This is a genomic window from Leptospira inadai serovar Lyme str. 10 (assembly GCF_000243675.2).
Lineage (GTDB): Bacteria > Spirochaetota > Leptospiria > Leptospirales > Leptospiraceae > Leptospira_B > Leptospira_B inadai.
In genome coordinates, this window is sequence record NZ_AHMM02000024.1 from 115344 (window position 1) to 230686 (window position 115343).

Genomic DNA, 115343 nt, shown 5'->3' on the forward strand with positions numbered 1-115343 from the left:
GATCTGGCAGAACGATAATTACTCGTTACCGACCCACAAACGCCAACTCGGTTATGTATTCCAGGAACCCAGTTTATTCCCGCACCTATCCGTATCGGGTAACTTATCATACGGACTAAAACGAACCAAGTGCGATAGACAAATTAATCTGAATCAGACTATCGAGTTATTGGGAATCGAACATCTTCTGGAAAGAAAAACGGATAATCTATCGGGCGGAGAACGCCAACGAGTTGCGATTGCACGAGCTTTAGTCACTAGTCCTCGACTCCTTCTTATGGATGAGCCGATGGCTTCCCTGGACAAAAAAAGGAAGCAGGAAATTTTACCGTACTTAGAGCGATTAAACCAAGAATTGAAAATTCCTGTCCTGTATGTGAGTCATTCGCTGGATGAAATCGTAAGGTTGGCGGATCATATTATCATAATGGAGGACGGTAAAGTAACGGCAACCGGCCCAGTTTCCGAAACTCTCGCGAGGGCGGACCTTGCCCGTCGACTCAGCGAAGATATCGGAGTGATCGTAGATGCGACGGTCGGGGAAATCGATGAAGATTGGCATTTGGCTCGACTGGATTTTCCCGACGGAAATCTTTGGATACTAGATCGCGGATTTAGCCTAGGTTCTCGAATGAGAATAAGAATATTTGCGCGGGATATAATCCTTTTTCGGGAAGGATCGAAAGAATTCAATACTCGTAATATTCTAAATGGAAAAGTGGACGCGATTGTGGAAAGCGACCACCCGGGTCTATTTCTCGTACATCTTCGGCTAGGGCAAACGATCCTTATCGCCAAGGTCACTGCGTTAGAATCCCGGAAGCTGGGCATATCCGTCGGAGATCCGGTTCCGTTTCGGGTAAATGCCATGACCAACCTAATGGATCTCTAACGTATAATATTGGAATACTGCTTAGAATTTTAATATTTCTCAATATTCTAATGTTCGATTAAGATCATTTTATCTACTTAGCATGAGCCATTGTAGACGCAGATCGGCCGATGATTCATGCTAAGGATTGTAATCTGGAAATCTCAACCACAGATTGAAATGCTCAAAAGCGCCACTGCGACCAAGGGAGGCAGGCCTTGAATGATCGCGGCTCGCGCCATCGAAGGATTGGATAGCAATAGCACCGTGCCCGCGCCGAAGACGGAAAGACAAGAGAACAACATGATTGCAGGAGCGAAATTTGCATGGTAATCGAAGAAAATCGCGCCGTAGAGTGTCCCGATCGCGAGGAATAAATTATAATAGCCTTGGTTCAGAAAAATACTTTTCATCATTTCCGCCGTCTTTCTATCCGTCACACCGAAGCGTCTATGAATTGCCGGACGCATCCAGAGAACACTTTCCATCAGAAAAATCCACACATGAAGTGCGCCAACGACTCCGGCAATAATCCTTGCGGCTAGTATCATTTCAGTATCTCCTCGAGATTTTTAAATTTGTTCCGTGAGTTTAGCTGACGTATCCCCTTTTGTAAAGGTCGGCCTCCGCCAATTTTCGACGTGATCACGCCATACTTTTCTTTGTAAAAAATATGTTTTCGTTGCGATTGGGCCATATTTAAACCTAAATGCCTAATATGGACGTGCTCATTTTACTCATTCCGGACTCGCCGGCTTCCGTCATCACCGGGCTATTTGAGTTCTTTGAATTTGCCGGGATTGATATGGAGAATCGACGTAAACCAAGGATTTGCAGGGTAAGAACTGCGGCCATGCAATCGGAACCGGTACAACTTCATGGTAGCGTTCAAATAAAACCGGATTTGATCGGGCGATGCGAAAAAGTCGATTTGGTTATTATTCCTGCAATTGGGCCGAATGTCGCAAATGTTAAGCGAAGATGTAGACTGGAGATCGAATGGATTAAGGAAATGGCCTCGAGAGAGAATCGTATTGCGAGTGTTTGTTCGGGAGCCTTTTTGTTAGCCTCGACCGGGCTGCTCGACGGACGCAGAGCGACTACTCATTGGGTGTTTGCTCCTCTTTTTAGACGAATGTTTCCGTCGGTCTATCTCGATGTGGATAGACTGGTCATCGATCAAGGTCGTTTTTTGACTTCGGGAGGAAGTAACGCTTTCTACGATCTTGGCCTCCATGTGCTGGAACAATCGCTTGGAAGAGACATCGCGCTTAAATGTGCAAGGCATTTCTTGCTCGACTCCGATCGAATTTCCCAAACGCCTTTTATGGTATTTGCGGCTCAAAAGCATCACGACGACTCTTCGGTTGCCGAAGCACAGACGATCTTGGAGGCCGAATTCGCTTCTTCAATTTCAATGGAGACTTTGGCAGGTCGAGTCGGCTTGAGTCCTCGTACTTTGAAGCGAAGATTCAAACAAGCGACCGGAGACTCGCTCTCTACGTATTTACAACGCCTGCGCATCGAATGGGCAAGACGTCGTCTCGAAGAGACCGGTGATTCGATCGAGGAGATAAGTTATGCAGTGGGTTACGAGAACGTCGGTTTTTTTCGCCTGCTCTTTAAGCGATACACCGGGAACACTCCGTTCGAACATCGACGAAAGAATTCTCTCAAGATTTTTCCGGCAAATGCCCCTCGATCTTGATAATTCTTACGTTATTTTCTTCCGATAGTCGTTCCACCCCATTCTTTATGGAATATTCGAAATTTGATATACATTAATATTTAATTATTCTAATTTTATGATTTATTGATTATTATAGCACTTCAGGTTTCGGCTATCTTTTTCTATTTATAGCGGGACGCAAGTTTTGCCGCCTGGGTGTTTAGATAGTTTCGTTCCGGAACGCTCGTAGTGCGTCCGGCGGCCGCAAGATAGTGGCCGATTGCCGCTCGGTTATTTCCCGCCATCTCATGCAGATGTCCGCGAACGGCATCGAGCCTGTAATGCCCGGCTAGCCGCTTATCGCCGTCTAACGTAGTCAATAATTCGAGGCCGATATTCGGTCCTTGGACCATTGCCGCCGCTATCGCATGATTGAGAGCGACTATCGGATTATCGGACATACGTTTAAGTAAGCCGTAAAGAGCTAAGATTTGCGGCCAATCGGTATCTTCCGAACGCAAGGCCTCGTCGTGGACGGCCGCGATTGCCGCCTGGAGTTGATAGGCTCCGATCGAGCCGCGGGACAGCGTGTCGCTTATCAACGCAATTCCTTCCGTGATCGCTTCTCGATCCCATAAAGTTCGATTCTGTTCCGCAAGCGGAATTAACTCACCTTCCGGACCTGTACGAGCGGGACGTCGGGCATCGGTCAAAAGCATCAATGCAAGAAGGCCCGTAACCTCGCCATCCTTCGGTAGAAGATGATGAACGGCCCGTGTAAGCCGTATCGCCTCGTTAGAGAGATTGCAGCGTTGAAGGCTAGAACCGATACTGCTAGCATAGCCTTCATTAAAGATTAAATAAAGAACATGCAAAACGGAATCCAAACGTTCCGATCTTTCCTGATCGGTAGGTAAAGCGAATCGAATGCCCGAGTCTTTAATCCGCTTCTTGGCGCGACTGATTCGTTGAGCCATTGTTGCTTCCGGAACTAGAAACGCATTGGCGATTTCTGCGGTCGTTAGGCCGCCAACGGCGCGTAAAGTAAGTGCTATAGCGGAAGATGGATTAAGTATCGGATGGCAACACATAAATAGTAATATCAATGTGTCGTCTTGTCCTCGAACGTCCGAAGAGCCCCGTAATTCTTCGATTGACTCTTCGAAAGGTTCTTCCGAAACCCAAGCTTCTTCCCGTCTCCGTCGCGCAAGTTCACTTCGTATATGATCAATCATGCGACGGGAAGCGACTTGGATCAACCATCCTCGCGGATTTTTCGGCGTTCCTGCCGAAGGCCACTGCATAGCTGCGGCCAATAAAGCCTCCTGCACTGCATCTTCAGCGGAGGAAAAATCCCCGAATCGTCGGATAACCGCGCCAAGAACCTGCGGCGCAAGTTCTCCGAGCAGATTGTCGGGGATGGAATGCCCGGATTCCTTCCTCATCCGTTATCGTACTCCTTTTAAAAAATCCTGGAGTCTTTTTTCATATTCGACGCTATCGACATCCCATATCGCGCCGTGACTTCCGATTTCCGGAAACCAAAGCGTTTTGGGTCCGGCATACAATTCGGCAAGTTCCTGAGTGTGTCTAAAGGGATTCACCGTATCGGCCTTGCTTTGAATAAAGTAAATCGGTACCGATTTTACGAGACGAATGGAATTTGCGGGACTCAATAATCCGTCGAATCTCCCGCGTAGCATCGTAAGCTGGACGAGAAGATTCTTGAACCAATTCGGAAGAAATCCCGGTGCTGCCGGAGATTCAATAATCAGCCTTTGAAAATTGAAGATCGGATTCTCGGCAATCACTGCGGATAGTTTGGGCATGTCAGGCATAGCGATCAAAATCGACGCAGCTCCTACCGATGAGCCCATCGCATACACTTTTGAATATCTATCTGTTAGGTAACGATAAGCCCCGAGTACATCTCTCGATTCCCGATTTCCGTATGTCAAACCGGGGACCGGACAATTCGCTTCACCATGGCAAGAGAGATCGAACGTGAGAACATCGAATTTTCGGTTTAAGAAAAACCGAATATATTTCGTGACTTCCCGTCTGTCCCCGCCTCCACCGTGAACTAACAAGACACTAGCGTTTCGCGGGTGCCATTCCATTTTCCGCCGCTACGATCAGCCAACCCGGTAATTCATATCCGTTGACCGATCCGATTTTGACTTCGCTAAATTTGAACGCATGGGAGTTCCTGAGGTTGCCGCAATCTTTTCCCCAGAATTTTGCGATTTCTTCCTTACAGACGGACAAGTCCTTGGTTACTCCTCTCCAAACCGGAAAGAGCAGCTGATTGCTCGCGTCCCAAAGGCCGCTTACCGGCAAGGCAAATACTAGGATTAACAAAATGGCGGGTATCCAGATTTTCTTGCGGTTCATAAGTATAAAACCGAATGATAAGTTTTGATTTTTCATGTTTCGAAATCTCCCCAAAGTACCTTAAAGGTCGCCGGTCGGAACATTCATAACGGCACGCACTTCGATGGGAATATTCGCGGGAGCTCCCCCTCTTCCGGGCATTGCCGAAGCGCTTGCCGCAATTTCATACGCACGATCCGGACTATCGACATCCACGATCCAATAGCCCGCTAAAAACTCTTTCGATTCGGGAAATGGTCCGTCCGTGATCGCGGGAGTTCCATCCTTTTTGGCCCGTATAATTTTTATTTCTTCGGGACCTACTAATGCTTCTACGCTCACCAGTTCTCCCGAATTGCGGAGATCGGTATTGAAGCGACGCAAGAAATCGATATTTCGCTTAACATCTTCCGGCGGCCAGGTGCCCAAATTGCTCGTTTTCCAGTCTAGAACCGGGAATTGCATCATTAGTATGTACTTCATTAAGTTGCTCCTTTTTTAGGTGCTTTTACGGATAGTCGTAGCGATTCCGGAGGTCTCGACATTTCCTAACGGAATTTTCCGGTGATTTTAAAGGAATTTCGTTTAAAATCCAGGCCGCGAGAGCAAAAAAATCCTCGAATCCTGCGGATGACAGAAGACAGAAACTGCAAGGGCGGCCCCCTTCACTTCGTTTGGGTCACGCTGCTCCGGCTTCGTTTTCAGAAGACAGAGGTCAGAGGACTGAAGACAGTAGCTGCTCGAAGTTGGGAAGGCAGCTGTGGTAGAGGTGTTGGAATCTAATATAACACAGGAATCTTTCTCGAGAAGATGGAAACCCGGCTCGCCAATGTTCAGTCCTCTGTCTTCTGCACTATTCTTTAATTTCCGATGATGATAGTTAGTATATAATAATATAGCGGAATACCAGCGATAATATTGATCGGAAAAACCACGGACAAGGCTACAGTTAGATAAATACTCGGATTCGCTTCCGGAATGGAATCTTTCATCGCCGCCGGAACGGCAATGTACGAGGCGGAAGCGCAAAGTATGATAAACATTAGCCCGTCTCCGATCGGCATACCCATTATTTTCACCAAAATCGTCCCCAATAGGACGTTAATCGCCATGATTGAGAGAGTCGCAACTATCAAAAATACTCCGATCTTCCGTATTTCTTTAAATCGCTTTGCCGCAGAAATTCCCATATCCAAAAGAAATAATGTTAAAATTCCTTGAAATAAATTCTCGGAAAAAGGGGATTCTTTCTTCCATCCGGATTCTCCAGTAAAGTAGCCTACAAAGAGGGAGCCTAAAAGTAGGTAGATGGAATAACCGAAGAAGGCTTCGTGCAAAAGATTTTTCCAGGAAAAAACTGCGTGCCCATTCAATGCTTCCCGCGACCGATTCATTCTGTCCAGCAAAACGGCAACGATAATTGCGGGAGATTCCATCAACGCCATTCCCGCCACAATAAACCCGCCGTATTCTTGTCCGATATTATGTAAAAAGGCTCCGGCAGTGACGAAGGTTACTGCGCTTATCGAACCGAAGGACCCTGCTAACGCTGCCGCGTTAGGAGGGTCTAATTTCATTTTTAAGATATAGTACGCATAAACCGGAATTGCAGTGGCCATGATTCCGCAAGCTAAAAGAACATAAAGATGCTCGTCGGTAAACGGAGTTTTAAATAATTCATGCCCTCCCTTGAATCCTATTGCGAACATTAAATAGATCGAAAAGAACTTTCCGATCTGGTCGGGAACAGTCAGATCGGATTTAAAAATAACGGCCCCCATCCCTAAAAAGAAGAAGAGAACGGGCGGATTTAATACGTTCTCGGCAATGGCATGAATATCCATGAAACCTCCCGGAGATAAGTGCCGCAATAGATTCGATCGTATCGAGCTACCGGTACATGCTCTCGGCCTCAATTGATCGAAAACAATTGCAAAATTGAAATCATAATTCTAGGAACTTATAAAATTAAAAGTCAATACTTTCTAAAAATACATATATAATCGAATATTTATATATAATATCGCCGCCGATTTTCTTTCAGTCCTTACTATGCCTATGATTGCAAACTGTAATAATTTCGACATTTCCATAGGAGGGTTCCGATCGGCAGGCGGAAATCGGGATCGCATTTAGGTAAACGAACGTTATGTTCTGCCGCCCTAAGGTTTGTAGGGTTTTGGATCGGCTAAAATCGTCATCGCTTTAACGGGTCTGAAAATAAATGATGAAAAGGAAATAACAACGAATTATATAGTTAATTAATAATTAACTATATAATATTTTAATTGATAGTTTCGATTTAGTCATTTACCCTGAAGCTTAAATTAATCGCTGAAATTTCAACAATAAGGCTGAGATGTAAGTATTCTCGTTGGGTTCGGGGCTTGTGGATATATGGATACTTCAGAATTATTTAAAACGACGCCGGATGCGATCATTATAACGGACTTAACCGGAAAGGTTTCGGATTGGAATATGGCGGCGGAGGCGATATTCGATTATTCGCGAGATGAAGCGATAGGGAAATCGATAGCCGATCTTATCTTTCCCGACGACAGACGGGAGGAGCATGAAAAAATTCAACGCGAGGCGTCGGCTTACGGTCACGTGGTGTACGAATCCGTTCGAAGGAAAAAGGACGGGTCGCTGGTTCATGTGAGTGCATCTACTAAAAGTATATTTGATAATAATAATAATATAATATGCTTTCTTTCTGCAAAGAAAGACGTAACTAGTTTGAAGGTTGCCCGGGACGCCAAATTAGTCGAGACAAAATATAGCCACTTTCTCGAATTGACGCCCGATTCCATCGTGATGGTAAACGTAACCGGCCGAATCGTTCATGTGAATGCTCAGGCTGAACGGACATTCGGCTACAAAGTAACGGAATTGATAGGCCAGCCCATCGAGATCCTTCTTCCGGAAAGGTTTCGGAAAGATCATTTGAAGCATCGCGTCGGCTTCTTTGTCCAGCCCAGAAATCGGACGATGGGCGCAGGCCTGGAACTATACGGCCTTCGCAAGTCCGGAGAAGAATTCCCGGTTGAGATCAGCATTAGTCCGATAGAAACGGACGAGGGCATGATGGTAATGAGTGCCGTTCGCGATATCACGGACCGCAAAAAAGCGGAGCAAAAGTTTCGCGGTCTTCTCGAATCCGCTCCGGATGCGATGGTCATAGTCGGAAAGGACGGCAAGATAATCTTAGTTAATTCCCAAACCGAAAAAATATTCGGATACAAAAGGGAAGAACTTTTAGGAGAAGAGGTGGAAATTCTAGTTCCTGATCGTTTTCACGTAAATCATCGAATCTATCGGAACGGTTTTTTCAACTTCCCGATTGCGAGATCTATGGGGGCCGAACAGGAACTGTTCGCGAGACGTAAAGATGGTACTGAATTTCCGGTCGAGATCAGTCTTAGCCCGCTTGAAACGGAGGAAGGAACCCTAGTAACGGGAGCTATTCGCGATATCACGGATAGAAAAAAGGCCGAGCAGAAATTTAAAGACCTATTGGAAAGCGCGCCGGACGCCATGGTAATTGTGGATCGTACCGGAAGTATTATACTAGTTAATTCGCAAGCGTTAAAATTATTCGGCTGGGGAAGAGAGGAACTATTGGGGCAACAGATAGAAATATTAATCCCGACGAAATTCCGAGACGTGCATCCGCAGCATCGAACCGATTTTTTCGCAAATCCGAAAGTTAGGGCTATGGGAGCAAATCTGGAACTCCTGGGAATCCGCAAAAACGGGACGGAATTTCCGGTCGAGATCAGTCTTAGTCCGCTTGAAACGGAGGATGGATTATTCGTTTCCAGTGCGATTCGGGATGTAACGGAGCGAAAACGATTCGAATTGAAACTTCAAGAGGCAAGTCGTCTGAAAAGCGAATTTCTCGCCAGCATGTCTCACGAGTTACGTACACCGTTAAACGCAATCATCGGTTTTTCCGAATTCCTTTTGGATGAGAAGCCGGGAAAATTAAACGGCAAACAAAAGGAATATCTCGAAGATGTGCTGCAAAGTGGAAGGCATTTATTGAATCTGATAAACGACGTCCTCGATTTGTCGAAGGTCGAAGCCGGTAAAATGGAACTTTTTCCGGAAACATTCTCGGTTGCAAACGCGATAGAAGACGCCATCGCGATCGTTTCTACTTTGGCTCACGAAAAGCAAATCGATATCAGCAAAGTTCTTTCGAAGGGAAATGACGATGTCACTCTCGATCACCAAAGATTTAAACAAATTCTATTCAATCTGCTCTCTAACGCGGTAAAGTTTACGCAAGAAAAGGGAAAGGTGGAAATTTATTCGTCCTTTAACAATCTCGATCGATTGGAAATTCAAGTCAGGGATACGGGAATAGGAATTAAAGAGGAGGATTTGGGTCGTTTGTTTAAGGAGTTCCAACAATTGGATTCCGGCACGAATCGTCAGTACCAGGGTTCTGGGCTCGGATTAGCGCTGACAAAAAGATTTGTCGAGTTGCTCCAAGGATCCATAGCAATAAAGAGTGAACTTGGAAAAGGCTCCACATTTACGATTAACTTACCTAGAGTACTTGATAAGAGCCGGGCTCTATGAACGTTAAAGTCCTGATTGTCGACGATAATCCGATCAACTTAAAACTTGCCTGTAATGTATTAAAAGCTGCCGGCTTCGAGATCATAACCGCAGTCGATGCGGAAGGTACATTGCATAATTTAGAAAAAATTACGCCGGATATTATATTAATGGATATCGAGTTACCCGGTATGGACGGGCTTACGCTTACGAAGTTGCTCAAAGAAAATAACAAAACTAAACATATCCCGGTCGTCGCTCTTACTTCGTACGCTATGAAAGGGGATCAAGAGAAGGCGTTCAAGTCGGGCTGCGTAGGATATATTACTAAACCGATAGATACAAGAATCTTTCCGTCACAGGTGGCCGGATTTATCGGAAGTTCTCGCTATGATTGACGATATATTTACTACATTAGCCTTGCGAGTCCAGATGATTTTATGAATATTCTGATCGTTGAAGATGACCTGGTACAAATGAAGTTAGCTCATGTCGTACTTTCGTACGCGGGATATAACGTTTCGAAAGCCCACAGAGCCGAAGAAGCATGGGAGACGATACAAACGAACCGTCCCACGATCATACTTTTAGATCTTTCGCTGCCTGGAATCGACGGTATCGCTTTAACTCGGAAAATTCGAAACGATCGGAGCGTTTGCGAGATTCCTATCATTGCGATTACATCCTACCCGGACCGGTACACTCGCTTTGAAGCGTTGAAAGCCGGTTGTTCGGCATATATGGTCAAGCCAATCGATACTAGATTTCTGCCCAAGGCGATCGAGAATACGAAGCGCGATTTTAAGATCATCTATGAAAAGAATCTAATAGACCCTCCTTTCGAAACGGAATTCTAGCCATGAACGTACTTGAGGAACCGATTTCAATCCTGATCGTCGACGATCAACCGACGAACCTTAAGCTATTGAGAGTTCGTTTGCAAGTGGATGGCTACAAAGTGTACGAGGCGTCGGACGGGATAAAGGGTTTATCCGTTTTGGAGAATCATAAAATCGAGGCTATAATATCCGATATTCTTATGCCTAATATGGACGGTTACGAATTTTGCGCGAATATAAGAAGGAATAAAAAATACGATTCCATCGCCTTCATTTTCTACACCGCAACTTACACCTCCGCAGGCGACGAAGAGTTCGCTTTAAAACTCGGAGCGGATCGATTTTTCAAGAAGCCCTCGCCGGTCCAGATAATACTAGATTCGATTCACTCGATCCGGGAAAATGCAAAAGATCGAATTCTGTCCCCCATCAATTATTCGAACGAGACGATACTCCGCGAGTACAGCCATAGTCTTGTGGAAAAACTTGAAGAACAAAATATGAAGCTCATAGAGCAGAATAATAAACTGAACTTTGAAATGCAGGAGCGGAAAAAAGCGGAAGATGAATCGATCCGACAAAAATACTTCTTCAAACTCCTTTTTGAGATATCGCCCATCGGTTTAGTGATACTAGATACTGAGCATCGCGTTATCACTGCGAATAAAGCTTTCCAGGAAATGTTTCAGTTCACGGAAGAGAGCTTAAAAGGGAAGGATTTATGCGATTATGTACTGCCCTCGTCCGATACAAACGAGGCGAGATCGCTTGTCCAAAATGCCGTAAGCGGCGCAATTTTAAATCAGGAGGTCGTTCTAAAACGTAGGGATGAACGCATGCTTCAAGTCGCGTTGCATATTTTCCCTTTCATCGTCGATTCGCAAACGACCGCAATTTGCGAAATTTTTATCGATAGAACGAAAGAGCGTTCTCTCGAAAAGCAACTTAGGGAAGCCCAAAAAATGGAGACTTTGGGAAATTTCTCAAGCGGTATCGCTCACGACTTTAACAATATTTTATCTATTATATCCGGCCATGCATTCCTTTTGCAATCTAAACGGGACGACCAAAAACAAATCGACCGTTCCAGCGACGCAATACAAAAAGGTTGCGAGAGAGGGGCCGGAATAGTAAGGCAATTACTTACCTTTTCCAGAAAAACAGACAGTATATTCGGATTTTCAAATATAAATGTGATCGCCGAAGAGATCGAAGCGTTTCTTATCGAAACGATTCCTAAAACAATACGTCTTAATTTCCAATTGGAAAAGAACCTTCCTTCGATAAGTTGCGATTCGACTCAAATCCATCAATTATTGCTTAACCTTTCGATCAATGCGAGAGATGCGATGCCCGACGGCGGCACGCTTACGATCGCCACCAAGATTATGGAGCAGCCGGATCCGAACGCAATGAATCCGAAATTAAAATATAACAGTTATGTAATTATTCAAGTTTCGGATACCGGGATCGGCATGGACGAAATAACGAAGGAAAGAGTCTTTGAGCCTTTTTTTACTACGAAGCAGGCTTACAAGGGAACGGGATTAGGTCTTTCGGTCGTTTACGGAATTGTAGAAAATCATGAAGGTTGGATCGAGATAGATAGTATATTATCGGTCGGGACCACATTTTCGATCTTTTTGCCGGTGAAGAAAAACGCGCCGGAACTTATCGACCCTGTCTCAAAGGAAGAAAACCGTAGTTCGCATAAACGTAAAGGATTCATATTATTCATCGAAGATGAGGAGATGTTAAGAAGCTTAATATATGATTATTTGACCCCTAAGGGTTATCAAATATTGCTGGCCTCTGACGGGGAAGAGGGATTGAATATTTATAGAAAATACCAAGCCCAAATATCGATCGTTATTTCCGATCTCGGGTTGCCTTATTTAGGAGGCGAAGAGGTCGTTCGTAGAATTTTGTCCATCGGCCGAGACGTAAGACTCGTTATCGCAAGCGGATTCATCGGGTTGGAAGTTAAGGAACGGTTACTGCGAGCAGGGCCGGTCGAGTTTATTCAAAAGCCGTATAGGCTTACGGAATTATTGGAATTGATCGAACAGGAAATTCAAGTGAATTGAAGATTCCTCGGTGCAATTGATACAGGCAATTGCACCGGGATTTATTTTAACCCTCGATCGGAATCCAAATTTCAAGACCGCCTAATCCCGTCTTCGGATTAAATTCGCTGCCATAGCGTTCAAAGTTCGGGCCTTCGACCGCCTTCACTCCCGATTCGGGAAGCAATTTGTTCCAGATCGCCGCAAAGCTTGCCCGTATCCCCGCAATATGATCTTTATGGGAAAAGACCGCATATCTTTGAGCGGGAATGCGGAGTGAATTCAATCCTTTTGGAATATTAGAAAGATCGATAACTTCAACCCCGCTCATAAGGTCAAAGTTTCCGTCTTTATCGAAGTTGAAATTAATACCGTATGCGGCATCTCCAACCTGACCCGGAATATTTCCGAGGTACGGGACAAAACGTTGCCATTGGTCGGGAATTCCGCCGGGCGATTGACAGTCATAGCGTTCTACGAGGCCGACAAAAACTTTCGGTTTAAGCGTCTCGAATCTAGGCGGGTCCATTTTTGAAATTGGGACGGCATTCATGGTTATAGGCGCCACTAAAGTAATATTGTTCAGGTGACCTTGAGCCCGAATTTGCTCGGGTGATAGGGCAAACTGATCGCGGAACGCACGAGTAAACGCCTCGTGGGAACCGTAACCGACTTCGAGCGCTAGATAAAGGATATCCGTATTTCCTAACGCAAGTTGTCTTGCAGCCTCGCTTAATCTGCGAGCCCGAACATACCGCATTAACGAGACACCCATGGTTGCCGCAAAAGTGCGGGTTAGGTGAAATGGAGAAACTTCGCACACGTCGGCTATTTCTTCCAGAGAAATAGTATCCCGTTTGTGGCTTTCTACAAACCAGAGCGCCTTTTGTACAAAATCCATGATAGTCTCGTTTTTTGCTGATTTAGATAATATTCGAGGCGCCGCTTACCCGCTTGATAGTTCTTGCTATCTTCGAAAAAAAGACGGGAAAGAACCAATTCAATTCAAATAAATTCCCTAACCTTAAATTTGCTTTCGAATTCAGTGAATCGAATCGGCCTTTTATTCTAGCGAAAGAATAAATATATAGGAAAGGAATTTAGATACGCGAAAAATATCGCATTTATCTTTTATACACGACCACTTACGTTAAGCGAAGTTTTATGCAATATTTGTTTTACTCTAAAGATCGGAGAATTCCCCGATTTTTCGACCGATAAATACCCTTTCCACTCGGTTTTGTGTCAGGTTCAATGCTAAGAGATATTCCTCTTTTGCCTCCTTTCTATCATCGGTTCGAGTCAGCATATCGGCCCGGGCTAAATGATATGGCGCGAATGAATTTAACTCTTCCTTTAACGATTCTAATAAAAGAAGTCCTTCGATCGGATCGCCTGCCATCGATACCGAGACGGCGTAATTCAATCGCACGATTGCAGTATCGTTAAAAAAAAGAAGTTGTCTATAAAGTTCGGAAATTCGTTTCCAATTCGTTGATTCGGCATCGGGGGCGCTCGCATGAAGTGCATTGATTGCCGCTTGGAGTTGATACGGGCCTATGCGGTTTAAGTGCAAGGCAGTATCTAGTAAGGCCAAACCTTCCTGGATTTCCGCCTTCTCCCAAAGAGAGCGTTTTTGGTCGCTAAGTACGATCAATTCCCCGTCCTCTCCTATTCTGGCTCTTCGTCTGGAATGAGTTAAAAGCATTAACGACAATAATCCGAGAACCTCGGTGTATTGTTGGTCCGGAATATCGATTCGGACTTCTTTCCTGCGAATCAAAAGTTCGATAATTCTACAGAGTCTGATCGCCTCATCGCATAATTCCTGCCGGATGAGAGAATCTCCGGAAGTCGCAGTATATCCTTCCGTGAAAATAAGATAAAGAACAGCTAAAACCGAATCCACTCTCTCCGCTAGTAAATGAATCGGGGGTACATAATAAGGAATTCCCGCATCTTTAATCTTTCGCTTAGCACGCACCAATCTTTGCGCCATAGTCGTTATCGGAACTAGGAAGGCGGATGCGATTTCCGCAGTGGTAAGTCCTCCGAGTGTATGGAGAGTCAGCGCGATTTGATGCTCCGTAGGTAAGGCCGGGTGGCAACAAGTAAAGATCAGCTTTAAACGTTCATCGGGAATTTCGGAATCATCCGTTACGTTTTCAATCTCGAGTGTTCGGATTGAATCTATAATTTCGAGCGACAAAGGATCGACGGATCGGGAACGATTTCTTCGAAGGCGATCCACCGCTTTTCTGCGAGCGGTAGTGGTTAACCACGCTCCCGGTTTGTTGGGAACTCCCAGTCTCTCCCAATGTTCGACCGCAGCGAGAAATGCATCCTGCAAGGCTTCTTCCGCCAATTCAAAATCTCCCAACCATCCGATGAGAGTCGCGAGAATTTGACCGTATTCTTGTTTATGGACTCGTTCTAAAAGCTGCCTTGTTAAATCGCTCATGGTAAAGTGTATCGGAAGCGACGGTTTAAGGAATTCCGGAAAACGAACCGTCACTTCCATGCAACTTACTCTGTTTATTTCACTGGGGCCATATCGAAAACAGGACGGACCTCTACCGAACCGTAGCGGACGCCGGGACATTTGGATGCCCAGTCGATGGCTTCGTCCAGGTTATTGCATTCGATCAAATAATAGCCGCCTAGCTGCTCCTTTGTCTCTGCAAACGGACCATGGGTGGTCACTTTCTTTCCGTTTTGCATTCTTACGGTTGCTGCGGATGCGGTCGGATGCAGTCTATCCCCACCCAGCATAACTCCCGCTTTCAGAAGGGCTTCCGTGTAAACCTTATACTCCTCGGACATTTGACCCGTCTCTTCCATAGGTGCGTTCGCGCTGGCTTTCTCATCCATGTAGATAAGCAATTGGTATTTCATTGTTTTGCTCCTTTTATCGAAGAGGGAGAATTTCCTCTCTTCTTACCGGACCGACGCAGTCGGCCAAGCCGGATCGACATTTTTCTGAAAAAAATTAAATGAAAGTTTAGCTTAAAAATCTTTAAAACCCGGGAGGTCGGATTTATCCTCATATGCGGTTTTGCGGCTCGAAACTCAACGCGGGATCGCTTGGATGATTTGCTCCAGTGTGGTGCGAGAAAGAACTTCCAGAACGGCCTTGTCGGCGTCTTTCAGCAGGGGCTTTAGTATATGCTTGATATTGGAACTGACCGGGCAGGCCTTTAGGATCGATCCGTCGTTTTCCTTTAAAACCGGAGACGGTTCAAGGGCCCGGTAAATATCTCCCAGAGTTACCGAGCTAGGATCGCGAGAAAGAAAAAGTCCCCCGCCCTTCCCTTCCTTCGATTCTACGATTCCGGCTGCCTTTAACGAACGAATCAGATTGCGTATTACGACAGGATTCGTATCGACGCTTTTTGCCACATCCTCGGAAGTAACCGGTAAAGAATCCTTTCCTTGGTGATAACCGACAGTCGCAAGCGTATGGACTGCCACCGAAAATCGTTTATTTGTAGCCATGGAACTTGGCGTCTAGGCTACCCTCAGACTTCAGTCGGTCAACCGCGTTCGGACCTTCTATAGGATAAAAAATGGGGAAGGAACGGATTCGAATTTTCGCAAGGTTACATAAACCTGGAAATAATTTTCCGAGTTTCCTCCCGGATTTTCTCTCTGAGTTCCGAATTAAGCGCCGGACCGCCTAGTTTCACTTGCTTTCGGTCTTCGAAATACTGTCCTGAAACCGTTTCTAGGCCGGGGGCGTCCGCTAAGTAGATGGAGGTCTGTGCCCCTTTTTCGGGCGTGATAAAAAATAGATTCTTAATCCCGGAAAAAATAAACCCGAGTGGGCCTTTTAAGTCTCGGGCAAGTTCCGTCTTCACCACCCCGGGATGCAAGGCATTCGCGGTGACCTGGGTGCCTTTTAGGCGGTCGGCCAGATCCTGTGCAAAGAAAATATTATAGAGCTTGGAATCAGCGTAGGCTCCCATCCATCCGTAAGATTTTTCCTTCGAGAGGTCGTCCGGATCCGGTTTCGCGTTCCTGTATAATTTGGAGCTGACCGAAATCACTCTCCCTTGGGTCGCCGCTTTTATATTCGATAAAAGCATTTCGGTTAATAATGCGTGGGACAAATGGTTTACCGCAAAATTAAGTTCATATCCTTCCTTGGAAATTTTTCTTTCCAGCGACATTAACCCTGCGTTGTTAATCAATGCGTCGATTTTCGGAATTTTTTTCCTCAAATCGGCTGCCGCGCTCGCGACGCTCGCTAAGGAGGAGAGGTCGCACGTAACAAAATCTAGGTTCTGATTTCCCGTTTTGCTTCGAATTTCGGAAATCGTGTTTTCCGCCTTTGCCGGGTTTCGAACGACCATTGTGACGGCCCATCCCCGATCGGCTAAACCGCTTACCGTTGCCTTGCCGATTCCTTCGGTTCCGCCGGTAATCACTGCATGTTTCATCTTACGTTTCCTATTTGGTGTTTCGATTCATTCTGACTTTATTTAGACGGAAGCGGAAATTGATCGTTAGACCGGTCCGAAAAAAATGAGTTCCAGGAATTCTCGGCGGAAAATTTGAGGAAAAAACTTTCTGCTTAGAGTTGGGGCATTAGAGGTAAAAAGGAAAGGAAACGAGAGATATTCGCCATAATAGAGCTAGTTCTAAAGCAAAAGTTTCGGTTTTGAACCTGGGATTTTAATAACCGAAGTCCGCTCTTCGATTCGATTCGCAGCCGAATGAAAGGGGGAGCATGCGGGGCCGGTAGAATGGAGAACCTCACAAATCTCTTTATTGGAGTTTCACAAACGATTGTGATCGTCGCGTCCGAATACGAATTGCCCGTCGAAGGTCGAATCATGGAACACAGGGGACCGGGAGAAACCGGATCGAGATTTTTGAAGTCTTCCTTTCACTGGCAGTTTGCCTGGTCAAAAAATACGCATTCAAGAGTCCCCTTACAAGAAAGCACGAAAAACTTCGGAATCAATAATTGGTCCCGATCTCGGAAACTTATTAATAAGTGACTTCGCTTATAAAAGTCTTTTGAATTAAGCGGCTGTAAAACGATCGCTACGTTGAGGAACAGTATAGTTTACAATTGGAATCAAAAAAAAGGTCAAGTTCGGTTAATATTCTTAGTATACTTAATAATCACGATGTTTCGGATACTGGAGATGATGGTCGAGGTCAAGTTGGCTTGTTTTTTCGTTTAATTATCGGAAAAAGAGTTTCGGTAAAGCTAAAGGTAAGGAACACTATCCACCGACTTAAAACAGAAACTAACACCTTATTCACGGTGAGTCAGCGATCGCAAGGCAAGGCTATGGATTACGAAAAGGAAAAAAAGAAACTACTCTCGGCCAAAACACCGGAGCAATATATCGAATTTTCCATAAAATCAAAACTACAAGGACCGAAGAAATCTAGTATTACCACAGAATGGTTGAATAAATCGGGTTATACAATAGATGACATAAAATACGCAAGAAATCGGCACCCGTTTTGGCGCGAGAAAAGAAACCAAGGATCTTATGAAAGAAACAGTCGAAGACTTGAGCATCATAATTACTATAAGTCGGATGAAAAGATCATCTGGGATGAAAGTAAGTTGACTCGGTTTTACGATTTGAATCAAGAAGGGCATGCCGACCATGAATTGGCAAAATTATTTAAAACTTCAATACCGGCGGTGAATCATATCAGAAGGAAATTCAGATTCGCCACTATTCTGCTGGAATTAGAAAAGAAAAAACCGACGAAGGCCGCCGTGATTAAACTGAGTAATCACTCGGAATCCGTCCTAAAACGTTTGATTAAGGAAAAAGGAAAGAAATAAATTCCAACTCGCTCTTACGAGTATGAGAGCGAGTTTTTTAATTCGGCGTCTGTCGGTAGCCTCGGAACCAAGCCTAAATTTTGATTCGGAAATTCCATCAAATCAAAATCGGTATCCTGCGTTTGAGTAATTCGCGGGGTATCCCTTGGGCGGTAAACGGTTGCGGATACGAGGTAGTCAAAAAAAATGGGCGGGACTTTTCCTCTTTGAGAGAATATGAACCGTTTTCAGCGACCTACCCTTGCCATCATCCTCCTGTCCTTATTTTTTTCCTCCTTCACAGTCGACTCGACGCCAGTTAAAAACTTTTTGAATCCGGACGCTTCTAAGGAAAAGAAGGATCAGGAAGCTTCTAAAAATAAGTCCCCCTTGCCGAACCCGCGGACCGCAGACGGGGCAGCTTCGGAAAGTACGGTGAAGCCTGAAAAACCGAATCTTGAAGCAAAAACAACGGACAAGAAAGGAGAATCGGATCTCCTAGACGAGGAAAAGCCTTCTTCTCCCGTAAAAAAGAAACGAAAAACGAAAAAACATTCTACCGGCCAAAATAACAATAAAGAGACAAAAAAAGACCTGGGTTCGAAATCTCCCAGAACCTATGAGAATGCAGTTCCTGGCGTTTCGGGATTACCGCCAAAAGCCGATTACGATGCGAGTCGGGAAAATCCGAGCGGCTCCGGACATGGGAAGGGAATTCCTGTCCTCTGTTATCACCATTTGGTTGATAATGGAAATCCGATGGGCGGATATAATCTAGATCCTAGTTTATTAGAAGAGCAGTTCAAATATTTGAAGAATCTAGGGTACCAAACGGTGAGCCTGGATCAATTTTACGCATATATTCAAGGAAAGGCTGCCGCGGATTTCCCGAAAAAGCCGATTCTACTCACCTTCGATGACGGCTCACTCACGCATAAGACCGTTCTTGTCCCCTTATTAAAAAAGTACGGATTTAGAGCCTCGATATTCATCTATCCGACCGTAATTTCCAATCCAAAATATAAATTCTATTTGAGCTGGTCCGAACTAAAGGAAGCTTTAGATAGCGGGGTTTTGGATTTAGGTTCGCATACGGTATACCACCCGAAACTGCCTGCAATGAAACGGGCGGAAATTCTTAAACAGTTGAAGGATTCGAAATCCATATTGGAGTCAAAAACGGGAAGAACCGTTCAGGATCTTGCCTATCCATTCGGATTGTACGATGTACGAGTGATCGAAGAGGCGAAGGCTGCCGGTTACCGAATGGCCTTTACCGTGAATCCGGGTAAAAACGTCGTGAATACGTACGCCTACACCATTCATCGTTCCCTAATTCCTTGGGGCCAATCTCAATCCAGATTTAACTCGATTTTGAGCGCGAGCCCCCCGGATAAAATCAAACTCGGTATTCTCGACGGCTCCTGGGTAAAACCCGGGGAAACGTTTAGCGTCACCGTCGATGGACTGGATCCAAATACCGTTAAAATGCAAATTCGCGGAAAAGATGCGATTCAATCCAGGAAATCCGGAAGGGAGTATTCGGTTAGAATCCCTGATTTTAAAACAAAGACGAGTTACCCTGCCTTCGTAATATCGGGAAAAACGAAGGACGGTCGAAAATCCGAGACTCAATTTCTCTTCGTAAATCGGAAGGAATTTTCGAAAGATCCTGATTGACCGCAAAATTCGACGACTCGAGCCGGATTACGGTTCTATATTAGGAAAAAATTTCCGATTTCGTTAAAAACCAAACGAATTCGACCTCCGAAAATCTTTGACATTCTCCGCTTACGGTGAATCTTTTCCGCTATATGCGAGAACGCTTTAAACGATCAACGATACGAAGTAAAACGTTTGCCCTGATTTTACTGATTCTCGCATCTTCCACTTTCTTCTTTGCAACCGAAAAAAAGGCGGAGTCGGGAAAGAGCCCGTCTGAAAATTCGGAACCGCTCAAGCTGGATACTCGCTCTCCCGAAGAAATTCCTCTGTCCAAAGAGGTTTTCTACATGAAGGACTCCAGCAAATCGCTTCCCGCCAATGAAATAACCGGCGGAGAATACGACTCCGCATTTCGAAGAAATACCAATCGAATTCCGAATTTCGGCTATGATTCCAGTCCTTATTGGCTCCATTTTAAAATAGAAGTAGAGGAGCCTCTTTCGGAGGAACGATTTTTAAAAATCGAATACCCCCATTTAGACAAAATCGACCTTTATTGGAAGGATACGCTCGGCAGAGAAGGCGAGTTTCACACGGGAGATTCGCTTCCCTTTAGAGAACGGCCGGTCAACGATCGGTTCTTCGTATTTCCGCTTCCGTTGGAAGATAAATCGATCGTGGAAGTTTATTTCAAAGTTCAATCGGAAGGTTCTTTAACGATTCCGGTATATTTGATTACTCGAACAAAATTGGAAGAATCCTCTAAAATATCCCTTTTGCTAAACGGAATCTTTTTCGGTGCATTGGGCGTGATGGTTTTTTATAACTTTTTCCTATTCTTAGGAATTCGGGAGAAGGCCTACTTATATTACAGTATCGTAGTTTTTACATTTACCTTATTTGCGGTTCTAGGGTCAGGATACGGATTCTGGTTATTACTACCGGATTCCCCCAAATTTTTAGCCTATTTATTCATAATCGTAGCCGCGACCGCGCTCATTTTTCTGGGTTTGTTTTCCGCAGAATATCTACAAACGAAGAACGCTCATCCAAGGTTGCATATCGCTCTACAAGTAATCATTGCGCTTTGGGTGGTTTATCTTCTCTCTGCGACGTTCGTACCTCTTCGAATTCTATTACCTATCAGCGCGATCCTACCGATTTTCGAGATTCTCTTATTGGTCGTGATTTCGATTTTAAGAGTTTTTCAAAACGATAGAAAGGCTAAAATTTTTCTGGCTGCCTGGGTATTGGGACTGATAGGGATAATCATATTTTCTTTAAATAGATTAGGAGTTTACGGTTCGGAGCCGATCGCAAGCGGGGCGCTAAAATTCGGATTATTGAGCAACGTCATACTACTTTCACTCGGATTAGTGGACCGCATCAACGCATTCCGTAAGGAAAAAGAGGAGTATAAGGAAAGAGCCGATCAGCTATTGGAACTTTCCCTTTTAGATCCTTTAACGGGTGTTGCTAACCGAAGATTCTTCGACCAAGAATTGGATCGGGAGTGGAATCGTTCCGTTCGAACCGAGCGTCCTTTGTCCCTTCTCATGATCGATGTGGATTATTTTAAGGCCTTTAACGATACGTACGGTCATTTAAAAGGCGATGAAGTTTTGGAACGGGTTGCGCAATCATTAAAAGAATGTTTAAATCGATCGTCCGACATGATTTCGCGTTACGGAGGAGAAGAATTCGGGGTTATTCTTCCCGATACTCCCGTCGAAGGAGCGATCGTAGTCGCGCTGAACATGTTGCAAACGGTGGAAGACATGAATATTCTGCATGAAAAAAGTCCTTTCTCCCGTGTGACGGTTTCGATCGGAGTATCGAGTAATCTGGATAGGGAAATACATTCTCCGGAAGAACTTCTAGGAATTGCGGATAAGAATTTATATGACGCGAAATCTTTCGGTCGAAACCATATTCGTCATTAAACGAAAATAATTCGTCGATATTAGGATAAATATTAAAAAAACTATAAAAAAGTTTTCAAATATCCAAATTTTCCTGGACCCTCACTCTTCTCAAGGTTACAATCGGTTCCCGCTATGGAACCCTCCAAACTGCCTTTTCTAAATTCACAGACCTTATATTATATGCTGAAGGTTTCCGCCGAAACTTTTAAGGACCATCCGGCTCAATTTTATAAACCCGATGGAAAGTCATATAGAGCGGTTTCCTACGGCGAATTGTACCAAATCGTACTACGAATCGGGCTCGGATTAACTTCGATCGGAGTCAATCGAAAGGAAAACGTGGCGTTGATCGCGGATTCCGGCCACCGTTGGCTTTGGGTCAGCATGGGCATTACGAATATCGGATGTGTGGACGTTCCCAGAGGAACGGATTCTACTCCCGAAGATTTGATTTATATCCTAAACCATTCGGAAGCCCGCGTAGCTTTCGTTGAAAATTCGGTCGTGCTACGAAAAATAGCCTCGAATCCGGATTCGTTTCCCTACCTGAAAGTAGTCATTCTATTCGAACCTTCCTCTCATATAGGCCCGAACCTACCGTTCAAATTATTGCATCTAGACGACTTGATCTCGTTAGGCGATCGTTGGATTCAGGATAAGGGGGAAATGGAATTTCATAAGCGCGGAGAATCGGTTTCCGAAGACGAATTGGCCACGATCGTCTATACTTCCGGAACGACCGGAAGACCGAAAGGAGTGATGCTCTCTCATAAGAATATTCTTTTCAATGTGGATATGTCCCTTTCCATCGATGATATTCAGTTCAATGCGGATGATCGTACCATGGCTTATTTGCCTCCCTGGCATATCGCGGAAAGATTGATCGAAACCGGATGTATTCGAATCGGGGCCTCCGAGGCGTTTACCTCTATTTCTAGTCTTGCCCAGGATTTGCAGGAAATTCGCCCTACGTTTTTGCTATCCGTTCCCCGTGTGTGGGAAAGTTTTTATAATAAGATTCATGATAAGTCGAGAGAAGCGTCCCCGCTCGCTAGATTTCTATTTAAAATATTCCAAGGAGCCGCTTTTACATTTCATAAATATAAAAGCCGCCTACAGGGCCTCGAATATATGTTGGAGAGAATTTCAATCTTTCGTGAATTCGCTCGAAGAGCTGTTGCGTTACTCGTCGTTGCGTTCTTATTTCCCGCCAATCTACTTGCGATGGCTGCTTTTTCTAGGATTCGGAACGGATTAGGAGGAAGATTGAAATTCGCACTTTCCGGTGCCGGAGCCTTGCCGGAATACATCGATAGATTCTTCAATTCCATCGGAATTCCCATCTTGGAAGGTTATGGTATGACCGAATTAGGAGGAGTCTCGACAAGAAGAAGATTAAACTCCATTACTGTCGGAACGTTAGGCCGTTGCATTCCCGGAGTCGAGATCAAACTGATCGACGAACGAGGTAAGGAAATTCACGAGCCCGGCGTAAAGGGAATCGCATGGCATAAAGGCCCGCATGTCATGATGGGCTACTATAAGGATCCGGAGAAAACGGCGGAAATCATAGTGGATGGGTGGCTAAATTCGGGTGACTTATTGCTTTGGACGGTGCAAGGGGAACTGAAATATGCGGGTCGAGCCAAAGATACGATCGTTCTTTCGGGCGGGGAGAATTTAGAACCTGAACCGATCGAATTTGCACTGACACAAAGCGAATTAATTCTGCAAGCGATGATCGTCGGCCATGATAAAAAGGCCCTGAGCGCCTTATTAGTACCGGACTGGGAAGTCCTGGATAAGCAATTAAGAGAATGGAAATCCAGATTATTACAGGAAATTCGGGATCCGAATTCCGATCCGGACGTAAGAGAACTCTTTAAAAAAGAAATTAAGGATCTCGTTTCCTCTAAAAACGGATTCAAGAATTTCGAAAAAGTCTCCAATTTCTATCTCCTGCCGAAGAAATTCGAGCCGGGAGATGAACTGACCATGACGATGAAAGTGCGAAGGAATGTCGTTACCGATAAATATAAAAACGCGATAGACGATTTGTATCAATAAATGTTTATTTCAAGAAAACTGTAACCGATCGGATTTATTCCTCGAATTGGGGAAAAGGAGTTCTAAATGTTGTCTCTTACTCAGCCCATTAAGAATCGAATTTCGACAATTCTATCTATCTTATCCGCGATCATCTTCCTGCAGACGTTGTTCTTTAAATTTACCGGTGCGCAGGAATCCGTGGAAATTTTCTCTTCTTTAGGAGTGGAGCCTTGGGGAAGAATTTGGACCGGGACCTTCGAGTTTCTAATCGCAATTTTACTTTTGATTCCTCCGCTTCGATTCATCGGCGCCATGGGCGGTTTTTTTCTGATGGTAGGCGCCGTTTTTTCCCATTTGCTCTTTCTCGGCATCGTGATCCATGATGACGGCGGGCTTTTATTCGGTTTAGCGCTTTTTACCCTCGTATCCTGTGCGGTCATCTTAAGTATAGAATGGGATAATCGTCCCCCCTCCTGATTTTTCGGAATTCCGTGGGGGAATAAATTCCATTTCTATTTCGGATCGTAACGCATTTTTATTCTAAAATAGACGGAAAGGGCGGATAATCGGAATCGATTCCGTTGACATTTCTCCAGCATGCGGTCTTATGGGATAAGGCGACTTTGACCGAATGAAATTCCCCCGAGGAAAAACCTACGACGGATTTTTCGTCTCAGATATCCATTATCTCCTAAATAAAAAAATCAAGTCGCATAAACACAAAGAACTTTTCCAACTCCTGGATCATCTCGATCGTAAGGAAATCAAGTTTCACAACGTGTACCTAGTCGGCGATATCATCGAGAGTTGGTTCTTTAGCGCCGACCGTAGATTAAGAAGGATTAAAGGTAAAAAGCGATTTAATAAACTCTTCGACCGCTTGGATCGACTCGCCAGCGGCAAAGGACGTAAATACTATATCGTCGGGAATCACGATACCACGTCCTATTTAATGCGTCTATCTCCGAATGTGGAAACATACTTACGCGAGAGGGATTGGATTATTTGTGAGAAGGCCGAGGATGAAACGCTGATCGCTATTCATGGACACCAAGGGCAATATAATAAGTTTACTTGGATAGGGTCCATATTCGTTCTACGATTATTGCATGTTTTCGCTTCCTTGTTTCCCGGTGTATTCAAATTTTCGGAGACTTTCTATCATAAACACTTAAATCGACAGGATCCGACGACTACGGAGGAAACTTTGGCGTACTACCAACGGTTGGCTAAGTTCGCTCATCAGGGCAAGAAGGTGCTGATTTCCGGCCATACGCACGATTTCCTTTGTTTGCCCAAAATGAACATCATCAACACCGGAGATTGGGTTAAAAGTAATACCTTCGTAATACAGGAATTCCGCAAGTTCATCGGAATTCGAATGACCGCCAGAAAAGAATTCAAGAAAGAATTCCGTCTAAAGGTTTGACCGTCGATCGAAAATACCGAAACGGGATTTCGGTATTTTCCTACTCCTGCAGCGATTTCCCCTTTGGCCCGGTCCGGAAAAACGAAATTGCAATTTCTTTCCTTTAGTGTATACTACCGTCCATGTCTGAAGAACAGATCTTCGAGTATTTAAGAATCATAGACAATCATCCTTGGTTATTTTGGTCGGCAATCGTCGGAATTTTTTTAGTCACCGTTTTTATCCACGACCTGCTGCAAAGAAAGCACACAATCAAACATAACTTCCCCATCGTCGGCCATATTCGATACTTATTCGAAATGATCGGCCCCGAGTTACGACAATATTGGGTTGCAAACGATAAGGAGGAGATGCCCTTCAATCGTGCCGAACGATCCTGGGTGTACGCGACCGCAAAAAAGCAGAATAATAATTTCGGTTTCGGAACAACGGAACTTTTATACGATGCCGGATATCCGATCATAAAGCATGCCGCATTTCCGTTTCCGGAAGGACAGGCTAAGTTCGTGGACGGAGATCCCTCGATGATTCCTTCCTTGAAAGTCATGGGGGAATTTCATCGTAGAAAGAAAATGTATCGTCCCCCGTCCGTTGTTAATATTTCCGCGATGTCGTACGGATCGCTGGGGGAAAGGGCGGTCTCAGCCTTGAATCAAGGCGCGAAATTAGCCCGATGTTATCACAATACCGGCGAAGGCGGCCTGTCTCCGTTTCACACCTTCGGTGCCGACGTAATGTGGCAATTAGGGACCGGATATTTCGGCGCCCGAGACGAAAACGGTCGTTTTTCGATGGACAAGTTTTTGGAGCGTCTTGCGGGAAATCAGTACGTGAGAGCTATCGAAATCAAACTCTCTCAGGGAGCCAAACCGGGTAAGGGCGGTATATTACCCGGCGCTAAAGTCACTGCCGAAATAGCCAAAATTCGGGGTATACAACCCGGTCAGGATTGCGTTTCACCCAATGCTCATTCGGAATTTAAGAATGTGGAAGGCCTGATTAATTTCATCGAAAGTATCGCCGAGCAGACAGGGCTTCCCGTCGGAATCAAAAGCGCGGTCGGTGAAACGCAATTTTGGAAAGAACTAGCTGCGCGGATGAAAGAGACCGGGAAAGGACCGGACTTTATCACGATAGACGGTGGAGAAGGAGGAACGGGAGCCGCTCCTTTAACGTTTACGGATCATGTTTCCTTACCCTTCAAAGTCGGTTTCGCTCGAGTATACACGATCTTTCATGAGGAGAAACTAGCCGATAACATCGTGTGGATCGGCAGCGGTAAATTAGGTTTTCCTGATAGAACTATCGTAGCCTTTGCGATGGGCTGCGACTTGATCCATGTAGCTCGGGAAGCCATGATGTCGATCGGTTGCATCCAAGCTCAAAAATGTCATACCGGGCACTGCCCCACCGGCATTGCCACCCAAAGTAAATGGCTGCAAGCCGGGCTTGATGTCCCTATAAAGGCCGATCGAGCTGCGAACTACATAAAGGGATTTAGAAAGGAATTACTCGCCGTCGCACACGCCTGCGGATACGAACACCCATTGCAATTTACCGGGCATGATATCGAAATCGGAGCCGGTCTAAATCGGTTCCGAACCTTAACCGATGTCTTGGAATATGAACGCGAACCGGTTCGATTTACGACGATGATGGATTATACTAGCTTCATTCCGCAAAGTGCCTAAAAGAATTTATCGGGAATCAATTATTCCCGAATTCTTTTAGGATTTGGGCGAGTAAATCCGGTTTATCGGTGATGATTCCGTCCACTCCCGCTTGAATGAGTTTTCTCATTTCTTTAGGGTCATTTACCGTCCAAGGATAGATCTTATATCCTAATTTATGATATTCTCTAACGTAATCCTCATCGACTAAAAGATGCTCAGGCGCTAGAATATCCGGAACGGCCTTTTTGTTCAAAAGAAGATTTTTTAACGCGACTTTTTTATAATACGCCAAGGTCGAATCTTTGAAAGTTCCGTAAATTTGCCCTCTCAAAATCTCGGGTTTTGTCTCCCTGATTCGCTCTAAGACCATCGGATTAAACGACGAAACGAAAACTCTCGCGGGAAATTTTTTTTTGGCCAGCAAATCTACGACTGCATCCGCCACTTTTTGCGCGGGTTCGCCGGATTCTTCGGATTTGATTTCGATATCTATAACCGCCTTCCCGCCGAATTCATTCAAAACCTCTTCCAGAGTCGGGATTTGTTCTCCTTTATATTCAGGCGAAAAATGACTTCCAGCGTCGAGACGCTTGATATCGGCAAGGCTTGAATCCTTAACTTTTCCTTTTCCATTCGTCACTCTGTCCAAGCTATAATCATGAATCACCACGAGCTCGCCGGTTTTACATAACATCGTATCTAGCTCGAAGCCGTGGCCGTATTTTGTGGCGAGTCGGAATCCGGCTAAGGTATTTTCCGGTGCCAAGGCTCTCGCCCCGCGATGTCCTATGACCATAAACTTTTCCGGAAACTGCTTTTGGACCTGTTCCTGTCTCGGAGAATGATGAACGCAAGAAGATCCTGAAACGATCGATAGAAAGAAAACGGATAAAAATAGTAAATTTTTTCCCCGTAGTTGGAACGTTGAAAACGACATCGAACTCTTCCTCACTCTAATACAATAATTACGAATGAGAACCTTTCTATCTTCGTTGGACACGATGGAAAGTAGTTTTCAGGAGAATCGCTTGCCTTTTTTTCAATTCGTAACAATCTGACGCGGTTCTAATTATGAAGATTTTAAAAACGTATTTGGAAGAAGCAATCGCCTTGGTTCGATCGCCCGGAAGGACATTTACGGAAATGACCTCGGATTACGGGTATCGAATTTCGATTCAAAGAACCTTCTTTTTTATATTCGTAAGTTTCCTTTTTAGCGAACTTTTCTCCGTCAAATCGACCCTTCTATTTTTCTTTCTAGGAGGCTCCGTAATCGACTTCCTATTTCGAAGTTTAGTACCTTCCATTTTGTGGACCGTTTTTTATTCGTCGGTCTATACGATCCTTTTTCTGGCTTCCGGAACCGGAGTATTTTATATGATCGCGAAATATTCCAGCGGTCTGTCGGATCTTTTACGAATTACGACGTACGTTTCCAGGCTTTCTTTTTTAACGACTCTAGTTGCTATGTTAAATGCGGTGTTTGCTTCGGGCTGGTTCGGAGTTCTGTCGATTATTTTATTTTTTTCTTATAGTGCGTATCTAATCATGAATACGCTATATTACGGATTAAAATGCGAACGGAAGATCGCCGTACTCGGAAGTTTAGTCGTTGCGGTTTTGTCCGCGGTTCTTTTCAATTTTAAAGGGGAAAGAATTTCGGGAGAATTTTCGCGACCTACCCGACCGAAACTTCTCACGCCGGAGGAAGAGCGGGAGAAAACCCAGGAAGCAAGGGAAATCATCGAAAAATTAGAACGAGAACGAAAGGAAAAGGGTCTTGAAAAGTAATTACGGAATTTTTTGAATCGTTAGAGAGGTAGAGATGGCCAGAGTCCAATTACAATTACCCGAAATTCTTTCCTGGGCCACGTCGTTAAGAATTCGAATTTATGATACGAACTTCGCGGGGCATCTTGCCCACGATCGAGTGGTTTCCTTGCTCCATGAGGCTCGGGCTCGCTTGTTCCGGGAGAAAGGATACAACGAATTAGACGTGGAAGGTTCCGGTATTATTTTGACGGATCTGGTCGTCGTATATAAGGCAGAAGCGTTTTTTGCCGATGAAGTTCGTGTCGAAATCGGTGCATCCGATTTTAGTTCCAAAGGCTGCGATTTATTCTATCGAATGATTCATACCGATGGGCCGATTACCGGGAAGGTGATTTGCGAGGCAAAGACGGGATTAGTGTTTATGGACTACGGCACACGAAAGGTTTCGGAAATTCCCGACGTCTTTAGAAGTTGGTTCTAAAACCGGCTTGCATTCCGGAACTTTTTTTCCGGGTAAAACTGTCTAATTACCAAAGACAGTCGAATTTATAAAAGCGATCTCAAAATGGGAAAACGGGGAGAGAGGATTTCTTACCGGCGAAAACTCCCCTCTAAGGGCTAAAAAATCCGAAACAAGCAAAAGAAACATTCACCTAAAAGCGGCCTTCCGGATTTTTCTTTGCCTAGGTGACCGCTAGGAAAGAATGGCAATATAGCCGGTAAAGAGAGGGTTTTTCTATGAAACGGACCGAGTTGGAGAGACGAGAAAGGGATCTCCGCAAAGCACAAAAAAAACAAGAAACCCTGGAGAGACGTTCGAAAGGAAGCAGCGTTGGCGATTTTATCGACCAGTTATCCGGATTATTTCGCTACGATGCGACCGAAATTTTTAATACGAAAGACGATATCGGTATTTTGGAAGTTCTAGAAGATATGCAGGCTCTAATCCCTCAAAAAAAATGGGATGATGTGCTCCGCAAAGCGATCAAAAAGACCGGCGTCGTGGAAAAAGAACGGGCTTACCAAGAGTTATTAGAGCTTCTCTCCTTTGAAGAAGAGGAAGACGAAGAAACCCAAGAAGTCGGAGTCTAAATCTCCTGCTTTCGTTCAGTTTCTTCGGGGATTCCGTCTAAATAAACGTAAAATCAAGCGTGCCAACGCTTGATTCGAAAACCCAGCCTTTTAGATTAAAAAAAAAGAGCACTGTTCGAAGAGCGAAATACTCTTCGGCCGTGCTCTTTTCCATTCAAAGACTAAACCGATTCGGAATAGTCTAGGATCTTAATGTCTTTTTGGGCGGTTATTAAACGTTTGAGGTTTTGCAACGTCTACGTTTAAAGTTCTACCCTTAAATTCAGTGCCATTCAGGCTGTTCTTAGCATTCTCAGCTTGTTGTTCATTTGCCATTTCAACGAAGCCAAAGCCTTTGCCTTCGATAATTTTAACAAAAGCCACTTCACCATAGTTAGAGAATAGTTCGTTAATTTCTGAGTGTCCTACAGAGTAGTTCAGATTTCCTACAAAAAGTTTGCGATTTTGCATGCTTTCCTCGAGTTAGTTTCATTTTAGGCAGCCGGGATTTCGCAAATGGTTAGTCGTTTCCCGAAAACAACCAAAAGTGCCGAAGGAAGCGATTCGAGTGGGATTCGCGATCAATACTCGAATTGAACTGTCGGTAAATTACCTAAACAAACTCAATCCGCTAAGACCGGATCTACTACTGTGACATGTGCGGTTTAAAAGATCAGCAAACCTGCAATAGAGCCATTATAAATTTCTCTTGTGGAACGCGCAAGCATAAGAAATTGTTTGCGCGTTTAAGTTGGAAATAGTTCAAAAATTCCGAAATTTTCGAAGGACTGATTTTCCGGGGAATTCCCGGAAAATTCTTACTTACTTGGATTTCCGGGAAGCGCAAGAATGCTTGCCGAGCCGATGAAGCCTTCCGGAACGCTTCTTGAAATTCCTTATTCTTAATACTGGACGAAATGCGATCGACACCCTCTGTGATCCGCGCATAATCAAATCAGACGGGCCCCGGCCGATACGAGACTCATGGGTTGAGTACGGAATTCATCTTAAAAGATTTAGGTAAGCTGATTTGTTATTCGAACTCATCCGCGTTCAGGCATTTATAGACGGGATTCTGCAGTGATTGCATTTGCACATCGTATCCCGTCCATAGCTGCGGACACGATTCCACCGGCGTATCCGGCCCCTTCTCCGCAGGGGTATAAGCCTTTGATACGTATATGCTGTAAGGATTCGGGGTCTCTAGGAATACTTACGGGAGACGAAGTTCTTGTTTCCGGAGCATGAACGACCGCTTCGTTCGTAAGATATCCGCGCATCGATTTATCGAATTCGCGAAAACCCGCCTGCAGAGTCCTATAAATAAGAGGCGGCAGGATCGTTTTCAAATCGAAGGACTTGATACCCGGCGGATACGAAGTTTTCGGAAGATCGCCGGAAATTTTTCCGTCTACAAAATCGAGTAAGCGCTGTGCGGGAGCTGCCTGCGTTTTTCCTCCCGCAATCCAGGCGTTTCTTTCCACCTCTTTTTGAAATTCCATTGCCGCCAACGGACCGTGTCTATCGAAAGATTTAAAATCTACCGGCCTCAATTCCACGACGATACCCGAATTTGCGGTCGGTCGAGCTCGCCGAGAGGAAGACCACCCGTTCGTGACGATTTCCTCCGGTTTCGTTGCGCATGCGGCGATCACACCGCCCGGACACATGCAAAAGGAATAAACTCCCCTTCCCTCTACTTGCTTTACGATGCTATATGGAGAAGGAGGAAGAAAAGGGCCTCGATTTCCGCAACGATACTGAATCGAGTCTATTAGGGATTGTTTATGCTCTACTCTCACTCCGATCGCGATGGGTTTTAATTCTATTTCGATTTCCTTCGAATGCAGCAACGTAAAGATATCCCTAGCCGAATGTCCGGTGGCTAGGATCACTTTATTCGATTTAAACCGATTCCCGTTTTTAGTCACGACTCCGCCGATTCGATCGCCTTCCAGAAGAAAATCGGTAACGCGTTGATTGAAATGGACTTCCCCGCCTCGTTCCAGTATGACTTCACGAATACGACGAACTATATTCGGTAACTTATTCGTTCCGATATGAGGATGGGCTTCTATCAATATTTCAGGATTTGCTCCGAATCCCACTAGTAGCTCGAGAATCCTGCGAACGTTCCCGCGCTTTTTGGATCGAGTATAGAGCTTTCCGTCAGAATAGGTTCCGGCTCCGCCTTCGCCAAAGCAATAATTCGAATCCTCATCGACGATATGATGCGCGTTAATATTCCGCAGATCTACGGGCCTATTTTTTACGTCCTTTCCCCGCTCTATAATAATAGGTTTACGTCCGGATTCGATTAATTGGAGCGCCGCGAATAGTCCGGCCGGTCCGGCTCCGATCACGAGTATCTCCTCCGCATTGCGGACATCGGGATATTCGGGTAGGAGGATAGGTTTCTCGACGAAATCTTCGCCAATGTAGATTCGAACCCCTAAATTCATAAGTACGGTTCTTTGTCGGGCATCGATCGATCGATTTAGAATTTCTATATGGCGAATATCGGTTACCGGAATCTTGGCGGTTTTAGAGAGATAGCGTTTTAATTCCTCTTCCTGGCCCGCAATTTCAGGAACTACCCGAACCTGAAGTTCTTGTATCATAAAGGCAAACTCTACTTTAGTCTTTTAAGTTGGGGTGAGTCGGTCTATCGGATAAAATTAAAGGAAGCGGTTTCGATTTGCAGCACGAACGGAGGCAAGATCAGTTTTAGGAGTGCTTTAACTTTTTCCTTCATTTTTCAAAATCGTTTCCGGTTGCCGATTCGATCCTGGAACGATTTTGAGGCAGTCGGTACGAATTTTACCGATATTTCCTATTTATAGCTTTAATCTCTTCGTATCTCAATTTATTCAACCATTTTAGTTGCACAAAGCTCCCTATTCCAGTTCTCGTACTAACGCTTTCGCGATAAAGGGCCACTGATAATTATTATTAGGTTCCTCGCCTAAACGAACTATAAGCGTCTTTCGGGAAGGTGAAACAAAGATGATTTGTCCTAAATTCCCCCGTGCCATCTTTCTTTCCGGAAAGATTTTAAAAGTTTGCGGATTCGGATATCCGTTCGTTAAGGCGCGATAATATTGATTATTCGAGTTGCAAGCGGCCGAGAAAAATTGAACTGAAATGAATATTTTGAAATAGGTTTTTCGGTTCATTTTCCGTCCGAACAAGAATCTTAAACTTCAATCTTAGATGAAATCGATTCTTACTTAGACGGTTAAAGACACCGATCGGTTCAACCGTTTGACAATTGATCTTCGAATCGTTCTAGGCTTTGAGTCCAGCCTTCGACCATACCCATTTTTTTGAATCCGTCGCGAACCGTGTCCGACTCGAATCGACTACAAATCGTCAATTTTGTTTTCTTTTCCTCGTACTCTTCGAAAGTGACGGTGACAATCGAATCTAGAGAATATGCTTCTTCGTTCCGGCCGATATTCTTTCTCATTCCTTCGATCCATTCTTTCGGATGTTCTTCTACAAGGGCGGTTGAAACGATCCGTTCATTTTCAACGATTTCTAAATAGGAACCCGTAACCGGATAATCGACTCCTTCGGGAGAGCGCATAACGAATCGATACTTTCCACCCGGACATAAATCCATTTCGCAGACCGGATTGGTGAATTGATTCGGGCCCCACCAATTGACTACGTGTTTTGGATCCGTCCAAACTTTAAATACCAGTTCGCGGGGCGCGTCGAAAATGCGTGTCAGTATTAGTTCACACTCTGCGATTTGTACCGATACTTCATTTCTCTCTTTCACGTCCCTTCTCCTTTTCGCATGCTTCGAAGCGCTAGAACTACGGTAATCGCTAGAATGATCGTAAGGCCGAAGCAAATAAGAGCGATAACTTGCAGCGAATCGGTGAAAGCCTCGCGAGCAAGTCCTAGTAAGACTGTTCCGATTTGATCCGGGAGTTCTTTGGCGATACCGACCGCCGCGCCCAATGTGTTTCGTGCGTCTTCTGCCGCATCAGGACTCATTCCGATCAGAGCGGAATTTTTCATTTGATTTCGATAGATCACCGTCCCGACGCTACCTAGTACCGCTATTCCGAGCACTCCGCCGAATTCCGCTCCGGTCTCGGAAATGGAAGCTGCGGCTCCGGCCCGCTCCGGTGGAGCCGCACTTACGATAATATCCGTTCCCAAAATAACCACCGAGCAGATACCTAATGCTAATACGATCGATCCGCATACGATGTACGGTAATCCGGAAGTTCCATTAACCTGTGCGTATAATAGAAGTCCTAACGCCGATAGCACCAACCCTCCAACCATGACGAACGCCGGACGAATATGGCGAACGAGGATAGGTACCGTCATCGAACCGACTACGTTTCCCGCCGCAGAAGGAAGAGTCCAGAGTCCGGCTTCCAACGGAGAAAATCCGAGTACTAATTGCAAATATTGAGCGATGAAGAGAAAGGTTCCCAATCCCACAAAAATCGTAAGAGTATTCGCGATTAAGGCGCCTGTGAAGGCGGGAATGCGAAAGAGAGTTAGATCCAGTAGCGGATCGGCTAAAGTTTGTTGTCGTCGAACGAATAAGAAACCGAAGACCAGTCCGATCAAAATCGGAAGAACGGGTAATAATCCCCAGCCGTTTTCCGCGATTTGCTTTAACCCGTAGATTATGGAAAGAACGGAGGCTAAGGATAGCACCGCACTGAAGATATCTAATTTTCCCGCATTCGGATCTCGAAATTCCGGCAATAATTTCGGACCGACGATCAGGAGTACTGCCATCACGGGGACGCTTAATAAAAAGACCGATCCCCACCAGAAATGTTCCAGTAACAAACCGCCAACTACAGGACCGATCGCACCACCGATTGAAAAACTAGTCCCCCAGATTCCGATCGCGACCGTACGCTGGTTTGGATCCAGAAACATATTACGAATTAATGATAGTGTCGACGGGGCCAAAGTCGCCGCCGTGATTCCTAAAAGAGCCCTAGTCCCGATAAGCATCTCGGCGCTCGTTGAAAATGCCGCTAGTACGGAAGCGAGGCCGAAGGCTCCGGCACCTATCAAGAGGAGCTTTCTTCGTCCGATTCTATCTCCTAAAGTTCCCATGGTAATTAGGAACCCCGCGACCAAGAAGCCATAGATATCCACAATCCATAATAACTGGGAACTAGTGGGTTTCAGTTCTGCGGTTAAATTCGGAACCGCCAAATAGAGGACCGTTAAATCCATGGCATACAAGAGACAGGGAAGAGCGATCACCGCCAAGCCGATCCATTCCCGACTTCCCGCTTTCGGCGGAGTATTTTGATTCATATTTAGATTCCTTTCAATCCTGTTATAATGGAGCGCAACGAGTCATCTTGGTCTTGCCCGCGAGTTTTTCCGGTTCTTTGATTTCGTGATAAACTCCGTTTTGTCAGAGATCCCCGCTGCCGTCCGCCGCTCACAAGCAAGCCGCCAAAGACCGCCGGGTCTGAGATCTTGTTCGACATAAACCGCCGGTTGGTTCCCTCGGGCCCATCCATTGTTGCGTATATTCGGGGGTTGTCCAAAGTTTGAATACGAACTCACGCGGGGCATCAAAGATACGAGTGATAAGCAGTAATTCAGCATTTCCATCGGATTAAAATCAACCCAGCTTAGCCAAAAATTGTTCGAGGCGATCCATCGTTTGTTTCATTCCTTCTATCGCTCCGTGTTCTTTAGCTACTTGATCCCGCTCTTTTGCGGATTTAAAGAGTGCGCGCATGAAGATTTCGGTTTTTCCATCTCTCTCCGTAAAGGTCACCGTTACATGGAAATCTCCGGGATTTTCCTCGTCACCCGAGCCGTGAGAATATACTAACCGTTCCGGTTTTATCACTTCAAAATAAACGATCTTATTCGGGTAATCGACTCCGTCGGGACCATGCATCGTAAGACGCCAAACTCCTCCCGGTTTCACGCTCATCTCGTGCACCGTATTCGTAAATCCGTTAGGTCCCCACCATTGCGCAACATGATTCGGATCGGTCCAAACTTTCCAAACAAGATCACGGGGCGCATTAAAAATTCTTGTTGTCGAGATTTCCCGATCGGAAGTATCCGAAATATTCGCGCTTCCCTGTTCCATTCTATTTTTTCTCCTTATTATATAACGAGTCCTACGAAAATCAGTATTTCGTCTGGAACTCCTGGAAGCAATCCTACGCTTCCGTCGAGCAAGATAAAAATACTCGTTGGGTTTCAAGCCTTCGCAAGATACTCGGCGAGCTGATCGAAGGTTCCGGCAAAACCTTTTTGCATCGATTCGTATCCACCCAAGAATGTATTGATTTCTTCTTCCGTTGCATTGATCGGGGTTCCCTTGATCGTAACCAAGGTCTTACTACCGTCCTGTTCCGTGAGAGTAACCAGGTTCAGTACCTCGAGAGGCCAAGCTGCGCTCATGGGGTGGCGCGTGATTTCGCATTTTTGATCCGAAAAGGAAACTACGAAAACGATCCTCTCGGGAGGCGTAATTTCGCGGTAAACGAGCTTCCCCCACATTTCAAATCCGTCGGGCGATTTCATACTATAATGAAAGACTCCGCCCGGGCGAAGATCTAATTTTATGACGCCCAGAATAAACCCTTTCGGCCCCCACCATTTTGCCATACGTTCCGGCTCTGTCCAGGCCTTCCAAACAAGATCGCGAGGTGCGTCGAATACGCGCGAAACGATAAATTCTTTTCCCTCGATTCGAGTCGTAATATTTTTTATATCCATGGTTACCTTCAAATATTGGTAAATTATAATTTAGAGATTATCGAGCGAAGAACTCTTCCAACACAGGAGCTATCGCCTCCGTAGATACATTATGTGCATATGCGGTCTCGGTTCCGTAGGTAGATCGAGTATAATCAATAAGCATAATGGGTCGCCGAATTACTGCGCAAAACTCTCGGCGAATTTATCGAGAGATTCGTTCCAACCTTTTGCTGCGAGTTCTCGAGGCCCTTCAAAAATACGCGTAATGACCACTGGGTCGTTTGTTTGATCCGTATTAGACATTCGAGCTGTCCTCCCGATTTAAAATTTTTATTATTTATCTTTTCCTAATTTTTCACGGGACGGTATGTTAGAATTCCGACGCCGGTTTCCAATTTCCTGGATTCCACAAGCTCCAGAGCTCGCCTCGGCGCTTCGTCGAATAACTTCCGGCCTCCCCCTACAAGAATGGGATGAATCATCAATCTAAGTTCATCGATCAGATCGTTTTGCAGTAAGGTCCTCGCTAAAACTCCGCTGCCCGTCACTAAAATGTCTTTACCGGGTTGCTCTTTCAGTTTCCGCACTGAAGCCACGACGTTTTCCTTTATCAGCGTCGAATTATTCCAATCCGCATTAGTAAGCGTCGTCGAGACTACGAACTTAGGAATACCGTTCATTCTTTCCGAAAATCCCCGCTCATCGGTCATCGAAGGCCAAGCTGCCGCAAAGCCTTGGTATGTTAAACGACCCAAAAGAAGAGCATCGCAGGAGAACAATTCGTCGAATTTATAGTTTCCGAATTCCTCGTTAAAGAACCGATGACTCCAGCCGCCATATTTGGATTTTTCCGCTCCACCCGGATCCTCCATAACACCGTCGAGTGTAAGAAATTCGGAAACGATGATTCTTCTCATTTGATGACTCCTTTTTCAATCTATGATATTTTACTTATCCATTTAAACCGAGAAGGGTGGACGAAACGATTCGTCCCACGATCCGGGTCTCGTCGTGCCGGATAACATTCATTTTTGGAATATTACCGCCGATTCCCTTCCCGATTTCCATTATCTTCAAAACCCGTTTATGATCCGTCTGCTCCGTTAGAAATATGGATCTTCTATTTAAACAGAAGAGTTCTACTTGCCGGTCTTAACGCCCAGGAAGCTGCCACTAAAACCAGAGCGATTAACGGCGTAATGATATGAACCACAGCATTGCCTACGAAGGCGTTCGAGGCGGCAGCGGCAGTAAGATTGAACACCATTCCTGCGTAGGCCCATTCCTTCACTAATGGGAATCGCGGTACGACGATGGCAATGGCGCCTAGTATTTTCCAAAAACCTAAAATCAGCGCGAAATAGAGAGGATATCCTAGTTGACTCATACCTGCAGCCACTTCCGCATTGCGACTCAGGTAGATGACTCCACCAAACATGTAGTTAGCTGCAATAAGCGAAGTCGCTATCCAATAAACGATGCTTTTGATTTTTTCATTTTTCACGATTCGATTTCTCCTTGAATCTATTCATTTTTAAAATCCTTCCGTTGGAGCTCCCGCAGATATTCATCCAGCCGATCGAATCTTTCTTCCCATAATTGGCGGTATCGATCGATCCAATCGGAGGCTTCTTTCAATCTACCGACTTCCAATCTTGCGGGGCGCCACTGTGCTTCCCTGCCCCTCGAAATCAAGCCTGCCCGTTCCAGCACTTTGAGATGCTTGGTGATCGCGGGAAGACTCATTGAAAATGGTTCCGCCAGTTCCTTTACGGTAACCTCGCCGTTTTTAAGCGTTGCGAGAATTTGGCGCCGTGTTGGATCTGCAAGAGCAGAAAAGGTACTGCTTAAATGATCAACTGTCGCTTCGTATTGAACCATATGGTTAATTAACTCATTGGTAAAATAGAGACCCTTTTCCTGGTCGTCAAGTAAAAAAATAGGGAAAAATGACCGTTTGTTTTCAGAGGACAGAACATTGATGAGCAAGGTTTCCATGTTCTACAGGAAGATTTTTGTGTTATAGTGGATTTTTCCTCTACTTTTCTAACCTTTCCAACATCTAGCAGCTACTGTCTTCAGTCCTCTGACCTCTGTCTTCTGAGTGGGAGCTCCTACTAAATTCATTTTGGAAAAGTTCTTGTCGGGAGGATCGTTTTGTGGTAGAGGAATTTTTCCACCGCTTCGCTCCGGCCCCCACCCAAAGGGCGGGGATTTTTAAGTAAATTCTACTCTCCGGGTTTGCAGAGGTCAGAGGACGGAAGACAGAACATTGATGAGCCAGGTTTCCATTGTTCTACAGGAAGATTCCTCAGTTATCAGTGGATTTTTCGTCTAACCCCGCTGCCTTCCCAACATCTAGCAGCTTCTGTCCTCCGTCCTCAGTCATCTGTCCTCTGTAAGCGGCAACGATGTGTAGGGTGCGAAGCAGTCGCAGCGCTTGCGGATAACGGTTTATGTTAAGAGAAAGGGGCGCTGAGACCGTAGCGAAAGCGAAGCCCGGAGCAGCGTGACCCGAACGAAGTGAAGGGGGCCGCCCGTGCTGAGGACGGAAGACCGAGGACAGAACATTGATGAGCCGGTTTTCCATGTTCTAGAGGAAGATTCCTCCATTATCAGCAGATTTTTCGTCTAACCCCCGCTGCCTTTTCAACATCTAGCAGCTTCTGTCGTCCGTCCTCTGACACTATCGTAAAACAAAATACGCATAAAGCATGGGTCCGAATAATACGATGGCTACATGTGGAAGAAAAATATGAGGCCAGGTTAAAATCCAGAGAAGTCGTTTCCATCCACCTGCCCGCCAAGAATTGGACCAGGAGGTAGAAATTTGAAAGGGGGTAAGACTCTCGTTTTCTCCAGAAAAATACGCCTCGATCGTTCGGATTCGAAGATAATAAGCGTATTGAAACGACTTCCAAAGTCCTTCTATGATCCAAAATAGAAATGCGCTTCCCGCTGAAAGAAGCAGAAGCGAATATGCGGATTCTAGAATAGCCGTCCCGATTCCGGCCATACTTAGAGTAACGCTCCAAGCCTTGATCGTAAGCCCTCTAGAATCGAACGCTTCCACAGTTTTATGCAAATGGAAGTATTCCTGAGAAATCAGTCCGCCTTCGCTTGTATCGACTTTCGCCCGTTTGCTAGTCATTCTCTAGAAAGAGCCGGTTCGGATTCATTTTTGCAAGGGAATAAAATCCCGCAATTTCGGAAATCTAAGATAGAGTCCGCCCCATAGCAAGATACCTACATAAACAGGAAATAATATATGACTTGCCCAGGGATTTGAGACGCGAACGTGGGAGGCAACCGCACCCCCTAGATAGCCCGTCAAGAGAATCGCACCTAGAATCGCGGTTCGAGGAATTGCATATAACAGAGTGCAGACCAATAAAGTCGTTCCGATGCCGGGCATTAAGCTCATTGGGTAATCCAGTTTAGCCGCTGCCTCCATAGCATCCTTGGGCATATTTTGAAGGAAAAATTTTAAAATACCGTCGAACGAAAGAAAGGCGATCGATAGCCCGCTCAGTATTCGACCCGTCCATAGGTGTCCTTTCGAAACAGTTTCCATAATGCAATGCTCCTCCGATTCTAAAAAACGGATTATCGTCGATCTATCGATAAAAAATTCAAGCAATTTTTGAGGAGAGAATTCGAATGAATCGATACTCGTTCTTGGTTTTAATATTCCATAAAGAAATTTAACTATTTCTGATGCGTTTTTCACCTTCTCAAGCGAACCGACTGACGCTTCACCGAGTGAGGAAAGATGAGGCGCAGATTGATAATTACGATCGGGATTCGGAAGCGAGGGTTTCCTCGTAAGTCGCGGGAGGATTAGGCGTTAGGCATTAGATGTAAACGGAAGACGAATGCAATAGTGGGCACATGACTATATTCGGAAGGCTTTACTATTATACAGAAGATTGAGGACTGAAGCTGCTCGAGGCTGGAAACCCCTGGGGTAGAGGAAGAATCTACGATAACGCAGGAATCTTTCTCCAGAACCTGGAAACTCCGCTCACCAATGTTCTGTCCTCTATCATCCGTCTTCAGTCCTCTGAAAGACTAAAGCCCTACACGCTCCTGTGCGGGGAGTGAGCGGCGTAATGAAATGATCGGGAGCAGAAAATAGTAAGATTTCATGAAAATACTTTATGAGAGAAAAGGGTTTTCCCACAGACCATACTAGGAAGTATTTTTAAAAAAAGTTAATGAATCAGATTTCGTCCGTTTTTTTGTCGGCAATTTCCGGATTTTCCGCAGTTTCTCCAGGGTTTTCGGCATTTTCTTCCCCTGCATTAGCGGCCTTATTCAACTTTTTCTGGCGTTTTTCATCCTGTTTCTTCTTCTTTGCTATATCTTTCTGACGTTTTTCAAACAGATAGTTATTCTTTGCCAATTTATGATCCTTATTTACAGAATTTCAAAGATCCAGTTCCGGAAAACAGTTTAATTCTTAGAAATGGAAATAATAAGTCAAAGAATTGGGCTTAATTCCCTCGAGTTAACGGTTTTGGGACTTCGGTGCAGCATCGTCGAAACATTTCCGCTAGTAACGGCAATCAGTCTCAGCCCGTCGTTTACGGGCCGAAACGTGTCTAACTCTAAGAATGGTTCGGCCGCTTCGAAGGAAAATGTGCGAGATTAGTCGGACGGTCTCTTCTTTTTCGGTTGCCGTTGTGCCGGATCATAAAAGAAAATTTCCTCGGCAATACGTTCCCCTTCCCAGCGTTGGTACGCGAGTTCCTCCATGTGCGTCATCGTTTGGTCTTTCCATTCAAAATCAAAAATCCAACGAATTACAACCTTATCCTCGTTCAAAAAAACAGGACGGACGCATTTGGAGGATATCGATTCCGCTCTCGCTAAAACAATACGCTCATTCGCCACATGCCGGTCTCTTCCCACGCGGGGTTTGGATTGGTTTTCCTGCATAGAGGAATTTTCGGTATAAAATTCCTCTATCGCTTGGTCGTGACGATTTTGTTCGACAAGTGCAATAAAACGCTCTAAAGTTTCCAGGGTAGGCATTTCTCAAAATCTCCTTCCGCGATCGGATATTTCGAATTTCCAAAACATCCGAATCGATAGGGCACTGATACAAAGATTAGGATAATTTCTTTCCGGAACTTAAAATTTGCAATCGGATTCTTCCTTTTTCCTCCGTTTTACGAACCAGCGTCGAACCTAGGCCGGAGCAGGAAATATTAATTTATAAAAAGATTAATTACTTTGATTACCAAACGATAAAATTCATAGGCATCAAAATCATAATTAATATCTTTACGGTATATTCGTGTTCAGCGGATAATAAAAATGGATTACATTTTCCGCCGTGGCCCCCGTCGACCGGTAAAAATCGATCGCGTGCGTATCTGCCAAATCCGCCTGCACGAAAACTTCTTCCATCCCGATTTCTTTGCAGTATTCCGTGGTTTTCGCAATTAGTGATTTTCCGATTCCTTGTCGCTGAAATTCCGTTAAGACTGCGAGATCGTAGATATAAACCAACGGTAATCGTGAATAGTATTGATGCAACGTATAAGTAGTCAGTCCACCGACTACTTTTTCCTCAAACAAAGCCACGAAAACGAAGAACGCCTCGTTTTTCAATAAATGTCGAAGATAGGTTTCATCGGGCAATTTGAAATTTTTCATTTCAAAAACGGTTTCGAAAACTCGGATAAGGTCGATGAATTTATCTATATCCTGATACGATAATTTTTGTATTTTAATTTCTTTCATGGGGTTCGTATTGATCGCCGAAACTATTTCCGCACCGATCCTTTGTTCTGGATTTGACGAAAACTAGGGGAAGGTTCTCAGTCCACCTCAAATATCCTTATGTAGCGTCATTTTGATAGCGTCTTCCATACCTAAGTACTGGTATTATGACGCGAATCCGAGATCGGGGCAGATTTCGTTTAACGATGTCAATAAACGAACTTGATTTTCCTACGTTACATAAAGCGCGGAACATAACCCTACTTTGCGCTTAATTTCCTTATCTAATTTTTCCTCGCAACGAATCGCCCGCCAAGGTAACCCATAGGAATATAAGCAACCGCTAAATCCAAAACGGTAAACCAAAGCGGAGAAGGAAGCATCCAGGTATTTGCAATTCCGCCAATTAAGAAAAAAACGGCAATGCCCAACGCAAAATTGATTTTATGGCTCGCGGAAATGGCGGCGGCTATAGCTGCTCCTACGAATGTCCCGATTGCATGAGCGAAAAAAGGCAAAATAAAATGTTTCGGTTGGAATAAGTGCAAGGAAGCCTTTAGTCCTTCCATCGTATTCACATCTGCGCCTTCCGGCGGAGAGATAATATAACCGCTGATTGTGATAATTCCCATATTTACGGCACTTCCGAAAAGGATGCCCGCAACGATTGATGAAATATTTCTAATGATCGGATTCATATTCAACCGTCCCGATTTTTAGTTAAAATGCAAAACTCATGATTCAAAAATTTCAACGAATATAGTAAATTAAAAAATATCGCTTAACAAACATATCGTCCCATTCAGCGTAATAATAGAACCGAAGAATCTCTAACTCCGCTAAAAACAAGCAAAGAAGCCGGATTCGACCAATTCCCGAGCGTCCGTCCCTCGGAAATTCTAATCGAAATAACGGTTCGGATAATCACCGAAGTCCCGGAGTTTTAAAGATTTGCTGTCAACCGGGCACTAAAGATGGAATGAAGGCAATTTAGTCAATTCTAAAAAAGAATATATTCGAGAATCAAAAATCATCCACTCATATATTGGAAATTTTTTGTCGACGGAGTTTCGTTTTCAATTCCCATCATGACGTTTTTTTATTGCTAGGATGTCGATATTGCTATTATAAGTAGAAAAACTTGATGAAGAAAATACCTAACATAGGAAGAATATTTCTGCGGCCAAACGGTGATCTTCGCTTAAAAGCGGTTATAAGCGAGTATGGTACTTTAGAAAAAGGATAAACAATATGAATAAGTTAAATCAAATTATGCTCTATGTGAATGATCAGAATGCGATCGCCGCGTTTTGGGTGAATAACTTTGGATTTAGTATCGAAGGAAGAGAAGACTACGGGGAATCTTTTGCCATCATTTTATCCGATGGCCGCCAAAACTCTACGAAGCTAGTTTTGCAGAACAAAGAGTTCGTTGCCTCCGCAAATCCGGATATGAATCTTGGCACGCCCTCCATTCTATTAACTACAAGCGACATTGAAGGATTATATCAAAAATTAAAAGAAAGAAAGATTACGGTCGGAGATAAAGTGAATTTTCCGAATGGAAAAAAAGTCTTTAATTTTGCCGATTCAGAGGGGAATTATTTTGCAATCGTTGAAGAATGATTTGAAAGTAGAATTCTTGGAACAACGATTTTACGGAATCTTTCTTCGCTTCCCTAATAGAATATCCTCTATAGCATCAAAAAGGCTGACCCGGCATTCTTTGATCCTATAGAAGTATTTTATAATAGACAAAGGCTTCACTCCTTTTTAGGGTTTGCAAGTGCTAAGGAATTTGCACGGATCACTTAAAAAGTTCCTTCTACAAGATAACTAGGCTTCCAATCGCTTTAACCCAGCAACGGCCGATACGGAAAAGAATTGCATACGGGTCGTTATCATCAATGTTTTCTTTTGTTCTTCCGTTCCAGGAATCGTCCAAAAAGCCAGCCGGCAATGATAACGACAATACCGGCAAATGAAACCAGGCCAAATATGTTGTAAAAAGCCCCGTACTAAAATCTACGCACAATTCCAGGGGATGAATCTGATGATAGAGCAGTTTTTCATTCAATTCCATGAACGAAATGTTTAACCGGTAAAACGAATGATGTCCACAAAAGATTTGAGAGGGATCAACTTAACGAACGGGAATAAGCGCATTTATACGAAGGCGATACACCAAAATTACGGTAAGTAGCTGGAATATATCGAAGATTGCAGAATACAGAACGAGAAGAGCGGCTTGCCGGTCAATTCCGGCATAACCACTCTGGTGGATATTCAAAAGCCTTTATTTTAGCGTAAATACGTTCTCGAGTGCAACAGGAACTAATCGTGTTCTAGCAACCAGATATTCTCCGTCGCCGCACATTTGCCCTTTAATCCGCCGACTACGTTTTCGCTTCCGATGAAACTTAAACGATAAGAATCTCCGTAATGTCGATTTACTTCCTCTTTGCTAATCGAAAAAGGAGGACCTTCCGATAAACTTTGATCATATTCGTAGCAAATCAGCAATTGCGGCGCCTTATCGGTAATCTCAATTAAGTGAGCTGCGTATCGATTTCGCATTTCTTCGGGCAATGCCACTAATGCAGCCCTGTCATAAATTGCGTCGACTGGACCGAGGAGCATTTTAGATAAATGAAATATATCCCCGACAAAGATATCGATATTATTTGCGCTATAGCGATCAAGTTTACCGGCACCCGTTATTTTCGGTTCGACGCCAAGTTCCTGAAATAATTGTTCGACGGCCACTTTACTCAATTCGGCTCCGGCAACTCTATACCCGTTTGAAACTAGCCACGAAATATCGAGAGTTTTGCCGCATAAGGGCAAAAAAACGCGACTACCTTTCGCTAAAGATAGGCTTTCGAAATACTTGATCAGCAGCGGGTTGGCCTCTCTTCCGTGGAAGGCGATATCATTCTTTACCCATTTTTGATGCCAAAAGCTTGGATCCATAATAAGTTCTATAGTAATTTATCCGTGAATATCCTGTCATTCGCAAAATAGAAATTAGCAATGAGTTTCTTCAGGTCTTGTCGAGCCATGAACACACAAGAATGGCTGTCCAAAACATATAGGGCGCATAACGAACAGGGGTAATCGACGCCCCAGCGAAAGCGGAATATGATCAAGCGCGAACGAATGCAGGCCGCGTAGAAAGGCGAAAGGCGCCGTTAATTCGTTACCTTAAGTAGAAATATTTTTTCTTAAAGAGAAAGTAATTCTAGAAAAAAAATTTGACTATATTTTAATATGCCTTGTATTCGCTTATTCATTGAGTTATGAGAACATTAATACAGGAAGGGTGATTTATGAGAAGAATTGGATTATTATTATTGATGGGAATTTTGACGCATACCATTAATGCCAAAGATCAGAAGGCACAGGCGGAAGAAGCTCAAACCCTTTTGAACGGAAATTGGGTATTGGATTACGGTTGCAATCAAGATCCTAACCCCACCGGAACGGCATGGTTAGTTATACATAATAATACTGTAATTTCGTGTAACCAACAATCCGTCACCAATAAAGGAACGATAGTAAACACGAAAAATAAAGGGATATATCGATTCGATTGGACAAAAGGGCCTTCTTCCACGGCAGAGTATCCGGTCACTCGATGGAATCTTTTAGGTCTAACCACTCAAGGAAGTACTAGTTGTTATTCGAGAGTTAGGAGCGCCGAACACAATCCCCCGAAATTTTGCAGTAAATAGTCGTATGCAAAAATCGGCAAAACGCCTTTAGGCGATCGATCGGGAGGACAATTAGTAATTTGCTTCGCCTAGTCTTCACTACAATCCTGAATATTTAGTTTTTAGTAATATAGAATGGCGCGATAATATATAAGCTCCGAACAGTCGAAAATAGACCCGATTTGCAGTATCAAAATTCCGTCAATTCGGCTAATCACTATTATGCGAAATTAGTATTTCGCTTCGACGCACCTTTCCCGATTTCGCTCTTACGTGGCCGCGATCAGCAGTTCTTCCCCATTTTTGGGCGGTCGAAGATCGTCGGGCCTGTTTGCAAAGTAGAGTTGCGTCAACTGAGTAGCCGAGACATGCTGAACCTTGTTGAACCCGGACTCACGGGCCAAACTTAATATTTCCGTCGGCGTAAAAAGGCTGATAAACGGAGTCCCGCTCGCTTGCGCTCCTCTTGCAGCTGCCTCTAAGCCCGGACGAACATCCGGATCCGCCAGCTCGAAAGGAAGTAGAAAGGTCATTACGAACGTGGATTGGGGTGCAAGCCTCGCAACCTGACTTAGCATGGCTACGATCGCCTCCTTAGTAAGATACATACTCACTCCGATCGAAGTCACAATTGCCGGTCGGTTCGCGTCGAAACCGGCCGATGACAACCCTTCCCACCAGGACCCGCCCGATTCAAAATCCACCGGTACTAGACAAAGCCATTCCGGGATACCATATCCAAGGTCGATCAACCGCTGGCGCTTCCATGCTTGATGACGTGGTTGGTCCACTTCAAATATCCGCAAACGAGAGGCAATATCCTTCCTGCGCTGCGCGAAGGTATCTAAACCGGCTCCTAAAATAACGTATTGGCCGATACCCTTGCCCGACTTCTCGACGACCAAGTCCTCAATAAAGCGAGCACGCGCCAGTATGGATGCTCGGAAGGGTTTTGTGAAATTTGGATCCATATCCGGACGACTACGCCAATCTTCCTCCGGGGCAGCAAGCCTCAGGCCGATCTCATCTTCAAGTATGTGCGGCGGAGAATCCACCTGCATGTGCAGAGCGCGCCAAAGGGCCACCCGAACTGCCGTACTATCCGCAACTGGATTCAATTTATTATCATTCATGATGTTCTTTCTCCAGACCCGATTCGTTAGTTTTAAGCCGTTGAAAATTTTCGATAGTTTTTAATTCGCTTAAACTCGGATTTTTAATCTCTATATCGTAATGGACTCCGTCAATAGTCGAAATTCCGGAGAGCACCGTAAAACCGGAACCCCACGACGCGTATGCAGTTTATTGGCTTCTTAAAATAAAAATCAGCCCTGGGGTTATCGCATACTTTGCCAGAGCGTATTTATCAAGCGACTTCTAACAGTTGTTGCTCTTCTATTATTGCAAACAATCCAGCCGAAATTGAAGGAGAGATTTAAACCTAAGCTCGCAAAAATTCATTTTTCTTATTCATCGATCCGCTCTTAGATTTAGTTGCACGTATAATTTAAACCCTAAGCGAGCCCCGGAATCCTCTGGCGGCATAGTAAGATTCCGCCCCATTATGATAGACAAATACAGTATCATAACGGCGATCGCAGAAAAGGGCTCCGCCTAATTTCCTAATATCGGGGGGTGTTTTTACCCAGCTCGACGTTTTCGTATCGAAATCTCCAAGTTTCTGCAGCTCGCGATATTCCGTCTCCGATAAAAGTTCGATACCCATAACGGCAGCCATATCGATAGCGTTATTTTTCGGCTTATGCTCTTTCCTTGACTCCAACGCTTCGCGATCGTAGCAAACGCTTCTGCGACCTTTAGGGCTTTCCTCAGAACAATCGTAAAAAATGTATTCGTTCGTCTTTTTATCATAACCGACAACGTCCGGTTCACCTCCAGTTATTTCCATTTCGTTGAGTGACCAGAGTTTTTCAGCATTGCCTTCCAATTTCGCTTTGATTTTAGCCCATTCCAAACCTTTATGCCACTTCCTGTTTTTCTCAAAACGTGCTTTCAATGCTTCGAGAAGTTCTTCCCGTTTTTCTTGCGACAATTTCTTTTTATTGTTCTCGGTAACCTTCATAACTTCCTACACTTTGGCTACTTAACCTAAAACGACTTTTTTATCCGCGGGCCTAAAATACCAAGATATTACCGTCAGGGATAGAAGTAGTAATGAGGGAAATATTTCATTTACGGTACCCGAAGCGATATGCGAAACTGCAGCTCCCGACATGGCAAAGAAAAAGCCCGCATAAGCCCATTCTTTTAGCAAAGGGAATTTAGGAAGAAGCAATGCCACAACTCCTAAAATTTTCCAAACACCTAGTATCGTTAGAAAATAATCGGGATAACCTAAATTTGCGGTGAAGTCCCCTTCCGTTTTCACTTTGAATACCTGCACTATTCCGGTTGATGACATTCCTAATGCAAGCCAGATGGTAGAAACCCAATAGATGATTTTATTTTTCTTAGCCATAATGGAATCTTTTAATTTGCTTCCCATTTCTTGCAATCGGTTTTGCAAGCTGACGGATAATGCCCATCGTTATCCCAAATTGTAATCCGACGACCTTCGGATTCTAAGAAGTAAAGGCTCGCAACGCATAACCAGAGGACAGATGACTGAGGACGGAAGACAGTAGCTGCTAGAGGCTAGGAATACAACTGAAGTAGTGGAAGAATCTACTGTAACACAAGGATCTTTCTGTAGAACATGGAAACTCCGCTTATCAATGTTCTGTCCTCAGTCCTCTGTCTTCTGTCCTCTGATACCACTCCGCAACGAATGAACATCCGACCCCATACCGGTAATCGACGAAAAGCGGAGATTGGAAAACTGGCTCAGCGAAAATCTAAAAGCAGCCGACGCGGTTTTAACCCTCCCTGGCGAACTTACTTGCAGGTGGCGCCTAACAATCCGAGCCACAGATCCGATTTCAAATGATGGAAAAACAAAAGGTATCTGCTTTTGCGGAACTAGGTTATTTGCAAAATTATCTCTTTTCTCGCAAAGTCACTTCGCTAGAATTGGAATCTACCGAAGATGCCTATCAACGTTTTTTCTTCCGACGACCTGACTCTCTTAGCGGAAAATCTCCTCTCTTCCGTTTCCTCCGATATCCGGGAAGAAGACGGATTGTATAGTCCGATTATAGTGATTCCGAATCAAAGCATGGAGACGTGGCTATACTTGGAATTTGTAAGGCGAGCCGGAGTCGCTTTTAATATCCGTTTTCTCTTTCTAGAAAAAGCAATCGAAGAGTTTTTATTAAAAAAATATTCTCCGGATATAAAACCAGGTTCGCGGCCCTTTCTTCAACCGGAATCTAGACGTTTTCTAATTTACGAATACATTCAAAAAACGCCCGGCTTTCTTTCGGATTATCCGATTTTGAGCGCATATCTTTTGCCATCCGGAAGAAAGAAGATAGATCCGGTTCGACTATTCGAATTATCCGGAAGACTCGCAAAATATTTTAAAGATTACGAACTGCAAAGACAAGATTGGATTCGAAATTGGATCGGCGATCGATACGAAATGCTTCGTATCGGAACCGAAGACATCGAAGAATGGAGTGCGACAAAATCGCCGGTTTTCTTTTTACAGAAGGAGTTATACGCGGCGACTACGGAAAGTGTAAACTCCGAAACGCTTATCCAATTTGCTATGCGAACTCTGGCTTCCGGGAAAACGGCGAATGCTAAGAAAGCAAAGCCCGGAAAAATATATTTATTCGGGCTTTCGCAATTGTCCTCTACCTATATAGCGTTGTTTAACGGACTTTTACCGGAGCTTTCCGTAGAAGTATTTCAATTCGGTCTACCTCACGACGCATTCACAACCGAGGCATCGCAGCTAACCAATTGTCGCAGCTGGGCGACTCCGTTCCGCACGCTCCATCAAAGCTGGCTATCTTCGGGAGCTCAAATGCATAAGATTCAAGATCGTGAGAAAAAACGAGATTCCGTTCTTGAAGCTTTTCAGAGATATCTTTCGAGCGGAAAACAAGCCTTGTCCGACCGACGACTGCCTGCCGACGCGAGCCTAACGATAGCCGAGGCTCCGGGAAAATTAAGAGAAGTGGAATCGGTTTTTCACGTGATTCTCTCTAAATTAGATGATGATCCGACACTTCGCTTAACCGATATCGGTATTTTCTGCGTAGACCTTCCCGATTACCGGCCTGCAATCGAAAGTGTTTTTGATGGAGGAATCCTTGCGAAGCTAAAGAGCCAAAGCGGAACGGAAGAATTTTCTCCAAAGACTCTTCCCTACACGATAAGAGACGTGCGTGCCGGAGAGACAAGCTCCTTTTTGCGAGGATTGCTATGTATTTTTCCGTTACTCGCAGGCAAAAAATCTAGACAGGAATTCTTCGACCTATTTCGAAATTCTTGCTTCCAGGCAAAATGGGGTATCGACCCGGAGGTGCTTCAGGAATGGAACACATATGCAAAAAACCTAAACCTTTACATAGACGACTCGCTGGAAGGAGATCCGCAATCATTTTCTTTTAGGAACGGATTCATTCGATTGGCTATGTCCGAAATCTTACCCGAATCTGCGGAGGCGGATACCGGCATCTCGCCGTACCCTTCTCGAAATAAAATTTCCGTCGAGAACTGGATCGGCATTTGGAAAAAAGTGGAGTTTATCCTGAATTCCTTTTCCGATCTTTTATCGGATCAAAGCCTCTCATCCGATGAATTATTGGATTCATTCCTACGATTCGCGCAGGCAATGCTCATCCCTTCCGAAGAGGAACCGGAAGAAACTACGATAGCGCTGGAATTATTTTCCAGACTGGAATCCTTAAAAGGAATTTCGTGGGACTCCGGCGATGCCAAGGATAGAATTAGATTTTTTGAAACTTTTGTTCGCGAGTCCTGCGACGGGATTCCGGTCAGAAAAGGAAAATATCTTACCGGTGGAATAACCGTCTCGGCTTTGCAGCCTATGCGCCCGATTCCCTTTCGTCACATATTTATTCTGGGACTGGGAGAAGGGGCGTTTCCGGGAATCGATGATCGCTCGGCCTTCAACCTTAGACATCTTTCTCCGCGCCCGGGCGATATTACGAATAGACAAACGAACGAATCCTTGTTATACGAAACGATTTTATCCGCGAAAGAAAGCCTGAATTTTTCCTTCGTTTCGCAGGATACGGGTAAGGACGAGGAGTTGGCGCCCTCCCCTTCCTTATTACAAATCGAGCAAGCGTTAAAAGAATTCATTCTGAATCAGGAAGAGAGTGTCAGGGTTCCATTACCGCTAAACAAACACAGTAGGCAATACTTCGAAGCCAGGACTATTCCCGGCGAAAAGGATTTTCGTTCCAATTTCTTTAAAACGTACGATGCGGCCGCCGTCACAGCTTACGGACTAGAAGAAGGAAAAAAGAAATATATTAAAAAAATATTGAATTTCGGAACGGCCTCGAAACCCGCGCAGTCGCTGCGGATCGCAAAGGAACTGACGATCGATTTGAGTGAACTCGTACAATTTTGGAAATCTCCTCTCTTTTATTTTCTCAGGAAAAATTTCGGATTGTACGCCCAAGATTTCGAAGAAGAAGAATCCGCACCCCGGAGAGAACCGTTTCGAATTTCGGAAAGTTTTTCCTTAGTCTCGGAAACTTGGAAACTTTTCGGAAATAATTTTTCCGGGAAAAAAATATCCGCCGATTCCCTCTCCATATTCTTACAAGGATACGAGAAAACGATTCGGAATTTCGGTAAACGAGGCTTGCTTCCGCGAGGAACGTACCGCGACGTAGAAGAAATACTCAACGCGGAAAAGTTAGAACGGGCTTGGGGAAAAATCGAACCACTGATAAATGAAAGTTATTTTTACGACGCACTTTCTTTCGGCGAGACTTCAAAACAAGGAACTATCCTCTCTTTGCCGAGCCCATTCTTAGATATCTCCGAAGGAATTCGAGTGTATTTTAGCGGACTGAAGGAATCGGTATTCGTTTCGAACGAAAACATAGTCTTAATCTATCCTAACTCGAAAAAAAACCTAAAAAACGGAATCGACCCCCTGATAATTCAATCGCTCTTAGACCTTATACCCACCGAAGCGAAAAAGCAAAAGACAGTGCAGGTCTTATTCGGATACGTCTCGAAAGAAGGGTTACCAGAGGAATATCGATTACAATCGGAAAGTCCGGAAAGAAAAAATTTCCTAAAGAACCTTGTAGAAGAATATCTCCGTCCTTGCACTGCATTACTTTCTCCGCAATTTTGGGAAGATTTTCCGCTTCGAAAAGAAATCTCTCGATGTGCAAATGGAGAGGACCGAGAAAAACTTTCACAAGAGTATTCGCTTTGGATCCGGGAATCTCTAGAATACGACTTATCCGAATATTTAAATCCTACGCTTAGACTTTTGCCGTCTCCTAAAGATCATATTCCGGTAAATGCCTTGGATTTATCCGAGAAATTGTACGAACCGGTTTTACGGAGTTTATCATGAAGCCGATTTCAATCGATTTTCCTCCTTCTTTCGCGGATGGAATCGATTCCCAAAAAAACGGTTTTATCGGGGCTTCCGCCGGAACAGGGAAAACCCATACAATCGTATACTTGGTTTTGAAATTGTTAAGAGAATCGTTTCTTGCCTGGGATGCCGATGCCGGAACGTCTCCTCCGCCTGGAATCGATTCGATTTTAGTTCTGACATATACCGATAAGGCAGCTTCGGAATTAAGATCCAGAATTCGGGCCGGAATTAAGGAAAGAATTCGGAGCTTGGAGGAAGCGGCTCGGACTAATCCGATTTTAGAACCGGAACGTCAGTTTTTCTTGGCGCAAGCCGAGCGACTCGATCAAGCGTACATTTCCACTATCCACGGATTTTGCAGTAAGATTCTTAAGGAATATTCGTTAGAAACCGGTTATCCCGCAAATGCCAAGCTTGTTTCGGAATCCGAGCCTTTGAATAGGATACTGTATTCCAGGATGCATTCCGAATTTGCGGGCGAGATACCGAAAGAAAGTATAGCTTTAACTCTATTAAAATTACGTAATTTTTTTGATAACGGATTCACCGGAAATACTTGGGAAGATTTTATATCGGAACTTGCCGGGAAAAAGGAAATTTCTCCCTCGAATGTTAGGCTGATACCCCGCCCGAATCCTTTGCCCGGAAAAAACGAGATCCATCTATCCATCCAGACGCTATCTAACGAGTATTCCGCCATCCTGCCGTTACAAGAATTGCTACTGAAATACGTGCATGCAAGCACCAAAAAAGCCTTTTTAGATCGAGAACTCGCCTTCAAAAAAATCCTAGCTCAGGCCTTATCCGCGATAGAGCCGTTCGATCCATTCAAGGTAACGAAAGCGATCTTAGAGATCGGGCGTCTAAAAAGAAAAGAATCCGGGGTCTCAAGCGTTCTTTTCTCGGACGACGAATTAAAGAAAGGGGAATCCGATCCCGCATACGCTACTTACGTCGCACAAAGAGAAAAAGTAAAAAAAGCCCTTTCCGATTTGGAAACGATAGCTGTTTCATTCGTCGTCCAAATTTCGGAAACTATCGTGAAGCAAACTCCTTTCGAAAAAGCCGAGGAAGGCGAAATCACGTACAACGATATGATCCGGAATTTGTCCCGATCTCTAATCACTAATCAAGTATTATTAACCGAATTAAGGACCAGATTCCATTATGCGATCGTGGACGAGTTTCAAGATACGGATTCGGAACAATACGGTATTTTCCGAAATCTTTTTTTAGAAAAGAGCGGCATAACCGATTCGGAGACCCGTTTATTTCTGATCGGAGATTCCAAACAGGGAATTTACGGATTTCGCGGAGCGGATATAGGCACGTATCTATCAGCGAAAAATAATTTAGACTTGAACGGAAAATTCGCGGACCGATCCGTGGTTTACCCGGCATTGGACACGAATCGACGTTCGTTGCCGGAATTAATCTCGGCGTATAACGACCTTTTTTCCGCCCCGGAAGGAGATTGGTTTCCGTTAAGAGAGCCGGGATTTGACCCGATTCCGTACGAGAAAGTGAACGCCGCTCCCTTCGGTAGAAAAGCCGTCCTATATTCGGATAGGAGCGAACGTGGTGCCCTTAACGCATTCCAATTGCCTTCCGCTTCCAGCAAAGAAGCATTAAGAGATCCTTATGCTAAATTTATAGTTTCCGAAATTCTGCACTTAGTATCCCGTGAATCGGGAATCTTAATCCAAAAAGAACGTCCCGGTCGACCTCCGTACGCTGGAAAAGTGCGTTACGGAGATATCGCGATTTTGATCCGAAACCAAGATGATTCAAAGGAATTGGAAAACTATCTAAGAGCGGCAGGAATTCCGTATACTTATAGCAAAAAGAGGGGGCTATTTTCCTCTAACGAAGCGTATCGTTGTAGACAAATTCTTTCCTGTATAAACGAAGAAGGAAGTCCTGATTCGTTTTACAAACTTTTACTCTCGGATTTATTCGAAGTTCGACCGACGGATTTGCATCGATTCGATGAATATTCCGTCGAGTCCAAAGAAAAACGACTATTGGAATCTTGGCGTCGATATGCCAGAAAAAAAGAATACCCGAATCTTTTCCGTTCCTTATTGACCGAAAGTTTGCTGGCAAAATCTCGAGACGGGGAGAAGACTCGAGATTGGGAACGCAGGATTACGAACTTCCGACAAATCTTCTATCTTTTATCGGAACAAGCCTCCTCTCGTAATCTTTCTCTGCGAGAACTTATCGAATATCTAGATTCTTGCATTACTGATTCGTCCACGCAGGATGAAGACGATTACTTGGAAAGGGAAACCGAGGAAGATCGGGTCAAAATCCTGACGATTCATTCCAGCAAAGGTTTAGAATTTCCTTTTGTATTCCTTCTCGGCGGTTTTACGGGATGGTCCTCCTCTCAGAGAAAATATTTCGAATATCGGCAAACGATCGTCGGCGCGGATCACGAATTGCGGAGCGTAAAAATAATCGATCTGGATAAGAGAGAATTAGAGAAATTTAAAGAGTATTTAATCAACGAAGACAAAAGATTGTACTACGTGGCGGTCACGAGGGCAATGTATAAGTTTTACTTCCCGCTGTTATCTTCGCCCGCTCCGGAGCGACCCCTGGAGTTATTTCGCAGATCCTTCGAAGCGGCAATGCCGAATTTTAATCCCATGTCGAATGTCGCCAAAATTTATCCGAATGAAACGAAAACGGGTTATGAAGTTAAATTTTTCACGAGATCCCGAGAAGATGCCGATCTGCCCGAGGACACCGAATCGGAGCCCCCGGAACGCCAGGTCGATAGGGATGTGTTCCATTGGCCTAACGGTTGCGAGAAGCGAACGATCATTCTCGAGAGTTATTCCTCGTTGGATCGTTATGCGAATGTTCGGAGAGAAACTGGATTTCGGATAGAGACCGAAAATGCTAAAAGCGACGATCTCGAATTCTTACAACCCGCTCAGGACGACCTACCGTCTTCCAATCAAATGGGAAATCTTCTCCATCGACTATTAGAAACGATTGATTTTTCCTATTTCTTATACGCGAACGATCCGTTAGGATTAAGGGATTTTCCAGCTTGGAAGGAAATAAAAAATTCCCTTAGGATACAGGGGTACGGTAAGGACGAAGTTCAGCTCGAATTTTATACCGAAAGAGCCGCAACCTTTCTCTGGAATACTCTGCGAAGCCAGCTCCCCTACACTCAAAGTTTGAATTGCTTAGCGGAATTGAGCGTAGAGGAAAGAAAACACGAAGTCGATTTCTTTTTGAGGATCCCAGGTCGTCAAGGCGAGAACGCAAACGAATTATTAAACGGCACTGTGGATTTTATTTTCTTTTCCGGCGGAAAATATTGGATCGCAGATTGGAAATCCAATAAACTCGGCCAGCCTGCGAGTCCCTCCTCTTACTCGGAAAGAAATATAGAAATGAAGGTCAAGGAATCGTATTCGATTCAGTTAGCTCTTTATTCCCTAGTCCTAGACGGTTGGTTACGCGATAAATACGGGCCGAAGTACGATCCGAGTTTGTTAGGAGGTATGTATTTTATTTTTCTGCGAGGGATAAATCCGTTGCATAAAGGAAGCGGGATATTCTTTCAGCATCTGGATCCTTCCTTTATGGAGAGATCCAGAAGTCTGCTTCAAGACGCGCTCGAAACAAAGTACATTGGTTCGGAGGGGAAGGAATGATGGAGGAATCTCCGATCGTTGATCCAGAATATGTAATGTTCCTTTCCGATGAAATGTCTCGCCTGTTACCGGAAGTTAGGAAAGAAGACCTGTACGAATTGAACATCCGTTTATTGCAAGCGTTGAGAACCGGTAGTTTAGGCGTATCCGAAAATCAAATCCGGAAGAATTTCGAATCCCCTTTTTTTCGATCTCGCAACGGAATTTTATATTACAGGAAAACTTTTGAAACTTTAACCGAAGTCGAAGACTCCTTCCGAGATCTGTTATCTCGCGAAATTCCGAAGGAGCAAAAGGACGGAATTCGGAATATTATTAAAGAAATCACCGAAAATGATCCGCTGGAATTTCAAAAAAACGGAATTAAAATAACTCTTTGCGGCGAAGGAGAGCAAAAGGAAGCGTTAGAGGCCGCGCTTAAATCCTCTTTTTTCGTACTGACTGGAGGTCCTGGAACGGGAAAAACAACTGTGATTACGAGTCTTTTGCGAGCGCTGATCCGCTTAGGTTATGAAACCGAAAAAATCGGTTTAGCCGCACCGACTGGCCGGGCAGCTCAAAGACTAAAAGAATCTCTGGAAAATACTTTAAACCTGAATCGAACCAAAAACGAATTGGATCAAAAACTTCTAAATTTACCGACGGCAACGATCCATCGGCTCCTAGGTTATAATCCTAAGAGTAATTCTTATAAATTCGGAAAAGATTTTCGACTACCTTATGACGTTATCGTGGTCGATGAAGTTTCGATGGTCGATCTGGATTTGATGTCCTATTTGCTGAGAGCCCTACCGAATCGTAAACGGGAGAAATTCAGGTTCATTATTCTAGGAGATGCGGATCAATTACCGAGCGTGGAAGCGGGCGCAATATTATCGGATATAGTCGCATCGATTTCCTCTTCTTCTAATTTCTTTCGCCTAAGTAAAAGCCATCGACAGGAAGGAAATGCGTCTCCGATTTTCGACGCCGCTCAAGAGTGTATCGGCAAGAACTCGAATGTCGATTCTCTCTTAAAATCCACGTTTGCAATCAGAACGAATATTTCCCTAGACGAAATAGTAGATTCGAAATTATCCGGAAATGAAGCCGGATTTTATCGGATTCCATCGAATTTTCCCAAGAATCGAAATCAGTTTTTGGAAAAGTATGTAGAGCATTGGATTCAGCCTAGATTGACAAAACTTCCGGATCCGAACAAAGAAAGCATTCAATTAATTGAATATATTTCGAAGAATTTAAATCATTCCAGAATACTTACCGTTCTTAGGCAAGGAGATTATGGAAGCGAGGGAATCAATCGAGAGATCAATCGGATCCTAATAAGGAAAGGATATAAAAGAACTTTGACGATCGGGAACCGCACCTATTTCCCGGGACTTCCGATCATGATCACGAAGAATGATACTTCAAGGGGAATGTTCAACGGCGACACCGGGATTATTTTAGAAGCTAAAACAATTACAGGAGACTCCGAGCTACGCGCGATATTTCTGTTGGATGGAATGATTCGGGATTTTGCTTTGGATACCCTACCCTCGCACGAACCTGCGTTTGCAATTACGGTGCATAAGTCCCAAGGTTCGGAATATGATAATATATTTATTCTTTATCCTCCGGACCCTGAAAAATCGGAGAGCAAGAATTTGACTAGCGAGCTATTCAGGACGGAAATCCTTTATACCGCTTTAACTCGCGCAAAGCGAAGAGCCGTCTTACTGGCAGACGACGAATTATTAGGTTTATCCCTAAGCAAAAAGTCGGAAAGGACTACCGGGTTTCGACTTTAGGATCATCGGGCACTGGTTTTAGAGGAACTACAACAGAATTCATATTATCGAAGAAGACTTTTTGAATCCATCGTTCTAACCCAAGCCCATAAGATCAGTAGCCTCAGTTCGGCGCTTCAAGAAAAATTGATAGAAAGCATCTTCGCGGCAAGGTGCCTATCCTTTGCGAGAAATGAGAAAAGAAAAACAGAAGCCCGCCGATTTCCTTTTGAGCATATAGGTTCTCTATCAAAGAATTTTTGTTGAAATCATAAGCATAAACTCCAATGATAATATTGATTAATGTTTAGAAGACTCGCAAAGCCGAATGCAAAAATACACCTTTTGAAAAAATATCAAAACGATACTTAGGTATTTTCACTCTCTATCGAGATAAATAACGAAAGCAGGCCTACTTTCCCTTAATTGGAAGTAAGAGGAGTAATTTACGCTTAAGGATGGATCAATAGATTTGACGGAAAAAGGACGTACGATAATTTCTTCTTTTTGTGAACTATATAGTGAAACTCTTATCTTACTTTTTCCTATTTTCCTTTTTTTGGAGCTGTTCAGATGATTCAAGTAAGTTACACGAAAGTTATAAACAGGCACTAGCTCAATTCCAATCTAAACAGTTGACTGAATCCAAATTTTCCTTTGAGAAACTTTATAGAGAACATCCGGATTATTTGCTTGTTAGGCTGATGCTCGCAAAAACGTATTTCTTTTCAAATAATCTCAAAATGGCTTTGAAACTATTTGAGGAGGATTACTCTAAAAACCCAACTCGAATTGAATCGGCAATCTGGATGTATCGGACGAAATATATAGTAGGCGAAGATCCGAATTCTATTGTACTCGGCCTTGATAAAATAATTTCGGATGATCCCAATAATATCGAAGCCTGGATTTTACGCGGACGGATTTACGAAAAATTAGGTCGTCTTGATCATGCAATTGAAAGCTATCGAAACGTTGTAAAAAATGATGAACGTCTCGGATTTGCTCATTTCAGGTTATCGGAATTGCTTCGAGTAGCTTCTTCCGAACAAAGAGATGCGGAGCTAATAAAGGCGAAAGTATTAGGATTTGATCCGGAATTAGAAAAGAAGCGAACAGTTTCAGGCACTGCTGCAAACGCTAAACATGAAAAGTAGAATACCCTTCGATATATTTTCCGGGGATAGAGTGACAGTTCAATTCCTTCAAAAATTATTTTCCAAAATCATAACGCTATTTTTATTTTCCATTATAGTTACAGCGCTCTTCAGGTTTTTGAATTCAGAGCAATCAAATATTATAAATGCAAGTATTCAGGCAATGAGCGTCGATCCACCCTTGGTTACAAAATGGATTTACCGAGATTCATTTTATTTTCTACTGGGTTATGGAGTTTGGATCAGTCTTATTCTTGTTACTCTTAAATTTCTAAGCAAATTCAATCTGCTATTCGACGATAAAATAGTAACGACGGCGTTGGTGCTCATTTCTATAAGTATGGCTTTAATGCTTCGTGATATACCCGACGTTTTTTATGATTCGCGTAAAAGGAACGTTATTATCGCTTTCCTTGTAATATTTTCGATTGCTTTGGTATTTAAGGGAAGTTTTATCCAAGAATTAAGCCGCCGAGTAGCCAGAATACTGAATGAAAAATATGCGATTCTTGTGGGTTTAATAGTTTTATTAGGTCTCCTGCAAAGATTACTTGCTTTGCAATTTGATGATGGGTTATTACAGAGCGGAGATGATCCTAAAACTTTTTATGAGTCGGCAATTAATCTCTACGAAAATGGAATTAGACCCAATTTAGGATTTAGCCCAGGTATGAGCTATTTCCTTTTTGCCTGCTTTAAAATTTTCGAAATCGGTCAGTTAATTCCCAAAATACTTTTGGCATTGATCGGCATGCTTGGGCTATTTTGTTCGATCGAGACAGCAAGAATATTTATTAAATCTAAATTTGCAGGCATAGCAGCGGGCGTATTTTACCTTACCTCAAGTCATTATGTTTCTTTTTCAAATCAGCTATGGAACGAAAATTTATTTAATCCTCTATTCTCGATATTCATTTACATAAATCTGGTGGCACTCCGTAAGAGCGGTATAAAATATATTATATTACAAATTCTAATTACGGTCTTCGCTGGTATTTGTTTTTCATTACTTAGAAGTTGGTTTCCCTTAGTGTTCTTGGTATTTTTGGCTGGCTATTGCTTCGAATCTCGTAACGGAAACATTCTTAGAAAAGCCCAACTTATCTTGATCGCGCTATTATTTTGCTTCTCTTACTTATCTCCACGATTTCTCGGAGGACAAGACGACGGCCTGATTGCTACGAATAACTCTCAAGTGAATTTCGTGATCGGAAATAATCCGTATTCGCAAGGAACATATACTCGACATTGGGTTACGTTTGTAGCGGAGTCTAAGTTGGACGTAAATAGCAAGGAGATGGCTAATTACCTCGTGCAAATATATAAAAAGAATCCGGAATTAGTTTTTACAAACCTATATAAAAAGCTTATGCTATGGTTTGTAGGGGCTGGAGGCCCACGGCCGCTCGGAAATTATTATCAACATCCCTTGCTGATTTCTCAATATTTCTATAGGATCTCGATCAGTTTGCTTTTGCTAGTGGGTTTAATTCGACTAATCAAATATAAAAAATTTATACTTCCTTCGGCTTATTTATCCATTCTACTTGTTCATTTAGTTTTTTTTGTGGATTATCGATTTACTCTTACTGCCATGCCAATTCAAGCGGTGTTAGTTCCCTTTGGAATAATAGTTATGGCGAATATTATTAAAAAGAAAATAGCGACTTAAGTGAGTGGTTTTTCTGTTGCGCCGTTAATCCATTCAGTAAAGGGAAAAAAGGGCCTCTTCTCGTTAAATTTGCTCGACATACAATTTATTTAAAATCTAATTTATAACTCAAACCTGTCAGCGCGGAAAAGAGGGAGAATGGATTTTATGATTAGAAAAGGGCGATATATCCGTCATTATTCCATTCCTGAAAGGCTTATGTCAGGCAGTATGCTCTCAATCTATTTTTGGGTTCTCTTTTTCCCGCTTTCTATCCTTTTTTCCCAGAACCTTAATAATTACCCGACCTTCGTAGCCCCTCAGTTTCAACAACAAAATCTTGATCAAGTTGTCAGCCTAGCAAATCAGTCCAATTCTTTAAATAACTGGGAAACAATTTCCGGCCAAGGACTCAGCGCTATTAAGTCAAATTGGGAGAATGCTTCAGCTTTAGAAATAGAATCGCTCGTCAGTTCGATTACCTCAAGCCCTAATTCCGGTACGAGTTTACAAGATTATCAAAATGCGGTTTCGGCTTACTTGTGGGCACAGGAAAATAATGCCGAAACACAATGGCTAAATCAGGTTGATTCTCAACTTTCTAATGCACGTGACAATTTTATCAATGGTCAGTTAGCGATTAATATTTCGAATAGCACGACGCAAAACCAGCAGCTGGTAGTTACGAGTAGCGGAAATGTGAATTCGGCCATTGCAAACTCTGCTGATTATAAAACTGCGCTTAATACTGGATTGCAAAGTTTTTCCGACTCTTTAACCGCATTACAAAGAACTTATGAGCAACAACTATCATCCTTAAACCAAACCGATGCGCAATATAAGGCGAATCTACTGCAATTGCAAGGCTACGAGAATACTGTAAAGCAGGGTATGCAGACTTCGGTTTCACAACTTCAAACTTCCCTCCAAACTACAGCTTTATTCTATAATACCAAACCAGACGGAACTCCGAATTGGAATTCGATGACCCAATCCGGATTAGATCTGCAAAACTTGATTACTAGTTTAAGTCAAGGTCTCGCGAATGGAAGTCCGCTCTCGGCACTTGCAAATCAAATGGTCTCTTATCTTCAAACTCAAGAAACTCAGGCACATAATAATGCCACTTATTGGAGCCAAAAAGCTACTCCGTACAATTTATCGCTAACCGGAACTGTTCTCGGTGGGGAACGGGTATTAAGCGGGCTGCAAGATTTATACAATTACGGGAATTGGGTATCCTCTGCAAATCCTGTTATCGGAGCTATTAAGGATTTCATCGATGGCGGAAGTAATAATCAAGATCCCACGTTGATTAACTATCTATACGGCAACGATTTCAATTCGAATAACTATAGTATTCTAAAGATAAATTCAGCAGATTTTAAAGGATACAATACTGCCTATACGAATTATAGCGTTTTTCCGATCCAAACGGGTTTTGCTGGCAATGACCTTTATTATTCTTCAGCAGGTTATAATGCATTCGATTTTAATGCGACAGGTTTAGGATTTCTCGGCGGTTTTGTTCTTCAAACAGGCTTCTTTGCGGAAGATAAATTTGATTATAGCATTAATATTCAGCTTCAAGACAAGAATGCATTATCGAATTCGCAAGTTTGGAGTGGGTTCCGAAACAATTTAAGCACCGAATTAAATAGTTGGAATTCAATCACTTCATCAATTTCAAGTTGGGAAGGACAAATTTCTGCCTATCAAGCACAATACGCGACTTGGCATGCACAAGCAGCTATCTATGCCGATGGCTTACAGCAATCTTATTCCACAGGGGTTGCAAATTTAAATTCTCAAGATCATAATTGGCAAAATGGATTATTGGCCCCCTTTCAAAACACCAATATAAATTCCGGGGCCGGCAATTCCATGGATTCTATAAAATCGTCCTTCTTAGATTCGGTTTCTCCTAAGATTACGCAGATACTTTTACCTTCCGACAATTCCGTTCTTTCTCCGGCTGCCCAGGCGCCAGTGATAGATCAGAGTAATTTAAACAATACTTTATCTATTTTTCAACAATCTTTAATGGGTGCGTCTAACTTAGCTTTAGAAAATCAGCTGAATCGACAAGCGATTGATGAAAATAAAAACGCTATTCAACAAATTGCAACTTCACTTGGGAATAACGCGGTTGTCGACAGCCATGGAAACATTGTCTATACTACTTCGATAGAAGATGGACATGCTCGATTAAAAACGGGCGGCGATGCCACAAACGCGAGTGATTATGAAGCAACCACTGTTAAACAGAATATATTTCTTTCCGCCCCCGCTACAATTAAAATTGCGGCCGCGGGAGATTTGTTTCAAACTTGGAATACAGGTTCGATAATTTCTCAGAATCAAGCTAATCTTGATTCATTTAATATTTCGTATAACTCTACAATAAATTCGTTAAATTCTCAAATAGCAGCGCTAAATTCTTTAAATGCAAAAAATGATAAAGCTTTTCAGGACGCGGCGCAGGCTGCAGCTAGTTTTGCGTCTGATCAGAAAAGTTTGGCTCAGGCATTATTCCAGGGTGGAAATTTTGAGTCCTGGGTTAAAGGGCAAATTCAGGATAAAGTGAACACCGCAATGGCAACAGCTATAGCCAACGCAACTGGGATGAGTCCTGACATGGCAAGCCAACTCGTAAGCTGGTTTGAGAAGAACCAGGCGGAGAAAAAAGCCAAGGCAAAAGCGAGAACGGAACAGATCACGTCCGGACTCGTGACAGTGGCAAGTATCGCTGCGTCGTTTATAGCGGGACCTGAGATGATGGCGGTTGGACAGGCGGTTCTGCAGGCAGCACAAGGATACCAAAACGGAGGAATGGAAGGCGCTCTTGTTGGAGCGGCGAGTGGAGCAGCAACAGCGTATGCAAGACAGTTCGGAGTCAACGTGGGAGTATCATACAGCTACTCGGGAGGGTTTGGAGGAACAGTAGGACTTGGATCTTCTAAACTCAATGCGGGAGTTACGTTTTCCCAACACGGAAGCACTTCGTTTAACATAGGAGGGAGCTACGGAAACGTAAGCTATAACCCAACGAGCGGGTTTAGCGGAAGTGTGAACCTTACCCCGGGACAGAATACCGGGGTCATGGTGAATATTGCTCAGCATAGCGGACCTAGTTTAACAGTCCAGGAATCTAATGAGGCTTCGGGAGTCGGTGGTTCCGTAACGATAGATGGTAAGGGAAATGCGACAGTAGCGGCAACGTATAGAAATGCTACGGTAGTATCGGCAACGGGGAATGTACACGATCCGAGTAGTTTTGGGAACCTGAAGGCGAATGAGAATTTTAATAGTGATCTGAACCAGAACCTTGCCATGGGTAAGGCGGACGAGAATCTAAAGGCCGGAACTGCAGAGTTAGCAGCCGGTCGTAGTAAGATCGCAGAGACTGGAAATGAAGCTCAGAAAGAAGTCTTAAACAATGAGAATGCGAGTGCACAAGACCAGCATGGTGTCTGGGCTACCCTTGCTAGTGCCGGTGAATTTTTAACCGATCCTAGTTCTGCGTCTACGTGGTTGGGACGGACCGCGCAAGATGTTGTGGGCAGTTTCCTTGGTAGTACGGGACTGGGTGCGAGTGATAGCAATGGGTTTATTGATAAGAATGGAGAGTATGTCCAGAGAAGTTGTTTCACAGCCGGGACACTCATACGGACGAAAGAAGGCTTAAAGCCGATCGAGAAAATCGAGATTGGGGATTTAGTCTTATCGTTAGATCCGAAGACTGGAGAAATGTCTTACAAGAGAGTGTCTCGACTCTTCTCCAAAGAGACACCACTTATTCATCGAGTCACGTATACTAACGGAAACGTAATCAATACGACTTGGAACCACCCTTTCTATATTCGAGGAAAAGGATTTACTGAAGTTAGAAACATTCAGGAAGAAGAGAGATCGGTCACGGTTGCGAGTATACGGAACTCGTCTCGTATCGAGAGAACTTCCGGAATACAGATCGGGGCTTCCTTAGCGGCGATAGGAAGCAGATCGTCGAGCTCAAACTCAGCGACTTGGAAAGACGAGATTCGAGGAACGGTTGGGATTGCTAAGATCGAAGAAGTGTATGAGAAGACGAAAGTCTATAACTTCGAGGTTGAAGACAATCACACGTATTTTGTGGGAAAAGACGGGGTGCTTGTACACAACGATGCTGGATGTATGGCTGGCGGCTTTGCAACTGGTGTTGGTAAAAGTATAGCGAGATTGGTAGATGCTCCTCAGCACTTAATCGAAACTGGGGCGAGCATTGCTGCTCCCGATAATTTCAGAGTCACAGACGAATTTGGTCGTCCGGTGAACGAGCATCCACTGGAAGCCCCGCTATCTAAAGGAGTGGCTTCGACACTTTATGATAAATTAGTAACAGAACCGGGAGCAGAGAAGGCGGCCAATTCAGATTGTGCCAATTGTTCGAAAGATTATTCCACGGGGTATAAATGGGGTAATTTCATCGGTGACGGTATGTTATTAGTTGCTGGCGGTATCACCGCTCTTCGAGGAAAGCTAGGAGGACTTGATGGTAAATCAGGAACGACGAAGGAAGCTGCTGAGGTTGGGCGAAATATTGGGAAAGCTGCATCTGTCCCGGAAATACCAAGGGGATTTTCAAGCCCAGAGCAGTACTCAAAGGCAATGTCTGAATTAAATGGTATTATGAAAAGTAAAGGAATAACAGATTATAGAATAGGTGTAAGCGGAAGTTCAGTAACTGGAGAAAGTTTTAAGTCGGGCAAACCTTTCGGACCTCATAGTGATATTGATGTATTTATTGAAAGTAATACATTAACGAAAGGGATTGGGACTTCTAAAAATATTCCAGGCTTTGTACATCCAAATAATTTACAAGAATTACATCCGGAATTGAATGCGTGGTCTAATAAGTGGCAATCAATTCTTGGACGGGAAGTTTCAGTTGGTGGTTTTCAAACGGGGAAATTACCTGATAGACCCGTTATCTTCTTCGGAAATAAATGAAATGGGAAGGGAACTTTTAATAAGATTAGAAAATAAAAAAGTCCTTTCTGAATTTGCAAAACAGATAACAAATCTGCTAAGAGGCGAAAATTTAGAAAAAAGGGAAAGCAATTTTTACACTTCAGGGTATTACTTCAAATTCCGGACAAAAAAAAATGAAGTTTCCGTTTATGAAGCAGATTCGGAGAAATTTGTAGATTTCGATTTCTCTGTGTATTTTAAAAATGATGAACCGCTGCTTAATCTCACATTAAAGAGCCTAGCTGAAAATTTAATTTCCCCTGGCGATGAAGTTGCAATTCCGGAATCACCTTTAATTGACGCTAAAACAGAATTTTGCAGGAAAGACAGATTAGGTCAGATTGAATGGGTGATAATCTAAAATATGCGACATTTAACGAAATCCATATTCTATTTATGATCCCTCGTATACACTCCGTCCCAGTCGGAAGCCGGAGGATTCAGTTTGTATTCCTTGCATCGATCAGTAAGTAAAAGGACTGCTTTATCGGACTGACCTTTAGCGGTCTGCGATTCTTGAAATTTACGAATCGCTTGATCCCATTTTCTGTCCAGATAGAGGTTCAAGCCTTCCTCATACAACCCGACCGATTCTTTCAGAGAGGGGGGAATTTTATCGCCAATTTCAGCAACAGCCTCGTATAATACGACCGGCTCGTTCTTACCTTTCACTCTAACCAAATCCAATTTTCGAGTGACAATTTGATTTTTAATTTCTTCATAAACGGAATCCGAAACGAGAATCGATACTCCGTAATCCTTTCCTGCAGCTTCTAAACGAGCCGCCAAATTTACCGTATCGCCCATCATCGTGTAAGAAGCCAGCGCATCCGTTCCCATAAATCCGACTTTCGCGAGGCCGGTATTCAAGCCGATGCGTATATTCATATCTCTGGCTTCGGGAATATAACGATGCTCCTTGTTCCAAGTCTTCCGGAGATCCTCCAACTTCGCGAGCATCCTCAAAGAGGCCTTAGTCGCTTTTATACAATGTTGGTCCACGTCCACTGGCGCGTTAAAAATGCCTACGATCGCATCCCCGATGTATTTATCCAAGACGCCTTCGTGCTCCTTTAAGATTAGAGTCATTGCGGAAAGGTATTCGTTTAATAATTCGGCGAGCTCTACGGAACTTAACTTTTCGCTAATCGCAGAAAACCCGGCGACATCGGAAAAGAAAGCGGTGACCCTTTTTTCGGTTCCCCGCTTTAATGCAGCTAGATCCTTCATCGCTTCGCCGATGACGACCGGATCGATCATGCTGCCCAGAATTCCTTTGATCTTTTCCCTTTCCCGCAAACCGCTTACCATGTGATTGAGAGCGATCGATAAATTTCCGAATTCGTCGTTCCCGCCCGGCTCGAACTCTACGTTTAAATCTCCTTTTCCCACTTCCTCGGCGTCGCGAATCAAACGTTTGATTTTCTGAACGACTATACCCGATATGAAAATCGCTAAAAAGATGGAGAACCCGCAAATTCCCAATGCGGAAAGTACCGCCCTATCTCGGTTGCTTCGAATGGATTTTAATCCCTCCGTTCTATCGACGATGGTACGAATTAAACCGGAAAAATTGGAGGCAAGTATTACCGTAGGAACATCGTCCACATCCTCCGCCAATAAGGGGGTCGTATCCAATTTCCAAAGGATTTGCTCCGCTTCCGTCCGGCTATTTCCGATGATACCGTCAGGAAATAAAGTTTTCAGCTTTGCAGTCGGGGTTTCGCTTTCTCCGGAATAAATCCAATCTCGTAATGCGTTCCATCGATCCTTGAATAACCGACTCCCGTCGGCCGATTGGATGGATTTTTCGTAATCGGAACCGTCGGGTCGAAAGCGAAGAAGAACTTGGTCTTCTAGAGCGGAATTTCTGGCGGACCCCAAAGCCTCCACTTTCTCCACATCTTCTTCGTTAGGCGGATTATTTCTTCGATAAGTGGCAAACAATAAGTCTCGTTTCCGAACTAAGGAGGAGTAGTTCGCATAATGATTCTTAAATTCCTTATCCTTAAAAGGAGGAATCGGAGGCTTCTTTTCCCTCAAAACCTTAAGCCTTGTTTCTAAAAGAGAAGGAATCCTGCTTAGTTCGGATACGATGGCCCTTTCCTCGTTAAGGTAAGCGCCCCAAGTACCGGGATGTTTCCGAATGGATTCGATCAGTTTGGCTCTTTCGGTCGAAGCCGGATTCCGAAAATGCGGAGAATACAAAGCTTGCAACTCAAGATTCGATTGCTGAAAGGAGTTAGGCGGAATTTCTCCCGTAATTCCGACCTTCTCGACAAGAGTCGAGAGTGCGGTTTTGAGACCGTCCTCCAGTATATTATCAAACGAGATTTCGTTTAACGGAGAATCCGGATCGAAAATTTTCGTATCTAAAGTGGGCTCCGATATTTCCCCGGGTACGATTCCCGTCAAAGCAAAGGTCTGGATTCTAAAACGGCCCGTATCTAATCCTAAATCCTTGATTTTCTTCCGTCGGGAATCCGCCAAAAGCTGAACGATCGCCGAATCCATTTTAGAACGGTGTTTTCGAGCGATTAAAAATTTGCTCTTTACTTCCTCTTCCAATGCGGACAACTCGGTCGGATCCGTTTTTTCCTGATTTTCTTTGATCTCGTACAATCTCTTGCGAAGCAAGGACGCGTCTCGATCGGCAAAAACGAATTTCCTTGCCAAGGATTGTAGCTCGGAAAAATCCTTTTCCCCTACATGCTCGCTTCCGTCCCGTTGAAGCTGCGCCTTAATATTTTTCTCCAGGATTTCGATATCGGCCTTGGAAAGATATTCCGAATAATAGGTGTCGAGCGTCTTACGTACTTTACTTTTTCCTAATGCTCCAAAAAGGCTCGTTTTGATTCCGAACAGGGAGACTTTTTTTTCTTCGACCAACGTTTTCGTGGTTCTGTATTTCTTAAGAGCCTCGGTTTGCTTACTAACGCGATCCCTAAATTCCTCGATCCGGATCAGACTTTGAGAAATATTATCCAGTTCCAAAACGAGGGACGATATATATCGTCTTGAAATGGCGGCCTCCCGTTCATAACTTTCGGTCAGAATCTCGGTCTGTTGGCGCACATATATGAAGGAAAGAATCAGGATGGTTAAGGCGATCAAGCTGCCGGTAAAAAAGGCAAGCTTTGCTCGAATCCCGGAGTAGAGGAGGCGAAAAACTCCGAGCACACTGGCAAGAATACGATTTACTAACCCGCTTCCGATTGCGGAAGAATTCTTGTTCATAGGAAAAAAAAGTCCCTGAAAGGATGCTATGGCAAGCAATATACTTTGGGAAATTTCTTTACCGATTCGATTTTTTCGGATTCTATAGAGAGACTTTAGAAGAGTTTTTCAAAGGTTGCGGTTCGGTAGTCGGAAGTTAAGTAAAAAATATGAGAGCAAGCAGGGCATCGATAATTCCCTTGTCCTTTCACTCTCAAAAACCGGAAACAAATCGGACAGGCGACCATACCTTCCTCTATTTCCTTCTTTTTATCCTGCAATAAGAAGGCTTTTGCTTCCTCGCGGGTTGAAAAAAAGGGAATGAGTACGTCTAGGCCGAGCTTTTTCCAATCTTCGACCAATGCAGTAGGTAAAAAGCAGACCGAGAATTTGGATTGAGGGTGATTCGTCACCGAATTCTTGAGCAGGATCAACCCTTCTTGGTCCCAGGCAGTCAGCCCGCCCGCATCCAATAAAATTCGATGAATTTCCGACGATAGGACTTGCTCTATCTTTTCTTGAAAGGAGGTCCCAAGTACCGAATCGAGTTTGCCCTGAAGATTGACAATTAATTCTTTCACAGGTGGCACTCAGGAGAATCGATAAGATCCGGGTTTTCCGCAACCGAAAAAACCCAAAAAGGTTGGACTTTTACCATTTAGCGATATTTTTTTCCTTAATGGAACATTGGAATCGCCGGACCTTGATATTCCCTCTGGACCTTTGCTTTATGGTCCTGTCCTACTTTTTGGCACATTTAATTCGATTCGAATCCTTGTCCTTCCTGCAAAAACCGGACACCTTTCTAATCCCTCTTGTGATCGTAGTCGCATGTCGATCGGTCGTATTCTTATTTTCGAATATTTATCGTTCCATCTGGGCTTACGCTTCGATTCATGACCTTCTGGAAATCATTAAAATCACGGTCCTTTCCTCCTTTATCGCGACCACCGTGTTGCTCTTCTACAACCGCTTCGACCAGATGTCGCGAATGGTCCCGGTTCTAGACACCATTCTTTTGCTAAGTTTCCTATGTCTCAGAAGCCTTTCCTGGCGAATCTTTCGGGACCAGTATATCATCCGAAAGACCAGGGAGCACGGAGCTCCGACTCTCATCTTAGGAGCCGGAAAAATGGGGGCGTCCCTATTATCCGAATTCCGCAGGCATAGCGAATTGAAATTAAACCCGGTCGGATTTTTGGACGATGACGAAAGCAAAATCGGCGCATTGATCCAAGGAGTCCCGATTTTAGGGAATATCTCGAAGGCCGAAGAAACGATTCGCAAACTAGGGATTAAACAAGTAATTATCGCAATTAAAAATCCGGACGGAAAACTGATCGGTCGATTGCTGAAGACTTTCGAATCCACTGAAGTAGGCTTTAAAATCCTTCCGTCTATCGGTTCGCTTTTTTTCGATTCTCCCAAAATTCAACAGTTGCGCGAAATCCGAGTCGAGGACCTTCTTGGAAGACCTGTCGTCGATCTGGAAATCGAATCCATCCGTTCTTATATCAGAGGAAAATCGATCTTAGTCACCGGTGCAGGCGGTTCGATCGGAAGCGAGATTTGTAGACAGGTCGCGATCTTCCAACCTTCAAAACTAGTCCTTCTAGATTCCGCTGAGACACCCCTCTACGAAATAGATTACGAATTACGCAAAATTTTTCCGCATTCCGGAATCGAGTTTTTTCCGGTCGTCGCGGATATTAAGAATCTTTCGCGAGTGAGTTCTGTTTTCGAAGCGCATTCCCCGGAAGTCGTATTTCATTCCGCGGCCTACAAGCATGTACCAATGATGGAAACAAACCCGTCGGAGGCCGTTTTAAATAATATATTGGGTACTAAAAACGTAGCGGATATTGCCCGTCTGTCCGGAGTAGAACGTTTCGTACTTATCTCCACGGATAAGGCAGTTAACCCGGTTAATATCATGGGCGCTTCCAAACGCGTAGCGGAATTGTACATCCAGCACGTATCTCGGGAGACCCGGACCAAATTCATTACGGTTCGATTCGGAAACGTATTAGGATCCAACGGTTCCGTGATCCCAAGATTTCGGGAACAGATCCAGGGCGGCGGTCCCGTTACCGTAACTCATCCTGAAGTCATTCGATATTTTATGACCATCCCGGAAGCTACCCAATTAGTTCTGCAAGCGGGTTCCATGGGCGAACGCGGCGAAATATTCTTATTGGAGATGGGAGAGCCGGTGCGAATTCTCAGTCTAGCGGAGGAAATGATTCGTCTATCCGGCTTACGACCGTATGTCGATATTCCGATCGAATTTACCGGCCTAAGACCCGGGGAAAAACTTTTCGAAGAACTGCTTTTGGATCTAGAAGGCATCAAAAAAACTCACCATCCAAAAATCAGGATTGCCGCCCCTTTAGAAGATAGCGATCTTAGCAGCTTCCAGGCCAGGTTTCAGGCCCTTTTGAACGCCGCACGCTCCAACCAGGAAAAGGATATCTTTTCCCGGTTTAAAGAGCTAGTTCCGGAATACAAAGTTCACAAGGATTACATCACTGAAGAAGAGGCCAGGGCCTTAGAAAAGAATGGATCATAACCCCGAAGATATCACCGTACTTCGCGACTTTAAAAAACAACTCTTCTCCCTCTATTGGGAAAGGTTCGGTACTTTCTATCTGCACGCTATGCCCCATCCCGATTTAAAGATCGGAAAGAGAGGCTTACTCGGAGACGAACCCGAATCCGGAATTATCTTAGTCATAGGTCCGCGAGCCGCTAGGGACATTCGCATAGAACAGGATTGGGCCTATGCAGAACTCCAATTCGGGTATACTTGGGAGCAAGTTTTCATTCCTTGGGACGCGGTGTTTCGATACTTCGATAAGTCTCAGCAAACCGTTTCGCAAATGAGAATTTTCTTAGGTAAGCTGCAATCTTCCGCGGGAAGCGGCCCTGAATTCGCCGAAACCGATTCTTCGTCCCCTTCGGGAGAACTTGTTATCGAGTCGAAGGCGAAAGGAAAGAAGCGCAAAAACAATGTCATCGAAGTGGATTTCGGGAGTAAAAACAAAAAATGAGTAATTACAGATGGTTCGTACCGGGAGATCTCGACGGTTTTTTCGGCCTAATGATCGACAATTTAATTCAGATCTTAGTGTTAGTCGCCCTCTGTGTGGGGCCTTGCGGAATGCCTCAGGAATTCGTTTTTCGAGTCATCATTCCGGGGGCGGCAGTATCCCTGCTATTGGGAAACTTATTCTATGCCTTGCAAGCAAGACAACTTGCAAAAACGGAAGGCAGAACCGATGTCACCGCGCTGCCGTACGGGATTAACACCGTATCCCTTTTCGCTTTCGTATTTTTCGTAATGTTTCCCGTTTATTTAAAAACAGGAAGTTATAAAGCCGCCTGGGCAATGGGCCTACTCGCGAGCTTTCTCTCGGGGTTGATCGAAATGTTAGGAGCCTTTGTTGCGGAAAGGATTCGGAAGGCCACGCCTCGTGCCGCACTTCTTTCCGCTCTAGCGGGAATCGCCCTCACATTCATCTCGATGGATTTTTTAATTCGAACCTTTCAGAATCCGCTAGTCGCTTTCGTGCCTTTCGGAATCATCTTATTACAATATTTTGGACGGGTGGTTTTTCCGTTTAAAATTCCCGGCGGCTTAATTTCGGTGATAGTCGGAACGATTCTGGCCTGGTATTCTCCTTATTTTTCGGGAAAACCGATTATGGATCCGGAAGCGTTAAAATCTTCGCTAGGCATCGGATTATATCTTCCGGTCTGGAGCGCCGGTGAAATTTTTTCCGTATTTAAGGAAGCGGATATCAGAGAGTATCTTTCGATCATTCTCCCGATGGGAATTTTCAACGTGATCGGATCCCTTCAAAATATAGAATCCGCCGAGGCGGCCGGAGATAAATTCAATACTCGAAATTCTCTTCTAGCGAACGGAATCGGAACCGTCGCGGGTTCATTCTTCGGTTCGCCCTTCCCTACTACGATTTATATCGGTCATCCAGGTTGGAAGGCGCTAGGAGCGAGGGCCGGTTACTCTACGCTGAACGGAGTCTTCATGACCGTCGCGGCTTTCTTGGGACTCATGGGATTCCTTTCCAAACTGATCCCTATCGAAGCCGGAATGGCAATCGTCTTATGGATCGGAATCGTGATCGGCTCCCAAGCTTTCGAAGCGACTCCGACTCGTCATGCTCCTGCCGTAGTCATCGGTTTGTTACCGGCGATTGCAGGTTGGGGCGTTCTCTTAATCCAGAGTACTTTTAATTACGCGGATCCGATTTTAACGAAGGCAATCGAGGGAACCGCTGCGGCTTCCCAGACTCCGAATATTTGGCTATCATTGGTTCCCGCAAACCAACCCATCTTTCCGTATCCATTAGAGGGACTCTTAAGTCTTTCTCAGGGATTTCTTCTATCTTCCATGGTATGGGCTGCGATTGCGACGTTCGTAATCGATCGAGATTTTAAGAAGGCGATTCTGGCGAGTTTAGCGGGAGTTTTTCTTTCGGCTACGGGATTTATTCATGCCTATTCGCTACGGGGAAACGCGATTTTAACCCCATTTGAACCGAATTTCGGTCCGTTTGTGAAAGGATATTTGCTTTTAGTCTTACTTTTTCTGCTGGCTTCTTTCTTACGGAAGGAGCCGAGAACGGTCTAATATGATGACGGGAAGAACGCCCGGGGATGAAATTGATCCCGAACGTTTCTATATAAGGAGAAAAAGTCACCTATGTGGATGATTCGTAGATTCGGATTGTTTGCGATAACAAACCTCGCAGTGATAGCAACGATCGCATTCTTAATAAGAATTACCGGTCTCGCCAGCTATCTGGAAAAATCGGGTATTTCGTACGGAGGATTGCTTCTTTTCTGCACGATATGGGGGATGGGCGGTGCATTTATTTCACTCTTCATTTCCAAATTTACCGCTAAAATGTCGATGGGAGTCGAGATTATAGATCCTCGTACGGCGACAGGATGGCAAAGAGATTTGGTCGCACGAGTCAAAAGACTCGCAGACGCGGCTGGTTTACCGATGCCGGAAGTCGGCTATTATCAGTCTCCGGAAATAAACGCTTTTGCAACCGGACCTAGTCGATCTAGCGCTCTTGTGGCAGTTTCTACCGGACTTTTAAACGGAATGGATAGCGGAGAAATCGACGGAGTTCTCGGACACGAACTGTCTCACGTAGCAAACGGAGACATGGTAACCATGACCCTCGTACAAGGAGTCGTGAACTCGTTCGTGTTTTTCTTTGCTTGGATTGTGAGCACTTTAATTGCATCCCAACTCAGTAGGAACGATGACGATCGCGGGGGCGGAGGCTTCTTTATGCGATTTATGATTCAACAAGTACTCGTAATGGTATTCGGATTATTGGGTTCCATCGTGGTCGCGTATGTTTCCAGAGCACGAGAATACCGCGCGGATGCCGGCGGGGCAAAATTAGCCGGTAGAAGCAATATGATTGCCGCACTCGAAAGGCTCAAAGCCGCTTTTACCGTGGACCCCGTGGATCAAAGAGGGGAATCGATCGCAACTCTTAAGATATCCAATCGCGCAGGTGGATTCGCTTCCCTGTTTGCAACCCACCCGCCTTTAGAGGAAAGAATCGCCGCTTTGCGAGCAAAAGCATATTAAAATCAGGTTGATAGCCGCCCTAAATAAGGGCGGTTTCATCAAAAAAGAATTGTTCCCGCGCTTCCGAAGATTGGAATAGGACTTCGAGCCTATGTCCATCGTTAAATCAAAAATTCGCACCATTCCCGATTATCCTAAAAAAGGAATCCTTTTTCGCGATATCACGTCTCTCTTATTGGATCCGGAAGGTTTAGCACTTACTATCGGAACCTTTGTGGACAGGTATTCCAACCAAGGAATTACGAAAGTTGCGGGAATCGAAGCTCGAGGTTTTATAATCGGTGCTCCCGTCGCTTTTCAATTGGGAGCCGGGTTTATTCCGATTCGGAAAAAGGGAAAACTGCCGGCGGAAACCGTAGCCCAAGAATACGATCTTGAATACGGAAAGGATATCATTGAAATTCATAAGGATTCGGTTTTTCCGGGCGATAAAATTCTGCTTATGGACGATCTAATTGCGACCGGAGGAACCATGATCGCGGCGACGAAACTTCTACAGCGTTTAGGCGCAGTGGTTAGCGAAGCAGGCGTAATTATCGACCTACCCGATTTGGGAGGGGCTTCCAAATTGAAAAAAGAGTTAGGAGTCGATGTCTATTCTATCTGCGAATTCGAAGGCCATTGAAGTTTGATGCCTATTTTTAAAGCTGCATTCGTTTCTTTTATTTTTTTCGTAGTTTCGCTGCCTTCCTTTGCGGAGGCAAAAACGGACTTTGATAGCGTCCGGAAAGCGGTGGTTCAAATCAAAGTTTATTCCCAAGCGATTAATCCTTATTCCCCGTGGACGACCGATGGAGTACGTGCAAGCTCAGGAACCGGTTTTCTAATCGGAAAAAAGCGAATTCTTACGAACGCTCATGTGGTTTCGAACGCAAAATTCATTCAAGTACAACGCTATAATCAAACCGAGTGGTATCGGGTAAAGATCCTCTTCATCGCTCATGATTGCGACCTAGCCCTTCTGGAAGCGGAAGACGGGCAATTCTATAAGGATTCCCACGATCTAGAGCTGGGAGAAATCCCCGAACTGAATTCTCCGCTAATCGTCGTAGGTTATCCGATCGGCGGGAACAAAGTTTCCGTAACTAGGGGGATCGTATCCAGGAAGGAACAATCGGAATACTCCCATTCTTCCGTCGACAGTCATCTCGTTCTTCAAGTAGACGCGGCAATCAATCCGGGCAATTCGGGAGGCCCGGCGATTCAGGACGATAAAGTGGTAGGCGTTGCCTTTCAAGTGGCAACCAAAGGCGAGAACATCGGATATCTGATTCCAACGAACGTTATCCGACATTTCTTAGTGGATATCGAGGACGGAACGTACGACGGCTATGTCGAACTCGGGATCAGTTTTTTAAATTCCTTCAATGTTTCCCTTCGTAAAGCGAAAGGGATCCCCGACGGTCTGGAAGGTGTATTCGTCACTCGGATCCTTCCTCACGGTTCCGCCGACGGATATTTGCAGGAAGGAGATTATCTCACCGAGATCGACGGAAGTCCGATCGGCAGAAACGGAACCACCACTCTGGATAAGGACGCAAGAGTCGATTTTACGGAGAACGTCGATAACAAGCACGCAGGAGATCGAATTAAATTCAAGGTATTTCGCGGAGGAAAGCTCATCGATATTTCCTTTGAAGCTAAAAGAATGCCCGACTTCGATTTTATGAGAAATCGTTACGACGCTCCCTACGACTATGCGATGATCGGCGGCCTACTCTTCCAAGAAATGTCTCAGGATCTTTTAGCTACCTGGAGTCGTGCAGGAAGCACTTCGGGCGGTAGCCAATTTCTATACAGGTATAAGTATTTCATCGCGGATAGAATCAATCGTTATAAGAAGGCGGACGTAATCCTGTACAGAAAACTAGCCCACCCTGTGAATTCATCCTCCGATTATTTTCTCAATTTGGTGATCGAGTCCGTCAACGGAACCCCCGTGAATAGTTTGGAGGATTTGAAAAAAATTCTATCTTCGACGAAGGATCGTTACTTGCGATTGAAATTTCTGGATGTGGAACTCCCTTTAATTTTAGATCGGAACGAAGCGGAAACCGCCGATCGTCAAATCCGTTCCACGTATGGGTTGGAGTAACACATTGAAATTCCGTATTTTATCGGTTATTTTTGCGGTATTCTTTTCTTCCATGATCGCGGAGGCTAAATCCGGGAAATCCTCCAAAGTCGCGACGACCAAAAAAGTTCATGAGTTAAAGACATCCGTTTCAAACACCTCCAACAAAACTAAGCCGGAAGAGGAATTCGAAAGGAGCATAGTTCAGATCAAAGTTTCCTTTCAGGAACCGGATTATATTTCACCTTGGAAGAAAAAAAATCCGCGAGTTCGCCGAGGAGTCGGAATCGTCGTCGATGGGGATAAAATTTTATTACCCGCTCAAATTCTGCAGTACTCGACTTTAGTAGAAATTAAAAAATTCTCTTCCTATGCGGATACTAAAGCCACGATCTTTCGAATCGATCCCGAAACAAACCTGGCCCTACTTAAAGTCGATGAAAAAGGCTTCTTTCAAGATTTGAAGCCTTTGGAATTTCAAACAAGCATCTCCTATCCCAAGCAAATCTCCATTTACCAATTGGATAATTCCGGATCCATCCAGAGCGCAACCGGGGCCTTGCTTAGCCTGGACCTGGACCTCTATCCGCAGGGCCAAATCGAGCTCCCGATTCTAGATGTTAACTCGACGGAAACCTTGAACGGGAACGGAGAAGTCATCGTTGAAAATGGAAAAGTCGGCGGAATCTTATTCGATTTTAGCGGCGATAAAAACGCAGGCAGGGCGATTCCTTCGTTTTTAATCCGTAAATTTCTAGGAGTTTCCGGAAATTCACAAATCGCTTATAAAGGATTTCGGCATCGCCCGGTAACCGACGAAGCGACAAAGACGTATTACGGAATCAACGGAAAGAACGAGGGCATCCTTGTAGCGGAAATTCTTCCCGGCAGTTCGGCAGATGGGGTTTTGAAACCGGGAGATGTGATCCTGGAATTCGGCGGCAAGAAAATCGATTCCAAGGGATATTTTGAACATCCGACCTATGGTAAGCAGGTTCTTTCCTTTATCGCGCATATCGGCGATGAATTCGGGTACGAAGTCGGTAAAAAAATTCCGGTCAGTATCCTAAGGGAAAAAAAGAAAATGGAAGTAAACCTTCCGCTAAAACCGTTCCCCTATTCTTCGATCAGAATTCCCCATCGCGATCCCTCCAATCGACCCGATTTTTATTTGGACGGCGGCTTTCTTTTCATAGATCTTTCGGAAAATTATCTGCTCGAGTGGGGAAAGGACTGGAGATCGCGAATCGACAAAAAGCTTTTATATCTGTACGATTATCATAAGTTCAGATCATCGGGCGACAACGAAGGTAGAATCGTACTATTATCACAGGTGGTCCCCGACGAATCCAATAACGGTTATCACGAAGTTTTTGCGCGAATTCTCGAATCGGTAGAAGGAGTTCCCGTTCTTTCCGTAAAGGATCTTATGCGAAAAGTGAAGGAGTCCAAAAAGAATTTCATTTCTTTATTATTAGATGACGGAACCGAAGTGATTCTTAACAAAGCGGAGCTTGCAAATACGAACGCTAGAATCAACGCGCAATACAAAATTCCGTTATCTACGATGGGGGAGCGAAAATAATTCTCACCAGATACTATTCGTCATGGGCTTGGCGATAAACGCAATCTTAACGAAAAATAAGATCAAGACGATACCGCAAATTCCCCAATAGTGCCAAGCCGAAAGTCGATCGTCTTCCTCCTGCCAAAGAATCAGCAGCGGGATGGAAACGGTAAACATACGAGAAATGTTTTCGTACGTAGCCCAGTATAGAATATAGCCCGCCGAGAATATCGAAAACATAGTAATCGCAAAACCGAATCGAAACGGGAACCCCTTTTTCCAGTCTCCCCGGAAAAGAAGGGTACAACCGCTCAAAAACAAAAGAAGAAGGGGAAATCTGGAAAACTTTTTGGCGATAGAGCGAAACAATCCGCTATCGAGAGAAACGGATCCGAGTATCAGGCCGTACATCTCTTTCAAATAACCGATGATTCCGCCTAATGGATCGAAAAATTCCGCGAAACGAGTCGGTGTAGCTTCGGGAAATTTTAATTTTAAAAATAAATTCCAAAGACCGGGAAGAACGAGACTAGAGAGGATCCATAGGCTGCGACGAAAGTCTTTCTTAAGAAGCGAATCGACGCCCAGTGGAAAAAGTAGAAACAGCGCCTGCTCTTTCGTAAGAAGCGCCAGTCCGCCTAACAGCGAGAATAATAGGAATCGTTCCTTTTTGTAAGCCCAGTACGCAAGCACGAGAAGACCGACTAAAATCGTGTCCGAAACTAAAAGGATGTAACTACCGAGGGCAAAAGGGGAAAACAAATAACCGACGGAGAGAATCTTTTGGCGATCCGGTAACAAATCGCGAATCGCCAAAAAGGAAAGGATCATAAAAAATATAGGAAGGAAGTACATCCCGAAAATCGTTCCGTGCGGCCCGATCCATCCGAATGGAGCAGCCAATAACGGGTACCCGATCCGAGGTGCCCTTACGCTCGTCTCGAAACCATTGGGCCAATCCAAGGCGAACCCCGAGATCATTCGAGAATAGAAATAGAAGATTTGGCCGTCATATCCGGCTCCTAAGTTTCCTTCCTCCCCTTGAAAGACGATCGCGCCCTTCGGCACCTGTCGGGGATTTAAGTCGCAGTATTCCTTTCCGAAATTAATTTGAGATGTCGGGTTCCAATCGTATTTTTTCCAAACTAGCAGGGAAGAAAGCGAGTACATGAAAATAAAAAGGAGAATAAGAGCATTTTGATTTTCTAATAGTCCGAAAATTTTTCGATAAAATTTCTCCGAGAATAATAGAAACTTATTTTCACGCGAATCTTCCTGCACCTTTCGATCCCCTTATTTCTCCGCGTGAATTTCTTCGGCGATCCAGGATGAGAACGTTTCCGTCGAGGTTCGAGCGGCGGAATACGTCAGATGATGCGGATCCAGAAAATCCCTTTTATCCCTCGCCACGTCTCTAGCATCCCGGAACGAATAATGTTTCGAACCCAGTGACCGTAAATACGACAGGTATCCTTTATACCAGGGGCTGTTTTCATATACGACTCTCTCGATCGGGTTCTCGGCGGAATTCACGATCATCACCTTAATTCCTTGGTCTTCCAGATACCGGACTCCTTTTTTGAGATATTCCAATTCGGACCAGGTAAAGAACCCTTTAGAACCGCCTAGTTTTTCCTTTGCGATTCTGATCACTTTTAAACGGGTTAATGCCGACTCCGCATCCTCGTTCCGGTAAATTCTTTTCTCATAATCTTCCGCATATGCGTCGTCATTCAGATCCGCGATCCTGGAGTCGTCTATTCCGGGAATTCTCGTATAGGAGATATTACTTCCGATCTCTTTACGACAAAAATTCTGAGATAATCGGATTCCGTATATCTCCTCCGTCCCGAAAATTCTTCTATCGACTTCGTTGGAAGAGACTGGTTTATCCGTTTCGAACCGAAGTGAAATCTTACCCATCGTTCCCGGAAACTCCAAATCTAAATTGGACCATCCCGCTTTTTCGAATGTCTTATCGAATATTAAAGTCTCCTCGGGCCTCTCCTGGAAGATTCTTACACGGGTTTTTTCATGCTGCAGAAAGATGCTTTCTTTAAAATGGCCGTCCTTCGTTTCGCAATCGATATGAAATTTAGGCCTGGTCCAACCTCTCAAATAAATTCCTTCGTTCGGCAGAATTCCCGTATAATAATGATACGATCGACCGCTGCGAAAATGGTGTTCGATGAAAGAGTCAAACGGATCATATACGAAACTTCGATACCGAGTTAAAAGAAATAAGGATCTGGATAAAAGCCCTAGAAATTGGGGTTTTCCTAATTCCAAAATTTTAAAACTATTGTCGCTCAAAAACTCCGCCGGATATAGGATTCGGTTTTGATGCCTGCCGGTGCTGAAATCTATAAATAAGCGGTTTTCGTCGAATCCTACCGACATATCCGGTTTTCCGGATTCCAGTTCGTCTTCTCCGACTAAGTAATCCAATTGAAAATCGGCCGGGTTCAGAACGTAGAAAACGAGTTCGGGTTTTTTGGATGCGATGTCTTTTCGATAGAAATAGAAATCGGATGGAGTGAGGGCCGGATGCGCGTAAAATTCCGCTTTTACTTTTTTGGAAGAATCGCTTCCGTTCTTTTGAAAATGCGCGGTAATCATTTCCGGAAACACGGAATATAAAGCGACACTGCTCCCGACGACCAAAACCCCGTCCTCATCCTCTTTGAATCGGATCCTATTTCTTTTCTCCAAGAAGTTAAACCAAGGCGATGTGTCCCATTCCAATTCGTTCGGAAAATGAAATAAAACAAAAGGGAAAACGATCCTATCTAAAAAGGAAAAAAATGCAAGGAACGCGATGCTCAATCCGAGCACGCGTAGTTTGAAAAATCTTTCAGTCATTTGCCGGTTAGGTTACATTCGGAGCAAACCCCATAAAGAATAATCTCATGGGAGTCTACGCGAAATCCTTTGGGTAAGTTTTCGATCGGGAAAGGACAAACTTCCACATCGAACACTCGATCGCATCTGATACAGTGAAAATGATGGTGGTGATCCAAATGGCTCGTTTCGAAACGAGAAGATTCTCCGGGAAGCTTTATCTCGTGAATTTTTTCGGATTCCAATAGGTTATGTACGGTCCGGTAGACCGTCGCTATTCCGATATTCTTTACCGTGATTTTAGAAAGGTCGTAGATTTCCTTTACGGAAAGAGGACCTTTCGCATCCTGAATCACACGAAAAATTTCCTCTTTTTGTTTTGTCTTCCGAGACGCGGCTTTCTTATCTTCGTTCATTTGGGGATCCCAAGTAAACCGGGAATACAATTTATGATAAATTTTCGAGCAAAAGGAAGAATTCTTTCCGCTCTTGCCAATTTATCGGGACGGATTTTCGAGTTCTTCCTCCATCCGAATTTCCCAATCAGGAAACGGATCCGAAAAGGATTCCCAACCGCTCGGACCGTAAGAAAATTCTTCCGCGGTGACGAGACAACCGTCTAGTAAGCTTGTGATTTCTTCGTGGTCCATGTCAACTCCGATTAGCACGATTTCCTGCCTCCGATCCCCGTACGGTTCCTGCCATTGCGATAGGATTTCCTTTTCCGCATCTTTTTCGGGCCATTCCGATCGAGGAGTAGCTGCCCACCAGAGTCCCGCGTTTTCAGTTCTACAGGCACCTCCCGCTTGAGACCATCCGCCTACCCAATCCGGTCGAGTGGCCAACCAAAAAAATCCTTTGGAACGGATTACTCCGGGCCATTCCTCCTGCAGGATGTCCCAAAACCTATGAGGATGAAACGGCCTTCTTGCACGGTATACAAAGGAACTAACTCCGAACTCTTCCGTCTCCGGTAGATGTTCTCCCCTAAGCTCTTTTAACCAACCCGGAGCCTCCGCCGCTTTTAAAAAATCGAATCGGCCAGTATTTAAAATAAGCTTTGGGTCCACTTTCCCTTCTCGTACGGGAATTATGAGAGCGTCCGGGTTCAGGCGTTTCAGAATAGAGGCCAGATTGAGTAACTCCTCCTGCGAAACCAAATCCGTCTTATTGATCAGAAGAACGTTTGCGAATTCCACTTGCTCGATTAAAAGATCAACGATTGTTCTCGTATCTTCCTCGTTCGCGGCTAAATCTCGGTCGGAAAGATCTTCGGACGAGGAATAATCCTTTAGAAAATTCCAAGCATCGATGACCGTCACCATCGTATCCAAATCCGCGATTTGGGAGAGGGAAAAACCGGATTCGTCTTCGAACGTAAAGGTTTCCGCCACCGGAAGCGGTTCGGCAATGCCTGTGGATTCGATGAGCAGGTAATCGAATTTACCGTCTTTGGCCAGCTTAGAGATTTCGTTTAATAAATCTTCTCGCAACGTACAGCAGATACAACCGTTGGAAAGTTCGACCAAAGTTTCTTCCGTACGGGATAGCTGAGCCCCCCCGGATTTTATCAGGTTCGCATCGATATTCACTTCGCTCATATCGTTTACGATGACTGCAACTTTGAGACCTTCGCGATTTTTTAAAATGTGATTTAATACGGTGGTTTTTCCGGAACCCAGGAATCCAGATAGGACCGTAACTGGAAGTCGGCGAGAAACTAGCATGAATTTTAGCGTTTCGAAGATCCTATTTTTGTCAACTATTAATGATAATTAATTATCATTAATTTCCGAGATTTCACTCCGTCCGATCTAAGGTGGGAACTCCGAATCCGCCGCCTAACTCCGTAAATTCGTGTTTCCAGGAAAGCCTTGGTCGTTACGGTTCAGTTATGAGAGGAGTTGCGATTCTTCTAGGAATCATTTCAATCGGATGCTTATTTTCTACAAAATCGGGATTGCCGATCCGGACTCCGGCCGGAAAAACATTGGGTTATTATCCGGTGGAAACTCGATGGATCGGATTTGACCAAGCCCCGTCGCTCCGAGATCTCTCTTCGTTTCAGAAAGTGGAAATCTTGGAATTTCCGCTTTCGAATCTTTCCTCTCTGGAGGAGTTACCGCAACTCCCCCGCCTTCGGTATATCAATCTTAGCGGTACAAGCGTCCGCGATTTCAAACCGTTAGAAAAGCAACCCAAGCTGGATTCAATTATCCTTAACGGAAACCCGATAGCGGATATCGATATAGCGACGTATTCTGGTTGGAATCGACTCACTCGAATCGAACTTTCTAACACCAAGGTTTCTAGGCTTGAATTTCTGGGCTTCGGATGCGCTGTAAGACATTTAGAGCTTCGAAATACTTCCGTTTCCGATCTTCGACCTTTGGCAAACTGTTTGCAACTAAGGGAATTGTATCTTCAGGGAACCAAAGTTTCGAATCTTGCTCCGTTATACGGATTAAACGAACTCATGCATTTACAATTGGACCGGACTTCCGTCGCCGACGAAGAAATCAGCGGTCTCCGAAAGAAATTACCATATCTAAAAATCTTTCCCGGAATGCGCAAAATTCTAAGTTCCGAAACCGGATTAGATAGATAAAAGCCGGTTTATTCATAGGCCAGAGGCGAGGCCTCTCCCGGATTCGTGTATAAAATAAGATCGCCGCCGGAAATACTTAATCCGTCGGCCTGAATTTCTCCCGTAGTTTCCACCGTTATCAAAGATGTCAGGCTTCGTCTTTTTCCATCCGGTTTTTCTAATACAACTGCAGCGCCTTTCCGAACCTTGGAAAGACGCATTCCCCAAATTTCCAAAATTCCTCGTTTTGCGAACAATACGACGGCCGCAACTCGATTCGGAGCGGAGGAGGCGGATCTTCCCAGTTGGATTCCTTCCTCCTCGCCTTCGGGTCCCGGAATTAAACGGATTTGATTCTGCCCCGACTTCCATATTAGAAATTCAAAATGGTCGCACTCGTAGGCCCGAGTCAATGTCCAACGATCTCCGCTTCCTTTGCTAGTGAACATTCTGCAAAGTTTCGGTCGGAAACGGTATCCTCTTCCCTTAGGATCGGCGACGAGTTTCCCTTCGAATCTAGTTTCTTCCCAATTCTTGGCTTCGGTGACTGAGAGCTGGCTGAGCAAAAATTCGGGCCGTCCTCTTTTTGTATTCAGGTAAATTTGTCTTATATAGAATCCAGTCGAGATACTTTGTATCTTAGAAAAATATTCTCCATCTTCCGGCAAGGTAGTAATCCCTTCGGGGTAATCCATCGAGTCCGAACGATCTATAGGAGAAGGACGAAAGGAACATTGGAAAGAAAACAAAGAGATAAGAAATAAATTTCCACAGAAGGAAAAAAATTTCCAACGAGAAAAAATCGAAAAGTCCAATGCGACTTGCTCCAACAATAATGTCTTTCCTAATTGACTCTAAGATAGGGCTCAAGCGAGTAAAGCAGATTCCTATCTGGGACGACGACTATCAATGAACAGGTTCTATAATCGAGAACCGGCGCTAGTTCCGAACCGACCGCCACTGGAAGTCGGCTTCGTAAGACTGCTGCGTCCGTTCACTTTCATTCTACTAGTTTCGTCCTGCGTCAATTTTTGTACCGCTTTTATCCACTCGAAATCGGAACATTCCGAATATTCCCCGGCGATTAGTCAACTTTTGTCCTTAGTTGCTTCTTCTCCCAATTGCAACGGTGACGGCGCATTCTGGGCGAGAGATCTAGTATCGAACACATCCTATTGCACTCAGACGAATCTCGTGGCTTCCGGGCAATATATTAACGTTTACGCAGAACCTTCTTTGATAAATGCATTAAATTATCAGAATATAGCGACGGAATTCGATACTCGGATACACCCTAGGTTGGAAGCGGCTTTCGGCGTTCCCAACGATCTGGATAAGAACGGAAAGGTGACGATTTTAGTACTCGATATCCGAGACGGAAGTTCGCCGGGTGGGTCATTTGTAGCGGGATATTTCGACCCGGCCGATTATTATCCCGATTCGCTTACATCCCGGATCCGATCCAATTTCCGGGACATGTTATATTTGGATGGGGTACAATTAGTGGCCCTAAGAAATAGAGATATGGCCAACGGAAAACCGGACACGTTTTTAGCGACGATGTCCCACGAATACCAACACTTGGTTCGCTTTCAATACGAGGCGATCGCTTTGGCCCAAGGAGGAAATCGAGACGAAACTTGGATTAACGAAGGAACCAGCGAAGTCGCATCCGATATAGCCGGATACTCCCCTCAAACGGCCAGAATCAATTGTTACCGGGGAAATATTCCCGGAGCTTGCGCAAGAGGAGTCAATGGCTCTTCGATTTTCGGTTCCGCACATTACAATTCGGTCGTCGATTACGCGTTTTCCTATCCGTTTATGAAATACGTATATCTTTCTTCAGGCGATACTACTGCGGAGCGGGATCTCTTCTTCAAGGCTAGTGTACAGGGAACTGCGGGGGTTCGCGCGGTCGACGCGACCAGTTTGTTCGAAATATTTCGAAGAACTTCTAAGGCCTACTCGACTCAAGACCCTGTTGTGGGCTCTCTAGGACCGACATCGGGAGACACATTCCGCAGGATATTCGCCGCCTTCCTATGGCAGTCCATCGGAGATACGTCCCCCGATACGGTTCAAGCCGGCACGGATACGATCGGGGCGGATGCACTTCGGCAATCGATCGACTCGATCATTACCCGATTTCCGTTTGTCGGAGCGAATCAAGATGGAATAGAACTGCAAGGTTTATACACTCCGAGCAGACTACCGGAGATTGTCCCCTTACCTACATTGAATCCGGGCCAATTTCAGCTCGTAAAATTGTACCAAGAAAATGTGAATGCTTCGCCGGGATTGTTTTTAATGAAGAAAAATTTTAACGGAAGCGATTATTCGATTCAGATAAATACCGAACCATACAGAGCGGGAGGTATTTCTTTTTCATACGGAAGGACGAATGCATCAGGGGATGGACAAGGAATCCAATTACCGGATTCGGATACCCCGAACCCGATCTGCCCTCATGATTTCTTAAAAGTGAATTCGGTTCCCGCCAAATTTCCGGGATTCTCCCAATAAAAGATTAAGGCGTTCCGGAAAGTAATCCCCGAAATTCTCCCATTCTTTCTTCTGCCGCTTTTTGAGCCGATTCGATGGACTGGTTTACGGCCTGCTTTATACTTTTCTGTAATAGTTTTTTGTCGTTCTTTGCCAACAACTCGTCTTCGATTCGGACTTCCTGCACTACGAGTTTTCCGTCCGATATGCATGTAACCAAATCGTTCTTGGATTTTCCTTCGAAAGATAATGCTTGCAGTTCTTTTTCCAGACGCTTCATTCGAACGCGCATCTGGTTCATCTGTTTTAGATTCTCTAAGTTCTTTCCGCCGAACATTCAATCCCTCTTCGTCCCGGAATTTCCGGTTTTCATGAAAGGATTTTTAGCCTCTCCTAGTAAGCAAGTCTTTCTCCGAAGATCATGAATGTTCTTCGGCATCCCTCTTGCGATCGATTCGCTCTTCTATGATTCTAAACAAACTCCCTTCGGGATAATTACCCGGCTTCGACATCTTTCCCGCCGGAGCGCCGAAAATTTCCGGAATCAAATCTTCGACATGAGAACAAGAAACGATTTGAAATTTCCCTTTTTGCATCGAATGCAGTATTTCTCTAGGTAAATTCAGATCCCGCACATTATCTTTCGGGATATAGACAGTGTACCTTTCGCTGGGAGATCCGCTCAACTTTGTGACGTCATACCAAGCCTGTATTTTCGTATTCACGGAACCTACCGGTAGGATATCCCCGTACTGGGAGAGAGCCCCGGTTACCGCTATATTACAAGGGATCTCAAGACCGGAAAGAGCCGATAGAAGCGCCAAGAGTTCCGCACAACTTGCGGAATCTCCGTCGATGGGAGAGCTATTTTGTTCGAACAAAATAGAAGCGTCTAAACCGAATGACTGAATATGCGAAAACATTCCTTTTATATAGGATTGTAAAATGAATACCCCTTTATCATGGAGATCACCGGAAAGATTTACTTCTCTTTCGATATTGATTAGGTTTCCGGTACCTAAGGAAACCCTTGCAGAAACTTGGTTTACTTGCCCAAAATCCAACAAAGACGACTGTAATAAGATCACGGATAATCCGTTGATACGCCCGGTTTTTTTCCCTTTCAACGGGACGGCAATCAATCCCTCTTTAATATTCTCGATATATTTACGTTTATGAATGGCGGTTCGTTTTTGGATTTCCTCCGGCGCGCGTTCTATCTGAATTCGGCTCACCGCTCTCTGACCTTTTTTACTGAGAGCGAGAACCTCCGTTACAAAGGAACGTAATTCGGATAAATGTAAGGACAATCTTCTTTGGCTATCGTTCCAGCGCAGCGCCAGCTCTAAGAGGGCGTCCAAGGCGCTTTGATCCATCGGAGGATAGCCGGGTTTTTCCCAAGATTTGACCAACCCGGAGAATACCGGTAGCCAAGCGGCAGTCAGATTGATTTCGTACGGCATATGAATTTTGAAATCGAAACTGCCGTAAAAATCCGGATCTAATTGGGAAATGGCATCTACTTCCGTCTCTTCTCCGATTAAAATGAGCCGAAATCTAGATTGAATGCTCGGGTAAAATCGATTGATATGCCGGGAATCAGGCCCTTCCGGTAGGGAAAGAAAATCTATCTTTCCGGTTAAAAGAACTCCTTTTAAAAAATAATATAAATCGGGATCTTCCACTAACGGACGTAGCGGCAAAAGTAAAAGCCCCCCATCGGCCTCGGCGATTCGTCCCGCACGATATTTGTCCGAATTGGGGAAGCCGGCCAAGGATAATAGAGTCGGCGTTGGCTCCGCGATTACCGGCCGATTCTTTCCGATATCGGAAAGGTAATGAGCGAATTGCAAAAGGTTCGATTCTATCTCCGGACCGGTGATTAAAATATGCCGAAAAAGCTCCGGATTTTCAAGCGCTTGGTGAAAGGTTCTCACCTCTTCTTTATGGAAGACTAGGAAGTCGGGTAATCCTTTTAGCTGTTTCGGTTTAGGCGCTTTAAATTTAGTCTGAGCCTGAGCGGGAAGAACTTTGCGTAACACTTCCCCCATACTCTCTTTACTAGGAGATTTGCTCAATAAAAATAAGCGATCCGGCGCGTAGGATCCGTACGGATATTCTAGAGAAGTAACATCGCATCACCATAGGAAAAGAACCGAAATCCGTTTTTTACCGCGTAACGATAAGCGGATAATACACGCTCTTTACCTGCAAACGCGCAAACGAGAAGAAGCAAACTACTTTCCGGCAAATGAAAATTCGTGATTAACCCGTCGCAGCTCGATATCCGATCCCCGGGCTGTAGGAATAATCGAGTCGTATCTTCTCCGGCTCGAAATCGCCTCGTTTGCGGATCGTAAGAGGATTCCAGAGCTCGAAGAGTCGTAGTTCCTACGGAGACGATTCTTCTTCCGGCTTCCTTGGCGGAATTCAGAATTTCGGAGACCTCCGTGGAAATAAAGTACGACTCTTCATGCAGCTTCTTCTCCCGAAAATGTTCCTGCGAAAGGGGTTGAAACGTCCCGTAACCGACTCTCAATTCCAGTTCCACAAAATCGATTCCTGCATTTCTGATTTCGCTTAGCAATTCCGTCGTGAAGTGCAATCCTGCGGTGGGTGCTGCGACGGAACCTAAATTCTTAGCGTAGACCGTTTGATAACGAATCGAATCTTCTTCGGAACTTTCCCGTTTGAAATACGGAGGAATCGGGATCTTTCCGATACTTTCAAAATCTTCCTCGCGAAAATCGGACGTACATTTCAAAAAAGTGAATTCTTCCTCCTTATTTAGTACGATGAATTCCAACGAGGCCGATTCCTCCGCTACTAACGGAGTTCCTTCCTTTAACTTTTTGGAGTTTCGAATCAACGCCTTCCAAATATTATCGTTTCCTCCGGAAAGAAACAATGCCTCGTGCCTGCGTCCGGAAATCGTTTTTAGATAAACTCTACGTTTACTGACTCGAGCGGTGTTTGCAATAAGGACATCCCCCTTCTTGAGATGGTTTCTGACGGAAGCGAATGAAACTTCCTCGAGTAAGGTATCTTCTTTCCGATCAAGAACTAGGAGCCGACTCTCGTCACGGCGAGAGGAAGGATGCTTTGCAATTTGGTTTTCCGGAAGATCGAAGGAGAACTCGGAAAGATCCTGGATTTCCATAGTTCCAAAAAAAACCGAAGAGACTTGAAGAAAACCGATTTTTCTCTCCGGTTCGGACGGCAACCGAGAATCGTTATTTTGTTGGCTTTTCGAGGCTTCCGGAAAAGAGTACCTGAATGCGGATCGATCTCCGAAAAAGGGGGCCCCTGCTCCTTTTTATAACCCTGCTCGCGTATCTCCTATTAAACGGGCTGAGTCACGTATCCCAAGACACTGACTTTAAAGATTATTTCGAAGCTTCTAAAAATTTTAGAATCCAGAAAGATCTGTATGATCTTGACGTCTTAGAAGAACTGACGAAGGAATTAAAATCCGGAAAGCTAAACTTAAACGATATTCTGAAACCCGAAATTTTTCTACGTCTACAGGCTAAAATGGATAATGTAGGCGCCTATATTTATCCTCCTACGTTCGCATTTTTATTAATTCCTCTTTCTTTTTCAGAATATGAAGTTTCATCCGCGGTGTTCTTTTGTCTTAACTTCGGAGCTCTCGTTGCGAGTCTTTTGCTGATCGGAAAATTCTTAAAAAGAGACGGGCAATTCCTGTTTCTCACCGCAGTCGTTCTACTGTGTTTTCGATTTATCGAAAATCACCAAAACAACAACCAAGTCGGCTTCATTCTGATTTTCTTAATTCTTTCCTCCGTTACGGTTAAAAAAGATTGGTTGGCCGGACTACTGCTTGCGCTTGCAATCGTGATTAAAATAACTCCTGCGGTTTTTCTCTTCTATTTTTTGGTTAAAAGAAGATATTCCGTTCTATTCTATGCGCTAGGCTTCGGGGCATTATGGGCATTTCTTCCGGCTTTCTTCGAGCCTTCCTTTACCTGGAATATGAATCAAACCTGGTACGAACTCGTTTTAGAGAAATACCTAAAATCTCCGGCAATTCGGGCTTGGAAAAATAACCAAAGCTTAAGTTCCACTTTGGCGAAATATTTCCTGCAATATGCGGATATCATGAACCAAGGCCGATTCGGAATGCCGTTGGTCGAACTTACCTTAAATCAAATCAAATGGATCGGAAATATTCTTTCCATAGGAATAGCCGCGCCGTATTTATATCGGGCTTACAAGGGCGCCTCCGACGGTTTTCTGTTATCCGGACTCTTTTTCTTTTCCGTATTATTTAGCGGAATTTCCTGGATTCACGCATTCGTATTCCTGCTTTTTCCGACGGCGTTTGCTCTTTCCGGCTTTTGGCCTAGGACGGAAAGATTTCCGAATCGCGAGGAATGGAAATCCTTATTCGGCAAAAATAAGTCGGTAGGCACGTATCTAATTCTTTCTTTTGCGGTTTTACTTCTCAATCGAGCTATTATCGGCTCTGCCGCGGAGGAATTGCTGATGATGTTTTCCTTTTTATTTTACATTTCCGTAATTCAGTATTTCTGCATCTTTTTTATCGAGTCCAAAAACAATTCGGATCCGAAGTCGATTTAGCCAACAGATGATTGTTAAAGATTCTTTAAAATATAAACCTAGGATTGCGGTGGATGTTAGGCCTTTAGCTTACGGAATCAACGGAAATTCCCGTTACCTCGCGGAAATTCTCCAGCGAGTTTTGAATGAAAATTCCCCCTTAGAATACTATCTCTATTCCAATAAACCCGTTCATCCGGTATTTCATGAAATAACCAAGAAGGCCCCCGTTTTCATTCCTAGTCGACTACCGGGACTTTTTTGGTTGAATCTCAGTATGCCGTCCGCGTTTCGCGAACATAGGATCGATATTTTTTGGGGAACTCTCCAACTATTACCGATATTCGGTCGAAACATCCCGATGGCGGTTAATTATCACGATCTAAATTTTCATTCGGCGCCGGAGACGATGACCACCGCTAATTATTGGCAGCATCGATTTTTTTCTCCGCTGACTCTGAAACGGGCTGATAAAATATTTTGTCTCTCCAAGAATACTCAAAGAGAGATCGCGGAATTTTTACCGAGTGTTGCGGGTAAATTGCAAGTGGTATATCCCGGTGCCCAAGGATTTGAAAACGTCGTTCCCCCGAATAAAATCCTACCGAAAAATTTCCTTTTTTCCGTCGGAACGCTGGAGCCTAGGAAAAATTTAAATACCTTGCTGGAAGCATATCGAACTCTGAAAAGGAAAAATCTCGATTATCCGTTCTCCCTGGTTCTCGCCGGACGCCTGGGCTGGAAATCGGAAGGTCTGACCGAAATTCTTAGAAACGGCTCGCTCGAATCCGAAGGGATTTTTTTTATCGAGAATCCCAGCGACGGGGAATTGGGTTGGTTATACAAAAATTGTTCCTATTTTATGTTTCCATCCCTGCACGAGGGTTTCGGCCTCCCTCTTTTAGAAGCAATCCAAGAAGAAAAACCTTGCATCGCCTCGGATATTCCGGTTTTTCACGAGGTCTTAGATTCGCAGATCGACCTTTTCGTACCTCCGAAAGATACGGAAGCATGGATCAAAGCGATGTTGGAAGCCGGAGATAGAGGGGTTCGATTGCGGGACGGTAAGTCGAGGAAATGGTCCTGGGATTCCACCGCGCAAGAAGTGGAGGAAGGTCTTGTGACACTCTGGAAAAATAGAAAAAGAAAACCGGGGAAGATAGAGGAATAAGGGTATGAGTAGTACGAAAATTCCGGAGAAAAAACTTTCACCTTGGTGGGAGTGGGCTCAGGCCCCTAACAACGAACGAGATAAGAAAAGGGTTTCTTTAAAACTTCGTAAAAATCCGATCCCCGCAATACTATCTATAGGAATATATGCAGGATTTCTAAATTTGATTCTACCGTTTAGGGAAATCATCGCTACTTGGTTGTTTAAGTTCGTGGAATTCCTTCAAATTCCTAAAGTATTGAAACTGCAGTTACTTTTGGATCCGCAACTTTACAAGTATTCTGCCCTAGTTATCGTCGGTTATATAGCGTTTGCCTTCTTCTTGGATTTGGTTCGTTTTTTGGATAAGAATCTATTCAATAACCTATATTGGGAGGGAGCCAGACTCAAACTTACCCGAAGAGGCTGGTTAGGAGGAGAATCCGTTCGTTGGGAACCGAATCAATCAGGATTACAAATTCTGCATAAAGGCGGAGTCTTACGCAGGCTATTAGGTCTGGAAAAACTCGTATTTTTTCTGCAACCTCCGGGCGCAGACGTTTCTTTAATCGCGGAGTCGCCTTATTTCTCTTCCCGCAAAAATTCGGAGTTCTTGAAAGAGCTGTTTCATTCCTAGGATGAATCCGTTTACAAAGATCCTTTTCTATCCTTTCCTCCGGCTCAAGTCGCTTTCCGTTCGGGGATTGCCTTGGGAAGGATTTCTATTTTTAGGATGCCTGGCAGGCGCACTTTTTTTATTCGATCTTCGTTTTCTTTCCAGGCATTACGACTGGGACTCCATCGTTTATGCGCATAACATTAATACGGACAAAGCATGGAAAGTCTTCTTCAATCCCCATCATATCGGCTTTGAAAGTACCGGATATTTGTATCTGAAATTCTGGCGATGGATTCATGGTCCCGATTCGTTTATGTTCGGCCTTCGACTCAGAACGTTGTTCTTCGCTATTCTATTTATTTTCGTTCTCATGGCTACCTATTGGAGGTTGTACAAAGACTTCGTCGGAGCGGTATTATTAGGCTTGGGAGTCCATTGCACTCAGGGCTTTTGGTTCTACGCTCAACATAACGATACTCCTTTGATTCACTCCTGCCTTACTGCATGCCTGTATCTATTTTGCGTATGGAATGCGAAGCACGGATGGTCGACGGGGAAATTATTTTTTGCGTTCTTCCTGCAAGTATGGAACGTTTATTTTCATCAGTCGGACACCATCTTCTTAACTCTCGTACCCGCCTCCTTGTTGTTTGCCAAAGAATGGCAAGGGGCCGAATTTGAATTCTCCCGAAAAATGAAACTCATTCCGATCTATTTGATCGCAGTCGTTTTTACTTTGACACTTTCTTATTTATTCGTGGGTTTTATCATTCTGGAGAGGGATCTCACTTCACCGCCGACTAACGAAAAGAATTTTGCAAATTGGCTCTTTCTTTACGCGGCCCAAGAGAGATGGGGAGCAGCAAAAGGAGCCAAAGATTATGTTATGAATTTCTATCGAGGCATCGGGGACGCCTTTCTCAACTTCGAAGGAGTTAAGAACGGACTTAGAATCAAGATCGCGAATCCGACGGATTTAAAAGCCTTACCTTATAATTTGAATCTTGGCTTTTGGGTAGCCTGTATAGGACTGGCTCTAGCTAACTGCGTTCGACTTTGGCGAAACTTTAAGATCGAGATGACGTTGCTTGCTCTCTGGTTACTCCCGTCTTTGTTTTTTTATACTTGGTGGGAAGGATATTTTTTCGAGTTTTGGGTTTCCACCGTAATAGGACTCCTTATTTTTTCCGCATTAGTAATACGATCTTTCCTATTCGAACACTTGTATTTCGGAACGAGAGCAATCGGGCATATTTTGTTGCTCGCCTATCTTCTTTTGCTTCTATGTATAAATTTCACTTTTTCAACCTATCCTCGTTCGGAACGACCGACCGTTAGTTTTATCGAAGGAATCGAGGACAAGTACAAGGCGATAACACCGGAGCCCGTTTATGGAAAAGAATGAGAGCCTTCCGAACTTTAAAATAGGGTTGTGGGTTTCCCTTCCCGCAAAAAACTGCTCAGGAACCGAGGAAAGACGCACTCATGCTGTTTAATTCCGTCCACTTCATGATTTTTTTGCCGATCGTTTTGATCGTAGCGAAGATTTTGAAAGGAACCAATCGGAGAGTCTTCCTCCTATTGGCAAGTCTCTACTTTTATAACGCCTGGCACCCGGCCACAATCAAATGCGCCGATCTTCGTACCGGAAGTTGGATCGAATTTTGGATCGATAAGTCGTTTTGCGATTTCGGGATCAATTTATATATACTGATCTTAATCGTGTCGATGATCGTGGATTACTTTGCGGCTCTTTTGATGAGTCGGGAAGGAGTGAGCGATAAGTTTCGGAAAATCTGTTTAGTCGGTTCCTTAGTCACGAATCTCGGAATTCTAGGATACTTTAAATATACGAATTTTCTTTTGGAAGTATTCGCCGACATTCAAAATCTAGGGCCCACAAAGATAGATCCCCTAAAGATCATTTTACCCGTGGGAATTTCCTTCTACACGTTTCAATCTATGAGTTATACCATAGACGTTTTCCGGAAACAGTTGGAGGCCCGAAAGTCGTTCTTAGATTTTGCTCTTTACGTTTCTTTTTTCCCGCAACTAGTGGCGGGACCCATCGTGAGAGCTCATACTTTCTTCCGAGACTTGGATCATCCTCCTGTCGTTACTCGACAAGATATAGAAATCGCGTTTTGCCAAATACTGATGGGCTTCACTCGGAAAATCGTCTTTGCCGATAATCTCGGCAAAGTTACCGATTTTACGTTTAGGAATTATACGACCCTCAATCCGATAGAAATCTGGACCGGGACCTTGGCCTTCGGTTGGCAGATCTACTTCGACTTTGCAGGTTACACGGACATTGCAATCGGTGTCGCGAGATTATTCGGATATAAATTCGATCCAAACTTTAACTTCCCGATGGTTGCAAGAAACATTGCGGATCACTGGAGCAGATGGCATATTTCCTTCTCCACATGGATAAGAGACTATATTTACATTCCGCTGGGTGGGTCCCGCGCAGGAACCCTGATCACTTATAGAAACCTATTCATAACCTGGTTATTTGCGGGAGTTTGGCATGGAGCGGCTTATCATTATGTGGGATGGGGGCTTTGGCAAGGAGTGATGTTGGCCGTTCATCGCGAATACGGAGCGACCAAATTTGCCGCATGGATCAACGAAAAAGGCGGCAGAACATACGATATCTTCGTCCGTATTCTGACAATGTTCTTTCTCGCCTTCGGGTTCATTCTATTTAGAGCCGAAACGATGACCAAATCCTGGGATATGATGAAGTCCATCCTCTTCATCGTGCCGGGAGGAATTCAATCGGTTCAGTCTTACGTAAATTTCGAATACGGGTTACTATTGGCGGTCTGTTATACGATGGCTTACTATTTTTCTAAAAATACGATCGAATCCATCGTCGAGAATCGCAGAAAATTCATCCTGTTCTTCTTAGCAAACGCGTTTTTACTTTTGATATTCGGTGTTACCGAAAGTAAGAACTTTCTGTATTTCGATTTCTGAGGTTATCGGGAAAATGAATCCATATTTAAGCCTAATTCGAGACAGAAAGTTTTGGATACCCGTTCTGATCCTTGTCTGTTTCGACCTCTGTCTCCAAGCGGGCGTTTATAGACCGTATTTAAAGAAAGGTTCTTTTGCCGCGAATGTAGTAAGAAACACCGAATACGTCCTGGAAAAGAAAGCCGTTTTCGATCCCACCGTCGTTCTTTTGGGGACTTCCGTAGCGCACCAAGGCCTTTCTCTTAGAATCTTGAACGAAACGCTGGAACCTTACGGCGAGAGAATGCAATCCTTTGCGATGGAAGGAACGGAATTAGTCGTGCAAGACGCGATCGTCCATAAACTTCTCCCGCAGTTCAAGAACGTGCATACCGTAATTCATGTGTTGGAAGTTTCCACACCGTGGTTGGATTTGCAAAATTTGGAAATCCACACTCTCTCGATGTTAAGCGAACTAGAAAGAAGCGTGGCCTTTAAGAAAATCTACGAATTCGATTACAGAGTAAATTACGATGACCTGGCCTTTCTTACCTTCAAAAGCATCGCGTATCGACGCGATATGCGCGATTTCTTTTTAGATCCGTCAAAACGGCTAAAGGATATCGGAAGAAGAAGAAAGGAAGCTAAGATCGACCCATGGCCCTATGAAAATCCTAACCTTGCTCGAATCAGCATGTACCCGGAAGCTAGAGACGTGGAATCCTGTTTAAGAGCCACCGATCCTAGCAACGGACAACCGATTCCGCAAGGCTCGGATCATTTTCACAAAAAGGCGGTTTGGGATACTTGCATATTGGCCAGAAAAACCCCCACAGTCGTAGGATCGGACGCAGCTGTTGCTAAATTTTTTAGCCGATTAAAAATTCTGCACGATGATATTCGTAGAATCGGAAAACAAAACGGTAAGGATATTCGGATCATTGCGGTCCTCGCCCCCTATAGCGATATAGTGCGGGCATGGAGAACTCCGGAAAGAAATCGGATCTGGAAAGAGGAATTGGAAAAAATCAAATCGGGGACGATTTTATTGGATTATCAGTCCAGTTTGGATGGCGGTAATAACGGCGATTATTATTATGATTTAATCCATTTAAATAAATTAGGGATGATTAAATTTTCGGAAGCGATCGTGAAGGACCTCCCTTCGGCGTTAGGTCATACGGGAAAACAAAGTAAATGATTTTTACATCCACCCTTTTCTTCTTATTTTTTCTGATCGTCTACATCGTCTACTGGACTTGGAATTCCAGAAAATTTCGGGAATGGGTTCTTTTAATCGCCTCTCTCGTCTTTTACGCCTCTTGGAATCCTCCATTTCTACTTCATCTGCTCGGGATCGTTTTTCTCAATTATCTATTTCTAGGACCCATCATCCGGACCAAGAGCAAGGTTTTACTTAGAACCATACTCGTTATCGATCTTTTGAATTTAGCGATCTTTAAATACTTTTATTTCGTGACGGATAATCTTTTTTACGTAACGAAATGGTCCTTGTTCGATACGTCTTCCATGCCTTTTCGGATCATTCTCCCTCTGGCGATCAGTTTTTATACGTTTCAAATCATGGCGTACATAATCGATGCATATAAGGGAAAAGTGGAAGAAGGAACGAGTCTGTTTCATTTTACGTTATTTTTACTTTTCTTCCCGCAATTGGTAGCAGGACCGATCATGCGGGCCCGCGATTTTTTTCCACGCTTGGAACATTTAAGAATTCATAAAACATCGATTTATACGGGACTCTTTCTGATAGGACTAGGGGCCTGCAAGAAATTATTAATCGCCGACAATATAGGTGCTTTGATCGACCCCGTATTCGCTAGACCGAAAGAATATGGAGGACTTTCCCTCTTTTTAGCTCTAAACGGGTTCACTTGGCAGGTATATTCCGACTTCTCGGGTTATACGGATGTGGCTCGAGGATGCGCTTTATTATTCGGATTCAATATCCCGCGAAACTTTCATTCCCCTTTCTTCAGCCGAAATGTCCACGAACTATGGAGACGTTGGCATATCACGTTGGGAACATGGTTACGCGATTACGTGTATTTTGCACTGGGGGGAAACCGGCTCTCCGAACTTCGCACCAATCTAAACCAAACGATTACATTCGCTTTGGGAGGACTTTGGCATGGAGCCAATTGGACTTACATCGCGTGGGGAGTTTCGCACGGATTCTTTTTAACGACCGAACGGTTTATGGAGCGGCATGGAATTCGGATTCTTCCGGCTCAGGGAAAATTTTTTCAAGGAATTCGGATGATCTGGACGTACTTGCTTTTCGTTTTCGCCGTCGCTTTCTTTAGAGCATTTACGATCACGGATTCTTTATATTTTCTGAAGAACGGATTTTTCGGATTTAAACCCGAGAGTAAAACCGCCTTCCTATCTTTCGATTTAATCATACCGTTTCTTCTAGGCGGCCTCCTATTCCATGCCCTGGAAGAACCGAAACGATATCCGATGTGGTTTCATAGGAATCGAGGAAAACTTCTCGTTGCTTTCCTTCTAATCGGCGCTCTTTTCCTCGGAAATTACGCCGGCAAGGGCCAAGAGTTTATTTACTTCGCATTTTAGGATAGATTTATGCCAACCGCCAAGAACGCTAAATTCCCTCTTTTCTATAGGAAGATTCTTTGGATTCCGCTCGGAATCGCGGCCTTGGCTTTCTTCTGGGACAAACTTTTATCTTCCGAATGGGTTCGACCTTATACGGAATCGGGAGCAGAATATTATTTTTACGAGATGAAGGGTCGTATTTTAGATACGATGAAGAAGGAAACCGATTCCAAATCTCCGGATCAAAAGGTTATGACTTTTTTCGGAACCTCGCATATGGGAGAAATTTCACTTTCCGAGATTCATAAAGAAAATCCGAACCTGATCGTTTATAACCTCTCGGCTCCTTCCGCGCCGTATTCGTTTCATACGTATACATTGGAAAGATTATTGGATCAAAAAATCCCGTTGGATTTCGCGATTTTAGAATATTATCCGGATTCGGCTACCGACTTTGCCAACCGATATGCGTTACGATATTCCTATGATTCGATGTATTTCTTGGAACATTGGAATGTGTTCTCTACGACCGATTGGGACACTTTTTTGAGAGCGAGGGTATTTCGAACTTCCGTATTCCCGCCTAGATTTAAGGAAGCAGCCTCAAGACTCAAGCATCCCGAAGAGCTTACCTATTTAATGGCGATTCGAAGCAAATTGACGGACGAGTCGGATCGATTTAAAGGTGGAATTCCCAATACTCTTCTGGCAAACACTCCCGAAGATAAATTGGATTCGGAAGCGGAACGAATCCATAGAGATACGTACCGAAATTATAAACGCTCGGAAACTCAGGTCACTTTTCTTCGAGAATTCTTAAAAAAGGCCTCTCAAAATGGAATAACCGTGGTTCTCTGGTCGCCTCTACTCTATTCCAAATTTACGGAAAAAGTAAAACAATCCCCTTTTTATCCCGATTGGATTCGCCTGAGAGAACAATTAGTACTCGAATATCCGAAAACGTTGGTTCTGGATCTAGAAGAGTATAGAGGCCGGGTAAAATGTCAAAAATTTATAGACCCGCATCATTTAAGCGGAGGCTGTTTCGCGGAACCTACTAAGATTCTCATTTCCTACTTGGAAGCGAAGACCGTGCCTCATAAGAAGAATTCAGGAAAATAAATCATGACGTTCGACGAAGCGCAAAAATCCGTAGATGATTGGATTCGAAATTTCGGAGTACGATATTTTTCCGAGTTAACAAACCTTGCCATCCTAATGGAGGAAGTCGGAGAATTCTCAAGACTAGTCGCGCGTAAATACGGAGACCAGTCCTTTAAAAAAGGAGAAGATCCGGACGCTCTCCCGAAGGAATTAGGAGATATTCTCTTTGTATTAATTTGTCTCGCGAATCAAATGGGAATTTCCATGGAGGACGCCTTTCGCGCCACTTTGGAGAAAAACACCGATCGCGATAAGGATCGGCATAAGAACAATCCGAAGTTAGGGACGTCGGATTCCTCGTCTACTTAGATCCTTTAACGGCGAGTTCCAGTGAATCGATTCCCGATCGTCTAACTATATCTAAAATTTTTACGACTTCGCCGTAATCGGCGGTTTCATCCGCAAAGAAACGAATTTCCTTACCTTTTAAATTTCCGGATCCCAGTTCTTTTTCCAAACCGCTTCTATCCAAATTGGCTCCGTTCCAGAGGAAGGTTCCGTCGGGCAATAGCGCGATTTCGATTCGCTCGCCCTTGGGATCCTCGCCCATTCCGACCTGCGGAAGATCCAAAGGAATCGAACGGATTTCCTTTCGGAAGCTTACCGCTAACATTACGAAAACAAGAAGGATGAATACTACATCGATAAAACTGGTGAGATCGATCGCCCCTTCTTCCTCCCGCAGAATTGACTTTCTCATTTTGTTTCGCCGGGGGGAATTTTAGTCCAGGAGAGCGCATCTCTTTCCAAATCCAGTAAGCGATGCTTTAAATATTGATAGCCTAATAATGACGGAATCGCGACCGTCAATCCGAGAATCGTGGTGACGAGAGCCAATCGAATTCCACCGGCAAACGCATCCAGACTCACCGTCCCCGCTGCCTGCAACGCTGAAAAAGCTTCGGATATTCCGAGCACCGTTCCTAAGAGTCCGAGCATAGTCGCAATGCCCGCGAGGTGGCGAATCCAAGAAAGCTTGGTTTCAAGCGGAAAAAGCGCCGCGGATACTCGCTCCTCCCAGACTCCGGCGTCCGTTCCGGAAACAAACCCTTCGAGCAAATCCATCCTGCGTTTGGGTAAGGTCGTCAAAACATGAACGAATGTTCCTAAATTCCAGATTGAAAGAATTCCGATCGCAATAGAAACCCAGTCCCAACCGTTTCCTAAAATACCGTTATTCATGTCCTCGATTCCTTTTTCACAAAGTAGAGATCCCGACCTTTCCTGTCGACTGCAAGACCCGATCTGAATCGCTCTTGCCAAAGCGGATTTAAAAAAAAAGCTAAGGGAAATGACTAGTTTCCAAATGCCGACCGCCGAATCCAAAGCGCTGTTCGTGAAGCAGAATTTCGACACTATCTCGGCCAGATATGATCGCTTCAACGATTGGAATAGTTTTTTCCTGCATCGCCTTTGGAAGAATCGACTCGTAAAGGAAATCGAAGAGCGGGCCGGGCAGAAGATTCTCGCGTTAGACTTATGCTGCGGAACCGGGGACATCTCCGTCAGACTAGAAAGGTCTCCGCAAGTCGACAAAGTACTCTGCGTAGACTTTTCGGAAGGAATGCTGGATATTGCAAGGCATCGATTAGCGGATCCGATCCGGAAAGGCCGGGTCCAAGTTCAGGTCGGAGACGCGACAAACCTTTCCTCGATTCAGTCTTCTAGTCTAGATGCGGTGAGCGTAGGGTTCGGCCTGCGAAACGTGGACAATCTAGATAAAGCGATCTCGGAAATCTATAGAGTCTTAAAACCCGGAGGAATTTTTGCAAACCTGGATGTCGGAAAGGTTCAATATCCATTGGTCCGATGGTTGGCAAATTTCTATTTCTTTCGAATCGTTCCAATTCTTGGCCACCTCCTTTGGGGAGGAAAAAACGAAATGTTCAATTATTTACCGGTTTCTTCCTTAACCTATCCTGATCAGAATTCCCTGAAAGAACTATTGCAAAAACGGGGATTTACGGACGTTCGGTATAAAAACTTCGTTTTCGGAAATGCGGTTTTGCATACCGGCAAAAAATAATACTCCCTTTGTCGTATTCATTACGTACCCGCCGTCTTCTCTTAGACTAGAGTTTAAATGCGGGAGTTTCAAACCGTCATGAAAAAAATCGTTCTACTGGCCCTATTGGCTGGACTGATTCTAAATTGCAATAACGGCAAAAAAAAAGGCCTTTTGCTTCCATTCCTTTCCCTTCTAAACACCCAAAATGGTGCTGCTACTGGTGCAACCGGTAGCGCTGGAATTGCCGGTAATTCCGGAAGTACCGGAGTAGTATTTACCCCCGGTGACGGTTTCGGAAATCCTGTTAGCCAGCCTGGAAGCGGTTCAAGTCCGACCTCTTCTGCAGGGACAACAGGAAGCAGTTCGAGTTCGACTCCTTCAACTTCGTCCGGAACCGGCGCGACAAATTCGGGAAACCCGAGCGGGGGCTCCTCCTCCGATGGGTCCGGAAGTACGCCTCCTTCCAGCCAATCTTCTTCGAATGGAAACGGATCTTCTAGTTCTAATACCGGTACTTCCGATAATTCTTCCTCAAACGGGAACTCAGGCAATCATTCGTCGAACGGAGGCTCCGAGAACAATTCAGGTTCCGCTAATAATCATTCGAATAATCCTTCGTCGGATGACAGGTCCGGAAATAACGGAGGCTCAACCAATACTTCCGGTTCGGGGAATTCCGGCGGAGATAAAGGGTCCGGAACTCCGACCGTGGCAGTCGTAGTCGTAGACGATCCGAAAGGAAGTTCACATTTCAATTTTAATACGACTCAAACGATTCCTCTTAACTTAACGGTCGTGGATAAGGAAACGAAGCCTGTCAGCGGGGCTACGGTTCTTGTCTATGACGAGACGAGTAATCTTCTTTTCCAAGGGATTTCCGATTCTTCCGGTAAGGTAAGCGGATCGTTAACCGTTCCGACGTCCGTAGGAAGTATTACGATCGATATTTCCATAGGAGGAGAGTCCATTTCGCAGTACGTCAATCTGGAGCAACGTTTAGGAATTACCAGAACGATTCGTTATGCGATTACTCTGCCTTCCCATAAGGTCGCAGATTCCGACGGAGACGGGGTCCCGGACAACACGGATATTTATCCGGATGATCGGTCTCGTTCCACGGAACTTTTATATCCTGCCGAGGGAGTTTATACGCTTGCGTTCGAAGATCTTTATCCTTCTCCCGGTGATGCCGATTTGAACGACTATGTCGTGCAATTCAGAAACGAAGAGGACTTGGATGCGACGGGTAAAATCGTGCGGCTTCGTGGAAAATACCAACATGTCGCGAGAGGAGCCGGGTACACGCACAAACTTTTACTCAAGCTACCCGTTAACGTAGGCGCAACCGTTACGTATAAACGAACTGACGGGAACGAGAATAATAAGCTAGCTCATACAACCGCGACCCTTACGGCCGCACAATTAAATCAGGGATACGAGCTTTTGCCGGACTCGGGCAAGACTCTGCACGGTCAAAACGCAAATCCGGGAGAAGTCTTCAAGCAAGGTCATGTGGCCACCATCGAGATCATCTTCGACAGTCCCGTCACGAGAGCTCAGTTGGGTGCGTTCCCGTACGATTTATTCGCGCATGTAGTCAACTCGAAGCAGGATATTCATTTTCCTGGACTTTATAAAAATGCAGACGGATCGGACCGGTATATGGACTCTACGGGATTTCCCTGGGCAATCCTTGTACCGGGAGCCTGGAAATATCCGTATGAAAAGCAGGATATACGTAAGGCCTCACAAACAGGTTACGGAGACTTCTCCCGTTGGGTAGAGTCAAAAGGAACTAACTACAAGGCTTGGTATAATCATATCACGAACGAAAGTAAGGTCTTCCCCGTTCCGGATTCCCCGAACTTTTTAGGTTACCTATTTTTGTCGGTGAAGAAATTCGCCGCATTCTACGCGATCGCCCTCTTAGGAATCGGAGGAATCGGACTGTATATCTTGAGAAGGAAACAATCCATCGTTATCTAAGAAATACCGTCTCGGATTTACCTAAAGGAGGCATTGTCCGATACTAGTTGGACAATGCCTTTTTTTATGGGTCGAACGGAAATCTGGTTGGAGTTAACAAAGCCGATCGCCGCTTTATTGGCCGCCTGGTTTTACTGGGGCTTCTATAAAAAGACATACTACTCGGGGCAAGGAAGTCTTGCAACGGTTACGGCCATTTTCTCTGGAATGGTCGCAACGGGAATTTCTCTTGTCTGGGAAGTGCAAGTTTTCGATTTCTTTCCCGAACTTTCCCAATTTTCCCGGGCGATATTTACCGGAGCCCTCCCGGAAGAAAGTTCCAAGGCTCTTATTGCACTTTGGTATTTTCGACGAGTAGGCAAAACCTTAAGTCTTGCGGACGGACTTTACTTCGGACTAACCGTAGGAACGTCTTTCGGTTGCATCGAAAACATTTTTTATTCTTTTCAATTGGAATTCTGGCCGAGCCTCCTGCGAGCCGGAACTTCCTTGCCCTTACACGCCTTTTCGGGCGGAATCTTAGGTTTCTTTTTGCTTAGAAATTATCAAATCCGAAAAGCCGCCTTTTCCAGTTTCGAAACCTGGCTGGCCTTCCTAGGAGTCATCTTACTCCACGGGATTTACAATGGATTGGTCGCAGACGGGGAACACGGGATTCTATTCGTTCCGGTTCTATTAGGATTATCTTTTATAGTCTTGGAATTTCTGGTCGTGCAAGCGCAGGTAACGTTTCCGTTCGAGATGATGCAGACCGAGAATTTATTTTTGGACGATTACTCTATGATCCAAAAATACAGCCGGTATGATTCATGGTTACGTAAGACTCAAACAGGAGAGTCGATTACCGAAATCCCTCTATTTCGATCCTTGTCGGCCGGGAGAACATTAATCGCCATCCTACTGTTCGGGATCCCTATATTCTGTTTAAATTTTTATCTTTTTTCGCCCCAACTCATTCCGTACTACCTGATAAGCATCGACTTCCAACAATTTATCGCGCTCTTTATGGAATACCCGACCTGGCTCGGGATTTTGTTTCTTTTACGGGGCTTTTTAAATCCTTCCTTCTTTCAGGAGCGAATCTTAAAAGTGCCGTTATTCCTATCCGTCACTTTGGGAACTCATGAAGAAGAGGAGCCTACTCTTGCCTATTCCCTTTCTATCAGAGGTTTTTATTCTCCGGTTACCCGAGAGCCGATTTTAGGGAAAGTGACTGAAGCGTCTTTTTATATCGCCGGAAAAAGCTTTGTCGGAATCAAAGCAATGCCGGTTTGGAAGAACTTCCGACAGGAAGATCCGAATCACGAAAGCGGAGCATTATATCGTTTCCCGAATATTCCTTGGACTCTAATCGGTTGGCGCTGGACCGTTCGAATTCGGCAGCAAATCAGAAATTCGTTCGATATTTTATACGGAATCAAGTTCCGGCGCAATTAGACTTAGATTCGGAAACAACTCCGGTTATCGGATTCGATTCAACCCGTCAAAGTCATCGGTGGAAATAAAGAACTCGGTTGGCCCGAATTCCATCCAGGAAACTCTTAGAACTTTTGCCGTTAAAAATTTTGCTCCTGCCGGAACGGCCAGAGCCACCGTATTTGATACGGAGCCAAGAGGGGTGCTTCTAGACTGCAGTTCCACGCCCTTTTCATCCGAAAAAATCCATTTAATATAGACGGGCCTTCCCGGTTTAGGGTCTTGCCCTAAACCGACTCTCAGATTTACGGAATTCTTATCGCCTAGTACCCATGCCGTTCCTGAACGGAATACATTGACTCTTAGTCCGTTTTTAATCGTATTCTTTTCTCTTGCGGAAAGCTGGAAGGTCTTACGCTCCTCGTAACGGAACTCCGGTCCCTGCGAGTGACTCGAAAGCCTGATCAGGGTTTTCATTGCGATTGCAAGACCGAACACCAAACACACTAAATTAAAGGCGGGAACGATCCACCATTTTGGAAGCGTCCTTGTAGAAGGTCCGGACGAGCCTAGAATCCAAAATAAAAGAAAGCCTAAACTTCCTGCGCCGCCGATCCAGGGTTGGTAAAAGAAAACGGGAAAAAGCAATAAAATTAAGGTCCAATAGGCTCCTCGCAAATACGCCTCAAATCCGATCCATGTGGCAAAGAGAAGAAAAAATAGAATTCCGCCGTCACTTATTAATAATACCAAAGAGCTGAGGGCAAAGTCCTGCTGACCCTGCGGAGGGAATGATCCTTTGGGACCTAATTCTATCCAGCGAAGTGCAAAGTTTCCGAAGCCTTGCCCGAAAACGGGGGCCTCCTTCCACCAATTCCAAGCGGATAAAGTCTGAATCCAACCGTCTTTCCAGTACAATTCCAGAATTTTGGAAAATCCTTTTCCTTTCTGCCAGGCTGCAGCTATGTCTTCCCTGAATACTTGCCAAGCAGTCGGGGACCAATCAAATCCTCCTGCAAGATACATCCCCGCAAATAAGAGAACGGTTCCCATAAACACCAGGGGGATGAAAGAATATTTTAAGATAGGATTTCTAAATCCTTTTTGGTAGGAGAGAATCGCGACCGTCATTCCTTCCAAAAGTAAGAGTACCCAAAACCCGCTTCCTTGGAATCTTCCCGCTAAAAAAAGAGGAAGCAAAATCGAGATACTTAAAACAGCTCTAGAGATAATCCGCCAGTTTCTACTATGAACATGGTATAAAAAGAAACCCGCGAGGATCGGCATACCAACCCCGAAGGACGCCGCATCCGGAAAGAATCCCGAGACACCGAATGTTTCCGCATTGCCCGAGCTGAACGGAAAAACGGTTTCCTTGAAAAGTCCTTGGAGGGCTCCTAAAATCAAATTCCCCGTAAAGCCTACGAGAATTCCCGTTCTCCATTGTTTTACAGGCGGGTCCGTATCATGAGAACTAGTCTCCTCGGCAAGAAAGTAAATGAGAGCCGAGAACCAGACCCCTAACGAGTCCAGAGTCAATCCGAACGCATACTTAGACGAGATCCCTGCAGAATATTCCGTATCCTGCAAAATTCCGTCAGTCAGTGGAGAAATACCAAAGTACGTGAATAGTCTTTCTACGAGCAAAAAAGCGAAAAGTGCAAAAAGTCCCGCTTTTGGATTCTTTGTGAACTCGAGAGAATTCTTATAGGGTCGGTTGATATAAAAATATCTGAGTACAGGATCCTCTTCGTTAACCGAATGCCCGTAAAACGTGGACACATACTGTCTTAAAAAAACACCTAAAGTCGCGCCGGTAAATAATGCCGATAGATAAAGATATCCAGCCTCCGTGGCCAAAAGCAATCCCGGAGAAAGAAACGCAAAAGAGGCAGTAAAGATCCGACCCGATTTGCGGTGGTGTAAATTCGGTAATAGCCCGGCAAGGAACTGAATGCATGCGATCCCAAAACTTGTATCCGGATTGCGGACCAATAAGGACCAGCGCAGCAAAACATAAGACAGGGTCACACTTAAGATAAGTGTTAAGAAAGTGGGGGTTCTAAGCGGCCTCAATCGGGCAAAAATGCTTGGCACGAATTGGAAATGGTCCTGATAAGTAAGTAGATTTCAATCTAAAAATAGGAAAAGAAGAGAAAGGCGAGACTCAATCGTCTAAAGAATCCAAGTCGGTAGGGATTTTATACGTGCCAGTCAACGTAGCCGACAAAGGGCTCTTCTTACCGGAAGCGCGGTGCTTCGATACGGCCTCTGCGTACTCTACGGTGTATCTAGTCCATGGAATCGCTTTTAAGCGAGCGAGAGGGATTTTTTTACCGGTCCCTTCGCAAATACCGTAGGTTCCATCCTCGATTTTTTCCAAGGCTGCATCGATTTCACGAATCGTATCGATTTCGGATTCGGTTAGAACGGAGCTGAGCATCTCTTCGTTGATTTCGGAGGCAATATCGGCGATATCCCCCATCTCTTTTAGGCCGGAAGGTTTACTATTATCCTCCCACTTGGCATACTTCTCTAGTAGAGAGTTTTTTCTCTCTACTAGCAACTCCTGCAGTTCGGTCAGGATTTTCTTATCGTATGCGAGTTTTTTTGCGACCATTGGTTTTTCGGTTATACCTTAGATTCCTTATGTTCGACGTGTGCTCTGCAAAATTTGCAAAACTTTTTTGTAACAAGTTTCTCGGATTTCGCCTTTTTATTTTTCGTCTGGAAGTAAGCGTCCTTCTTACATACCTGACAGGAAAGCTTGATGATCTCTCTCATGGCGGATTTCTCTTTGCGAAAATTAACCCAAAACCTAAAAAAGGAATTTTCGAGCCAAAAATGACTCTCCCTCGTAGATTTCAAGGCTGCATAAGCAATAAAAAAAAAGTCGGCTGAAAAATCAAGGAAGATCGTTCGGAAACTTCGAAATTTCCTCTTTTCCAACCGGCGGAACCTTTCTCCAAATTGCCGCCAACACGCTTCCGATCAAAGAATGAATAAAACTGGATAAGGCGGCCGGAATGGCAACAAGAGGATCCGCAAAATTATTTTTAGAAAGCACGACTCCCAGCCCGCTATTCTGCATTCCGACCTCGATGGAAACCGTGCGAGAAACGAGTAAAGATCCGGTCGTGAATTTCGCGAACCAGTATCCGAAAAAGTAACCCGCGGAATGTAAGAGGAAAACGGCGGAGAGTAGAAGCATCCCCGATTTCACGACTGCCGATTTTCCGGATCCTAGAATGGAAGAAACAATGAGCGAAATCAAAAGCACCGCTACGAATGGAGAAATCACTTTAATTCGATCGGCAAACCTGGGAGTGTATCGATTCAAAAGAATCCCTAACGTTACAGGTAAGATTACGACTTCAAAGGTGTTCAAAAATAGTCCGTACGGATTCGCTCCCACCCGATTTCCAACCAAGAGTAGCGTTAACGTGGGAGTAAGGACGACCGAGAGCAAGGTGGAAACGGCGGTCATAGTCACCGAGAGCGCCACATCCCCTCTCGCCAAAAATGAGATCACGTTGGAGGCCACTCCACCCGGACAACAGGCAACTACGATCAGCCCCGTTGCCAGAGGAGAAGGAAGTCCTAATAAAATTCCGATCCCCCAACCTGCCAAAGGCATAATCGTATATTGACCGAGAACGCCTATCAAAACGGCCTTCGGAGCCTGGAAGACTCGCTTAAAATCCTCCGGGACCAACGTGATCCCCATTCCGAGCATCGTTACTCCTAAACTGTAGGTAATCCAAGGACCGTCGAACCAAATGATCCAAGCAGGATAAATCCAACTTATGGAAACTCCTGCAATGACCCAGACAGGAAATAGAAGAGAGATCCGCTCAAAAAACTTTGCCAACGCTCACCTTGCCAAGAGATCGACTACATGATCCAGTTGTTCTTTCGCGATATAAATATGCGGGGAAAATCGAACCCTCCCGAGACGCAAGGCGCACATGACACCATTTTTTTTCAAATGATTGACCGTGTCTTCCATGGCTATGCCCGGCTTTTCGGCCACAACAATTCCGGTTTTAAAATCCGGAAAATGGTCCGAGCAAAGCGTCCAGCCTGCCTCCCGTAACCGGTCCGATAAATAATCGGCCAACTCGTAGATTCGAGCCATCGAGGAGTGAAAGCCGATTTCATTCAGCATCTCCAAGGTGGACTGAAAATAGACCCAGTCTATAAAATTCACCGTTGAAATCTCATACCGATCGGTACCCTTCAATTCTTCGCGATACGGAAGATATACTTCGTCGTTAATCACTGACCCGGTACCTTTGAACGGGAAGTGAAGGGATTCCAATTTCTCTTTGGCTACGTACATAACCCCTAAACCCAGAGGTCCAAGAAGCCATTTCCAAGCAGGAAAAGCCATATAGGAAATTTTCATTTCTCTTGGGCGAATCGGTAATAAACCCACACCTTGCGCTCCGTCCAAAGCGAATTCGATTCCTTTTTCCGCCAGAAGAGTTCCGATTTCTTCTAAAGGAAAAGGCATTCCAGTGCACCAATGAACCGCGGAAAGACTCACCAATCTCGTTTCCGGAGTTAATGAATCTTTTAAGTTTTCTAAAAATCCTTCGGGAGTTTCCGACATCGGAACAAAGGCGAGCTCTACCCCTTTTTCCTTCCAGTGTTCCCAAGGATAAATGTTGGAAGGATACTCATTCTCAAGAAGTAAAATTTGGTCCCCAGGTTGCAATTGTACTCCCAAGGAAATAAAATTCATCCCCTCGTTGGTATTATGAATTAAGCTGAGTTCTCCCTGGTCGCAACCTAGCAATTCGGCGAGAATCTTCCGAATCGCCCGTTTTACGCTCGCATAACGTCTCACTTCCGTGAGACCTCCCTGAGACGCATATCCTTGAAGATACTCGTTGACCCAACGGATCGTTTCGGTATTACAAGGAGTAGTACCGCAATTATTTAACCAGATCATTTCCCGATTTACCGGATATAAGGCTTGGATCCTTACCCAATCCGGAGTGGCGTTTGTTTTCATCCTTCGTCCAAATTGAAACTTCGGTACGGAAGACAAAACCCTTTTTTAACGGAGCGGCTCGGAAAGAGAGCGCTCCGCTTTACTCGGAATCTCTAGCGTTTTTTCTTGGCAGCCACTTTCTTTTTCGGAGCGGCTTTCTTAGCGGCGATCTTTTTCTTTGCCGGCTCGATTTTCTTTTTGGCGGCGGCTTTTTTGGGAATTGGGACCGCTTTCTTAGCTACTTTTTTAGGGGAGGCTTTTTTGGGTTTGGCAACCTTAGAATTTTTAATCCCTTTTACGGGAGCGTCCACCGCTTTCGCGACTTCTTCGGCCTGTTCGTCCCAAAAGTAAGCGCCTCGGCTCGAATGCGTTTGATCCAAGGCATTGAGTTCCGCTTCCAAAAGGGACTGATAATTTTGGCTATATTCCATAAGTTTGCTAAACAAGAGCTTAATATTCGGGTCCGTGAACTTGGTCGTTAGCTTTTCATAAAATGCCACCGAGTTCTCCGCCTCTCGAATTGCAAGCTCTAAAGCTTCGTGTGCATCCTTGGAGCCGGAACCGGTTATCGTCCGTTCCACTTTATTCATCAATTTCTGAATCGTTGTTTGGTGAAATTTATGGATCGCGGTAAGTTGTTTTAGATTAGGCAGCTCGGCGCCTTCCGCGACTTCGTAAATTTCAGTAATGAATTTGATATGATCATCGACTTCCTCCGCAAGGCGTTCAAATAGCTCTCGCGTACGACCCGGCGGAAGTTTTTCGTACGTATCCATATAGAACTCGAAGTAGTCCTTCTCGTGTTGGATCACTGCTGCAATGGCCTCGAGGAAAGTTGTTTCTTTAAGAGGTTTGATACTCATATGTTAACTCCGGTCGCGTCAATTCTAGTGAGATTTCCCGTCGCGTTCAATACTAATTTTTCGTTTTTTCTCATCCGAAGATTGTCGTGCGCGTTCATTTTTTTTGAGGAACACCAGCGCTTATAAAAACGTTTAAGGAAGAAATTCCGTTCTTTATTCCAAAAAACAATCCTAAAATTTCAGTTTAAGATTCCTCTTCCGTGGAGATAAAAATTAAAAATTGAGCGAGATAGTACGTTCCCATTATCCAAGTCCCGTGTGCCGGAAATCGGATCGAAGTGAAATGACCTAATGCGATCAGCATGTCGGAAAAAATAAAAATGACTGCGCCGGAGATGCCCAACCACAAATCCAATTTTTCACATTCTCTAGAAGAGGCTCTCCATCCCATCGTGCAAATCGCGAGGACGTATAGTAGGACCGGCAGACGCATGGAGATCGGAATTCCGGGAAGAAGCCAATAATAAAAGCCGCCACCGAAAAGTAGGAAGGGAATGAGTCGGACGATCTGCACCGGATTCCTGCGTGAAAAACCCCAAGCATACGATAACTGCGCGATCAGAAAGCTTCCTAAACCGAAAACGAAATATTCCGCCGGAAAGGCCAAAATTGCATCCCCGAAAAAGGAGAAGATCAGACCTAAACCGATCCATATTCCGCTCGATCGAGTCTGCCAACGTCCATCCATAGTGAAATCCCAAAGCAAAAGCAGAATCGGCAAAACTTTCGATCCCAACCTCAGTAAGAAGACTTCCGGCCAAAGATTGACTACAGCCAGATGCAAAAGGCAGAGGAAAAGATAAACGATATAGAGCAATTGAGCCTCCGGGTTCGGGAAAGTCCGGGATTTGGGATTGTCTTCCTGCTCTCAGGTTAGAACCTGTCTCCCATCAACCGTTTTCGGGTCCGGACGCTGCGATGCTCTCTTTTAGCCAAAAAGATTCTACACTTTTTCTCATTTTCAGCCTGGGAGTGGGCATTTTAATTTATCTCGATTTATTTGTTCTAAATAAAACAAGCCGCAAACTTTCCCTGAGAGAATCCGGCTACTGGACTTTGTTCTGGATTTCTCTAGCCTTAGGTTTCGCGTCGCTCATCTATGTCTTCCACGACGATCCGATGGCGCCTTCCGTCGCGAAGGAAAAAACCTTAGAATTTTTGGCCGGTTACCTTTTAGAATATTCCCTTTCAGTGGATAATCTTTTCGTTTTTATTATGATCTTTGCGAAATTCAGAATCCAATCGCATCATCAACCCATGATTCTAAAATGGGGAATTTTAGGGGCCTTACTCTTTCGCGCCGCGATGATTTTTTCGGGAGCGGAGTTAGTCTCTCGATTCGAGTGGATTCTATATCTGTTCGGAATCCTTCTCTTGTATTCGGCATGGAAAATGTATTTTCATACCGAGGAGGAGGATTTTGATCCCGAGGAAATGAAGCTCTTAAAATACGCCAAAAAGATCCTGCCGATGACTTCCACGTTTCATCCGGAAAAATTAATGGTGCGCGAGCAAGGGAAGTTAGTATTCACATCGACCTTTCTGATTCTTCTCGTAGTCGAGTTCAGCGATATTTTGTTCGCAGTGGATTCGATTCCGGCGATCTTTTCGATCACTCAGGATAGCTTCATTATCTATACGTCGAACGTGTTTGCAATCTTAGGATTGCGATCCTTGTTCTTTTTACTAGGCGGAGTGATGGAACTATTCGTTCACTTAAAAAAAGGAGTCTCCCTACTTTTAGCGTTTGTAGGAATCAAACTCTTATTACCGGCAATTTCTAAACCCTTACTCGGAGAGGAAATCCATGTCTCCATAGAGATTTCACTTTTCGTAATTATCAGCACGCTTGTACTCTCCGTGCTCGCTTCCCTTCCCCATTATTTATCAACGAAAAAAGGAACCTGATCGGAGTTTTTAGACTTTACATGAAGATTTTGACTTATTCCCTAGAAAAAGGATCTTCTCACGAAAGAAGAGAATATTATGGCAACTGAAAAACTCTTTAGCGAATTCCCGCCGGTCTCTACGAAAGAATGGACGGATCAAATCATCAAAGATTTAAAGGGGGGTGATTTCGAGAAAAAACTCGTTTGGGAAACCCAGGAAGGTTTTAAAGTTCAGCCCTTTTATAGAAAAGAAAATCTTCAAGGCTTGGAATGGTCCGTCTCCAATCTTCCGGGTATCTTTCCATTCGTGCGTTCCACACGAAAACTTACGAATGAATGGAATATTCGTCAGGATATCGATTCCGTCGATTTGAAACTCGCAAAAGAACTGGCTTTAGAGGCGGCCTCCAACGGTGTGAATTCGATCGGATTCGTGATTCGGAATTCGACTTCGTTGCGTAAGGGAATTCCGGTCGAAAAAAGGGAGGATTTAGAATTTCTTCTGAATGAGCTCCCCTTGAACGATATCACGGTTCATTTTATCGCCGAGGAAAGATCTCCGCAAATACACAGCTGGCTTCCCAAGATCAAGCCGTTAGTCGGCGGATTGGGGTATGATCCGTTCCGGATTTTAGCCCGCCATGGTCGCTCAGGCGGTCATGGCCCGGAGACTCTAAAACCCATCTTGGAGGAATATGCGGCGACCTGGCCGAATTATCGGGGTCTTACCGTTCATTCCTCCACCTTCAGGGATAGCGGATCTACGATCGTACAAGAACTCGCGTTTACGTTGGCATTAGGATCCGAATATTTGTATCAACTTTCCCAAAACGGACTGAAGCCGGAAACGGTTAACTCTCAAGCTATATTACAATTTGCCGTCGGACCCGATTACTTTTTGGAAATCGCCAAGTTTCGCGCCGCGAGAACTCTCTGGGCGGAAATTTTTAGGGGCTATTCTTCGGAGACAGGAGAAGCGAGTTTACCTTTTATCGCCGCGGAAACCGCAAAATACAATTACGGTGTCTATGACGTTTATAATAATATGCTTAGGGCAACGACCGAAGCGATGGCCGCCGCAATCGGAGGAGCGGAAATTATCACCGTCCTACCCTTCGATCATCTGATTCAACCGGCGGATTCTTTTTCGCTCCGAATCGCGCGAAACGTTCAGTTATTGATGAAGCACGAATCCTATCTGGATAAGGTCGTCGATCCTTCCTCCGGTTCCTATTATCTCGAAACTCTGACTCAGTCCATGACCGAACAGGCTTGGAAATTGTTCTGCGAAATCGAAAAAGAAGGCGGCTTTCTCTCTTCATTACAATCGGGAAAAATTCAAGCTCGTATCGCAGCATCCAGAAAGAAAAAGGAAGAAAATTATTCGACTCGAAAAGAAATCTTTTTGGGTACGAATCAATATCCGAATCTAAAAGATAAAATGACGAGTACGCATTTAAACAAATCCGTGTCGACACCGCCTCTAGAAACAAAACCCGGGGAATCGGCCTGTCTTGCGATACCCGATTTTTTTGCAGGCGATGCAATCGAAGAAATTCGATTCCTAACTGAAAACCGGGAGCAAAGTACGGGCAAACCGATAAAAGTTTTACTGATCCCGGTCGGGGATTTAAAGATGAAGAAGGCTAGAGCGATCTTCTCCCTGAACTTCTTAGGCTGCGGAGGCTTTACGGTCATCGATCCGGGCAGCTACGAGAGCTCCACTGAAGCAAAGTCCGCCATCGCAAAAGAGCGACCCGAAGTGATCGTTTTCTGCTCTTCCGACGAGGAAGTTCTAAAATGGGTGGGAGAAATTCTTCCCGAACTGAATCCAAAACCGATCCCTCTCGTAGCCGGAAATCCGAAGGAAGTAGTTTCCGAATTGGAAACGCTAGGAGTCCAAGGCTTTTTACATGTCAAATCCGATCTGCTCAAAACCTTGACCGATCTTCAAAAAAGGCTGGGAATACGATGAAGCGACCCATATTCGATTCTAATCTTAAACATTCTAGCTCAAAAGAAACGTACGCCGATTGGTCGAAGGAAGCCTTAGATGAATTAGGGCTTTCTAATTTAGAATCTAGAATCTGGCATACCCCGGAGAAAATTCCGGTTAAGCCCGTTTACACTGAGGACGATGCCGAAGGGCTCGAGCATCTGGAGTATGCGGCGGGAATTCCACCTTATCTTAGAGGACCGTATTCGACCATGTATGTCCAACAACCCTGGACCATCCGACAATATGCGGGATTCTCGACTGCAGAAGAGTCAAATGCGTTCTATCGCAGGAACCTGGCCGCCGGACAGAAAGGCCTCTCGGTCGCCTTCGATTTGGCGACCCACAGAGGGTATGACTCGGACCACGAACGCGTCGTTGGAGACGTAGGAAAAGCGGGCGTGGCGATCGATTCCGTTTTGGACATGAAGGTTTTGTTCGATCAAATCCCGCTGGATCAAATGTCCGTATCCATGACGATGAACGGCGCAGTCATTCCGACTCTCGCTTTCTATATCGTAGCCGCCGAAGAACAAGGCGTGAAACCGGAGCTACTTTCGGGAACCATTCAAAACGATATTTTAAAAGAATTCATGGTACGGAATACTTATATTTATCCTCCGGAACCGTCCATGAGAATTATCGCGGATATCTTTCAATACACTACGAAGTATATGCCTAAATTCAATTCGATCTCGATCTCCGGGTATCATATGCAGGAAGCGGGAGCGACCGCCGACTTGGAATTGGCTTATACGTTAGCGGACGGACTCGAGTATCTTAGGACCGGAATCAAGGCAGGAATGGATGTGGACAGCTTTGCACCCCGGCTTTCGTTCTTTTGGGCGATCGGAATGAACCATTTCATGGAAATCGCGAAGATGCGAGCCGGACGTTTGCTCTGGGCCAAAATCGTCAAAGGCTTCCACCCTAAAAATAACAAGTCACTCGCACTGAGGACTCATTGCCAAACTTCCGGATGGA

Annotated in this window: 101 protein-coding genes and 1 pseudogene (2 of these 102 cut by a window edge); 50 read left to right on the forward strand and 52 right to left on the reverse strand. The window is 44.5% G+C overall.

Annotated features, from left to right (window positions below; translation table 11 throughout):
• On the forward strand, positions 1-892 hold the 3' portion of the coding sequence (gene modC, locus LEP1GSC047_RS14415; protein ID WP_010409500.1) for a molybdenum ABC transporter ATP-binding protein. 185 nt of this gene lie to the left of the window's left edge; 892 of the gene's 1077 nt are visible here — the last part of the coding sequence; its start codon lies off the left edge, out of view; the stop codon is at positions 890-892.
• 143 nt (positions 893-1035) lie between these two features.
• On the opposite strand, the gene LEP1GSC047_RS14420 is transcribed toward modC, so the two are convergent.
• A complete protein-coding gene (locus tag LEP1GSC047_RS14420; RefSeq protein ID WP_010409505.1) occupies positions 1036-1422 on the reverse strand; it encodes a DUF1304 domain-containing protein in 387 nt (128 codons plus the stop codon).
• Positions 1423-1589: 167 nt separating this feature from the next.
• Between LEP1GSC047_RS14420 and LEP1GSC047_RS14425 the strand changes: the two genes are divergently transcribed.
• The gene (locus tag LEP1GSC047_RS14425; RefSeq protein ID WP_010409509.1) at positions 1590-2579 is read left to right on the forward strand and encodes a GlxA family transcriptional regulator; all 990 of its coding nucleotides are present in this window, start codon (positions 1590-1592) and stop codon (positions 2577-2579) included.
• A gap of 143 nt (positions 2580-2722) precedes the next feature.
• Here LEP1GSC047_RS14425 and LEP1GSC047_RS14430 read toward each other — a convergent pair whose 3' ends face one another.
• The 5 genes from LEP1GSC047_RS14430 to LEP1GSC047_RS14445 all read right to left on the reverse strand — a co-directional run bounded on the left by LEP1GSC047_RS14430 (position 2723) and on the right by LEP1GSC047_RS14445 (position 6757).
• Positions 2723-3985, reverse strand: a complete 1263-nt coding sequence (locus LEP1GSC047_RS14430) for an RNA polymerase sigma factor (protein ID WP_010409515.1) — start codon at positions 3983-3985, stop codon at positions 2723-2725.
• A gap of 3 nt (positions 3986-3988) precedes the next feature.
• Positions 3989-4660, reverse strand: coding sequence for an alpha/beta hydrolase (locus tag LEP1GSC047_RS14435; protein ID WP_238325594.1), 672 nt, complete (start codon positions 4658-4660; stop codon positions 3989-3991).
• Entirely contained in the window at positions 4635-4970 is a 336-nt protein-coding gene (locus LEP1GSC047_RS22235; RefSeq protein WP_020988878.1) for a hypothetical protein, read from the reverse strand. The genes LEP1GSC047_RS14435 and LEP1GSC047_RS22235 overlap by 26 nt, the downstream gene beginning before the upstream one ends.
• Before the next feature lie 24 nt (positions 4971-4994).
• Entirely contained in the window at positions 4995-5396 is a 402-nt protein-coding gene (locus LEP1GSC047_RS14440; RefSeq protein WP_020988864.1) for a YciI family protein, read from the reverse strand.
• A 377-nt stretch (positions 5397-5773) separates the two neighbouring features.
• The gene (locus LEP1GSC047_RS14445) at positions 5774-6757 is read right to left on the reverse strand and encodes a sodium-dependent bicarbonate transport family permease (RefSeq protein WP_010409521.1); all 984 of its coding nucleotides are present in this window, start codon (positions 6755-6757) and stop codon (positions 5774-5776) included.
• Between the two features lie 553 nt (positions 6758-7310).
• Here LEP1GSC047_RS14445 and LEP1GSC047_RS14450 point away from each other — a divergent pair.
• Genes LEP1GSC047_RS14450 through LEP1GSC047_RS14465 form a run of 4 tightly spaced genes read left to right on the forward strand, consistent with a single transcriptional unit; the run spans position 7311 to position 12408 of the window.
• A complete protein-coding gene (locus LEP1GSC047_RS14450; RefSeq protein WP_010409524.1) occupies positions 7311-9503 on the forward strand; it encodes a PAS domain-containing protein in 2193 nt (730 codons plus the stop codon).
• The gene (locus tag LEP1GSC047_RS14455; RefSeq protein WP_010409527.1) at positions 9500-9880 is read left to right on the forward strand and encodes a response regulator; all 381 of its coding nucleotides are present in this window, start codon (positions 9500-9502) and stop codon (positions 9878-9880) included. The genes LEP1GSC047_RS14450 and LEP1GSC047_RS14455 overlap by 4 nt, the downstream gene beginning before the upstream one ends.
• Before the next feature lie 42 nt (positions 9881-9922).
• Positions 9923-10339, forward strand: coding sequence for a response regulator (locus LEP1GSC047_RS14460; RefSeq protein ID WP_010409529.1), 417 nt, complete (start codon positions 9923-9925; stop codon positions 10337-10339).
• A gap of 2 nt (positions 10340-10341) precedes the next feature.
• A complete protein-coding gene (locus tag LEP1GSC047_RS14465; protein WP_010409530.1) occupies positions 10342-12408 on the forward strand; it encodes an ATP-binding response regulator in 2067 nt (688 codons plus the stop codon).
• 46 nt (positions 12409-12454) lie between these two features.
• On the opposite strand, the gene LEP1GSC047_RS14470 is transcribed toward LEP1GSC047_RS14465, so the two are convergent.
• From LEP1GSC047_RS14470 to LEP1GSC047_RS14490, 5 genes are all read right to left on the reverse strand, one after another.
• Complete coding sequence (locus tag LEP1GSC047_RS14470) at positions 12455-13288, reverse strand: AraC family transcriptional regulator (protein WP_010409532.1); 834 nt, start codon at positions 13286-13288, stop codon at positions 12455-12457.
• A gap of 282 nt (positions 13289-13570) precedes the next feature.
• Positions 13571-14848 carry an RNA polymerase sigma factor gene (locus tag LEP1GSC047_RS14475; protein ID WP_039935244.1) on the reverse strand — a complete coding sequence of 426 codons (1278 nt, stop codon included), beginning with the start codon at positions 14846-14848 and terminating at the stop codon, positions 13571-13573.
• A gap of 74 nt (positions 14849-14922) precedes the next feature.
• On the reverse strand, positions 14923-15282 hold the full coding sequence (locus tag LEP1GSC047_RS14480; protein WP_010409536.1) for a YciI family protein: 360 nt from the start codon (positions 15280-15282) through the stop codon (positions 14923-14925).
• Positions 15283-15456: 174 nt separating this feature from the next.
• Positions 15457-15882, reverse strand: coding sequence for an RrF2 family transcriptional regulator (locus LEP1GSC047_RS14485; protein ID WP_010409539.1), 426 nt, complete (start codon positions 15880-15882; stop codon positions 15457-15459).
• 104 nt (positions 15883-15986) lie between these two features.
• Entirely contained in the window at positions 15987-16826 is an 840-nt protein-coding gene (locus LEP1GSC047_RS14490) for an SDR family oxidoreductase (RefSeq protein ID WP_010409541.1), read from the reverse strand.
• Positions 16827-17132: 306 nt separating this feature from the next.
• Here LEP1GSC047_RS14490 and LEP1GSC047_RS14495 point away from each other — a divergent pair, with 306 nt between their 5' ends.
• The 8 genes from LEP1GSC047_RS14495 to LEP1GSC047_RS14530 all read left to right on the forward strand — a co-directional run bounded on the left by LEP1GSC047_RS14495 (position 17133) and on the right by LEP1GSC047_RS14530 (position 26940).
• A complete protein-coding gene (locus LEP1GSC047_RS14495; RefSeq protein WP_010409543.1) occupies positions 17133-17390 on the forward strand; it encodes a hypothetical protein in 258 nt (85 codons plus the stop codon).
• Between the two features lie 299 nt (positions 17391-17689).
• Entirely contained in the window at positions 17690-18202 is a 513-nt protein-coding gene (locus LEP1GSC047_RS14500; RefSeq protein WP_020988903.1) for an LB099 family protein, read from the forward strand.
• A 216-nt stretch (positions 18203-18418) separates the two neighbouring features.
• Complete coding sequence (locus tag LEP1GSC047_RS14505; RefSeq protein WP_010409548.1) at positions 18419-19861, forward strand: polysaccharide deacetylase family protein; 1443 nt, start codon at positions 18419-18421, stop codon at positions 19859-19861.
• Positions 19862-19995: 134 nt separating this feature from the next.
• On the forward strand, positions 19996-21789 hold the full coding sequence (locus tag LEP1GSC047_RS14510) for a diguanylate cyclase (RefSeq protein WP_010409550.1): 1794 nt from the start codon (positions 19996-19998) through the stop codon (positions 21787-21789).
• Between the two features lie 114 nt (positions 21790-21903).
• Positions 21904-23838 carry an AMP-binding protein gene (locus tag LEP1GSC047_RS14515; protein ID WP_010409551.1) on the forward strand — a complete coding sequence of 645 codons (1935 nt, stop codon included), beginning with the start codon at positions 21904-21906 and terminating at the stop codon, positions 23836-23838.
• A 66-nt stretch (positions 23839-23904) separates the two neighbouring features.
• Positions 23905-24297, forward strand: a complete 393-nt coding sequence (locus LEP1GSC047_RS14520) for a DoxX family protein (RefSeq protein ID WP_010409554.1) — start codon at positions 23905-23907, stop codon at positions 24295-24297.
• A 154-nt stretch (positions 24298-24451) separates the two neighbouring features.
• Positions 24452-25249, forward strand: coding sequence for a UDP-2,3-diacylglucosamine diphosphatase (locus LEP1GSC047_RS14525; RefSeq protein ID WP_010409556.1), 798 nt, complete (start codon positions 24452-24454; stop codon positions 25247-25249).
• Between the two features lie 122 nt (positions 25250-25371).
• Positions 25372-26940, forward strand: a complete 1569-nt coding sequence (locus LEP1GSC047_RS14530) for an FMN-binding glutamate synthase family protein (RefSeq protein ID WP_010409558.1) — start codon at positions 25372-25374, stop codon at positions 26938-26940.
• Positions 26941-26956: 16 nt separating this feature from the next.
• Here LEP1GSC047_RS14530 and LEP1GSC047_RS14535 read toward each other — a convergent pair whose 3' ends face one another.
• Positions 26957-27859, reverse strand: coding sequence for a glycerophosphodiester phosphodiesterase (locus LEP1GSC047_RS14535; protein ID WP_010409560.1), 903 nt, complete (start codon positions 27857-27859; stop codon positions 26957-26959).
• A 134-nt stretch (positions 27860-27993) separates the two neighbouring features.
• On the opposite strand from LEP1GSC047_RS14535, the gene LEP1GSC047_RS14540 reads away from it, so the two are divergent.
• The 3 genes and pseudogenes from LEP1GSC047_RS14540 to LEP1GSC047_RS14550 form a co-directional block, all read left to right on the forward strand.
• Complete coding sequence (locus tag LEP1GSC047_RS14540; RefSeq protein ID WP_010409561.1) at positions 27994-28713, forward strand: LTA synthase family protein; 720 nt, start codon at positions 27994-27996, stop codon at positions 28711-28713.
• Positions 28714-28747: 34 nt separating this feature from the next.
• Positions 28748-29176 (forward strand): thioesterase family protein, encoded by a 429-nt coding sequence (locus LEP1GSC047_RS14545; RefSeq protein WP_010409563.1) that lies wholly within the window; start codon positions 28748-28750, stop codon positions 29174-29176.
• Positions 29177-29421: 245 nt separating this feature from the next.
• Positions 29422-29787, forward strand: a pseudogene (locus LEP1GSC047_RS14550) (LB_289 family protein); the annotation flags it as partial.
• 189 nt (positions 29788-29976) lie between these two features.
• Here LEP1GSC047_RS14550 and LEP1GSC047_RS14555 read toward each other — a convergent pair.
• The 16 genes from LEP1GSC047_RS14555 to LEP1GSC047_RS14645 form a co-directional block, all read right to left on the reverse strand.
• Positions 29977-30237: an RNA recognition motif domain-containing protein gene (locus LEP1GSC047_RS14555; protein ID WP_010409572.1), complete on the reverse strand. Its 261-nt coding sequence runs from the start codon at positions 30235-30237 to the stop codon at positions 29977-29979.
• Between the two features lie 590 nt (positions 30238-30827).
• Positions 30828-32387: an NAD(P)/FAD-dependent oxidoreductase gene (locus LEP1GSC047_RS14560; RefSeq protein ID WP_010409575.1), complete on the reverse strand. Its 1560-nt coding sequence runs from the start codon at positions 32385-32387 to the stop codon at positions 30828-30830.
• Positions 32388-32663: 276 nt separating this feature from the next.
• A complete protein-coding gene (locus tag LEP1GSC047_RS14570) occupies positions 32664-32942 on the reverse strand; it encodes a hypothetical protein (protein ID WP_010409580.1) in 279 nt (92 codons plus the stop codon).
• 80 nt (positions 32943-33022) lie between these two features.
• Positions 33023-33553, reverse strand: coding sequence for an SRPBCC domain-containing protein (locus LEP1GSC047_RS14575; RefSeq protein WP_010409582.1), 531 nt, complete (start codon positions 33551-33553; stop codon positions 33023-33025).
• A complete protein-coding gene (locus LEP1GSC047_RS14580; protein WP_010409584.1) occupies positions 33550-35076 on the reverse strand; it encodes an MFS transporter in 1527 nt (508 codons plus the stop codon). Before LEP1GSC047_RS14580 ends, LEP1GSC047_RS14575 begins: the two co-directional genes overlap by 4 nt.
• Positions 35077-35392: 316 nt before the next feature.
• The gene (locus LEP1GSC047_RS14585) at positions 35393-35875 is read right to left on the reverse strand and encodes an SRPBCC family protein (protein WP_010409587.1); all 483 of its coding nucleotides are present in this window, start codon (positions 35873-35875) and stop codon (positions 35393-35395) included.
• Between the two features lie 113 nt (positions 35876-35988).
• The gene (locus tag LEP1GSC047_RS14590; RefSeq protein WP_010409591.1) at positions 35989-36510 is read right to left on the reverse strand and encodes an SRPBCC family protein; all 522 of its coding nucleotides are present in this window, start codon (positions 36508-36510) and stop codon (positions 35989-35991) included.
• Between the two features lie 329 nt (positions 36511-36839).
• Positions 36840-37409, reverse strand: coding sequence for a dihydrofolate reductase family protein (locus LEP1GSC047_RS14595; protein ID WP_010409594.1), 570 nt, complete (start codon positions 37407-37409; stop codon positions 36840-36842).
• 203 nt (positions 37410-37612) lie between these two features.
• Entirely contained in the window at positions 37613-37996 is a 384-nt protein-coding gene (locus LEP1GSC047_RS14600; protein ID WP_010409597.1) for a DoxX family protein, read from the reverse strand.
• Positions 37997-38016: 20 nt separating this feature from the next.
• Positions 38017-38373 carry an ArsR/SmtB family transcription factor gene (locus LEP1GSC047_RS14605; protein ID WP_039935259.1) on the reverse strand — a complete coding sequence of 119 codons (357 nt, stop codon included), beginning with the start codon at positions 38371-38373 and terminating at the stop codon, positions 38017-38019.
• An 805-nt stretch (positions 38374-39178) separates the two neighbouring features.
• Positions 39179-39643: a hypothetical protein gene (locus LEP1GSC047_RS14615; RefSeq protein WP_010409604.1), complete on the reverse strand. Its 465-nt coding sequence runs from the start codon at positions 39641-39643 to the stop codon at positions 39179-39181.
• 24 nt (positions 39644-39667) lie between these two features.
• Positions 39668-40066 (reverse strand): DoxX family protein, encoded by a 399-nt coding sequence (locus LEP1GSC047_RS14620; RefSeq protein ID WP_039935261.1) that lies wholly within the window; start codon positions 40064-40066, stop codon positions 39668-39670.
• Positions 40067-40714: 648 nt separating this feature from the next.
• The gene (locus tag LEP1GSC047_RS14625; protein ID WP_010409608.1) at positions 40715-40897 is read right to left on the reverse strand and encodes a hypothetical protein; all 183 of its coding nucleotides are present in this window, start codon (positions 40895-40897) and stop codon (positions 40715-40717) included.
• Positions 40898-41142: 245 nt separating this feature from the next.
• A complete protein-coding gene (locus LEP1GSC047_RS14635; RefSeq protein ID WP_010409614.1) occupies positions 41143-41529 on the reverse strand; it encodes a hypothetical protein in 387 nt (128 codons plus the stop codon).
• A gap of 252 nt (positions 41530-41781) precedes the next feature.
• Positions 41782-42243, reverse strand: a complete 462-nt coding sequence (locus LEP1GSC047_RS14640) for a GNAT family N-acetyltransferase (RefSeq protein ID WP_010409616.1) — start codon at positions 42241-42243, stop codon at positions 41782-41784.
• Between the two features lie 263 nt (positions 42244-42506).
• On the reverse strand, positions 42507-42920 hold the full coding sequence (locus LEP1GSC047_RS14645; RefSeq protein WP_010409618.1) for a hypothetical protein: 414 nt from the start codon (positions 42918-42920) through the stop codon (positions 42507-42509).
• A 553-nt stretch (positions 42921-43473) separates the two neighbouring features.
• Here LEP1GSC047_RS14645 and LEP1GSC047_RS14650 point away from each other — a divergent pair.
• On the forward strand, positions 43474-43848 hold the full coding sequence (locus LEP1GSC047_RS14650; protein WP_010409620.1) for a VOC family protein: 375 nt from the start codon (positions 43474-43476) through the stop codon (positions 43846-43848).
• A gap of 199 nt (positions 43849-44047) precedes the next feature.
• Here the strand turns inward: LEP1GSC047_RS14650 and LEP1GSC047_RS21830 are convergent, their stop codons facing one another.
• The gene (locus LEP1GSC047_RS21830) at positions 44048-44305 is read right to left on the reverse strand and encodes a hypothetical protein (RefSeq protein ID WP_010409624.1); all 258 of its coding nucleotides are present in this window, start codon (positions 44303-44305) and stop codon (positions 44048-44050) included.
• A 251-nt stretch (positions 44306-44556) separates the two neighbouring features.
• On the reverse strand, positions 44557-45195 hold the full coding sequence (tmpT, locus tag LEP1GSC047_RS14660; protein WP_010409626.1) for a thiopurine S-methyltransferase: 639 nt from the start codon (positions 45193-45195) through the stop codon (positions 44557-44559).
• A 356-nt stretch (positions 45196-45551) separates the two neighbouring features.
• Here tmpT and LEP1GSC047_RS14665 point away from each other — a divergent pair, with 356 nt between their 5' ends.
• Complete coding sequence (locus tag LEP1GSC047_RS14665) at positions 45552-45956, forward strand: hypothetical protein (RefSeq protein WP_010409628.1); 405 nt, start codon at positions 45552-45554, stop codon at positions 45954-45956.
• A gap of 248 nt (positions 45957-46204) precedes the next feature.
• Here LEP1GSC047_RS14665 and LEP1GSC047_RS14670 read toward each other — a convergent pair whose 3' ends face one another.
• The 3 genes from LEP1GSC047_RS14670 to LEP1GSC047_RS14680 all read right to left on the reverse strand — a co-directional run bounded on the left by LEP1GSC047_RS14670 (position 46205) and on the right by LEP1GSC047_RS14680 (position 48441).
• A complete protein-coding gene (locus tag LEP1GSC047_RS14670; protein WP_010409631.1) occupies positions 46205-47068 on the reverse strand; it encodes a class I SAM-dependent methyltransferase in 864 nt (287 codons plus the stop codon).
• 374 nt (positions 47069-47442) lie between these two features.
• Complete coding sequence (locus tag LEP1GSC047_RS14675; RefSeq protein ID WP_010409633.1) at positions 47443-48018, reverse strand: DUF4256 domain-containing protein; 576 nt, start codon at positions 48016-48018, stop codon at positions 47443-47445.
• Positions 48019-48039: 21 nt separating this feature from the next.
• The gene (locus LEP1GSC047_RS14680; protein WP_020988874.1) at positions 48040-48441 is read right to left on the reverse strand and encodes a DoxX family protein; all 402 of its coding nucleotides are present in this window, start codon (positions 48439-48441) and stop codon (positions 48040-48042) included.
• A 540-nt stretch (positions 48442-48981) separates the two neighbouring features.
• On the opposite strand from LEP1GSC047_RS14680, the gene LEP1GSC047_RS14685 reads away from it, so the two are divergent.
• The 7 genes from LEP1GSC047_RS14685 (at position 48982) to LEP1GSC047_RS14715 (ending at position 66074) form a co-directional block, all read left to right on the forward strand.
• Positions 48982-52416: an exodeoxyribonuclease V subunit gamma gene (locus tag LEP1GSC047_RS14685; RefSeq protein WP_010409639.1), complete on the forward strand. Its 3435-nt coding sequence runs from the start codon at positions 48982-48984 to the stop codon at positions 52414-52416.
• Positions 52413-56123 carry a UvrD-helicase domain-containing protein gene (locus LEP1GSC047_RS14690; protein ID WP_010409642.1) on the forward strand — a complete coding sequence of 1237 codons (3711 nt, stop codon included), beginning with the start codon at positions 52413-52415 and terminating at the stop codon, positions 56121-56123. Before LEP1GSC047_RS14685 ends, LEP1GSC047_RS14690 begins: the two co-directional genes overlap by 4 nt.
• The gene (gene recD / locus LEP1GSC047_RS14695; RefSeq protein ID WP_010409644.1) at positions 56120-57913 is read left to right on the forward strand and encodes an exodeoxyribonuclease V subunit alpha; all 1794 of its coding nucleotides are present in this window, start codon (positions 56120-56122) and stop codon (positions 57911-57913) included. The genes LEP1GSC047_RS14690 and recD overlap by 4 nt, the downstream gene beginning before the upstream one ends.
• 488 nt (positions 57914-58401) lie before the next feature.
• A complete protein-coding gene (locus LEP1GSC047_RS14700; RefSeq protein ID WP_010409645.1) occupies positions 58402-59049 on the forward strand; it encodes a tetratricopeptide repeat protein in 648 nt (215 codons plus the stop codon).
• A gap of 31 nt (positions 59050-59080) precedes the next feature.
• The gene (locus LEP1GSC047_RS14705; RefSeq protein WP_238325595.1) at positions 59081-60721 is read left to right on the forward strand and encodes a dolichyl-phosphate-mannose-protein mannosyltransferase; all 1641 of its coding nucleotides are present in this window, start codon (positions 59081-59083) and stop codon (positions 60719-60721) included.
• A 138-nt stretch (positions 60722-60859) separates the two neighbouring features.
• Positions 60860-65692: a TIGR04388 family protein gene (locus tag LEP1GSC047_RS14710; protein ID WP_010409651.1), complete on the forward strand. Its 4833-nt coding sequence runs from the start codon at positions 60860-60862 to the stop codon at positions 65690-65692.
• A 1-nt stretch (position 65693) separates the two neighbouring features.
• The gene (locus LEP1GSC047_RS14715) at positions 65694-66074 is read left to right on the forward strand and encodes a hypothetical protein (RefSeq protein WP_020988854.1); all 381 of its coding nucleotides are present in this window, start codon (positions 65694-65696) and stop codon (positions 66072-66074) included.
• A gap of 29 nt (positions 66075-66103) precedes the next feature.
• Here the strand turns inward: LEP1GSC047_RS14715 and LEP1GSC047_RS14720 are convergent, their stop codons facing one another.
• Complete coding sequence (locus tag LEP1GSC047_RS14720; protein WP_039935271.1) at positions 66104-68950, reverse strand: adenylate/guanylate cyclase domain-containing protein; 2847 nt, start codon at positions 68948-68950, stop codon at positions 66104-66106.
• A gap of 95 nt (positions 68951-69045) precedes the next feature.
• Positions 69046-69510 carry an STAS domain-containing protein gene (locus tag LEP1GSC047_RS14725; RefSeq protein WP_010409658.1) on the reverse strand — a complete coding sequence of 155 codons (465 nt, stop codon included), beginning with the start codon at positions 69508-69510 and terminating at the stop codon, positions 69046-69048.
• A gap of 98 nt (positions 69511-69608) precedes the next feature.
• Between LEP1GSC047_RS14725 and LEP1GSC047_RS14730 the strand changes: the two genes are divergently transcribed.
• The 7 genes from LEP1GSC047_RS14730 (at position 69609) to LEP1GSC047_RS14760 (ending at position 78226) form a co-directional block, all read left to right on the forward strand.
• Entirely contained in the window at positions 69609-71498 is a 1890-nt protein-coding gene (locus LEP1GSC047_RS14730) for a polysaccharide biosynthesis protein (RefSeq protein WP_039935273.1), read from the forward strand.
• Positions 71488-71979, forward strand: a complete 492-nt coding sequence (locus tag LEP1GSC047_RS14735; protein ID WP_010409663.1) for a ClpXP protease specificity-enhancing factor SspB — start codon at positions 71488-71490, stop codon at positions 71977-71979. Before LEP1GSC047_RS14730 ends, LEP1GSC047_RS14735 begins: the two co-directional genes overlap by 11 nt.
• Entirely contained in the window at positions 71976-73583 is a 1608-nt protein-coding gene (locus LEP1GSC047_RS14740) for a permease (protein ID WP_010409666.1), read from the forward strand. The genes LEP1GSC047_RS14735 and LEP1GSC047_RS14740 overlap by 4 nt, the downstream gene beginning before the upstream one ends.
• 72 nt (positions 73584-73655) lie before the next feature.
• Positions 73656-74567 carry a protease HtpX gene (htpX, locus tag LEP1GSC047_RS14745; protein WP_010409668.1) on the forward strand — a complete coding sequence of 304 codons (912 nt, stop codon included), beginning with the start codon at positions 73656-73658 and terminating at the stop codon, positions 74565-74567.
• Positions 74568-74658: 91 nt separating this feature from the next.
• On the forward strand, positions 74659-75192 hold the full coding sequence (locus LEP1GSC047_RS14750) for an adenine phosphoribosyltransferase (protein WP_010409670.1): 534 nt from the start codon (positions 74659-74661) through the stop codon (positions 75190-75192).
• 6 nt (positions 75193-75198) lie between these two features.
• Positions 75199-76662 (forward strand): S1C family serine protease, encoded by a 1464-nt coding sequence (locus LEP1GSC047_RS14755; RefSeq protein ID WP_010409673.1) that lies wholly within the window; start codon positions 75199-75201, stop codon positions 76660-76662.
• Entirely contained in the window at positions 76649-78226 is a 1578-nt protein-coding gene (locus LEP1GSC047_RS14760; protein ID WP_373364529.1) for a S1C family serine protease, read from the forward strand. The genes LEP1GSC047_RS14755 and LEP1GSC047_RS14760 overlap by 14 nt, the downstream gene beginning before the upstream one ends.
• Before the next feature lie 3 nt (positions 78227-78229).
• On the opposite strand, the gene LEP1GSC047_RS14765 is transcribed toward LEP1GSC047_RS14760, so the two are convergent.
• The 4 genes from LEP1GSC047_RS14765 to zigA form a co-directional block, all read right to left on the reverse strand.
• Positions 78230-79489: an AZOBR_p60025 family cell surface glycopolymer formation protein gene (locus LEP1GSC047_RS14765; protein WP_010409679.1), complete on the reverse strand. Its 1260-nt coding sequence runs from the start codon at positions 79487-79489 to the stop codon at positions 78230-78232.
• A gap of 12 nt (positions 79490-79501) precedes the next feature.
• Positions 79502-81070, reverse strand: coding sequence for a hypothetical protein (locus LEP1GSC047_RS14770; protein WP_010409681.1), 1569 nt, complete (start codon positions 81068-81070; stop codon positions 79502-79504).
• Entirely contained in the window at positions 81067-81465 is a 399-nt protein-coding gene (locus LEP1GSC047_RS14775; RefSeq protein ID WP_020988941.1) for a Fur family transcriptional regulator, read from the reverse strand. The genes LEP1GSC047_RS14770 and LEP1GSC047_RS14775 overlap by 4 nt, the downstream gene beginning before the upstream one ends.
• A gap of 81 nt (positions 81466-81546) precedes the next feature.
• On the reverse strand, positions 81547-82776 hold the full coding sequence (gene zigA / locus LEP1GSC047_RS14780) for a zinc metallochaperone GTPase ZigA (protein WP_010409687.1): 1230 nt from the start codon (positions 82774-82776) through the stop codon (positions 81547-81549).
• Positions 82777-82943: 167 nt separating this feature from the next.
• Between zigA and LEP1GSC047_RS14785 the strand changes: the two genes are divergently transcribed.
• Positions 82944-83657, forward strand: coding sequence for a leucine-rich repeat domain-containing protein (locus LEP1GSC047_RS14785; RefSeq protein WP_020988916.1), 714 nt, complete (start codon positions 82944-82946; stop codon positions 83655-83657).
• Between the two features lie 8 nt (positions 83658-83665).
• Here LEP1GSC047_RS14785 and LEP1GSC047_RS14790 read toward each other — a convergent pair whose 3' ends face one another.
• On the reverse strand, positions 83666-84331 hold the full coding sequence (locus tag LEP1GSC047_RS14790; RefSeq protein ID WP_238325596.1) for a hypothetical protein: 666 nt from the start codon (positions 84329-84331) through the stop codon (positions 83666-83668).
• 214 nt (positions 84332-84545) lie between these two features.
• Here LEP1GSC047_RS14790 and LEP1GSC047_RS14795 point away from each other — a divergent pair, with 214 nt between their 5' ends.
• Positions 84546-86162: a hypothetical protein gene (locus tag LEP1GSC047_RS14795; RefSeq protein ID WP_010409696.1), complete on the forward strand. Its 1617-nt coding sequence runs from the start codon at positions 84546-84548 to the stop codon at positions 86160-86162.
• Positions 86163-86166: 4 nt separating this feature from the next.
• On the opposite strand, the gene LEP1GSC047_RS14800 is transcribed toward LEP1GSC047_RS14795, so the two are convergent.
• The 3 genes from LEP1GSC047_RS14800 to queA form a co-directional block, all read right to left on the reverse strand.
• Positions 86167-86478, reverse strand: coding sequence for a YbaB/EbfC family nucleoid-associated protein (locus tag LEP1GSC047_RS14800; protein WP_010409699.1), 312 nt, complete (start codon positions 86476-86478; stop codon positions 86167-86169).
• An 82-nt stretch (positions 86479-86560) separates the two neighbouring features.
• Positions 86561-88183: a S16 family serine protease gene (locus LEP1GSC047_RS14805; protein WP_039935280.1), complete on the reverse strand. Its 1623-nt coding sequence runs from the start codon at positions 88181-88183 to the stop codon at positions 86561-86563.
• A 77-nt stretch (positions 88184-88260) separates the two neighbouring features.
• Positions 88261-89301 (reverse strand): tRNA preQ1(34) S-adenosylmethionine ribosyltransferase-isomerase QueA, encoded by a 1041-nt coding sequence (gene queA, locus LEP1GSC047_RS14810; RefSeq protein WP_039935282.1) that lies wholly within the window; start codon positions 89299-89301, stop codon positions 88261-88263.
• A gap of 116 nt (positions 89302-89417) precedes the next feature.
• Between queA and LEP1GSC047_RS14815 the strand changes: the two genes are divergently transcribed.
• The 9 genes from LEP1GSC047_RS14815 (at position 89418) to LEP1GSC047_RS14855 (ending at position 99511) form a co-directional block, all read left to right on the forward strand.
• Entirely contained in the window at positions 89418-90746 is a 1329-nt protein-coding gene (locus LEP1GSC047_RS14815; RefSeq protein ID WP_010409708.1) for a glycosyltransferase family 87 protein, read from the forward strand.
• 7 nt (positions 90747-90753) lie between these two features.
• Positions 90754-91896 carry a glycosyltransferase family 4 protein gene (locus LEP1GSC047_RS14820; protein ID WP_010409711.1) on the forward strand — a complete coding sequence of 381 codons (1143 nt, stop codon included), beginning with the start codon at positions 90754-90756 and terminating at the stop codon, positions 91894-91896.
• Positions 91897-91900: 4 nt separating this feature from the next.
• Positions 91901-92512, forward strand: a complete 612-nt coding sequence (locus LEP1GSC047_RS14825) for an LIC20162 family protein (RefSeq protein ID WP_010409714.1) — start codon at positions 91901-91903, stop codon at positions 92510-92512.
• A gap of 1 nt (position 92513) precedes the next feature.
• Positions 92514-93899, forward strand: coding sequence for a hypothetical protein (locus LEP1GSC047_RS14830; protein ID WP_010409717.1), 1386 nt, complete (start codon positions 92514-92516; stop codon positions 93897-93899).
• An 80-nt stretch (positions 93900-93979) separates the two neighbouring features.
• Positions 93980-95479: an MBOAT family O-acyltransferase gene (locus LEP1GSC047_RS14835; protein ID WP_010409718.1), complete on the forward strand. Its 1500-nt coding sequence runs from the start codon at positions 93980-93982 to the stop codon at positions 95477-95479.
• A gap of 13 nt (positions 95480-95492) precedes the next feature.
• Positions 95493-96659 carry an SGNH/GDSL hydrolase family protein gene (locus LEP1GSC047_RS14840; RefSeq protein ID WP_010409720.1) on the forward strand — a complete coding sequence of 389 codons (1167 nt, stop codon included), beginning with the start codon at positions 95493-95495 and terminating at the stop codon, positions 96657-96659.
• Complete coding sequence (locus tag LEP1GSC047_RS14845) at positions 96656-98056, forward strand: MBOAT family O-acyltransferase (RefSeq protein ID WP_010409723.1); 1401 nt, start codon at positions 96656-96658, stop codon at positions 98054-98056. The genes LEP1GSC047_RS14840 and LEP1GSC047_RS14845 overlap by 4 nt, the downstream gene beginning before the upstream one ends.
• A gap of 9 nt (positions 98057-98065) precedes the next feature.
• The gene (locus LEP1GSC047_RS14850; protein WP_010409726.1) at positions 98066-99160 is read left to right on the forward strand and encodes a DUF1574 family protein; all 1095 of its coding nucleotides are present in this window, start codon (positions 98066-98068) and stop codon (positions 99158-99160) included.
• A 3-nt stretch (positions 99161-99163) separates the two neighbouring features.
• A complete protein-coding gene (locus tag LEP1GSC047_RS14855) occupies positions 99164-99511 on the forward strand; it encodes a nucleotide pyrophosphohydrolase (RefSeq protein ID WP_010409728.1) in 348 nt (115 codons plus the stop codon).
• Here LEP1GSC047_RS14855 and LEP1GSC047_RS14860 read toward each other — a convergent pair.
• Positions 99504-99902: an ExbD/TolR family protein gene (locus LEP1GSC047_RS14860; protein WP_010409731.1), complete on the reverse strand. Its 399-nt coding sequence runs from the start codon at positions 99900-99902 to the stop codon at positions 99504-99506. The two genes, LEP1GSC047_RS14855 and LEP1GSC047_RS14860, sit on opposite strands and share 8 nt — an antisense overlap.
• Complete coding sequence (locus tag LEP1GSC047_RS14865; RefSeq protein WP_010409734.1) at positions 99899-100384, reverse strand: MotA/TolQ/ExbB proton channel family protein; 486 nt, start codon at positions 100382-100384, stop codon at positions 99899-99901. The genes LEP1GSC047_RS14860 and LEP1GSC047_RS14865 overlap by 4 nt, the downstream gene beginning before the upstream one ends.
• 109 nt (positions 100385-100493) lie before the next feature.
• Here LEP1GSC047_RS14865 and LEP1GSC047_RS14870 point away from each other — a divergent pair, with 109 nt between their 5' ends.
• The 3 genes from LEP1GSC047_RS14870 to LEP1GSC047_RS14880 all read left to right on the forward strand — a co-directional run bounded on the left by LEP1GSC047_RS14870 (position 100494) and on the right by LEP1GSC047_RS14880 (position 104633).
• Positions 100494-101228: a ubiquinone/menaquinone biosynthesis methyltransferase gene (locus tag LEP1GSC047_RS14870; protein WP_081654385.1), complete on the forward strand. Its 735-nt coding sequence runs from the start codon at positions 100494-100496 to the stop codon at positions 101226-101228.
• A gap of 78 nt (positions 101229-101306) precedes the next feature.
• Positions 101307-103196 carry an LruC domain-containing protein gene (locus LEP1GSC047_RS14875; protein WP_039935178.1) on the forward strand — a complete coding sequence of 630 codons (1890 nt, stop codon included), beginning with the start codon at positions 101307-101309 and terminating at the stop codon, positions 103194-103196.
• 54 nt (positions 103197-103250) lie between these two features.
• Entirely contained in the window at positions 103251-104633 is a 1383-nt protein-coding gene (locus LEP1GSC047_RS14880) for a PrsW family glutamic-type intramembrane protease (protein WP_010409743.1), read from the forward strand.
• Positions 104634-104657: 24 nt separating this feature from the next.
• On the opposite strand, the gene LEP1GSC047_RS14885 is transcribed toward LEP1GSC047_RS14880, so the two are convergent.
• The 7 genes from LEP1GSC047_RS14885 to LEP1GSC047_RS14915 form a co-directional block, all read right to left on the reverse strand.
• Positions 104658-106643 carry a hypothetical protein gene (locus LEP1GSC047_RS14885; RefSeq protein WP_081654386.1) on the reverse strand — a complete coding sequence of 662 codons (1986 nt, stop codon included), beginning with the start codon at positions 106641-106643 and terminating at the stop codon, positions 104658-104660.
• A 136-nt stretch (positions 106644-106779) separates the two neighbouring features.
• Positions 106780-107232 (reverse strand): TraR/DksA family transcriptional regulator, encoded by a 453-nt coding sequence (locus LEP1GSC047_RS14890; RefSeq protein ID WP_010409747.1) that lies wholly within the window; start codon positions 107230-107232, stop codon positions 106780-106782.
• 11 nt (positions 107233-107243) lie between these two features.
• A complete protein-coding gene (gene rpmG, locus LEP1GSC047_RS14895) occupies positions 107244-107396 on the reverse strand; it encodes a 50S ribosomal protein L33 (protein ID WP_010409750.1) in 153 nt (50 codons plus the stop codon).
• Positions 107397-107517: 121 nt separating this feature from the next.
• The gene (locus tag LEP1GSC047_RS14900) at positions 107518-108483 is read right to left on the reverse strand and encodes a bile acid:sodium symporter family protein (RefSeq protein WP_010409753.1); all 966 of its coding nucleotides are present in this window, start codon (positions 108481-108483) and stop codon (positions 107518-107520) included.
• Positions 108484-108486: 3 nt separating this feature from the next.
• The gene (locus LEP1GSC047_RS14905) at positions 108487-109632 is read right to left on the reverse strand and encodes an aminotransferase class V-fold PLP-dependent enzyme (protein WP_020988928.1); all 1146 of its coding nucleotides are present in this window, start codon (positions 109630-109632) and stop codon (positions 108487-108489) included.
• A gap of 92 nt (positions 109633-109724) precedes the next feature.
• A complete protein-coding gene (locus LEP1GSC047_RS14910; RefSeq protein ID WP_010409758.1) occupies positions 109725-110474 on the reverse strand; it encodes a ferritin-like domain-containing protein in 750 nt (249 codons plus the stop codon).
• Positions 110475-110658: 184 nt separating this feature from the next.
• Positions 110659-111291: a lysoplasmalogenase gene (locus LEP1GSC047_RS14915; RefSeq protein ID WP_010409760.1), complete on the reverse strand. Its 633-nt coding sequence runs from the start codon at positions 111289-111291 to the stop codon at positions 110659-110661.
• 101 nt (positions 111292-111392) lie between these two features.
• Here LEP1GSC047_RS14915 and LEP1GSC047_RS14920 point away from each other — a divergent pair, with 101 nt between their 5' ends.
• The 3 genes from LEP1GSC047_RS14920 to scpA all read left to right on the forward strand — a co-directional run.
• Positions 111393-112382 (forward strand): TerC family protein, encoded by a 990-nt coding sequence (locus tag LEP1GSC047_RS14920; protein ID WP_010409763.1) that lies wholly within the window; start codon positions 111393-111395, stop codon positions 112380-112382.
• A gap of 78 nt (positions 112383-112460) precedes the next feature.
• Positions 112461-114338: a methylmalonyl-CoA mutase family protein gene (locus LEP1GSC047_RS14925; RefSeq protein ID WP_010409765.1), complete on the forward strand. Its 1878-nt coding sequence runs from the start codon at positions 112461-112463 to the stop codon at positions 114336-114338.
• Positions 114335-115343: the 5' end (the start) of a methylmalonyl-CoA mutase gene (gene scpA, locus LEP1GSC047_RS14930; protein WP_010409767.1), read on the forward strand. Its footprint extends 1172 nt past the window's final position; only the first 1009 of its 2181 coding nucleotides appear in the window; it begins with the start codon at positions 114335-114337; the stop codon falls past the right edge of the window. Before LEP1GSC047_RS14925 ends, scpA begins: the two co-directional genes overlap by 4 nt.

Coding starts and splice junctions, on each gene's coding strand:
- LEP1GSC047_RS14590 (WP_010409591.1), bottom strand. CDS start 36,510: ATGGATATAAAAAATATTACGACTCGAATCGAGGGAAAAGAATTTATC.
- LEP1GSC047_RS14920 (WP_010409763.1), top strand. CDS start 111,393: ATGCTCTCTTTTAGCCAAAAAGATTCTACACTTTTTCTCATTTTCAGC.
- tmpT (WP_010409626.1), bottom strand. CDS start 45,195: ATGGATCCAAGCTTTTGGCATCAAAAATGGGTAAAGAATGATATCGCC.
- LEP1GSC047_RS14445 (WP_010409521.1), bottom strand. CDS start 6,757: ATGGATATTCATGCCATTGCCGAGAACGTATTAAATCCGCCCGTTCTC.
- LEP1GSC047_RS14540 (WP_010409561.1), top strand. CDS start 27,994: ATGAAGATTTTAAAAACGTATTTGGAAGAAGCAATCGCCTTGGTTCGA.
- LEP1GSC047_RS14635 (WP_010409614.1), bottom strand. CDS start 41,529: ATGCCTACCCTGGAAACTTTAGAGCGTTTTATTGCACTTGTCGAACAA.
- LEP1GSC047_RS14750 (WP_010409670.1), top strand. CDS start 74,659: ATGTCCATCGTTAAATCAAAAATTCGCACCATTCCCGATTATCCTAAA.
- LEP1GSC047_RS14555 (WP_010409572.1), bottom strand. CDS start 30,237: ATGCAAAATCGCAAACTTTTTGTAGGAAATCTGAACTACTCTGTAGGA.
- LEP1GSC047_RS14510 (WP_010409550.1), top strand. CDS start 19,996: ATGCGAGAACGCTTTAAACGATCAACGATACGAAGTAAAACGTTTGCC.
- LEP1GSC047_RS14615 (WP_010409604.1), bottom strand. CDS start 39,643: ATGACTAGCAAACGGGCGAAAGTCGATACAAGCGAAGGCGGACTGATT.
- LEP1GSC047_RS22235 (WP_020988878.1), bottom strand. CDS start 4,970: ATGAAAAATCAAAACTTATCATTCGGTTTTATACTTATGAACCGCAAG.
- LEP1GSC047_RS14865 (WP_010409734.1), bottom strand. CDS start 100,384: ATGAATAACGGTATTTTAGGAAACGGTTGGGACTGGGTTTCTATTGCG.
- LEP1GSC047_RS14620 (WP_039935261.1), bottom strand. CDS start 40,066: ATGGAAACTGTTTCGAAAGGACACCTATGGACGGGTCGAATACTGAGC.
- LEP1GSC047_RS14530 (WP_010409558.1), top strand. CDS start 25,372: ATGTCTGAAGAACAGATCTTCGAGTATTTAAGAATCATAGACAATCAT.
- LEP1GSC047_RS14790 (WP_238325596.1), bottom strand. CDS start 84,331: ATGGATTACCCCGAAGGGATTACTACCTTGCCGGAAGATGGAGAATAT.
- LEP1GSC047_RS14430 (WP_010409515.1), bottom strand. CDS start 3,985: ATGAGGAAGGAATCCGGGCATTCCATCCCCGACAATCTGCTCGGAGAA.
- LEP1GSC047_RS14470 (WP_010409532.1), bottom strand. CDS start 13,288: ATGGATTTTGTACAAAAGGCGCTCTGGTTTGTAGAAAGCCACAAACGG.
- htpX (WP_010409668.1), top strand. CDS start 73,656: ATGTGGATGATTCGTAGATTCGGATTGTTTGCGATAACAAACCTCGCA.
- LEP1GSC047_RS21830 (WP_010409624.1), bottom strand. CDS start 44,305: ATGGAATTGAATGAAAAACTGCTCTATCATCAGATTCATCCCCTGGAA.
- LEP1GSC047_RS14835 (WP_010409718.1), top strand. CDS start 93,980: ATGCTGTTTAATTCCGTCCACTTCATGATTTTTTTGCCGATCGTTTTG.
- recD (WP_010409644.1), top strand. CDS start 56,120: ATGATGGAGGAATCTCCGATCGTTGATCCAGAATATGTAATGTTCCTT.
- LEP1GSC047_RS14580 (WP_010409584.1), bottom strand. CDS start 35,076: ATGAATCAAAATACTCCGCCGAAAGCGGGAAGTCGGGAATGGATCGGC.
- LEP1GSC047_RS14880 (WP_010409743.1), top strand. CDS start 103,251: ATGCCTTTTTTTATGGGTCGAACGGAAATCTGGTTGGAGTTAACAAAG.
- LEP1GSC047_RS14905 (WP_020988928.1), bottom strand. CDS start 109,632: ATGAAAACAAACGCCACTCCGGATTGGGTAAGGATCCAAGCCTTATAT.
- LEP1GSC047_RS14425 (WP_010409509.1), top strand. CDS start 1,590: ATGGACGTGCTCATTTTACTCATTCCGGACTCGCCGGCTTCCGTCATC.
- LEP1GSC047_RS14435 (WP_238325594.1), bottom strand. CDS start 4,660: ATGGAATGGCACCCGCGAAACGCTAGTGTCTTGTTAGTTCACGGTGGA.
- LEP1GSC047_RS14420 (WP_010409505.1), bottom strand. CDS start 1,422: ATGATACTAGCCGCAAGGATTATTGCCGGAGTCGTTGGCGCACTTCAT.
- LEP1GSC047_RS14815 (WP_010409708.1), top strand. CDS start 89,418: ATGCGGATCGATCTCCGAAAAAGGGGGCCCCTGCTCCTTTTTATAACC.
- LEP1GSC047_RS14490 (WP_010409541.1), bottom strand. CDS start 16,826: ATGAAACATGCAGTGATTACCGGCGGAACCGAAGGAATCGGCAAGGCA.
- LEP1GSC047_RS14475 (WP_039935244.1), bottom strand. CDS start 14,848: ATGAGCGATTTAACAAGGCAGCTTTTAGAACGAGTCCATAAACAAGAA.
- LEP1GSC047_RS14740 (WP_010409666.1), top strand. CDS start 71,976: ATGAGTAATTACAGATGGTTCGTACCGGGAGATCTCGACGGTTTTTTC.
- LEP1GSC047_RS14820 (WP_010409711.1), top strand. CDS start 90,754: ATGATTGTTAAAGATTCTTTAAAATATAAACCTAGGATTGCGGTGGAT.
- LEP1GSC047_RS14455 (WP_010409527.1), top strand. CDS start 9,500: ATGAACGTTAAAGTCCTGATTGTCGACGATAATCCGATCAACTTAAAA.
- LEP1GSC047_RS14450 (WP_010409524.1), top strand. CDS start 7,311: ATGGATACTTCAGAATTATTTAAAACGACGCCGGATGCGATCATTATA.
- LEP1GSC047_RS14910 (WP_010409758.1), bottom strand. CDS start 110,474: ATGAGTATCAAACCTCTTAAAGAAACAACTTTCCTCGAGGCCATTGCA.
- LEP1GSC047_RS14855 (WP_010409728.1), top strand. CDS start 99,164: ATGACGTTCGACGAAGCGCAAAAATCCGTAGATGATTGGATTCGAAAT.
- LEP1GSC047_RS14605 (WP_039935259.1), bottom strand. CDS start 38,373: ATGGTTCAATACGAAGCGACAGTTGATCATTTAAGCAGTACCTTTTCT.
- LEP1GSC047_RS14870 (WP_081654385.1), top strand. CDS start 100,494: ATGACTAGTTTCCAAATGCCGACCGCCGAATCCAAAGCGCTGTTCGTG.
- LEP1GSC047_RS14890 (WP_010409747.1), bottom strand. CDS start 107,232: ATGGTCGCAAAAAAACTCGCATACGATAAGAAAATCCTGACCGAACTG.
- LEP1GSC047_RS14545 (WP_010409563.1), top strand. CDS start 28,748: ATGGCCAGAGTCCAATTACAATTACCCGAAATTCTTTCCTGGGCCACG.
- LEP1GSC047_RS14440 (WP_020988864.1), bottom strand. CDS start 5,396: ATGAAGTACATACTAATGATGCAATTCCCGGTTCTAGACTGGAAAACG.
- LEP1GSC047_RS14465 (WP_010409530.1), top strand. CDS start 10,342: ATGAACGTACTTGAGGAACCGATTTCAATCCTGATCGTCGACGATCAA.
- LEP1GSC047_RS14505 (WP_010409548.1), top strand. CDS start 18,419: ATGAACCGTTTTCAGCGACCTACCCTTGCCATCATCCTCCTGTCCTTA.
- LEP1GSC047_RS14925 (WP_010409765.1), top strand. CDS start 112,461: ATGGCAACTGAAAAACTCTTTAGCGAATTCCCGCCGGTCTCTACGAAA.
- LEP1GSC047_RS14770 (WP_010409681.1), bottom strand. CDS start 81,070: ATGACTGAAAGATTTTTCAAACTACGCGTGCTCGGATTGAGCATCGCG.
- LEP1GSC047_RS14485 (WP_010409539.1), bottom strand. CDS start 15,882: ATGGCTACAAATAAACGATTTTCGGTGGCAGTCCATACGCTTGCGACT.
- LEP1GSC047_RS14710 (WP_010409651.1), top strand. CDS start 60,860: ATGGATTTTATGATTAGAAAAGGGCGATATATCCGTCATTATTCCATT.
- LEP1GSC047_RS14875 (WP_039935178.1), top strand. CDS start 101,307: ATGAAAAAAATCGTTCTACTGGCCCTATTGGCTGGACTGATTCTAAAT.
- LEP1GSC047_RS14775 (WP_020988941.1), bottom strand. CDS start 81,465: ATGAACGAAGATAAGAAAGCCGCGTCTCGGAAGACAAAACAAAAAGAG.
- LEP1GSC047_RS14825 (WP_010409714.1), top strand. CDS start 91,901: ATGAGTAGTACGAAAATTCCGGAGAAAAAACTTTCACCTTGGTGGGAG.
- LEP1GSC047_RS14845 (WP_010409723.1), top strand. CDS start 96,656: ATGATTTTTACATCCACCCTTTTCTTCTTATTTTTTCTGATCGTCTAC.
- LEP1GSC047_RS14645 (WP_010409618.1), bottom strand. CDS start 42,920: ATGAATCCGATCATTAGAAATATTTCATCAATCGTTGCGGGCATCCTT.
- LEP1GSC047_RS14480 (WP_010409536.1), bottom strand. CDS start 15,282: ATGAAATACCAATTGCTTATCTACATGGATGAGAAAGCCAGCGCGAAC.
- LEP1GSC047_RS14680 (WP_020988874.1), bottom strand. CDS start 48,441: ATGGGAAGCAAATTAAAAGATTCCATTATGGCTAAGAAAAATAAAATC.
- LEP1GSC047_RS14560 (WP_010409575.1), bottom strand. CDS start 32,387: ATGATACAAGAACTTCAGGTTCGGGTAGTTCCTGAAATTGCGGGCCAG.
- LEP1GSC047_RS14760 (WP_373364529.1), top strand. CDS start 76,649: ATGGGTTGGAGTAACACATTGAAATTCCGTATTTTATCGGTTATTTTT.
- LEP1GSC047_RS14570 (WP_010409580.1), bottom strand. CDS start 32,942: ATGAACCGAAAAACCTATTTCAAAATATTCATTTCAGTTCAATTTTTC.
- LEP1GSC047_RS14595 (WP_010409594.1), bottom strand. CDS start 37,409: ATGAGAAGAATCATCGTTTCCGAATTTCTTACACTCGACGGTGTTATG.
- LEP1GSC047_RS14585 (WP_010409587.1), bottom strand. CDS start 35,875: ATGGAACAGGGAAGCGCGAATATTTCGGATACTTCCGATCGGGAAATC.
- zigA (WP_010409687.1), bottom strand. CDS start 82,776: ATGCTAGTTTCTCGCCGACTTCCAGTTACGGTCCTATCTGGATTCCTG.
- LEP1GSC047_RS14520 (WP_010409554.1), top strand. CDS start 23,905: ATGTTGTCTCTTACTCAGCCCATTAAGAATCGAATTTCGACAATTCTA.
- LEP1GSC047_RS14795 (WP_010409696.1), top strand. CDS start 84,546: ATGAACAGGTTCTATAATCGAGAACCGGCGCTAGTTCCGAACCGACCG.
- LEP1GSC047_RS14840 (WP_010409720.1), top strand. CDS start 95,493: ATGAATCCATATTTAAGCCTAATTCGAGACAGAAAGTTTTGGATACCC.
- LEP1GSC047_RS14735 (WP_010409663.1), top strand. CDS start 71,488: ATGGATCATAACCCCGAAGATATCACCGTACTTCGCGACTTTAAAAAA.
- LEP1GSC047_RS14830 (WP_010409717.1), top strand. CDS start 92,514: ATGAATCCGTTTACAAAGATCCTTTTCTATCCTTTCCTCCGGCTCAAG.
- rpmG (WP_010409750.1), bottom strand. CDS start 107,396: ATGAGAGAGATCATCAAGCTTTCCTGTCAGGTATGTAAGAAGGACGCT.
- LEP1GSC047_RS14650 (WP_010409620.1), top strand. CDS start 43,474: ATGAATAAGTTAAATCAAATTATGCTCTATGTGAATGATCAGAATGCG.
- LEP1GSC047_RS14755 (WP_010409673.1), top strand. CDS start 75,199: ATGCCTATTTTTAAAGCTGCATTCGTTTCTTTTATTTTTTTCGTAGTT.
- LEP1GSC047_RS14460 (WP_010409529.1), top strand. CDS start 9,923: ATGAATATTCTGATCGTTGAAGATGACCTGGTACAAATGAAGTTAGCT.
- LEP1GSC047_RS14690 (WP_010409642.1), top strand. CDS start 52,413: ATGAAGCCGATTTCAATCGATTTTCCTCCTTCTTTCGCGGATGGAATC.
- LEP1GSC047_RS14670 (WP_010409631.1), bottom strand. CDS start 47,068: ATGAATGATAATAAATTGAATCCAGTTGCGGATAGTACGGCAGTTCGG.
- LEP1GSC047_RS14665 (WP_010409628.1), top strand. CDS start 45,552: ATGAGAAGAATTGGATTATTATTATTGATGGGAATTTTGACGCATACC.
- LEP1GSC047_RS14535 (WP_010409560.1), bottom strand. CDS start 27,859: ATGTCGTTTTCAACGTTCCAACTACGGGGAAAAAATTTACTATTTTTA.
- LEP1GSC047_RS14640 (WP_010409616.1), bottom strand. CDS start 42,243: ATGAAAGAAATTAAAATACAAAAATTATCGTATCAGGATATAGATAAA.
- LEP1GSC047_RS14525 (WP_010409556.1), top strand. CDS start 24,452: ATGAAATTCCCCCGAGGAAAAACCTACGACGGATTTTTCGTCTCAGAT.
- LEP1GSC047_RS14785 (WP_020988916.1), top strand. CDS start 82,944: ATGAGAGGAGTTGCGATTCTTCTAGGAATCATTTCAATCGGATGCTTA.
- LEP1GSC047_RS14850 (WP_010409726.1), top strand. CDS start 98,066: ATGCCAACCGCCAAGAACGCTAAATTCCCTCTTTTCTATAGGAAGATT.
- LEP1GSC047_RS14685 (WP_010409639.1), top strand. CDS start 48,982: ATGCCTATCAACGTTTTTTCTTCCGACGACCTGACTCTCTTAGCGGAA.
- LEP1GSC047_RS14860 (WP_010409731.1), bottom strand. CDS start 99,902: ATGAGAAAGTCAATTCTGCGGGAGGAAGAAGGGGCGATCGATCTCACC.
- LEP1GSC047_RS14500 (WP_020988903.1), top strand. CDS start 17,690: ATGGATTACGAAAAGGAAAAAAAGAAACTACTCTCGGCCAAAACACCG.
- LEP1GSC047_RS14675 (WP_010409633.1), bottom strand. CDS start 48,018: ATGAAGGTTACCGAGAACAATAAAAAGAAATTGTCGCAAGAAAAACGG.
- LEP1GSC047_RS14730 (WP_039935273.1), top strand. CDS start 69,609: ATGGAACATTGGAATCGCCGGACCTTGATATTCCCTCTGGACCTTTGC.
- queA (WP_039935282.1), bottom strand. CDS start 89,301: ATGGAAATCCAGGATCTTTCCGAGTTCTCCTTCGATCTTCCGGAAAAC.
- LEP1GSC047_RS14515 (WP_010409551.1), top strand. CDS start 21,904: ATGGAACCCTCCAAACTGCCTTTTCTAAATTCACAGACCTTATATTAT.
- LEP1GSC047_RS14800 (WP_010409699.1), bottom strand. CDS start 86,478: ATGTTCGGCGGAAAGAACTTAGAGAATCTAAAACAGATGAACCAGATG.
- LEP1GSC047_RS14495 (WP_010409543.1), top strand. CDS start 17,133: ATGGAGAACCTCACAAATCTCTTTATTGGAGTTTCACAAACGATTGTG.
- LEP1GSC047_RS14715 (WP_020988854.1), top strand. CDS start 65,694: ATGGGAAGGGAACTTTTAATAAGATTAGAAAATAAAAAAGTCCTTTCT.
- LEP1GSC047_RS14720 (WP_039935271.1), bottom strand. CDS start 68,950: ATGAACAAGAATTCTTCCGCAATCGGAAGCGGGTTAGTAAATCGTATT.